Origin of the sequence: Sulfurihydrogenibium subterraneum DSM 15120 (assembly GCF_000619805.1) — a bacterium.
Taxonomy (GTDB): Bacteria; Aquificota; Aquificia; order Aquificales; family Hydrogenothermaceae; genus Sulfurihydrogenibium; species Sulfurihydrogenibium subterraneum.
Window position 1 is genome coordinate 1 of record NZ_JHUV01000012.1, and the last position, 115,343, is coordinate 115,343.

117 protein-coding genes and 2 pseudogenes (1 of these 119 running past the window's edge) are annotated in these 115,343 nt (G+C 31.4%); 62 read left to right on the plus strand and 57 right to left on the minus strand.

Features of this window, described 5'->3' with window-relative positions; genetic code table 11:
* On the plus strand, positions 1-311 hold a 311-nt coding region (locus Q385_RS0106810), incomplete at its 5' end, for an integrase core domain-containing protein (protein ID WP_028950944.1).
* 23 nt (positions 312-334) lie between these two features.
* Here Q385_RS0106810 and Q385_RS0106815 read toward each other — a convergent pair.
* The 5 genes and pseudogenes from Q385_RS0106815 to Q385_RS09605 all read right to left on the minus strand — a co-directional run bounded on the left by Q385_RS0106815 (position 335) and on the right by Q385_RS09605 (position 4,804).
* Positions 335-640 (minus strand): hypothetical protein, encoded by a 306-nt coding sequence (locus Q385_RS0106815; RefSeq protein WP_028950945.1) that lies wholly within the window; start codon positions 638-640, stop codon positions 335-337.
* Positions 627-1,184 (minus strand): potassium-transporting ATPase subunit KdpC, encoded by a 558-nt coding sequence (kdpC, locus tag Q385_RS0106820; RefSeq protein ID WP_028950946.1) that lies wholly within the window; start codon positions 1,182-1,184, stop codon positions 627-629. The genes Q385_RS0106815 and kdpC overlap by 14 nt, the downstream gene beginning before the upstream one ends.
* A gap of 3 nt (positions 1,185-1,187) precedes the next feature.
* Positions 1,188-3,248 (minus strand): potassium-transporting ATPase subunit KdpB, encoded by a 2,061-nt coding sequence (gene kdpB, locus Q385_RS0106825; protein WP_028950947.1) that lies wholly within the window; start codon positions 3,246-3,248, stop codon positions 1,188-1,190.
* A complete protein-coding gene (locus Q385_RS09600; protein WP_245596376.1) occupies positions 3,220-3,984 on the minus strand; it encodes a potassium-transporting ATPase subunit KdpA in 765 nt (254 codons plus the stop codon). The genes kdpB and Q385_RS09600 overlap by 29 nt, the downstream gene beginning before the upstream one ends.
* Positions 3,897-4,804: pseudogene (locus Q385_RS09605) on the minus strand (potassium-transporting ATPase subunit KdpA). The gene Q385_RS09600 and the pseudogene Q385_RS09605 overlap by 88 nt, the downstream one beginning before the upstream one ends.
* A gap of 377 nt (positions 4,805-5,181) precedes the next feature.
* Between Q385_RS09605 and galE the strand changes: the two are divergent.
* The 17 genes from galE (at position 5,182) to Q385_RS0106915 (ending at position 24,550) form a co-directional block, all read left to right on the plus strand.
* Complete coding sequence (gene galE, locus Q385_RS0106835; RefSeq protein WP_028950948.1) at positions 5,182-6,207, plus strand: UDP-glucose 4-epimerase GalE; 1,026 nt, start codon at positions 5,182-5,184, stop codon at positions 6,205-6,207.
* A gap of 1 nt (position 6,208) precedes the next feature.
* Positions 6,209-6,697, plus strand: a complete 489-nt coding sequence (locus Q385_RS0106840; RefSeq protein ID WP_028950949.1) for a hypothetical protein — start codon at positions 6,209-6,211, stop codon at positions 6,695-6,697.
* Positions 6,698-7,999, plus strand: a complete 1,302-nt coding sequence (locus Q385_RS0106845; RefSeq protein WP_028950950.1) for a PelD GGDEF domain-containing protein — start codon at positions 6,698-6,700, stop codon at positions 7,997-7,999.
* Entirely contained in the window at positions 7,996-8,991 is a 996-nt protein-coding gene (locus Q385_RS0106850; RefSeq protein ID WP_028950951.1) for a tetratricopeptide repeat protein, read from the plus strand. The genes Q385_RS0106845 and Q385_RS0106850 overlap by 4 nt, the downstream gene beginning before the upstream one ends.
* Positions 8,975-10,501: a GT4 family glycosyltransferase PelF gene (pelF, locus tag Q385_RS0106855; RefSeq protein ID WP_028950952.1), complete on the plus strand. Its 1,527-nt coding sequence runs from the start codon at positions 8,975-8,977 to the stop codon at positions 10,499-10,501. The genes Q385_RS0106850 and pelF overlap by 17 nt, the downstream gene beginning before the upstream one ends.
* A complete protein-coding gene (gene pelG / locus Q385_RS0106860) occupies positions 10,489-11,859 on the plus strand; it encodes an exopolysaccharide Pel transporter PelG (RefSeq protein ID WP_028950953.1) in 1,371 nt (456 codons plus the stop codon). The genes pelF and pelG overlap by 13 nt, the downstream gene beginning before the upstream one ends.
* Positions 11,825-14,554, plus strand: coding sequence for a bifunctional glycoside hydrolase/polysaccharide deacetylase family protein (locus tag Q385_RS0106865; RefSeq protein WP_028950954.1), 2,730 nt, complete (start codon positions 11,825-11,827; stop codon positions 14,552-14,554). The genes pelG and Q385_RS0106865 overlap by 35 nt, the downstream gene beginning before the upstream one ends.
* Positions 14,499-15,692 carry a tetratricopeptide repeat protein gene (locus tag Q385_RS0106870; RefSeq protein ID WP_028950955.1) on the plus strand — a complete coding sequence of 398 codons (1,194 nt, stop codon included), beginning with the start codon at positions 14,499-14,501 and terminating at the stop codon, positions 15,690-15,692. Before Q385_RS0106865 ends, Q385_RS0106870 begins: the two co-directional genes overlap by 56 nt.
* Positions 15,693-17,978 carry a tetratricopeptide repeat protein gene (locus Q385_RS09000; RefSeq protein WP_245596373.1) on the plus strand — a complete coding sequence of 762 codons (2,286 nt, stop codon included), beginning with the start codon at positions 15,693-15,695 and terminating at the stop codon, positions 17,976-17,978.
* A 92-nt stretch (positions 17,979-18,070) separates the two neighbouring features.
* Complete coding sequence (locus Q385_RS0106880; protein WP_028950274.1) at positions 18,071-18,907, plus strand: hypothetical protein; 837 nt, start codon at positions 18,071-18,073, stop codon at positions 18,905-18,907.
* A gap of 27 nt (positions 18,908-18,934) precedes the next feature.
* Complete coding sequence (locus Q385_RS0106885; RefSeq protein ID WP_425427208.1) at positions 18,935-19,549, plus strand: hypothetical protein; 615 nt, start codon at positions 18,935-18,937, stop codon at positions 19,547-19,549.
* 47 nt (positions 19,550-19,596) lie between these two features.
* Positions 19,597-19,881, plus strand: a complete 285-nt coding sequence (locus Q385_RS0106890) for a hypothetical protein (RefSeq protein ID WP_028950957.1) — start codon at positions 19,597-19,599, stop codon at positions 19,879-19,881.
* Positions 19,878-20,672, plus strand: coding sequence for an exodeoxyribonuclease III (gene xth, locus Q385_RS0106895; protein WP_028950958.1), 795 nt, complete (start codon positions 19,878-19,880; stop codon positions 20,670-20,672). Before Q385_RS0106890 ends, xth begins: the two co-directional genes overlap by 4 nt.
* The gene (locus Q385_RS0106900) at positions 20,669-21,556 is read left to right on the plus strand and encodes an FAD:protein FMN transferase (protein WP_028950959.1); all 888 of its coding nucleotides are present in this window, start codon (positions 20,669-20,671) and stop codon (positions 21,554-21,556) included. The genes xth and Q385_RS0106900 overlap by 4 nt, the downstream gene beginning before the upstream one ends.
* Before the next feature lie 110 nt (positions 21,557-21,666).
* Positions 21,667-23,037 carry a hypothetical protein gene (locus Q385_RS0106905; RefSeq protein ID WP_028950960.1) on the plus strand — a complete coding sequence of 457 codons (1,371 nt, stop codon included), beginning with the start codon at positions 21,667-21,669 and terminating at the stop codon, positions 23,035-23,037.
* Between the two features lie 59 nt (positions 23,038-23,096).
* Positions 23,097-23,624, plus strand: a complete 528-nt coding sequence (locus Q385_RS0106910) for an FMN-binding protein (protein WP_028950961.1) — start codon at positions 23,097-23,099, stop codon at positions 23,622-23,624.
* On the plus strand, positions 23,621-24,550 hold the full coding sequence (locus Q385_RS0106915) for a hypothetical protein (protein ID WP_028950962.1): 930 nt from the start codon (positions 23,621-23,623) through the stop codon (positions 24,548-24,550). Before Q385_RS0106910 ends, Q385_RS0106915 begins: the two co-directional genes overlap by 4 nt.
* 15 nt (positions 24,551-24,565) lie before the next feature.
* Here the strand turns inward: Q385_RS0106915 and Q385_RS0106920 are convergent, their stop codons facing one another.
* Positions 24,566-27,541: an AAA family ATPase gene (locus tag Q385_RS0106920; protein ID WP_028950963.1), complete on the minus strand. Its 2,976-nt coding sequence runs from the start codon at positions 27,539-27,541 to the stop codon at positions 24,566-24,568.
* A gap of 137 nt (positions 27,542-27,678) precedes the next feature.
* On the opposite strand from Q385_RS0106920, the gene Q385_RS0106925 reads away from it, so the two are divergent.
* The gene (locus Q385_RS0106925; RefSeq protein WP_028950964.1) at positions 27,679-27,951 is read left to right on the plus strand and encodes a hypothetical protein; all 273 of its coding nucleotides are present in this window, start codon (positions 27,679-27,681) and stop codon (positions 27,949-27,951) included.
* Here the strand turns inward: Q385_RS0106925 and Q385_RS0106930 are convergent.
* The 7 genes from Q385_RS0106930 to Q385_RS0106960 are packed head-to-tail and all read right to left on the minus strand — an operon-like array spanning position 27,948 to position 33,417.
* A complete protein-coding gene (locus tag Q385_RS0106930; protein WP_028950965.1) occupies positions 27,948-28,712 on the minus strand; it encodes a glycosyltransferase family 2 protein in 765 nt (254 codons plus the stop codon). The genes Q385_RS0106925 and Q385_RS0106930 overlap by 4 nt on opposite strands.
* Positions 28,713-28,724: 12 nt before the next feature.
* Positions 28,725-29,459: a metal ABC transporter permease gene (locus Q385_RS0106935; protein ID WP_028950966.1), complete on the minus strand. Its 735-nt coding sequence runs from the start codon at positions 29,457-29,459 to the stop codon at positions 28,725-28,727.
* Positions 29,452-30,345, minus strand: a complete 894-nt coding sequence (locus Q385_RS0106940) for a metal ABC transporter substrate-binding protein (protein WP_028950967.1) — start codon at positions 30,343-30,345, stop codon at positions 29,452-29,454. The genes Q385_RS0106935 and Q385_RS0106940 overlap by 8 nt, the downstream gene beginning before the upstream one ends.
* A gap of 24 nt (positions 30,346-30,369) precedes the next feature.
* Positions 30,370-31,788, minus strand: a complete 1,419-nt coding sequence (locus tag Q385_RS0106945; RefSeq protein ID WP_028950968.1) for a hypothetical protein — start codon at positions 31,786-31,788, stop codon at positions 30,370-30,372.
* Between the two features lie 60 nt (positions 31,789-31,848).
* Positions 31,849-32,127, minus strand: a complete 279-nt coding sequence (locus tag Q385_RS09410; protein WP_169733173.1) for a hypothetical protein — start codon at positions 32,125-32,127, stop codon at positions 31,849-31,851.
* 4 nt (positions 32,128-32,131) lie between these two features.
* Complete coding sequence (fabZ, locus tag Q385_RS0106955; RefSeq protein WP_028950970.1) at positions 32,132-32,557, minus strand: 3-hydroxyacyl-ACP dehydratase FabZ; 426 nt, start codon at positions 32,555-32,557, stop codon at positions 32,132-32,134.
* Entirely contained in the window at positions 32,545-33,417 is an 873-nt protein-coding gene (locus tag Q385_RS0106960) for a UbiA-like polyprenyltransferase (RefSeq protein ID WP_028950971.1), read from the minus strand. The genes fabZ and Q385_RS0106960 overlap by 13 nt, the downstream gene beginning before the upstream one ends.
* A 92-nt stretch (positions 33,418-33,509) precedes the next feature.
* On the opposite strand from Q385_RS0106960, the gene Q385_RS0106965 reads away from it, so the two are divergent.
* Together Q385_RS0106965 and nadD are read left to right on the plus strand one after the other, a co-directional pair.
* Positions 33,510-34,976 carry a Do family serine endopeptidase gene (locus Q385_RS0106965; protein WP_028950972.1) on the plus strand — a complete coding sequence of 489 codons (1,467 nt, stop codon included), beginning with the start codon at positions 33,510-33,512 and terminating at the stop codon, positions 34,974-34,976.
* On the plus strand, positions 34,973-35,599 hold the full coding sequence (gene nadD / locus Q385_RS0106970) for a nicotinate (nicotinamide) nucleotide adenylyltransferase (RefSeq protein ID WP_028950973.1): 627 nt from the start codon (positions 34,973-34,975) through the stop codon (positions 35,597-35,599). Before Q385_RS0106965 ends, nadD begins: the two co-directional genes overlap by 4 nt.
* 18 nt (positions 35,600-35,617) lie before the next feature.
* Here nadD and Q385_RS09415 read toward each other — a convergent pair whose 3' ends face one another.
* Positions 35,618-35,761 (minus strand): hypothetical protein, encoded by a 144-nt coding sequence (locus tag Q385_RS09415; RefSeq protein WP_169733174.1) that lies wholly within the window; start codon positions 35,759-35,761, stop codon positions 35,618-35,620.
* Between the two features lie 16 nt (positions 35,762-35,777).
* Entirely contained in the window at positions 35,778-37,199 is a 1,422-nt protein-coding gene (locus Q385_RS0106980) for an NAD(P)/FAD-dependent oxidoreductase (RefSeq protein WP_028950974.1), read from the minus strand.
* A gap of 168 nt (positions 37,200-37,367) precedes the next feature.
* Here Q385_RS0106980 and ygfZ point away from each other — a divergent pair, with 168 nt between their 5' ends.
* From ygfZ to Q385_RS0107010, 6 genes are read left to right on the plus strand one after another with little or no spacing between them, the layout of a single operon-like run.
* Positions 37,368-38,261 carry a CAF17-like 4Fe-4S cluster assembly/insertion protein YgfZ gene (ygfZ, locus tag Q385_RS0106985; RefSeq protein WP_028950975.1) on the plus strand — a complete coding sequence of 298 codons (894 nt, stop codon included), beginning with the start codon at positions 37,368-37,370 and terminating at the stop codon, positions 38,259-38,261.
* On the plus strand, positions 38,254-39,240 hold the full coding sequence (locus Q385_RS0106990; protein WP_028950976.1) for a two-component system sensor histidine kinase NtrB: 987 nt from the start codon (positions 38,254-38,256) through the stop codon (positions 39,238-39,240). Before ygfZ ends, Q385_RS0106990 begins: the two co-directional genes overlap by 8 nt.
* On the plus strand, positions 39,221-40,594 hold the full coding sequence (locus Q385_RS0106995; RefSeq protein ID WP_028950977.1) for a sigma-54-dependent transcriptional regulator: 1,374 nt from the start codon (positions 39,221-39,223) through the stop codon (positions 40,592-40,594). The genes Q385_RS0106990 and Q385_RS0106995 overlap by 20 nt, the downstream gene beginning before the upstream one ends.
* A gap of 20 nt (positions 40,595-40,614) precedes the next feature.
* On the plus strand, positions 40,615-41,490 hold the full coding sequence (locus tag Q385_RS0107000; RefSeq protein WP_028950978.1) for a tetratricopeptide repeat protein: 876 nt from the start codon (positions 40,615-40,617) through the stop codon (positions 41,488-41,490).
* Positions 41,491-41,499: 9 nt separating this feature from the next.
* On the plus strand, positions 41,500-42,489 hold the full coding sequence (locus tag Q385_RS0107005; RefSeq protein WP_028950979.1) for a glycosyltransferase family 2 protein: 990 nt from the start codon (positions 41,500-41,502) through the stop codon (positions 42,487-42,489).
* The gene (locus Q385_RS0107010) at positions 42,476-43,342 is read left to right on the plus strand and encodes a lysylphosphatidylglycerol synthase transmembrane domain-containing protein (protein WP_028950980.1); all 867 of its coding nucleotides are present in this window, start codon (positions 42,476-42,478) and stop codon (positions 43,340-43,342) included. The genes Q385_RS0107005 and Q385_RS0107010 overlap by 14 nt, the downstream gene beginning before the upstream one ends.
* Here the strand turns inward: Q385_RS0107010 and Q385_RS0107015 are convergent.
* The gene (locus Q385_RS0107015; RefSeq protein WP_028950981.1) at positions 43,332-44,585 is read right to left on the minus strand and encodes a hypothetical protein; all 1,254 of its coding nucleotides are present in this window, start codon (positions 44,583-44,585) and stop codon (positions 43,332-43,334) included. The two genes, Q385_RS0107010 and Q385_RS0107015, sit on opposite strands and share 11 nt — an antisense overlap.
* A 96-nt stretch (positions 44,586-44,681) precedes the next feature.
* Between Q385_RS0107015 and Q385_RS0107020 the strand changes: the two genes are divergently transcribed.
* From Q385_RS0107020 to coaBC, 14 genes are all read left to right on the plus strand, one after another.
* Positions 44,682-45,179: a cation:proton antiporter regulatory subunit gene (locus Q385_RS0107020; RefSeq protein ID WP_028950982.1), complete on the plus strand. Its 498-nt coding sequence runs from the start codon at positions 44,682-44,684 to the stop codon at positions 45,177-45,179.
* On the plus strand, positions 45,179-46,327 hold the full coding sequence (locus tag Q385_RS0107025; protein ID WP_028950983.1) for a cation:proton antiporter: 1,149 nt from the start codon (positions 45,179-45,181) through the stop codon (positions 46,325-46,327). Before Q385_RS0107020 ends, Q385_RS0107025 begins: the two co-directional genes overlap by 1 nt.
* Positions 46,328-46,340: 13 nt before the next feature.
* Entirely contained in the window at positions 46,341-47,624 is a 1,284-nt protein-coding gene (gene hemL / locus Q385_RS0107030; protein WP_028950984.1) for a glutamate-1-semialdehyde 2,1-aminomutase, read from the plus strand.
* A gap of 15 nt (positions 47,625-47,639) precedes the next feature.
* Positions 47,640-48,113 (plus strand): transcriptional regulator NrdR, encoded by a 474-nt coding sequence (gene nrdR, locus Q385_RS0107035; RefSeq protein WP_028950985.1) that lies wholly within the window; start codon positions 47,640-47,642, stop codon positions 48,111-48,113.
* Complete coding sequence (locus tag Q385_RS0107040) at positions 48,106-48,870, plus strand: undecaprenyl-diphosphate phosphatase (protein WP_028950986.1); 765 nt, start codon at positions 48,106-48,108, stop codon at positions 48,868-48,870. Before nrdR ends, Q385_RS0107040 begins: the two co-directional genes overlap by 8 nt.
* Positions 48,871-48,874: 4 nt before the next feature.
* On the plus strand, positions 48,875-49,651 hold the full coding sequence (trpC, locus tag Q385_RS0107045; RefSeq protein WP_028950987.1) for an indole-3-glycerol phosphate synthase TrpC: 777 nt from the start codon (positions 48,875-48,877) through the stop codon (positions 49,649-49,651).
* A 1-nt stretch (position 49,652) separates the two neighbouring features.
* Positions 49,653-51,401 (plus strand): DNA polymerase/3'-5' exonuclease PolX, encoded by a 1,749-nt coding sequence (gene polX / locus Q385_RS0107050; protein ID WP_028950988.1) that lies wholly within the window; start codon positions 49,653-49,655, stop codon positions 51,399-51,401.
* Entirely contained in the window at positions 51,398-51,796 is a 399-nt protein-coding gene (locus Q385_RS0107055) for a hypothetical protein (protein ID WP_028950989.1), read from the plus strand. Before polX ends, Q385_RS0107055 begins: the two co-directional genes overlap by 4 nt.
* A complete protein-coding gene (gene gltX / locus Q385_RS0107060) occupies positions 51,796-53,232 on the plus strand; it encodes a glutamate--tRNA ligase (RefSeq protein ID WP_028950990.1) in 1,437 nt (478 codons plus the stop codon). The genes Q385_RS0107055 and gltX overlap by 1 nt, the downstream gene beginning before the upstream one ends.
* Positions 53,232-53,615, plus strand: a complete 384-nt coding sequence (locus Q385_RS0107065; RefSeq protein WP_028950991.1) for a hypothetical protein — start codon at positions 53,232-53,234, stop codon at positions 53,613-53,615. The genes gltX and Q385_RS0107065 overlap by 1 nt, the downstream gene beginning before the upstream one ends.
* A complete protein-coding gene (gene thiE, locus Q385_RS0107070; RefSeq protein WP_028950992.1) occupies positions 53,612-54,226 on the plus strand; it encodes a thiamine phosphate synthase in 615 nt (204 codons plus the stop codon). The genes Q385_RS0107065 and thiE overlap by 4 nt, the downstream gene beginning before the upstream one ends.
* Positions 54,227-54,322: 96 nt before the next feature.
* The gene (locus tag Q385_RS0107075; RefSeq protein WP_028950993.1) at positions 54,323-56,140 is read left to right on the plus strand and encodes a KUP/HAK/KT family potassium transporter; all 1,818 of its coding nucleotides are present in this window, start codon (positions 54,323-54,325) and stop codon (positions 56,138-56,140) included.
* A gap of 14 nt (positions 56,141-56,154) precedes the next feature.
* The gene (locus tag Q385_RS0107080; RefSeq protein WP_028950994.1) at positions 56,155-56,457 is read left to right on the plus strand and encodes an alkylmercury lyase; all 303 of its coding nucleotides are present in this window, start codon (positions 56,155-56,157) and stop codon (positions 56,455-56,457) included.
* Positions 56,458-56,461: 4 nt separating this feature from the next.
* Positions 56,462-57,628, plus strand: coding sequence for a bifunctional phosphopantothenoylcysteine decarboxylase/phosphopantothenate--cysteine ligase CoaBC (gene coaBC / locus Q385_RS0107085; RefSeq protein WP_028950995.1), 1,167 nt, complete (start codon positions 56,462-56,464; stop codon positions 57,626-57,628).
* Here coaBC and Q385_RS09005 read toward each other — a convergent pair.
* Together Q385_RS09005 and Q385_RS0107095 are read right to left on the minus strand one after the other, a co-directional pair.
* The gene (locus Q385_RS09005) at positions 57,625-59,508 is read right to left on the minus strand and encodes an acyltransferase family protein (RefSeq protein ID WP_051524417.1); all 1,884 of its coding nucleotides are present in this window, start codon (positions 59,506-59,508) and stop codon (positions 57,625-57,627) included. The genes coaBC and Q385_RS09005 overlap by 4 nt on opposite strands.
* A complete protein-coding gene (locus tag Q385_RS0107095; protein WP_028950996.1) occupies positions 59,508-60,050 on the minus strand; it encodes an SGNH/GDSL hydrolase family protein in 543 nt (180 codons plus the stop codon). The genes Q385_RS09005 and Q385_RS0107095 overlap by 1 nt, the downstream gene beginning before the upstream one ends.
* Before the next feature lie 70 nt (positions 60,051-60,120).
* Between Q385_RS0107095 and Q385_RS0107100 the strand changes: the two genes are divergently transcribed.
* From Q385_RS0107100 to Q385_RS0107110, 3 genes are read left to right on the plus strand one after another with little or no spacing between them, the layout of a single operon-like run.
* Positions 60,121-60,840 (plus strand): ATP-binding protein, encoded by a 720-nt coding sequence (locus Q385_RS0107100; protein ID WP_028950997.1) that lies wholly within the window; start codon positions 60,121-60,123, stop codon positions 60,838-60,840.
* 1 nt (position 60,841) lies between these two features.
* The gene (gene hisB, locus Q385_RS0107105) at positions 60,842-61,429 is read left to right on the plus strand and encodes an imidazoleglycerol-phosphate dehydratase HisB (protein ID WP_028950998.1); all 588 of its coding nucleotides are present in this window, start codon (positions 60,842-60,844) and stop codon (positions 61,427-61,429) included.
* A 9-nt stretch (positions 61,430-61,438) separates the two neighbouring features.
* On the plus strand, positions 61,439-62,068 hold the full coding sequence (locus Q385_RS0107110) for a DeoR family transcriptional regulator (protein ID WP_028950999.1): 630 nt from the start codon (positions 61,439-61,441) through the stop codon (positions 62,066-62,068).
* Here Q385_RS0107110 and Q385_RS0107115 read toward each other — a convergent pair.
* Genes Q385_RS0107115 through miaA form a run of 5 tightly spaced genes read right to left on the minus strand, consistent with a single transcriptional unit; the run spans position 62,065 to position 65,167 of the window.
* Complete coding sequence (locus Q385_RS0107115; RefSeq protein WP_028951000.1) at positions 62,065-62,661, minus strand: sulfurtransferase TusA family protein; 597 nt, start codon at positions 62,659-62,661, stop codon at positions 62,065-62,067. The genes Q385_RS0107110 and Q385_RS0107115 overlap by 4 nt on opposite strands.
* Entirely contained in the window at positions 62,639-62,986 is a 348-nt protein-coding gene (locus tag Q385_RS0107120) for a histidine triad nucleotide-binding protein (protein ID WP_028951001.1), read from the minus strand. The genes Q385_RS0107115 and Q385_RS0107120 overlap by 23 nt, the downstream gene beginning before the upstream one ends.
* Positions 62,964-64,073, minus strand: coding sequence for a GTPase HflX (hflX, locus tag Q385_RS0107125; RefSeq protein WP_028951002.1), 1,110 nt, complete (start codon positions 64,071-64,073; stop codon positions 62,964-62,966). Before hflX ends, Q385_RS0107120 begins: the two co-directional genes overlap by 23 nt.
* A gap of 1 nt (position 64,074) precedes the next feature.
* On the minus strand, positions 64,075-64,266 hold the full coding sequence (gene hfq / locus Q385_RS0107130) for an RNA chaperone Hfq (RefSeq protein WP_028951003.1): 192 nt from the start codon (positions 64,264-64,266) through the stop codon (positions 64,075-64,077).
* Positions 64,247-65,167 (minus strand): tRNA (adenosine(37)-N6)-dimethylallyltransferase MiaA, encoded by a 921-nt coding sequence (gene miaA, locus Q385_RS0107135; RefSeq protein ID WP_028951004.1) that lies wholly within the window; start codon positions 65,165-65,167, stop codon positions 64,247-64,249. Before miaA ends, hfq begins: the two co-directional genes overlap by 20 nt.
* 128 nt (positions 65,168-65,295) lie before the next feature.
* On the opposite strand from miaA, the gene Q385_RS0107140 reads away from it, so the two are divergent.
* The 11 genes from Q385_RS0107140 (at position 65,296) to Q385_RS0107190 (ending at position 77,647) form a co-directional block, all read left to right on the plus strand.
* Complete coding sequence (locus Q385_RS0107140) at positions 65,296-65,574, plus strand: hypothetical protein (RefSeq protein ID WP_028951005.1); 279 nt, start codon at positions 65,296-65,298, stop codon at positions 65,572-65,574.
* A gap of 12 nt (positions 65,575-65,586) precedes the next feature.
* Positions 65,587-66,453 (plus strand): diaminopimelate epimerase, encoded by an 867-nt coding sequence (dapF, locus tag Q385_RS0107145; RefSeq protein ID WP_028951006.1) that lies wholly within the window; start codon positions 65,587-65,589, stop codon positions 66,451-66,453.
* Positions 66,453-67,007: an RNA 2',3'-cyclic phosphodiesterase gene (gene thpR / locus Q385_RS0107150; protein ID WP_028951007.1), complete on the plus strand. Its 555-nt coding sequence runs from the start codon at positions 66,453-66,455 to the stop codon at positions 67,005-67,007. Before dapF ends, thpR begins: the two co-directional genes overlap by 1 nt.
* 723 nt (positions 67,008-67,730) lie before the next feature.
* Positions 67,731-71,246 carry a chromosome segregation protein SMC gene (gene smc / locus Q385_RS0107155; protein ID WP_028951008.1) on the plus strand — a complete coding sequence of 1,172 codons (3,516 nt, stop codon included), beginning with the start codon at positions 67,731-67,733 and terminating at the stop codon, positions 71,244-71,246.
* Positions 71,230-72,750 (plus strand): YifB family Mg chelatase-like AAA ATPase, encoded by a 1,521-nt coding sequence (locus Q385_RS0107160; RefSeq protein WP_028951009.1) that lies wholly within the window; start codon positions 71,230-71,232, stop codon positions 72,748-72,750. Before smc ends, Q385_RS0107160 begins: the two co-directional genes overlap by 17 nt.
* A 10-nt stretch (positions 72,751-72,760) precedes the next feature.
* Positions 72,761-73,336 carry a hypothetical protein gene (locus tag Q385_RS0107165; protein ID WP_028951010.1) on the plus strand — a complete coding sequence of 192 codons (576 nt, stop codon included), beginning with the start codon at positions 72,761-72,763 and terminating at the stop codon, positions 73,334-73,336.
* Positions 73,337-73,410: 74 nt separating this feature from the next.
* Positions 73,411-74,259: a sigma-70 family RNA polymerase sigma factor gene (locus Q385_RS0107170; RefSeq protein ID WP_028951011.1), complete on the plus strand. Its 849-nt coding sequence runs from the start codon at positions 73,411-73,413 to the stop codon at positions 74,257-74,259.
* Positions 74,260-74,931 carry a polysaccharide deacetylase family protein gene (locus tag Q385_RS0107175; RefSeq protein ID WP_028951012.1) on the plus strand — a complete coding sequence of 224 codons (672 nt, stop codon included), beginning with the start codon at positions 74,260-74,262 and terminating at the stop codon, positions 74,929-74,931.
* Positions 74,928-76,013 carry a glycosyltransferase family 4 protein gene (locus Q385_RS0107180; RefSeq protein ID WP_245596374.1) on the plus strand — a complete coding sequence of 362 codons (1,086 nt, stop codon included), beginning with the start codon at positions 74,928-74,930 and terminating at the stop codon, positions 76,011-76,013. Before Q385_RS0107175 ends, Q385_RS0107180 begins: the two co-directional genes overlap by 4 nt.
* 39 nt (positions 76,014-76,052) lie before the next feature.
* Entirely contained in the window at positions 76,053-76,727 is a 675-nt protein-coding gene (locus Q385_RS0107185) for a ComF family protein (protein ID WP_281169362.1), read from the plus strand.
* Between the two features lie 2 nt (positions 76,728-76,729).
* Positions 76,730-77,647, plus strand: coding sequence for a cation diffusion facilitator family transporter (locus tag Q385_RS0107190; RefSeq protein WP_028951015.1), 918 nt, complete (start codon positions 76,730-76,732; stop codon positions 77,645-77,647).
* Here Q385_RS0107190 and Q385_RS0107195 read toward each other — a convergent pair.
* The 7 genes from Q385_RS0107195 to hemA are packed head-to-tail and all read right to left on the minus strand — an operon-like array spanning position 77,639 to position 83,492.
* The gene (locus Q385_RS0107195; RefSeq protein ID WP_028951016.1) at positions 77,639-77,878 is read right to left on the minus strand and encodes a hypothetical protein; all 240 of its coding nucleotides are present in this window, start codon (positions 77,876-77,878) and stop codon (positions 77,639-77,641) included. The genes Q385_RS0107190 and Q385_RS0107195 overlap by 9 nt on opposite strands.
* A complete protein-coding gene (gene mqnE, locus Q385_RS0107200; RefSeq protein WP_028951017.1) occupies positions 77,871-78,989 on the minus strand; it encodes an aminofutalosine synthase MqnE in 1,119 nt (372 codons plus the stop codon). The genes Q385_RS0107195 and mqnE overlap by 8 nt, the downstream gene beginning before the upstream one ends.
* Positions 78,990-78,999: 10 nt before the next feature.
* On the minus strand, positions 79,000-80,295 hold the full coding sequence (gene aroA / locus Q385_RS0107205; RefSeq protein WP_028951018.1) for a 3-phosphoshikimate 1-carboxyvinyltransferase: 1,296 nt from the start codon (positions 80,293-80,295) through the stop codon (positions 79,000-79,002).
* Between the two features lies 1 nt (position 80,296).
* The gene (locus Q385_RS0107210) at positions 80,297-81,217 is read right to left on the minus strand and encodes an ExeA family protein (RefSeq protein WP_028951019.1); all 921 of its coding nucleotides are present in this window, start codon (positions 81,215-81,217) and stop codon (positions 80,297-80,299) included.
* Positions 81,214-81,678: a lipopolysaccharide transport periplasmic protein LptA gene (gene lptA / locus Q385_RS0107215; RefSeq protein ID WP_028951020.1), complete on the minus strand. Its 465-nt coding sequence runs from the start codon at positions 81,676-81,678 to the stop codon at positions 81,214-81,216. Before lptA ends, Q385_RS0107210 begins: the two co-directional genes overlap by 4 nt.
* A complete protein-coding gene (gene lptC, locus Q385_RS0107220) occupies positions 81,671-82,201 on the minus strand; it encodes an LPS export ABC transporter periplasmic protein LptC (protein WP_028951021.1) in 531 nt (176 codons plus the stop codon). Before lptC ends, lptA begins: the two co-directional genes overlap by 8 nt.
* A complete protein-coding gene (hemA, locus tag Q385_RS0107225; RefSeq protein WP_028951022.1) occupies positions 82,185-83,492 on the minus strand; it encodes a glutamyl-tRNA reductase in 1,308 nt (435 codons plus the stop codon). The genes lptC and hemA overlap by 17 nt, the downstream gene beginning before the upstream one ends.
* A gap of 56 nt (positions 83,493-83,548) precedes the next feature.
* On the opposite strand from hemA, the gene Q385_RS0107230 reads away from it, so the two are divergent.
* From Q385_RS0107230 to Q385_RS0107240, 3 genes are all read left to right on the plus strand, one after another.
* The gene (locus Q385_RS0107230; RefSeq protein WP_028951023.1) at positions 83,549-84,073 is read left to right on the plus strand and encodes a LabA-like NYN domain-containing protein; all 525 of its coding nucleotides are present in this window, start codon (positions 83,549-83,551) and stop codon (positions 84,071-84,073) included.
* 70 nt (positions 84,074-84,143) lie between these two features.
* Complete coding sequence (locus Q385_RS0107235) at positions 84,144-84,710, plus strand: nucleotide exchange factor GrpE (protein ID WP_028951024.1); 567 nt, start codon at positions 84,144-84,146, stop codon at positions 84,708-84,710.
* A complete protein-coding gene (locus tag Q385_RS0107240) occupies positions 84,710-85,600 on the plus strand; it encodes a DnaJ C-terminal domain-containing protein (RefSeq protein ID WP_028951025.1) in 891 nt (296 codons plus the stop codon). The genes Q385_RS0107235 and Q385_RS0107240 overlap by 1 nt, the downstream gene beginning before the upstream one ends.
* On the opposite strand, the gene Q385_RS09345 is transcribed toward Q385_RS0107240, so the two are convergent.
* On the minus strand, positions 85,593-85,748 hold the full coding sequence (locus tag Q385_RS09345; RefSeq protein WP_156925210.1) for a hypothetical protein: 156 nt from the start codon (positions 85,746-85,748) through the stop codon (positions 85,593-85,595). The genes Q385_RS0107240 and Q385_RS09345 overlap by 8 nt on opposite strands.
* A gap of 430 nt (positions 85,749-86,178) precedes the next feature.
* Between Q385_RS09345 and Q385_RS0107250 the strand changes: the two genes are divergently transcribed.
* Both Q385_RS0107250 and Q385_RS0107255 read left to right on the plus strand, forming a co-directional pair.
* The gene (locus Q385_RS0107250; RefSeq protein ID WP_028951026.1) at positions 86,179-86,475 is read left to right on the plus strand and encodes a hypothetical protein; all 297 of its coding nucleotides are present in this window, start codon (positions 86,179-86,181) and stop codon (positions 86,473-86,475) included.
* Positions 86,468-86,992, plus strand: coding sequence for a nucleotidyltransferase (locus Q385_RS0107255; protein WP_028951027.1), 525 nt, complete (start codon positions 86,468-86,470; stop codon positions 86,990-86,992). Before Q385_RS0107250 ends, Q385_RS0107255 begins: the two co-directional genes overlap by 8 nt.
* 22 nt (positions 86,993-87,014) lie before the next feature.
* Here the strand turns inward: Q385_RS0107255 and Q385_RS0107260 are convergent, their stop codons facing one another.
* Entirely contained in the window at positions 87,015-88,562 is a 1,548-nt protein-coding gene (locus Q385_RS0107260) for an ATP-binding protein (protein ID WP_028951028.1), read from the minus strand.
* Between the two features lie 190 nt (positions 88,563-88,752).
* Here Q385_RS0107260 and Q385_RS0107265 point away from each other — a divergent pair, with 190 nt between their 5' ends.
* Complete coding sequence (locus tag Q385_RS0107265; protein WP_028951029.1) at positions 88,753-89,421, plus strand: hypothetical protein; 669 nt, start codon at positions 88,753-88,755, stop codon at positions 89,419-89,421.
* Here the strand turns inward: Q385_RS0107265 and Q385_RS0107270 are convergent.
* The 25 genes and pseudogenes from Q385_RS0107270 to Q385_RS0107385 all read right to left on the minus strand — a co-directional run bounded on the left by Q385_RS0107270 (position 89,360) and on the right by Q385_RS0107385 (position 115,195).
* Complete coding sequence (locus Q385_RS0107270) at positions 89,360-90,553, minus strand: lipopolysaccharide biosynthesis protein (RefSeq protein WP_028951030.1); 1,194 nt, start codon at positions 90,551-90,553, stop codon at positions 89,360-89,362. The genes Q385_RS0107265 and Q385_RS0107270 overlap by 62 nt on opposite strands.
* Positions 90,550-91,620: a glycosyltransferase family 4 protein gene (locus tag Q385_RS0107275; protein ID WP_028951031.1), complete on the minus strand. Its 1,071-nt coding sequence runs from the start codon at positions 91,618-91,620 to the stop codon at positions 90,550-90,552. Before Q385_RS0107275 ends, Q385_RS0107270 begins: the two co-directional genes overlap by 4 nt.
* A 174-nt stretch (positions 91,621-91,794) precedes the next feature.
* On the minus strand, positions 91,795-92,463 hold the full coding sequence (locus Q385_RS0107280; protein WP_028951032.1) for a CDP-alcohol phosphatidyltransferase family protein: 669 nt from the start codon (positions 92,461-92,463) through the stop codon (positions 91,795-91,797).
* A gap of 2 nt (positions 92,464-92,465) precedes the next feature.
* Complete coding sequence (locus Q385_RS0107285) at positions 92,466-93,182, minus strand: class I SAM-dependent methyltransferase (RefSeq protein WP_028951033.1); 717 nt, start codon at positions 93,180-93,182, stop codon at positions 92,466-92,468.
* A gap of 99 nt (positions 93,183-93,281) precedes the next feature.
* Complete coding sequence (locus Q385_RS09460) at positions 93,282-93,437, minus strand: hypothetical protein (protein WP_211245390.1); 156 nt, start codon at positions 93,435-93,437, stop codon at positions 93,282-93,284.
* Between the two features lie 58 nt (positions 93,438-93,495).
* Positions 93,496-93,642 (minus strand): hypothetical protein, encoded by a 147-nt coding sequence (locus Q385_RS09465; RefSeq protein WP_211245391.1) that lies wholly within the window; start codon positions 93,640-93,642, stop codon positions 93,496-93,498.
* 63 nt (positions 93,643-93,705) lie between these two features.
* The gene (locus Q385_RS0107300) at positions 93,706-95,523 is read right to left on the minus strand and encodes an aminotransferase class I/II-fold pyridoxal phosphate-dependent enzyme (RefSeq protein WP_028951034.1); all 1,818 of its coding nucleotides are present in this window, start codon (positions 95,521-95,523) and stop codon (positions 93,706-93,708) included.
* 3 nt (positions 95,524-95,526) lie between these two features.
* Complete coding sequence (locus tag Q385_RS0107305; protein WP_028951035.1) at positions 95,527-96,231, minus strand: polyprenol monophosphomannose synthase; 705 nt, start codon at positions 96,229-96,231, stop codon at positions 95,527-95,529.
* On the minus strand, positions 96,228-97,268 hold the full coding sequence (locus Q385_RS0107310; protein ID WP_028951036.1) for a glycosyltransferase family 9 protein: 1,041 nt from the start codon (positions 97,266-97,268) through the stop codon (positions 96,228-96,230). The genes Q385_RS0107305 and Q385_RS0107310 overlap by 4 nt, the downstream gene beginning before the upstream one ends.
* The gene (locus Q385_RS0107315) at positions 97,265-97,882 is read right to left on the minus strand and encodes a hypothetical protein (protein ID WP_028951037.1); all 618 of its coding nucleotides are present in this window, start codon (positions 97,880-97,882) and stop codon (positions 97,265-97,267) included. Before Q385_RS0107315 ends, Q385_RS0107310 begins: the two co-directional genes overlap by 4 nt.
* A complete protein-coding gene (locus Q385_RS0107320; protein WP_028951038.1) occupies positions 97,883-99,748 on the minus strand; it encodes a glycosyltransferase family 117 protein in 1,866 nt (621 codons plus the stop codon).
* Positions 99,733-100,137, minus strand: a complete 405-nt coding sequence (locus Q385_RS0107325; RefSeq protein WP_028951039.1) for a type IV pilin protein — start codon at positions 100,135-100,137, stop codon at positions 99,733-99,735. Before Q385_RS0107325 ends, Q385_RS0107320 begins: the two co-directional genes overlap by 16 nt.
* A 51-nt stretch (positions 100,138-100,188) precedes the next feature.
* Entirely contained in the window at positions 100,189-100,500 is a 312-nt protein-coding gene (locus tag Q385_RS0107330) for a prepilin-type N-terminal cleavage/methylation domain-containing protein (protein ID WP_425427209.1), read from the minus strand.
* Between the two features lie 15 nt (positions 100,501-100,515).
* A pseudogene (locus Q385_RS09590) lies at positions 100,516-100,605 on the minus strand (prepilin-type N-terminal cleavage/methylation domain-containing protein); the annotation flags it as partial.
* 89 nt (positions 100,606-100,694) lie between these two features.
* The gene (locus Q385_RS0107335) at positions 100,695-101,189 is read right to left on the minus strand and encodes a hypothetical protein (RefSeq protein ID WP_028951041.1); all 495 of its coding nucleotides are present in this window, start codon (positions 101,187-101,189) and stop codon (positions 100,695-100,697) included.
* Positions 101,144-102,076: a PilW family protein gene (locus tag Q385_RS0107340; RefSeq protein WP_028951042.1), complete on the minus strand. Its 933-nt coding sequence runs from the start codon at positions 102,074-102,076 to the stop codon at positions 101,144-101,146. The genes Q385_RS0107335 and Q385_RS0107340 overlap by 46 nt, the downstream gene beginning before the upstream one ends.
* Positions 102,073-102,729, minus strand: coding sequence for a prepilin-type N-terminal cleavage/methylation domain-containing protein (locus Q385_RS0107345; protein ID WP_028951043.1), 657 nt, complete (start codon positions 102,727-102,729; stop codon positions 102,073-102,075). The genes Q385_RS0107340 and Q385_RS0107345 overlap by 4 nt, the downstream gene beginning before the upstream one ends.
* Positions 102,720-103,211, minus strand: a complete 492-nt coding sequence (locus Q385_RS0107350; protein WP_028951044.1) for a prepilin-type N-terminal cleavage/methylation domain-containing protein — start codon at positions 103,209-103,211, stop codon at positions 102,720-102,722. Before Q385_RS0107350 ends, Q385_RS0107345 begins: the two co-directional genes overlap by 10 nt.
* Positions 103,196-107,035: a pilus assembly protein gene (locus Q385_RS0107355; RefSeq protein WP_037919803.1), complete on the minus strand. Its 3,840-nt coding sequence runs from the start codon at positions 107,033-107,035 to the stop codon at positions 103,196-103,198. Before Q385_RS0107355 ends, Q385_RS0107350 begins: the two co-directional genes overlap by 16 nt.
* Before the next feature lie 2 nt (positions 107,036-107,037).
* Positions 107,038-107,316, minus strand: coding sequence for a hypothetical protein (locus Q385_RS0107360; RefSeq protein ID WP_028951046.1), 279 nt, complete (start codon positions 107,314-107,316; stop codon positions 107,038-107,040).
* Positions 107,317-107,391: 75 nt separating this feature from the next.
* The gene (gene kdsB, locus Q385_RS0107365) at positions 107,392-108,114 is read right to left on the minus strand and encodes a 3-deoxy-manno-octulosonate cytidylyltransferase (RefSeq protein WP_028951047.1); all 723 of its coding nucleotides are present in this window, start codon (positions 108,112-108,114) and stop codon (positions 107,392-107,394) included.
* Complete coding sequence (locus Q385_RS0107370; protein ID WP_028951048.1) at positions 108,111-110,132, minus strand: alpha-amylase/4-alpha-glucanotransferase domain-containing protein; 2,022 nt, start codon at positions 110,130-110,132, stop codon at positions 108,111-108,113. Before Q385_RS0107370 ends, kdsB begins: the two co-directional genes overlap by 4 nt.
* 12 nt (positions 110,133-110,144) lie before the next feature.
* On the minus strand, positions 110,145-112,199 hold the full coding sequence (locus Q385_RS0107375) for a glycoside hydrolase family 57 protein (RefSeq protein ID WP_211245392.1): 2,055 nt from the start codon (positions 112,197-112,199) through the stop codon (positions 110,145-110,147).
* Positions 112,181-112,660 (minus strand): DUF29 domain-containing protein, encoded by a 480-nt coding sequence (locus Q385_RS0107380; protein WP_028951050.1) that lies wholly within the window; start codon positions 112,658-112,660, stop codon positions 112,181-112,183. The genes Q385_RS0107375 and Q385_RS0107380 overlap by 19 nt, the downstream gene beginning before the upstream one ends.
* Before the next feature lie 42 nt (positions 112,661-112,702).
* Positions 112,703-115,195 carry a sugar phosphate nucleotidyltransferase gene (locus Q385_RS0107385; RefSeq protein ID WP_028951051.1) on the minus strand — a complete coding sequence of 831 codons (2,493 nt, stop codon included), beginning with the start codon at positions 115,193-115,195 and terminating at the stop codon, positions 112,703-112,705.
* Positions 115,196-115,312: 117 nt separating this feature from the next.
* On the opposite strand from Q385_RS0107385, the gene Q385_RS0107390 reads away from it, so the two are divergent.
* Positions 115,313-115,343 carry the 5' end (the start) of a rhodanese-like domain-containing protein gene (locus tag Q385_RS0107390; protein ID WP_028951052.1) on the plus strand. It continues 320 nt past the right edge of the window, so 31 of the gene's 351 nt are visible here — the first part of the coding sequence; its start codon is at positions 115,313-115,315; the stop codon falls past the right edge of the window.

The window sequence follows — 115,343 nt, forward strand, 5'->3', positions numbered from 1 at the left end:
ATTATTTTAACTTTGATATAAAGAGAGTACAGACAGACAATGGGAGCGAGTTTTTAGGGGAGTTTGACAAATATTTAAATGAGATAGGGATAGAGCATTACTTTAGCTATCCAAGAAGTCCAAAGACAAATGGAGCTGTAGAAAGATTAATAAGGACAATAGAAGAGGAATTATGGTTTATAGAGAAAATGGAATATACGATAGATGAGATAAATAGAAGATTAAGTAGTTATGTGGAAAAATACAATTTTATAAGACCGCACTACTCTTTAGGATATAAAACTCCTGCAGACATAGTTAATAAAAAGTGATAAAATTTTTTAGGTGTGGGTGTTCATGATGTATAGAACTTATACAGTCCCTTGTAATCGTAAATGACAGGCTCTATAATCTCTAAATCTTTCAGAAGAGCCTCGGTTTCCGCTCTGCCGTGAGTTTCCACATAACCCACCACTATGTCAATGCCTTTCTCAAGCAGAAGGTGTGCATCGTAGAGCATTGAATAGGTTTTGCCCACTCCCGGTGCGTATCTAAAGTAAACGGTAAGGTATCCCTTACCCACATCAAATTCCACATTTTCAACGGACTCTACCAGCTCAAGGAGCTCTTCGGGACTTGGTCTTTCTTCAAGGTCTTCCATGAGTGCTAATCTCCATGAGTTTTAAAAGTTCCATGTTTAGCTTCAGTATGTTTACCCTTTCCTGTCCCATTAAGCCAAGGGTCCTACCCTCGGTGTGCTTCTCTATAAGCTTTTTCAGCTCTTCTTCTGGCAGTCCCGTCTCTTTTGAAACCCTCTTTATCTGAAAGTATACAGCGGAAGGTGGGAGGTGTGGGTTAAAACCGCTTCCTGAGGCAAAAACCAGGTAAGAAGACACGGGCTTTCCTTTGAAAAGCTTTACTCTTTGGCTTACCTGTTTGTAAAGTTTAGGGCTGGTAGGTGCCAAGTTGGAACCCCCACTGCTGAGGGGGTTATAGTCCACTGCGGATGGTCTACTCCAGAAGAGTCCTCTGCTGACAAAGGGCTGGGCTATAAGCTCAGAACCTGCGGGTTTGCCATCTTTATAAATTATGCTTCCCTTTGCCTTTTCCTTAAAAAGGAGATGGGCAAGACCAGTAATCACGAGAGGGTATATCAACCCAGTTATGACGAATAAGAAGATATAAATTCTAAAGGTTTTCCACATGGCTTACCTCACAAAGAGTTCTATAAGATGATATATGAGCTTTATAAACACGAAGGGAGCTATTATCCCACCAAGACCGTAGACCAGAAGGTTGTAGAGAAACAACCTGCTGGGAGGTATGGACTTGTAAAAGGCTCCTTTCAGTGCCAGAGGGGTTAAAGCTGGAATCACCAGAGCGTTGAAAATGACCGCAGACAGGATGGCTATGTATGGATTTTCAAGGTGCAGAATGTTTAATTTATTAAGGTCTGGATAGATGGGTGCAACTGATTCAGGAACTATTACAAAGTACTTGGCTATATCGTTATCTATGGAAAAGGTGGTGAGGGTACCTCTGGTGATAAGCATGTTTTTGCCTACTTCCACGATGTCAAGTAGTTTGGATGGGTCTGAGTCTAAGTCTATTATGTTGGCAGCTTCTCTTGCATCCTGAGTTCCTGCGTTCATGGCAACTGACACATCTGCCTGTGCAAGGGCTGGCGCATCGTTGGTCCCGTCCCCCGTCATGGCAACTACATAACCCTGAGCCTGGAGCTCTTTCACGAGTTTTAGCTTGTCCTCCGGCTTTGCCTCAGCCACAAAATCATCCACTCCTGCTTCCTTGGCTATGGCAGCGGCAGTAAGGGGATTGTCTCCCGTAATCATTATTGACTTTATGCCCATGCTTCTGAGTCTGGCAAGCCTTGCCTTTATGCCTTGTTTGAGAACATCTTTTAGAGCCACCACTCCAATTACTTCTTTGTCCTTTACCACCACCAGTGGGGTTCCTCCCGACATGGCTATCTTTGCCACCACAACTTCCACCTCGTGAGGCACCTCTCCTCCAATTTTTTGGATGTAGTCTTTTACCGCGCTAAAGGCTCCCTTACGGTAGCTGTGTCCGTCTACCTCCACACCGCTCATCTTGGTTTCTGATGAGAAGGGGATGACCTTAACATTTCTGGGAAGAGCGTCCGAGCGCACTCCGAGGGTTTTTTTGGCAAGTTCCATTATACTCTTACCTTCTGGAGTCTCGTCCGCTATGGAAGCTATCATAGCTGTCCAGATACAATCCTCAAAGCTGTGATTACCAACGGGTATAAACTCTGAAGCCATACGGTTGCCTAGTGTTATAGTTCCCGTCTTATCCAGAAGCAGAACGTTGGCATCTCCTGCTGCCTCTATGGCTCTTCCGGAGAGAGCTATCACATTTCTTCTAAACAGCCTATCCATACCCGCAATACCTATGGCTGGCAGGAGTGCCGCTATGGTGGTGGGTGCAAGACTCACAAAAATGGAAGCCAGCACAGCAAGAGACATAGGCTCTCCCCTATTGCTGACAGCAACAAGATACTCTGAAATAGCCCGAGCGTTGAAGGCCACCAGGAGAAATACAACGGTCAGAGATACCAAAAGTACCTCAAGAGCAATCTCATTAAGGGTTTTTCTGCGTTTCGCCCCCTCTATCATGCTTATCATCTTGTCCAGGAAGGTCTCTCCAGGGTTTGCGGTGATACGCACCACTATGTTTCCGGCCACCACCTTGGTGCCTCCCAAAACTGCGCTCCTGTCAGAGCTTGCCTCTCTTAAAACCGGTGTAGACTCTCCTGTAACTGCAGCCTCGTTTACAAGGGCAGCACCCACCACTATCTCACCTTTGCCAGGGATTAGCTCTCCCTCCTGCACCAGCACAAAATCTCCCTTTTTCAGCTCTGTAGAGGGTACTTCTACAAAGGGAGCGTTTGGGTCTGGACTCTCCAGCTTTTTTGCCATGATGGTAGTTTTATAGCTTTTTAGAGATTCAGCCCTTGCCTTTCCTCTGATTTCCGAAAGACTTTCCGCAAAGTTAGAAAATATCACCGTAAGCCACAGCCAGAAAACGGTCCATCCGCTAAACCACGCAAGACCTCTTTTAACTTTGGAAAGCTCCAGGAAGAACTCAATAGTTATTATCAGGCTTGCCACCTCAACGAGAAAGATTACAGGGTTGCGCCAGAGCTCTAAGGGATTTAGTTTCCTAAAGGAATCTATCAATGCTTCAAATAGAATATCCCTGCTAAATACAGATACATCCCGTTTTTTCATGGCTACCTACCCCCCCGTAAAGCAGAAAGTGCTCCAGCACAGGACCCATAGAGAGGGCTGGGAAGAATCCCAGCACATTGAGTAAGAGCACGGTAAAGACTAGCCACACCGCAAAGGTAAGGCTGTCTTCTCTTAGGCTTCCGGGAGCCACTCGAACCAACCTCTTCTGGGCAAAACTCCATGCCAGCATAAGCACCGCAAATATCACCACAAACCTGCCTGCAAACATGGCAAGAGCAATAGTTAGATTGTAAAATACGGTGTTGGCATTTAATCCTGCAAAGGCACTACCGTTGTTGTTGGCGGTGGAGGTATAAGCATACAGCACCTCGGAAACGCCGTGAGGACCGGGGTTAAGGATAGAACTTGTTCCAATTTTAGTTAAAAGAGCTATGGAGGTCAAAACCAGAACTAGGAGAGTAGGGGTAAGAGCAGTCACTACACTTGCCCACATGTCCTTCGGGTAAAGCTTTTTCTGGAGAAATTCAGGCACCCTTCCCACCATAAGCCCTGCTATAAAGGAGGCTATTATCATGTAGGCAAGCATGCCATAAAGACCAGCTCCAACTCCTCCAAAGACCACACCCGCACCCATAAGCATGAGGAGAACCATATCCGCTAAAGGAAGGTAAGAGTCAAACATACCGTTTACCGCACCCGTCTCTGCAGAGTCTGTGACCGCTCCAAAGAGAGCAGAGCCTCCGAGTCCGAACCTCGTTTCCTGACCTTCACATATGGACCGCTTATGCCAAGCTTTTCATAGCTGGGTGGAAGCTGGCTCATAGCCCAATACTCTGTAAGGTACGCACTTGTAAAGAAAAAGAGCATGACGCCAAATATCACCCAGCCGAGCCTTTGCCTACCTGTTAGCTTTCCGAAGGTGTAGGTAAGTGCGGTGGAAATCAAAGGCATAAGAAGACACTCAAAGAAGTTGGAAAGGGATGTAGGATTTTCAAAGGGATGAGCAGAGTTAGCCTTGAAAAATCCACCCCCGTTGGTTCCAAGGAGCTTTATAACTTCCTGAGAAGCTATCGGTCCCATAGGTATGTCCTGCTGCTTACCTTTAAGAGCAGGGTCTAAAAGCTCCACCTTCAAATAAGAATTAAGGTTCTGAATAACCCCTGATTTACCAGAAAGAGCGCGCCGGCTATAGATATGGGTAAAAGCACATAAAGGGTAGCTCTGACCATGTCCACCCAGAAGTTGCCTATGTATGGCGTCTCTGTCCTCTTTAACCCTCTTATGAGAGCCACAGCTACCACTATGCCAGTAGAGGCAGAAAGGAAGTTCTGGACTGTAAGACCCAGCATCTGAGATGCATAGCTGGCTGCACTCTCTCCCGAGTAAGCCTGCCAGTTGGTATTAGTAGTAAAGCTAACCGCTGTGTTCAGTGCTAAATCCAAAGGAAAGCCATTAAACTCCTGTGGGTTGAGAGGTAGTAGGTTTTGAAAGAAAAGCACCAAAAACATATCTACTAAACCTAATACATTAAAACTAAAAAGATGTAGAAAGTACCCCTTCCAGTCCATCTCTTCCAATGGAACTAAACGGAGCATCCTGTAAATAAATCTTTCTCACGGAAGAGGTTCTGCACTAAATACCTCTGCCATGTATCTTCCTATCAATGGTGTGGTAATCAGGAGAATTATGACAAACATAAGAAACTGCAGAAGATCTTTTATGCAGAATGCGTCACACACAACTTTGCCTCCTTCGTAGTATCTAAAATTAATTTATGTTATATAAATGACTATATTTTATCAAATATTTAATAAATTGATTAATAGTTAAATCTGATTTTATATATAAAAATTCAGAATGTGTTATGATTAAACGAAGGTCAGTTAATAGCTCATAAAAAAATAAATTTTCCCCTAATCTCTCACTCAACGTATAGTATAATAATTTAAATAACATTTAAAATGGAGTTTTTATGAATATTTTAATAACTGGAGGAGCTGGATACATAGGAAGTCATGTTGTTAAACAGTTATTAGAAGAAACAGATTATAAAATCACTATTATAGATAACTTATCCACTGGTTCAATAAAAACAATCAAAACTTTAAGAGATATAGCAAAATTAAGCAATAAAGATAATAATTTAGATTTTATAGAAGCTGATTTAAGTAATTTTTCTCTGATAGAAGGAATAATCAAAGCAAAAAAGTTTGATGCTGTTATACATTTTGCAGCAAGTATAATTGTTCCAGAAAGTGTAAAAAATCCCATAAAGTATTATATGAATAACACAGTAAACACAACAAATTTAATTAAGCTATGTATAGAAAATAATGTTAACAAATTTATTTTTTCTTCTACAGCTGCTGTTTATGGTCAGCCAGATGAAATACCAGTCAAAGAAACAACCCCAACAAAACCTATAAATCCTTATGGTATGAGTAAGCTTATGAGTGAAACTGTATTAAAAGACTGTGGTTTAGCCTATCCAGAATTTAAATATGTGATTCTTAGATACTTTAACGTAGCTGGTGCTGACATAAAAATTAGAATAGGTCAAAGATTTCCAAATGCAACTCATCTAATAAAAGTTGCAGCTGAAACAGCTGTTGGAAAAAGAGAAAAAATGTACATTTTTGGAACAGATTATCCAACCAAAGATGGAACTTGTATAAGAGATTACATACATGTAGATGACTTAGCAGAAGCTCACATTAAAGCTTTAGAGTATTTAAACGATAATAATAGTGATGTATTTAACTGTGGTTATGGCTATGGATACTCTGTTTTAGAGGTTATAAATACTATGAAAGAAGTTTCAGGTGTAGACTTTAAAGTGGAAATTACAGGTAGAAGAGAAGGAGACCCAGCTATTTTAATAGCTGATAATTCTAAAATAAAAGAAAAAATGAAATGGCAACCTAAATATAATGATTTGAAACTTATTTGTAAAACAGCTTTAGAGTGGGAAAAAAAGTTGTTAAAGGAGGAGGTTTAAGATGAAAAAGTTTTTTGCTCTTTTGCTATTTAGTATACTTTTGATAGGATGCTCCAGTGTAGTTAATACAGAGAAAGCTAACTTAGATTTAAAGAACAAAACTATAGTTATACTTCCGTTTGAAAACTATACAGAAACACCTTTAGCTGGATTAAGAATAACTTCTATTGCTTATGGTGTTTTAAACTCTAAGGGATACAATGCGAAAAATTTTGTTATTAATAATGAAAAAGATTATAAAGAAGAAGAAATAAAAGAAATTATCAGTAAACTTAAAGAAGAAAACTATGACTATGCGATAACTGGAACTGTTAACGAGTTTAGATATAAAACAGGGATAGATGGTGAGCCTGCTGTGAGTATAACTTTAAAAATATACGATATTAAAAATGATAGAGTTATTTATACGGCTGTTGGCTCAAAAACAGGATGGGCTCATGAATCTCTTACTACTGTGGCACAAAAAATATTGAATGGAATTGTTCCATAAATGTTTTTAACTAAAATTTTCAGCGGCTTAAGTATAAAGATACTTTTAGCTGAAATAATACTATTTTTTATGGTTTTAGTTGGAATTGGAATATATACAAATCCAAGTGATCCCTTATTCATAAATGCTCAGTATGGTTATTTATTTTACTTATTGCCTCTACTTGTCTTGACACTTTACTACGGTTTAACTGCTGGAGTAATTGTACTAATATTAATTTTTTTAGTTATGATGTTTTATTATAAGGAACTTTATTTATCTTATTTTCTATGGATGTTTTTATTTACGTTAGTTTCGTCAGAATTTAACTATTATTGGTCTCAAAATCTAAAAAAATCTGAAGAAAAATTTAAATATACAGATGATAAACTCAGAGACTTAGCTAGGGAATTGATGCTTTTAAAAATATCTCATGATCAGCTTGAAAAACAGTACATTGTTAAACCTGTAAGTATAAGAAGTGTAATATTAAATATTAGAGAAAAGATGTTAGTCTCAAAAGACGAAAAAGAACCTTTAGAATTTTTATTAAAATTTGTATCTACTACGCAAAATGTATATGATGCTGCTATTGTTACTTATTCTATTGAAAAAAATAGTTTTGAAAGTATTACTTCAATAAATGAAAATTTTAAAATAAATTTTGATGATGTTTTAATAAAAAAATCAATAGAAGATGATGCTATAACATATATTTCACAGGTAGAAGAATATTCAGAATATTTAGCCGTTATTCCTGTAAAAAAAGAAGATCTATACTATCTATTTGTTATAAAGGATATGAACTTTTTATTCTTAAACCTAGATACTCTTTTGATGATAAATCTATTTATGTTCTATATATTAAAAGAAAATGAGGTACTTAAAAATATAAAAGAAATTATCCTGTCCTACAAAGAATTTGATATAGATTTTATAAAAGAAGTCTATAGAATGTATCAAATTTATAAAAGCTTTAATATAGAGTCTACATTAGTGATTTTTTATGTTAAAACTGATGATCAAAATTTTCCATTATTTTTAAAAACAAAACTTAGAGGTCTTGATATTATGGATAGTTTGAAGGTAGATAAAGGATTCTTTATTTTACCTATTTTATTACCATTTACACCATTTAGTGGTGCTCAAAGTTTTGTAAGAAGAATAACTCAACTAATAAGGGATTTTTATTCTGAAAAATTTTTAGAAGAAAATGTTAAGTATACAATAGAACTTATAGATAAAGATATTAAAGCTATAATAGATAAAATCTACACAAATTATTTTGATATAGCAAAAGATGATAAAGGTTTAAAAAAATGAAGAATATTCTCTATTCTGTTATAAGTGAAATATTTGGTATTCTTTTTCTTTTTAGTGAAAATATTTACATTAGTGTAGGAATCTATATCATATTTCATAGTATTGCTATTTTTCTTCTTTCTAGTACTTTATTATTTTTAATACCGAAAAAATATAGAAATAAAAAGAAGGAAAGTTTTACTTTTTTATTTTTCTTTGGATTTTTTACATTTATAGCAGGATTTATTTTTCTTTTTGTTTTGTCTTTATATCTTTTAAGAACGCAAAAGAATATTGAATATAAACCTGTTGAAGCTTTTTCTTTAGATGAAATCTATAATGAAGATATAGATTTTTATGGAAGGAGGTTTGGAGAAGGTGGGTTAGTTAGCTTAATAAAAGACAAAAATGTTCCTAAATATTTAAAGGAAAAAGCTTTTTTGGCTTTGGCCGATTTAAAATCTCCTTTTGTTTTTAATTTAATAAAGGAAAATTTAAGTAATCCTATTGATGAAATTAGATTACTTGCCTTTAGTTTGATTTCAAAAATGGAAAAAGAAATGACCGAAAAAGTGCATGATTTGGAAAATAAATTAAAAAAAGATGATATTACTGATGATGAAAAAGCAGAAATATATAAAGCTCTAGCTCAACTTTACTGGGATTTTGTTTTGTATAACATTGTTGATGAAGAGTTTAAAAGCTTTATGATAGAAGAATCAAAAAGTTATGCATTAAAATCTTTAGAGATAAAAAAAGACCCTTATGTTTATTTTCTTTTGGGAAGGATTTATTTAAAATTAAAAGATGTAGAAAAAGCAATTAAATTTTTAGAAGAAGCAGTTAAAGATAAAAATATAAAATCAAAAGTAATTCCTTATCTTGCTGAATGTTATTTTTACATGAGAGATTACAAATCTGTAAAAAGTATTTTAAAAGAATTAGACTTAATCTTAGATGTTAGAGTTAAATTTGTAAAGGATTTTTGGGTGGGAGATGTCGGTTATAATTGATAAGGAGAAAAAAATAGATATATTATTGATAGCTGAAGGTACTTATCCTTATATTCGTGGTGGAGTATCTACGTGGATACACGATTTAATAAATGGCCTTTCAGATTTTAATTTTGGTGTAATATTTTTAGGTAGTAGACCAGAAGATTATGGAGATATAAAATACAAACTTCCAGATAATCTTGTATATTTGTCTGTAGATTATCTTTTTGAATTTAAAGAATCTGTTATTTCCGAAGGGATAAAAGCTAAAAAAGAAATTTTTTCATACATTGAATTTCTTCATAAATGGTTTAAAGAATTTCATAACACAGAATTGGAATTTCCAGATAAATTAAAATCTTTGTCCTTTTATACAGAAGAGATAACGAAGGAAATATTTTTATATAGTAAGGAATCTTGGGATTTTATTATAAATATGTATGCTAATTATGCAGTAGAAACCCCATTTGTAGATTATTTTTGGACTATAAGAAATATTCATGCACCTATTTTTGTTGTGTCTGGTCTAGCAAAAAAAATCCCTAATTTTGAGATAGTACATAGTCCATCAACCGGATATGCAGGATTTTTAGCATCTTTACTCTCTTACGATAGAAAAAAACCATTTATATTAACAGAGCATGGAATCTATACAAGAGAAAGAAAAATAGATTTGTTAAATACTGATTGGCTTGTAGACAAAAGATTATTTTTCCAGAAGGATATAGGAGAACTTGATCACATAAGGAATCTTTGGATAAGATTTTTTGAAAGTATTGGAAAATTTATCTACAAAGCAAGTAGTGTAATAATTTCTCTTTTTTCCACAGCAAGAGAAATTCAAATATTATACGGAGCTGACCCTGATAAATGTATAGTTATCCCAAATGGAGTTGATGTAGAAGGATATTCAAAACCTTTACGACAAAGACCTGAATATATTCCAAAAGTAATTACTCTTTTAGGTAGGGTTGTTCCGATAAAGGATATTAAGACATTTATTAAAGCTATGAGAATTGTAAGTAATAAGATTCCTGATGTAGAGGGGTGGATAGTAGGTCCTACTGATGAAGACCCTGACTATTACAATGAGTGTTTAAATCTTGTGGAAACTTTTAAGTTAAAAAATAACGTAAAATTTCTTGGATTTCAAAATCCAAAAGATATATTTCCTAAAACAGGAATACTTACGCTTACATCTATAAGTGAAGGTATGCCTCTGGTTGTGTTAGAAGGTTTTGCAGCTGGAGTCCCGTGTGTCGCAACAGACGTTGGATCTTGCCGTCAACTTATATATGGTGGCTTAAATGAAGAAGATATAAAAATAGGAAAAGCTGGAAAGGTTGTTCCTATAGCTAATCCTGAAAAATTAGCAGAAGCTTACATAAAACTATTGGAAGATGAAAATCTATGGAAATCTTGTCAAGAAGCTGCAATAAAGCGTGTAAATACTTTTTATACTAAAAGCCAGTTTCTTAATAATTATAGAAAGATTTATACGGATATGAGGAGCAAATGGCAGGGATAAGCTTTGAATTAAGAAAGGTTTTAAGAGAAAGGACTTTAGGTTCTATAGCAAAGGCTTTTGGATATTCTACATTTTTAAGTGCTGGTCCATATTTAATATCTATCACAACTTTAATTTTATCTTACTATTTACTTAGTCCTTTTGTTAGCGATAAGAGAGTAATTATACAGTTTCAAGTTATTATTACTTATCTTGTAGCTTTTAGTTTAATATTAACTGGCTTTTCCCAACTAATGATTACAAGATTTATAGCAGACAGAATTTTTGAAAAAAAATATAATTTAGTTCTTCCGAACCTATTAGGTAATATGATTTTAAATATGGCAATAGGGTTTATTATCTCTCTTTTATTTGGGTTAATATTTTTTAAGGAACAGGGCTCTCTTTTTATAATTTTGTATTCGTTTAATTATACAATATTTTGTGGTTTGTGGATTGTAAATGTTGTATTAAGTAGTTTAAAAAGTTATAAATTCATAGTTTTATCTTTTGCATTGGGATATTTAACTTTTTTAGTACTTTCTCTACTTTTTGTAAAGTTTGGTTTAAATGGATTATTGCTTTCTTTCTTTTTAGGACAATCTTTACTTTTCTATATGTTGATAGGTTATATGATAAAAAATCATGATTCAGACAGTATACTTAGATTTGATTTTTTTGATAAAGATAAAATTTATATATCATTAATATTCTCAGGATTTTTCTATAACATTGGTGTATGGGTTGATAAGTTTGTGTTCTGGTTTACACCTTTTACAAGTGTTGAAATTTTAGGGCCTATAAGATCTTCTTTAGTTTATGATATTCCTATGTTTTTAGCTTATATATCCATAGCTCCCGGTATGGCAATATTTTTCTTAAAATTAGAAATGGAATTCGCCGAGTATTACGATAGATATTATAAAGCTGTTAGAGAAGGAGCTACATTACCTAAAATATACGAATACGGAGATGAGATGATTCTCTCCGCCAGAAACGTCGTATTAGATACAATGAGGATTCAGGGAATAGCCTTTGTAATATTTTTACTGTTTGATGAATTTTTGCTCAAATTATTTAACATTTCCCTGCTTTATATTCCCTTATTACACATACTTATGCTTGGTACATATCTTCAACTTATATTTATGTCTATTTTAGCAATTTTAAACTATTTTGATAGGAGAATAGAAGCAATGGTTTCTTCACTTATATTTGCAATTACAAACTTTATTTTTTCATTAATTACGATATATTTAGGACCTTATTACTACGGATACGGTTTTATTTTTTCCTTATTGGTTAGTAATGTTGTTGCTATTATTTTGCTCAGGAGGTTCTTAGATGAGGTTCATTATAGGACTTTTATGTTTGTTTAATATATTTATGGGGATTTTTTCAAAATCTTTTGCTAAAGATATTGCAATTGGTTTTATTTACAGACAACCACCAGAGGAAGCCTTTTACCTTTATGATTGGCTTGTTGTAGACCCAGATAATTTTTCTTGGGAGAAGTTTGATGAAAAATTCTACATTAAAAATAAAAAAGCTAAACTAATAGCTTATATATCCCTTGGAGAGATAGAGCCTTATAGAAGTTATTACAAAGATATTAAAAAAGAGTGGATTTTAGGAGAAAATAAAGCTTGGAAAACTTACATTGCAGATATAAGGAATAAAGAATATCAAAGATTTTTATTGAGAAAAGTGATAAAAAATCTTGATAGGTTTGATGGAATATTTTTTGATACACTTGATAGCTATCAGCACGTTTTAAATCCACAGGAGTTTAAATCTTACGAAGATGCCATGGCAGATTTTCTAAAAGAAGTAAGAAAAAGATACCCAGACAAAATTATTTTAGTAAATAGAGGTTTTGAAATAGCTGATAAAGTTGTAGGAGTTGTAGATGGATATGTTACAGAGAGCCTTTTCTATGGAATTGATGTAAAAAGTATGAAGTATAAAAAAATGAGTCAGGAAGATACTCAGTGGCTTTTAAACAAGTTGAATCAAATTAAAAATTTAGGTTTTAAAGTTATAGTCATCGATTATGTAGACCCTAAAAATAAAAAATTGGCAAAAGAAGTAGCAAAAGAAATATATCAGCTTGGATTTATACCTTATGTAGCAGACAAAAATTTACAAACATTAGGCACAAGTATTTATCAATTAATACCAAGAAAAGTTCTTATGTTCTATGATTCCAAAGAAAATGATGTAGCATATTCAGCGATTCATAGATTATATCAGGTATATGTTGAGTATTTAGGATACGTTCCCGTGTTATACGACATTCAAAAAGGATTACCTGACAGATTTTTAGTTGACGAGTATGCAGGGGTTTTAATAAGATTATCAAAAGTAGAAAACGAAAAACAGTTTATCGATTGGGTAAAAAAACAAATTGATGACGGATTAAAAGTTTTTTTTCTTGATTTTTTCCCTGTATCTGAAGACTTATTAAGCTCTTTAGGAATAAATTATTATGGAATGAAATCACCATTTAATAAAGCAGAAGTTTTAGAAAGAAAATACAATTACTTTGAAATTGAGCCTGAATTAGAAAGTATTCCCTTAGTCAGTATAGAAAACGCAAACCCAGTACTGACTATAAAATACAATAATAAAACTTTTATCCCTTTTGCAATTACAACTTGGGGAGGTTATGCTTTAGAAGGAAGTTTCTTAAGGCTTATTGGTGATGATGCTTTATTTATTTTTGACCCTGTAAAAGTTTTTAGAGACATTTTTAATCCAGATTTTCCAGCTTTGGACATTACGACGGAAAATGGAAGAAGAATACTTACAGCCCACATTGATGGAGACGCTTTTTTTGGAGTGGCAGATTTTGACCCTTCCAAAACAACAGGAGAAATCATAAGAGATAAAATTATAAAAAAGTATAATATTCCACACACTGTATCAATTATAGAAGGAGAAGTATCTCGAGAAGGCCTTTATCCTGAAAAGAGTAAGCATTTAGAAGAAGTAGCAAGGTCTATATTCCAGCTAGATAATGTAGAAGTAGCAAGTCATTCTTTTTCCCACCCTTTTAAATGGATAAAAATAGAAAAGTTATCGCAAAACCATGAATATGTAGAAGTTTATAATTTACAAATAAAAGGTTATACATTCTCATTAGAAAGAGAAATTATTGGTTCTGTTAAATATATTAACGAAAATTTAGCTCCGAAAGATAAAAAAGTAAAAGTTTTTTTATGGACAGGTGATTGCGTTCCAAGTGAAGAAGCTCTTAAAACAACATATAAACTAAAAATATACAACACTAACGGTGGTGATACTACTATAGATGCCAAAAATCCATTTTTTAGTTTTATAGGACCAATGGGATTAAACAGAGATGAATTTTTTCAAATCTATGCACCAATTCAAAATGAAAATATTTATACAAACTTATGGAGAGACTACTTTGGTTATGTAAACGTTGTAAGCACATACAAACTTATAGATAAACCTTACAGATTTAAACCTATCGCCATATACTATCACTTTTACTCTGGGCAAAAACTTTTATCTTTGAAGGCTTTAGATGAAGTATACCAATATGCTTTATCTCAAGAAGTTAATCCTATGTTTTTATCCGAGTATGACCAAAGAGTTTTAGAATTTAGAAATACTGCTGTCTGTAAAGATGTTAGAGATGATTCTATTGTTATAAGGGGAGAAGGCAATCTTAAAACAGTTAGAATAGATAAAGATGTTAAAGTAGATGTATTTAATAGTAAAGGTGTAGTTGGTTTTAAAAATATCAACGCTAGTACTTACATTCATTTAGATAATTCAGCTGATTACAAATTAAGTTTTAGCAATACACTACCAAATTTTTACTTGATAGATTCTAACGGTCAGATAGCAGAGTTTAAAGTAGAAGAAAATAAAATTAAAATTCATCTAAAAAGTTATATTCCTTTAGAATTTAAGATTTTTAACCGAAATTGTAAAGTAAGTATACAGCCAAAAGGTTATTCTCAAAAATTCGGAGATAAGCACATATATGAATATAGATTTACAAAAGAAAAAGAAGCCTATGTGGAAGCCTACTGCAACTAAAGAGATTTTTTCCTATAAGGAAATTTTTGGATTTGTTTTAATAGTTGTAGTGCTTTCTGTGGCAATATTTCCAAAGGGAAAAATTGAAAAGTTAATCTTTCAAGAAGATACAAATATAGATTTATCTAACATTTATCTGGAAAATTTGATAAGAATAACTGATGACGATAATTTGAGATTATTGCTTGCCGAAAGATACATAAACCTTGGTTATAAGGAAAAGGCTCTTACTATACTGAAGAATTTAGAATCAGACAGTGATCCTGAAATAAGGTCTAAAGCAAAAATTTTAAGTTATAGGATATTAAAAGTAGAATACTTTTCTAAAAATACTTCGAATGAAAGACAACAAGAGTTAATAAAACAAATGCGTAAGATTTTGTTAGACAGCTTAAATTCTACTACTAATTTAAATACTTTAAAAGATATATACAACGAATCACTTTCAATGGCATTTGTAGATATTGCTTATAAAACGGCAATGAAGGCTGTAAGTATAAAAAATGATGATTTATTCTGGTTAAAACAGGCATACGCTCAAGCGTTAGCTACACAGCATTATCAAGATGCACAAAAGTTATCATATAGATTATCAAAAATAGATAAAAACAATAGTCTAAAGTGGCTTAACGAGTATTACAACATATCTGTAGCAATAAAAGATTATACTTCTGCATCAAAAGCTTTAAAAGAAATGGCTACTATAGATAGCCAACACTCATTTACTTACTATAAAAAGTTAGTAAACCTTTATATGTATGTAAAAGATTATAACTCAGCTTTAAATCTTGTTCAGAATCTGTATAAAACAGATACTGTAAATAAAAGTAAATGGTTAGATTTGATGGCAAATATTTATCTAAGTCAAAAAGATTATTCCAATGCTTTTAATGCTTATAAAGAAGCTTTTTTAGGTGAGAAAAACCTAAGTAAAAGAAAAGAATATTTCAAAAAATCACTTGAAATTTTACTTTGGAGTAAAAAATACGATGATTTGAAAACCTTCCTTGATAGTTATTATAAAGAATTTTTAACAGACCCAGAGATGGCGAAATTTATTTTAAAGACATCTCTGGCTACTGGAGACCCTAAATTTGCCTATAAAATTGCTTTAGAAATGAAGCAAAGAGGTTTTTAGATGAAGAGGCTATTAATAAGCGTATTACTTACGACTCCTGTATTTGCTAACGAAGTTGAGGATATAGTCATAGAAGGTCAAGAAATAGAAAAAAAAGAAATAAAAGAAATAAAAGAAGAAAAAACTATTAAAGAAAATACCAATTATGAAAAAAATGTAAAATCTGAAGAAATTAAAAAGACAACTGGGAAAAACATAGTTGTAAAAGATAATGAACTTTTAAAACTTTTAGTTCAAACATTTTTAGGAAATCAAGATTTAGAGAATGCTTATGAGGTAGCTAAAAGGGCAAGTGAACTTTTTCCTAATGACCCTTACTGGTTAAAAATGCTTGGACAGATAGCTATATGGAATAAAAAACCAGAAGAAGGTCTGCAGGCGTATTTAAAACTGTTTGAATTAACAAAAGATGAAAACCTAAAAAAAGACCTTATAAACTTGGCTGTTGCTGTAAACAGGTTTGACATAGCGAAACAAATTATTGAAGAAGATGTAAAATCGGGTAAATATAGAGACTTAAAAAATATATATTACATATACTACAACGCAGGAGATGTAAAAGAACTCATTTCAATCTTAGAAAACCTTTACAATAAAGAAAAGGATAAGGAAATACTTTATAACTTAGTATTTTTACTTTACAATTACGGAGATGTAAAAGAGGCTTTACGATACGGAAAAATACTTATAGAAAATCACAATCCAAATTTACGAGATGTTTTACTGTATTCAAACGTTCTTTATTCAAATAGAAGATTTTATGAATCTTACAAAGTCTTGAAGAATTTTATAAGAAATATTAATGATGAAAAGGACGAAAATCTTAAAGTAGAATATCTTAAAACCTTGTCAGGATTAGCTTGGTCGTTAAAGGATTTTGATACTTCTGTTTATGCTTCAACTAAGCTTTATCAAATGAATAAAGCTGATTTACAAGATTTTATAAGGCTTTATACTTATTACTTTTATAAGCAAAATTATCAACAGTCCAGAAAATTCGCCTACGAAGGATATGAAAGATACAAAGCTCAAATTTTGTTAGAAGGTTATGTAGAAAGTTTATTTAGACTAAAAAACTATAAAGATATAGTTGATTTTGTAGAAAAGGAAAAAATTCAAATATCTCAATCTATATTAGTTTTTTCCAGATATATAAATAGCTTATTAAAAATTGGTGAGAAGGAAAAAGCATTATACTTAGTTTCAAATGCTTTAGATAAAAACTTTAGTCCTACTATATTAGCTGAACTTATCTATACTGCCATAGATACATCAGACCAAAACTTAGCAAAGTATATTGTTAAAAAATATTCTAAGTATGAAAATAATTTAAGAAAAGAATTTGGTTTCTTATATCTATTTTTACAAAACGGAAAGAAAGCTTTACATTTACTGTCTAATTTAAAAAGTAGTAAAAATCTCAGTGATATTGTTTTATATGCTGACGTATTAAATCTGTATGGAAAATTTGAAGAAAGCTTGTATTTGAAATACAAAATATACAAATACTTACACAAAAAAATAGATAGTGGGAACTATACAGATGAAGATTTAGAAAACTATTTAAAAGTAGCAATGGAATTTGCAAGCTCAAGGAAGTTTAATGAGAGGTTAGAAATTGCAAAATCGAAACTCCATCCTGATGTATATCAAGATATATACTTGTCTTATCAATTTATGTTAGAAAATCAAAATAAAGTAGAGTTTTTAATGAAAAAACATAGATACTCTTTAAGACCTTGGATGAAGCTTAATTTAGCATTGTGGATGGATGACAGATACTGGCAACAAAAACTTTTAGAAGAATATATTGATGTTTTACCAATAAGAGATAGAGTAGAAGCGTTGACAAGAACGGGAGAACTCAAAAAAGCCATGGAGTATGGCTATAAAGGATTAGAAGAAAATCCGGATGATTATCTTTTATACAAACAACAACGAGATTTAATCGTTGAGAATATGTCTCAATTTGAGGGTAAATTTTCATATACGGAGAGAGGAGGCGTTAGTGAATTAGAAGAAAATGTATACCTAGATAAATACATAAAAGAAAATGTAAAAGTATTTTTGAAGTATAGTAAATCTGATATACAAAAATTGGGTTCAGGACTAATAAATATAAATGGAAGGAAGAATTTTAGTGTGGGTTTGCAAAAAATATTCGATAATGGAAAGTTAAATGTTGGTTTTGGTGTTTTAGAGACAATTAACTCAAACTCATACATAGACATCGATTATACACGATACATATATAATAGAATAAGTTTTAATACAAAAATACCTTGAGTGAGAAATTCATTTTTTCAATTTTATTTCTAATAAAAAGCCAAAAGTAGCTCGGGTTATAATATACCCAAACTACTTTTGGGAGGTCAAAAATGCAACTGGAAAAGTTTTATAACATACTTCTCAAAAATTTTCAATCATTTAAAGTTTCTTTTTATAAAAATACAGCTAAATCTAATGCTGGTAGAAAACCAAAAATTACCGATGAAGAAATAGCAGCAGCTTTCATCTTATCATACATGACTGGAATGCCTGTTTTGAAAATAGCAAGACAATTTATTGATGACTCTATAAAGTCTTATCACATATTTAGAAAGTCAAGAATTAAAAGAATATACGAACTGCTTAGAATATATCTACAAATGAGAATACTGTCTGTAATTATAGAAGTTTTGGTATCTAATAAAAAACCAAGACTTATAGTAGATGGTACAATACTTCCAGTAGCTAATTTAAACAGAGCAAGAACCCAGAGAATAAAGAGATTTAATGGAAAGATGTTTTGGGTAAGAAGAAAAAGAAATCTATACAGTCAACACTACAAAAAAAGAGTAAAATTTGAAGAGATATACTATGGAGTGCTTGTTATGGTAATTTGTGATACAAAGGGAAGAGTTTATGATATTTGGTTTCATCCAGCAAGTTATCATGAAGTTAAATCTTTTAGATTAAGAGCAAAAACCAGTATTTGGTTTAAAAGACTTATAAGCTTTTTTGAAGTAATAGGGGACAAAGGGTATAGAGGATGTGAGAATGTTATCGTATGTGAGACAAAAGAGGATAAAGCTCAGAGGCAGATTATTGAAAGCATATTTTCAAGGTTAAAACAATTTAACGCTCTTAGTAGATGGAGAAAAGGTATAACGCTTCTTTCCTATTTGTATGCTTATGCAATAGGTTATAGCTTTTTCAGGTACTGTGAGGTTTAATTATGGCATTAATTTCTCACTCAACGTATATATAATAGAATAAGTTTTAATACAAAAATTGATTTAAACATTCCTGCTGATGACACACTTTACTTACTTTACGGTGGAATGAAAAACAGATTCGGACTAAGTTTAACTTATAACTTTAATAATAGAATGAGTTATTTTATAAATCCTTCATATAACCAGTATTACTCTTCAGATAAAGTTAAATTAGGAACGTCTTTTAATCTTTATGAAGAGTTATCTTATAAACTAAGAGTAGGTTATCCCGATTATACGTTTAGATTATACACTTCCCACGGTATTTATAATGAAAAAGATGGATACAAAGGAAGTATAGAAAAGATATCTCAATATCCAAACCCTAAAGTTTTACCAAATAGCTATAATCAAATTGGTGTAGGGTTTTTATTTGGTTATGAAAATGATAATTCTTATGTAAGAGTTTTTAGGCCATTTTTAAGTGTGGATTTAAGCTATAACGATGTTACTGGTGTTGGATACGGATTTGGTGGAGGATTTGGTGGAGCTATTTTCAGACAGGATAATCTAAGTATAGGTTTTAACTATTTTAAAGGTTTTAGAGGAACTGCTGATAGGTATTTTAACATTTATCTAAAATATCGCTTATACTACTGAAAGTATTATAATAAGTAATGCCAAATTAAAAAAGGTAGGTGAGAAATATGGAGTTTATAATTCAAAACATTCTTGCATTAGGATTAATATTTTTCTTAATAGTAGGGATTGCTCTTGCTTGGAATATGAAAGTGATGAGATACTCTTTAATGGTAGCTTTAGCAGTAGTAGTATCTATAACTTTAATGGTTAAATACGGTGGATTAACAGTAGAAAAGCTTATTGCTAAATCTGGTTATATAGCTTTATTCTTAGTTTGGTTATCTGTATTGGTAATATTTATTGTTGGAATGTATAGAATGTGGAATAACATCTCTAAAGGGCAAGAATGAAAATTTGCACTTTTAACATAAACTCGATTAAAGCCAGAAAGGATTTGATTTTACAGTGGTTAGAACATAGAAATTATGATATAGATATTCTCTGTTTTCAAGAGATAAAAGTAGAAGAAAAAAACTTTCCGATTGATGAGTTTAAAAGCATTGGCTTTCTTTATCAGGAAGTTTTAGGGCAAAAAGCGTATAACGGAGTTGCCACTTTATCAAAATTCCCTATGGATAAGGTCTTAGATGGACTAAACCATAACTATTTTGATAATCAAAAAAGAGTACTGATAACCAAGATAAACGATGTATACATAATAAACACTTATGCGCCTCATGGAGATTTAAGAGGTGGAGAGAAGTATTACTACAAGTTAGACTGGTATAAACATTTTATTTCTTTCCTTAAAGAAAACTTTGACATTAATAATCAAAAAATAATTCTACTTGGAGACCTAAATATAGCTTTAGAAGATAAAGATGTCTACGACCCAATTTTATTAGAAGATTCAATAGGTACAATGCCAGAAGAAAGGGAGCTGCTGAGAAATCTTTTAGATTTAGGATTTATAGACTCATTTAGGTACCTTTATCCTGATAAAATTCAGTTTACTTGGTGGGATTATATAGGTGGAGCTATATGGAAAAATGAAGGAATGAGAATTGACTACATATTACTATCTAAATCACTAATAAAGTATTTAAAAGATGTTGAAGTTGACTTCTGGCCAAGAAGAAGAAGACAGCCAAAACCGTCAGACCACGCTCCAGTTATAGCAACTTTTGAAAGTTTAATATGAAGAAGCTACTGATTTTTATCTTTTTACTTTTTAATACTACTTTCTCTAAATCTGAAGAAAAAGTTTTTAATTTGATGGGAACTTATGCCATAATAGATTTAGAAGATGAGCAAAAAATCTATGAAACTTATAGATATCTAAAACATATAGAAGAGTTGCTGTCAGATTACAAAGAAGATTCTGAAATAACCTTAATTAACAAAATGGCGGGTATAAAGCCAGTAAAAGTAAGTCCTATAACTTTTGAGATTATAAAAAAATCTCTTGAAATTTGTAAATTAACAAAAGGTGCTTTTGATATAACTGTTGGTTCTATAACTATAAACCATCGTAGGCTAAAATTAATAGATGAAAATAAAGCTAAAAAGTTAGTAAACTGTAATGATGTAGTTTTAGACAATAAAGAAGAAACAGTTTTTTTAAAGAAAAAATACATGGTTATTGATTTAGGTGGTATAGGAAAAGGTTTTGCAATTCAAAAAGCGTATGAAAAAATAGGAGCTGATAAAGGATTTATAGCTATTGCGGGAGATTTGAAAGTATGGGGACAGAGAAGAAAAATAGGCATATACAACCCTGTCAATAAATCAATTATAGCCGTAGGAACAAATAATAAGGATTTGTGTCTTTCTACTTCAGGAAATTACTTTCAAAATCACATAATAGGGGAAAAAACTGATATACTTCAAGTTTCTGTTGTATATGATGAATGTAGTTTTACAGATGCTATAGATACAGGAATATTTGCAATGGGTGAAAAAGATAGAAAAGTTTTTCTAAAAAATGCAGAATTTGGATACCTTATAATCTATCAAGACGGTAGAGTAGAGTTTAATAAAAAACTTCTTGAATATTTTGAAGACCTAACTTTTCAACCTTTCTAAATTATTATCTAAATCATACTTATTTTATGACCATTTTTCTTAATCAATCATATGAGATTTAGTCTCAATATAATATAATTTTTCTACAAATAAATTTAGGAGGTTTAGACATGTATAAAAAACTTGCAGTTATGGGTTTAATAGCTGGTATATCTGTATCTTCTTATGCAAATAACGATGAAAAAATAAAGATGTTAGAAGAACAGATAAAACTACTTCAGCAACAGATACAAGAGTTAAAGGAAGCACAGAAAACAGCTTCTGAAGCAAAAGCAGATACAGAGGTTTTAAAGGAAGAGTTTAGAAAGTTAAAATTAGAGTTAAGTATGCCAGAATTTGAAAATAAATCTTTCTACGGTCTTGGTCCTGCAGCTTCAAAAGCGATGTTTAATCCAAAAGGGGTTTCTATAGGTGGTTATGGAGAGCTTACATTTGTCCATAATGATGTTGATGCTAGAGGAGGAGCAAAGAGTATTGCTGATATGCAAAGACTTATAATATACCTGGGATATGCTTTTAATGAAAAATTAAAGTTTAACTCTGAAATGGAATTAGAACATTCATCCACAAGTGGTAGTCATGGAACAGGGGGAGGATACTTTAAAACTGAGTTTGCTTTCTTAGACTATAACTTTAGACCAGAATTTGGTATAAGAGGTGGTTTACTTCTCATGCCAGTTGGAATAATAAATGAATATCACGAACCTCCAACTTTCCCAACCGCTCAAAGACCGTTTCTAGAAACAAGAATTCTACTTTCTACTTGGGAAGAGATGGGAGCTGGTGTTTACGGTAAGATTAATAAGTTGGAATATAAATTTTACTTAACTAACGGATTAATGTTGAAAGGTAATGGAAATTATGATGTTAAACAACCACTTAAAAATTTAATACAAAGAGGTGCAAGAGCTGTATCTGAAAAGCCAGGCTTCACAGGAAGATTAGATTACAATTTATTTAATAATCTTAAAATAGGCATGTCTTTCTGGGTTGGAGATGTACAGAGTAAAGGAGGAAGTGACAGTGCATTAGGTCTTAGAAGAGGAACAGACCTCGGAAATGTAAGTATAATATCTCCTCATATATGGTATCAGAATAAAGGATGGGATGTAAGGTTTGTAGGTGCATTAGTTAAGATAGACGATGCTAAAAAAATAGGAGATGATTTAGGTATAAAAACTTTTCCTTCTAAACAGGAAGGTTTTTACTTTCAAGTTGCCTACGATATTTTAAGATTGTTTAAGATAGATACAATGCAAGAATTTTATTTATTTGGAAACTATGAGTATTTAAACACTCACAAAAGTGTTCCAAATGGCTTTACAAAACCAGATGGACATAGGTTAAATGTTTATAACTTTGGGTTTTCTTACAAACCTCATCCTCTGGTTGCTTTAAAAGGTGATTATGTTAGATTAAACTACAGTCCAAACAAGAAAGATGAAAATGAATACAGATTTACTCTTGGATTTATGTTTTAAATTATGTAAACTTTGGGAAGGAGGGGATATAATTTTTTAAAAAAATTTTAGAGGTTAGAATGATAAGAAGATTTTTAATCTTGATTTTGATTGTAGTGTCATTTAGTTATGCAAGTAGTAAAAAGCCTGAAGAGGTGTTAAAAAGAATATATCCAGATTCTACTGTTGAAGTTAAAAACTTTACTTTATCAGTTCAGCAGGTAGAGAATATTAGACAGTTATCTAAGGTAAAATTTGACTCCAAAATAGTTTCTCTTTATATAGTTAAGAAAGATGGAAAAATAGTAGCCTATGGTTACGTGGATATACACACGGTTAGGACAAAACCGGAAGTTGTGCTTTATACCATAACTCCAGATGGAAAATTAGACGTTATAGAAGTTCTTCATTTTGGTGAACCTCTTGAATATCTTCCAGATGAAAATTGGTTAAAAAATTTTAAAGGAAAGTCAATATATAAAGACAGTGTAAGAGTTAAAGTTGATATTCCTAACGTATCTGGTGCTACATTGACTTCAAAAGCTATAACTGATTATGCAAGGCTTGCTTTAGCAATCTGGAAAGTTTTAGTGGAGGATGCTAAATGAAGTTTATAGCAACAGGAAATGTTAGAAAAAATAAAGGTGTTTACTTTGGTCTATGGGGATTTTTGGTATTTGCTCTTTTCTTTTGGCTAAGTGGATTTTTATACTACCATATAAACTTTGGTTTTAGTTATGAATCACTTTTTAAATATTACTTTTCTGACGTAGAGTTTCCAGAAAAAATTTCCATAAAACAAGTAATTGAAAATGTTCATATAAACTTGTTTATCAATAGTTTTCTTGTATTTATAACCTTGTCGATATTTAACATCTTTAACTACAAACCATTTCTAAAACTATTTATTATTGTTGCTACTTCTGTTAGTGGGCTTCTATACAGTTTGAGTGATTTGATTGTGTATTACTTGGAAAATCTTTTAATTTTGAAACCTGTTTTATTTTTGGCATTTCAGTTTTTTATAGGTCTGTCTTTATTTATGTCTGTTTATGGTCTTATAAAGATAAGCTCTAACCCAAATTTAAAACTACTAAAATTAAACATAGCTCTTTTTAGTTTTGCTATCATCATATTTTTTTTGTTAAATGGGGTTCTTTTTTTTGGTAAAATAGGGTTTTGTGTAGGATGTGTTAAAACTTACTATTTGGGTAGTCAAGAACTTTATACAAAACCTAAAACTTTAGAAGGCTTATTTAAAGTTTTTTATCCTCATTTAATTCCATTGGCTATAATTTCATTTACTTTAATTCATCTCCTATTTTTTACTTCATTTAACAAAACTTTAAGTCTTATTTTAGGTGTTTCTGGATTTATAAGTAGTTTTATAGATAATTTGTCAGGTATCCTTATAAGATATATAAGTGATATTTTTTCTATTGTAAAACTTTTATCGTTTTTTCTACTAGAAATATCTTTTATAGCTGGATTTTTAATTGTGATGATATTTTCTTTTAAAAAAGAGCCCGTTTAAGGACTCTTGTTATCTTTACTGTTTAACTGAAAATGTTAAATTGTCTCCTTCTGCGTCAATTATAACAGTATCTCCTTCTTTTATCTCCCTTCTTAGTATCTTTTCAGAAAGTGGAGTTTCTACATACTTTTGAATAGCTCTTCTCATAGGTCTTGCACCGTAGACTGGATCGTATCCAAGTTTTATTAAAACTTCTTTAGCTTTGTCTGTAAGCTCTACTCTTATGTTTCTGTCGTGTAATCTTTTGTTTAAAGCATTTATCATAAGGTCTATTATTTGTACAATGTCTTTCTTAAATAGAGGTTTAAATACGATTATCTCATCTATTCTGTTTAAAAACTCTGGTCTAAAGTAGAGCTTAACTTCTTCTAAAACTTTTTGTTTTGCTATTTCAAATTCTTTTTCTATAACATCTTCTGGAGCGTCAAATGGAATTAGTGTTAGATACTGGCTTCCTATGTTTGAGGTCATAATTATAACAGTGTTTCTAAAGTTTACAGTTCTACCTTGTGAGTCTGTAAGTCTTCCGTCATCTAACACTTGTAAGAATAGGTCAAATACTCTTGGATGTGCCTTTTCTATCTCATCTAATAGTATTACAGAGTAAGGTCTTCTTCTTACAGCTTCTGTTAGTTTTCCGCCTTCCTCATAACCTACGTATCCCGGAGGTGCTCCAATTAGTTTTGCAACAGAGTGTTCTTCTTTAAACTCTGACATATCTAATCTTATCATTGCATCTTCATCGTCAAATAAAAGCTCTGCTAATGTTTTAGCAAGCTCTGTTTTACCTACTCCTGTAGGTCCAAGGAACATAAATGATGCAAGTGGTTTTCTTGGGTCTGACAATCCTGCTCTTGCCCTTCTTATTGCTTCAGCTACTAATTTAACTGCGTGCTCTTGGTCTATTAATCTTTTATGCATTTCTTCTTCAAGGTGTAAGAGTCTTTCCATTTCTTCTTCTTTCATCTTAGATATTGGTATTCCAGTCCATTCTGCTACAACTTCCGCAACGTCATCTTCTGTTACTACTACTAACTCTGCTAATTTTTGTTGTAATGCTTTTATCTCTTTTTCAATTTGAGCTTTCTTGATTTTATACTCAGCTTCTTTTTCGTAGTCTCCTTTTTGGCTGTAAAGCTCAATTTGTTTCTCTACTTCTTGAAGCTGTCTTTCAAGCTCTTCTACCTTAGCTTTTTCGTTTGAAGATTTTGCTTTTAGGTCTTTAAGTTGTTTTTCAAGGTTTGCTTTTTCTATCTTAAGTTTTGCTTCTTTTTCATAATTACCGTCTAAAGATGCCTGAACTATCTGCTCATCTAACATTTTTATCTTCCTTTCAAGTTCTATAACCTCTGGTGATGCGTAGACAAGTTTTAACTTTTTCCTTGCACAAGCTTGGTCTAATGCATCTATTGCTTTATCTGGAAATTTTCTTGCGGGTATATATCTTCCTGTAAGTTTTGCAGCAGCTTCTATTGCTTTGTCGCTTATTTTTACGTTGTGGTGTTTTTCAAGTCTTGGTCTTAATGCTTTTAGTATCTCTATGGTCGTGTCTATGTCTGGTTCTTCTACATAAACAGGTTGGAATCTTCTTTCTAATGCAGGATCTTTTTCTATGTACTTTCTATACTCATCTAATGTAGTTGCACCTATTACTCTTATCTCTCCTCTTGCTAAAGCTGGTTTTAGGAGCTGTCCTGCATCTGATGCACCTTCTCCTTTACCAGCTCCTACTATTGTGTGAAGCTCGTCTATAAATAGTATTATGTTAGGGTCTTTCTTTAACTCATCTATAAGAGATTTCATTCTTTCTTCAAACTCACCTCTGTACTTCGTTCCTGCTACCAAAGCACCTAAGTCTAAAGATAAGATTTTTTTGTTTTGTAAATCTTCTGGGACTTCTTTGTTTACTATTTTTTGGGCTAATCCTTCTACTATTGCAGTTTTACCTACTCCAGCTTCTCCAATTAGTACTGGGTTGTTTTTTGTTCTTCTAAGGAGTATCTCTATAACCTGTTGTATTTCTCTTTCTCTTCCTATAACAGGGTCAAGTTTTCCTTCTCTTGCTGATTTTGTTAGATCAACTGTAAATTTTTCTAAAACAGACTTTTCTTCTTCTGCCATTTCTTGTTGAATATTTTTTCCTTCCATCTTTTCTTTTCCTCCTTCTTTTTTATCAAAATTTAGTATTTCATTTAAAACTTTTCCAGCTATTGTATCTTTTGCTTCTACTAAAGCTGTTGCAATATGTGATGGACTTACGACGGTTGAACCGCTGTTAAACGCTATTTTTTCGGCATTTTCTAAAACTTTTATAAGTTTAGATGCATACTGTTTTTGTGTTTTTGAACCTACTACTCTCTCTACTATTTTTTCTACAAATCTGTCTTTTGAAAATCCAAGGTCTTCTATCTGTTTTATAAGGGAGCTGTTTTCTATAACTTTGTAGATAAAAGATAGTAAGTTTAAATCTCCTGATAAAAATCTGTCAGCTGTGTTTGGGTCTGTAAGTTGAGTAAGCTGAGACTTTAAAGAGTTTAGGTTAGATTCCAGCTGTTTTTCGTATATAGATAGCCTTTCTAACTCTAACCTTGATCCTCTACTAAAGAAAAATCCTGTTTCATAAGATAGCTCTCTTTTTAATCTTTCTTTTTGAGCTTTTAACTCTTTTAATTCTTTGTAAATTTCCAAAGCTTGGGTTCTTACTTGAGATAGTTGAGAGTAAAGGTTTTTAATGTAATCTGTATACTCAGAAACTGCTTTGTTTATTTGTGAGTATAGGTCTTGAAGATAAGTTGTTATGTTTTCCTTTAAAGATTTTGTGTCTATCCCTCTTTTTTCTATTATTTTTATAAGAGGGTTGTCTTCTTTTGAAATAAATGCCATTAATAGATGGTCTGTGTCAACCATTGAATCTTGATTTTTAGCAGCAATACTCTTAGCTGTCTCTAAAAGATCCCTTGATTTTCTGTCAAGTAGGTTTTCACTAAACATTTTTTCCTCCAAAATTTTAGTCTATCATTATAAGATAATATAACATTACTTTTATAAATATGCAAGCCTGAATTTAATCATATGAAAATCTATATAAATAAATATAAAATCTTTAAAACTTTTTCACAGGATAAAAAATGAGTGAAGTAAAAGAGTTGAAAGTCGTTTTAGATGGTATAGACATCTCTGACAATAGTCAAGAGATGATTGCAAGTGAAAAGTTTGTTGAAGAAATGAAAAAAAATGATTACTTACCTACAGATAATTATGTAGCTTTAAGAGATAAAAAAATGAGTAATATAAGAGGTAAAAAGATATCAACTCAAGAAGATGTTGAAATTTACGCATACTCTCAAGTGATAAAAGATGATAAGGGAGTTAAAACAGTTGTAATAATGAAAATAGTTTAAAGCCAGAGTTTATCTTTATACTTTTCTTTAAGCTCAAGTTCGTATAGGAAAGTATATTTTAAAAAGACATACAAAAATCCAGAAAATGCTATTATAAGTCCTCTCGTTCCTTCTAAAAATCCAAGTTTAAAAAAGTAAAGTTTAAAGAATATAACAAATGGATTTAGTATAAGTTTGTAAAGTTTAAACTTTTTACCTTGAGAGTGCATAATCTCTGCCATCTTTTTTGCGTAATCTACTGTCTTGATAAACTGATGGTAAAGGTTTTTATAAGAGTAGTGATATAAATCTCCTTCTAATTTTCCTACTTTTCCTTGACATACAACTTCTTCGTGTAATTTTCCTTCGTATCTGACTTTATCTTTCTTAAAAAGTCTCTTTCTGTATTCGGGATACCATACGTAGTTTAAAAACCTACCAAGGTAGTAAGTTCTCCTTGGGACTTCATAACAGTCATACTTTGGATTTTTTAGCTCTTTTTTTATATTTTCCTGTAATTTTTTAGATAGCTCTTCATCTGCATCTAAAACAAAGACCCATTCTCCATTACATAGGGATAAGCCATAATTAACTTGAGATGGATAATCGTCAAACTCTCTAAAAAAAACTTCAGCTCCTAAGTTTTTTGCTATCTCAACGGTTTTATCTGTAGAGCCACTGTCTAACACAATAATTTCATCTGCAATATCTACTACGCTTTTTATTGTCCTTGCTATATTTTTTTCTTCGTTTTTTGTTAAAATCAAAACAGATAGTTTCATACGATAATTTTATCATTTTTTAATTAAAATTGTCGTTAGAGCTGAAAGACTGTTGATAAACACTATGGTGTATCCTGTAGGCAGGTCAAAGTTGTAAGAAAGTGTTAATGATATTAGTATCAGTATAAACCCTGTTATAGTAGCATAAATTAGATGGTTTTTACTAAAGAGTTTTAAAGATATTAAAGATGGTGCTATAAGTATTGAAAAGACAACCAACACTCCTGCCAGTTTTACAGAGCTTGTTAAAGTTATTGCAAAAGTAGTAAAAAAGAGTATATCTTTTAAAAATCCTTGGGTATTTCTTACAACAAAGTATAAAAACAGCCCTATAATCAGATAAAGAATAGAGACTTTGAATATCTCATTGTATGAAGTAAACAGAATGTCGTATGCAAGTAGGTTGTTTAACTCTTCTAATCCGTGGGGAGATTTTGACATTACTATAAAAACGCCTGACATTCCAAGAGCGTAAATCAAGCCTATAAAAGCTTCTTGAAGAGATTTTTCTTTATGGCTTATGTAAGCTATCAAAATAGCTGTTAAAACTGCCAGTAATAAAGATATAGGATATAAAAACTTTCCTTCAAAAAGGTAAAGAGAGACGGCAACTCCCAGAGCTGCCATCTGCCCAACTGCAAGGTCTGTAAATATTATGTTCCTTTTTATTATCTGTAGTCCGTAGTAAGAGTGTATAAGCAGTAAAACTATACTCAGTAAGAGAGGAGGTAGAATAAGGTCAATCATTTGTTATTCTCCTTACTATCTCATCAAACAAGCTGAATATATCATTAACCTGCTGAGTTGCGCCAACATCGTGGGGTATTATTACATACTTTACTCCTGATTTTTCACTCAAAAATTGGGCTGGTTTTAAAGGATGATATACGTCTTGTAGTATAAGACTTACTTTTTCTGTTTTTATTGTTTGAAGGAGATTTCCAAGGTGTTTAGCTGTAGGAGGGATACCTGGAAGAGGCTCTATAGTGCCAACCGCAACTATCTGGTATCTGTTTAAAAAGTAGTCAAAAAGTTTGTGATACTCAATTACTTTCATACCTTTAACTTTTGCAAGTTTTCCATTCCACTGCTGTAGCTTTTCGTTAAATCTTTGTTTAAAGATTTTGTTGTTGTTTTCGTAAGTTTGGCAGTTTTGTGCATCTAACTTACAGAGCTTGGCGGTTATAACATCGGATATTACTGGAATGTTATAAGGGTCTAAGTGGAAGTGAGGGTTTCCTTCTGGATGAATATCGCCAAAAGCTCTTGAAATATTTTCAGGTTTTTCTATCAGCTTTATAAACTGAGATAAGTCTAAAAATCCAGAAGATGAAGGCTGTATTTTACTATTGTTAGCTTGATTTAAAAGGGGAGGAAGCCAGCCAACCTCTAAGGAAGCTCCGTTTATTATAAGTAAGTCTGCATCTCTAAGTTTTACACTTAAAGAAGGTTTTGGAACTACAAAGTGAGGGTCTAAATTACCAGAAGCAAGATAATCAACTTGAGCCTTATCTTGAACTATCTCTTTTGTGATACTTGCTATGTAAGGATAAGTAGCAACTATCTTCATTTTTGCACTTGCTATGTTTAGAGTTAGTAAAAGAGTTATAAAAAAGTATATAAATCTCTTCATTGTCTTTGCCTCCTGTAAAGTGTTTTAAAATCCGTGAGCTCCATGAGATCCTATAGCAATGTTAAACTGGAGTATGACTTCTTGGTTAGTTTTTCTTTGGAAGTCCTGAGTAAATAGACTTTTATCGTAATTATACTGTAGTCTAATTCTTGAAAACTCAGAAGGTAAAAAGTCTATCATAAATGAGTATCTGTAAAGGTTATCTGGAAGGTTTTTATTTACTCCGTTTACAATAACGTCATTTTTGTTTATAAGGTCATATCTTATACCTGCTCTCCATCTTTGGTCAAACTTGTAAACAACCTGAGAGTATAATCCCCCTTGTTTAGCCTCTCTTGACGGAGTAATTAAATTTCCTGCATCGTATTCATAAACCTTTCCGTCAAACTTTCTGTAAAGGTACTCTGACTGCCAAGTGATGTATCTGTAAGAGTCTATGTTGTATCTAACTGTAAGGTCAGCTCCGTAAATCTTGGTTGTACCAGATAGAGCGTGTGGGTCTTCATCTTCTAAGTGGTCTATCCTCGTGCCACCTTGTGCATAGGATAGCCCTGCTAATATAGAAGCATTACCTACATCAAAAGATGGTTTTATAAAGAGCGTATAAAGATTAGGTTTTTTAGTGTCTGATATTTTAATGTTGTCTCCAGTTCCATCTTTCTTTGTGTTTATAGTAAAGCCGTTTCTGTTAAAGTTGTTTTCGTTGTCTCCTTGAAGGACTTCAAAGCCAATCTGTAGGTAAAAAGGTGTAGGTGCAAGCCAAGTAATCTGAGCTCCTTTTTCAAGAAGGTTGTGAGGACCAAAAATTGCGTAGTACACAAGAGGTGCATCTACAAAGTCCCAGTAGTGATGGTGTTGTTCGTTTAATCTTCCAAACTTACTGTAAAACTTACCAGCTTTTAATCCTAAGTTGTAAGGAAGCTGTCTTGTTTTTATGTAAGCTTCTTCTATCTCAAAAGCATTTTCTCTTAAGTGAAATATACCAACTAAATCAAAGTACGGGTCTACTGCTTGAGCAATGTAAAGATGAGCGTAATTTAAGTTAAAACCTCTTTCTGCATTGTAAGGACCTTCTCCTTCGTGTCCGTCGTGGGAGTGGAAAAGTCCGTGGTTAAATCCAGGCATCATTACAGATTTATAAATGTCATCTGTAAGATTTCTGCTTACGTAAGAAAAGTCAAATAGTAAAGATATGTCTGGAACAAACTTTGCTTGTGAAAATGGGTTAGAGAGTATCTTTTCAATAGGGTCTCTACCATCTACATTTTTTAGTTTTTCTCTTGTCTGATCTAAAACTTCTTGATTTTCTTGAAGTTGCTTGACCTTTTCTTGAAGCTGCTGAATTATCTGTTGTTGTTCTTGTAGCTGTTTTTTTAGTTCATCTAACTCTGAAGCTGTAGCTATAGTAAAAGGTATTAATGCGGTTAATAAATACTTTTTCATAGATTACACCTCCTCTTTAAAATTTTTTAAAGTTTAAAAAAGACTGATGGATAAAGATTTTTAAAGGTAGAGAGGAGGCGACCTTGGAAGAGTATTTATCGGAATTATTTTTTGAATATAAATTTGATAAAATAAAACTTTATAACTTTCTTTATACTTTACTATCTCAAAATTTAAACCTAAACTACTTGGGTCTTGAGATTGTTGGTTTATTTGTAATACACAGATTTGACAGTCAGGATGAGGCTGGTTATCTTCGTGGTGGTGGGTTAGCGTAATACTGTTTACAAATAACAGATAAAAACTTATAAAAAGACTGAGTAATTTTTTAAATCTCATTAACCTACTTTACAGCTGCCATTAAGATTGCTTCACAAACAACCTGTCCGTCTACTTTCGCAACCGCTTTTATTTTTCCCATAGACCTTTTTATGTTTATTCCTTCTACTTCAAATACAATCTGGTCTCCGGGGACTACTGGTTTTCTAAACTTTGCCTCTTCTATACTTGCAAACAAAACAGTTCCGTTTGTTATGTTTGCCTTTTTTAACATTAAGTAAGCTCCAACCTGAGCCATAGCTTCTATGATTAAAACTCCCGGCATTACAGGATTATCAGGAAAGTGTCCTACAAAGAAAGGCTCATTATAAGTCACATTTTTTAATGCTTTTATTTTCATATTTTCAACATCTAACTCTAATATTCTATCAACTAATAAAAAAGGGTATCTGTGAGGTAAAACTTTCATAATATCCATTACATTTTCCATAATAGTCCTCCAAGATGGGTGTCTAAAATTACAAATATCATATATATTATACTTACAAAACCGTTAACTGTAAAAAAAGCCTTATTTATTTTAGATAAATCATTTTCTTTTATCAACATATGCTCATACACTAAAAATCCTGTTAAAACAAACACTCCTATAAAGTATATTAAACCCATACCTGCAAGAAATCCTGTAAGTAAGATAAATAAAAACGTTAAAAAGTGGAAAAATCTTGCTATGTAAATAGATTTTTTTATACCATACTTAGCAGGAATTGAATAAATACCAAAAGTCTTATCAAACTCGTAATCTTGAAGAGCATATAGAATATCAAACCCTGCAACCCAGAAAGCCATTGCAATGCCTAATGTAATTGCCGATAACTCTACACTACCTTTAAGTGCTATACTTACAGCTACAGGAATTAAAAAGTAAACAGCTCCTAAAATAAGATGAACGTATTGAGTAAACCTTTTTCCAGCAGGATATATCAAAAGTAAAAGAATAACTACTGGTGAGAGCCAAAAAGCAACCATGTTTAGTTTATAGGCACTATACATAAACAAAATAGAAGCGGTTAAACCAAGAGCCATCATCTCCCAAGGTCTAACTTCTCCTTTAGCAGAAGGCCAGTTTTTTGTTCTTGGATTTAATCTATCTATAGGCGTATCTATATACCTGTTAAAAGCCATTCCTGCAGTTCTTGCAAAAACCATTGCAAGTATAATCCAAAAAATTTTATTAACATCTGGTAAACCTTTTTCAATTATGAAAATAGATGATATACCAAAAGGTATTGCAAAAATCGTGTGAGAAAACTTTATAAGTTCAAGATACGTTTTAAGTTTATTTATCACTTGTTAACACATCCTATAAAATTTAAAATTATAATAATTATATCAAGCTTTGGAGTTATAAGTTGATTAACAAAAAGGAGGTCGTAAAGATTATGAAGAAGGTTGTATTACCTGTTGTAATAATACTGGCTTTGGCGTTTTTTGTAAAGGCACAGCTTGGAAAATATCAGGAAGGATACAAACAAAATGTTGAAGGTAGGTCTTATAGCTTTTCTACTTTGGAAGCTATAGATAATGAAAGAACAAAACTTATTGAAAGCGTTTCTCCGGGGGTTGCTACCGTTTTTACAACACAGGAAATCACAGTTAACAACCCGTTCTTTGATATGCCTTTTGGAGATTTTTTTGGCGTTCCAAACACTCCTCAATTTAAACAAAAAAGACAAGGACTTGGTTCTGCATTTATAGTCGATGTAGATTACAACAAAAAAGTTGTCTATCTTCTTACAAATAACCACGTAGTAGAAAATGCAAAAGATATTCAAGTTCAGTTTAAAAACAAAATGATTTTAAAAGCTAAAGTGGTAGGTGGAGATAAACTTAGTGATGTTGCAGTTTTAGAAGTGCCATTTAAAAAAGGTATAGAGGACTTTGCTTCTAAAAATGTTTTAAAACTTGGCGATTCAGACCAGCTTAAAGCAGGTTCAACTGTCATTGCAATAGGTGCTCCACTGGGATTATCAGACACTGTAACCATAGGTATAGTATCAGCTAAAAACAGACAGATAGAAGACAGACCCGGTGAAGGATTTATACAAACAGATGCAGCCATCAACCCAGGAAACTCAGGTGGACCACTTATAAACGTGAGAGGTGAGGTTGTAGGTATAAATTCTGCAATAATAGCAGGAGCTCAAGGTCTTGGGTTTGCCGTTCCTATTAATCAAGCTAAATGGGTAATGGATCAGATACTAAAATACGGTAAAGTAAAGAGAAGTAAAATAGGCGTTATCATTCAACCACTAACGGCAGATTTATCAGAACATTTTGGAGTTAACGAAGGTGCATTAGTATCAAGTGTTCAACCTGGTGGACCTGCAGATAGAGCTGGCATAAAAGCTGGAGATATCATAGTGGAAGTCAATGGAAAGAAGATTTCTGACATATCAGACCTTCAAAATCAAGTTATGAAAAATCCTCCGGGTTCAAAATTAAAAATTAAAGTTATTAGAGATGGCAAAGAGCTTACTTTTGACGTTATTACAGTTCCTCTAGAATCAGATGAAACAGCTTCTACAGAAGAATCAGGTCAGGCAACAAACATAGAGAATACAATAGGTCTTATAGTAAAAGATATCACTCCTGAGTTGATAAAAAGGTATGGTCTTCAAAAAGTAGATTATGGTGTTTTAGTGTATGCTGTCAAAGAAGGGTCTGTGGCTGAGGAAGCAGGATTGCTGGCAGGTGATATAATTTTATCAGTTAACAAAAAACCTGTAAAATCTTCAGCAGAGTTCTGGCAGATTATAAACAAAGCAAAAAGTGAAAAACAGGATAGCGTTTTACTCTACGTCCAGAGAGGAGATAACAGAATATACACAACACTATCTTTAAGATGATAGCGTTATTTGGTGGAAGTTTTGACCCAGTTCATCTGGGTCATTTAAGAATTGCTGAAGATGTTAGAGAGTTTTTTAATTTAGAAAAAATTATATTTATACCGGCTTATCTATCTCCTTTAAAAGAATCTTCTAACGCCTCTGCTGAAGATAGGTTTAATATGCTAACTTTATCTAAAAAAAATAATCCGTACTTTGAAGTATCCGATTACGAGATAAAAAAATGTGGAAAGTCTTATACGATAGAAACAGTTGAGTACTACGAAAGACTATTGACTCATAAGCCAATTTTAATACTTGGTTCTGACTCTTTCTTAACTTTACATAAATGGAAAAGACCAGAAGATTTGCTAAAAAAAGCTAATTTTATAGTTGTAGGAAGAGGTAAAGACAGTTATAAGATGGTTAAAAACTACTTAAAAATGTTTTTTAGATTCCGTAATGTTTTTTACAATGAAAGTAGTATAAAGGAAGGGATATATTTTTTTGACAGTCGTAGAATTGATATATCTTCAACAGAAATAAGGGAAAAAGTAAAGTTGGGAAAGTCTATAAAGTATTTAGTGTTAGAAGAGGTTGAGAATTACATAAAAGAAAAAAATCTTTATAAAAACAGCCCATAAAGGGCTGTCTGTTGCGTATTAATGAGTTTTATAACCTTTTTCAGCTACTTTAACTAATCTTAAAAAGTGAAAAGCAAGACTTATAGCTCTGAAAAATTGAGATATTAAAGAATGCATTTTTCTTCTATCAGCATCTGAAAATCTAAACTTTGCCTGTGCCATTTTTAAATCCTCCTATTTAAGGTATTAATTTCCAGAAAGGTTTACCTTGTAACTTCCATAAGAACGCATAATGTAATCCTAATTTAAACCATGCTCCGGCTTTACCTGGTTCTGCAACGCAAATATCTAAGTCTCTTCCGTACTCTCCATATTTGGCTCTATTTCTTGCAACTGGGAATATAGCAATAGTTCCAGCCATACCGTCAAATATGCCGTTTTTCATAGAAGCAACACAAAGCCCTGGTGTTTCTGCCATAGATGCTGTATTTTGAGGCTCTCTTCCTTCTATCATATCTACTATGTTTAAGGCTGCAGCCTTACCAGAAAGCTCTGCTGTGTATCCAGTTCTTGGAGGTGCAGGAGATATTATCGTTCCGTTTGGAGATTTACCTGGTTTAGATAAAGGTCCCGGTGGTGCAAATGCAATTCCTGCCGCAAATATGTTTTTATATATAGGGTTTTGGTATGTTTTAGGCCAGTCTGGACCGTCTAACTCTTCATAAGGTTTTCCGTAAACAGCGTCAACTTTTACAAATCCTGCAGGATTGCACATTTTATCTTTAATATCGTTTCCATCTTTATCTATCCATTTAATAGGTTGTCCTGCAAAAGGTGGTAATAACATTGCAAAGTCATATTCTATCTCTTTAAACTCACCATCTAAGTTTTCGGTATATATCTTTTTGTCGTCAACTTTGTGAACATGGCTCCTTATTTCGTACTTTATATCGTAGTCATAGAATATTGCCTCTGCCATCATCTCTGATGTAAATATTAAGGAACCTCGTTTAGCTTCAAGTCCATCTATTCCAAAATCTCCCAATCTTGGCTCATTAGAAAGCCATATAAGTTCAACTCTATCTCTTAGACCTCTATCTACTAAATCGTTATGGACGTTTGTTATAAACTCAAAACCTGCACCTTGACATGTACATCCACCATGCCCTGTACCTATGACTATTCTTGCTTTATCTCCTTTTTCTAACCTTTTTACAAGTTCAAGGTATGCTTTAGCTGTCTCCACTGCATGGGGTGGTGTACATACTGAATATGTATAACCGTTGTCAGGTCCAAGTCCAGGTGTTGCCGCAAAGTTAAGTCTTGGACCAGTTGCAACCAAAAGATAATCATAATTGAGCCTTTTTGAGTCTTGAGTTCCGTGAGGCTGGATTATAACGTAATTTTCATCTGGGTGAACTTCTGTTAGAAATCCTCTTTCGTACTTAATACCAAACTTATCGTAAACAGGTTTAAGTGGAAACTGGGTTTTTTCCACCGGCATCTGACCAACACCAACCCAAATAAGAGAAGGGATGTAATTAAACGTTTCGTTGGGAGTAACAACTGTGATTTCGTGCTGACCCTTTAACCTATCCGCTAAAATAAGGGCTGCATAGTGCCCTGCAAATCCACTTCCGGCAATAACAATTTTTGCCATGACTTCCTCCTGCAAAAAATTTGAAAAATTTATTAATAACCATATCATAATACTAACAGTGTTAGTTAGCAACAACTAACTAATAAAAATCATACAAAAAATTTCAATTAAAATTAGATAATGAATTGATAGGTTATTCATTGATTTATATCAAAAAAGGAGCATTTGATGAACTGGATTTTAATAAACAGACACAAAATTTTTGTTAAAGGCAAAAAATCAAAGTTAAACTTAAAAGGTATAAATGAAGAACATAAAGCATTTTTACATAACATTTTAAGTAATGACATTGTAAATTTAGAAAGTGGTAAGTTTAATTACAATTTAATGTTAGATAGTAAAGGGTCTGTTTTATCGGATTTTTTCGTTTATAACGATGAGAATATTTATATTTTAGATACGGAAGAAGACCCTTTTCAAACTATTGAAAAGTTAAATAAGTTAAAACTATCTCTTCAGATAACATTTGAAGTTTTAACTTGGAAGCATATATATATTTTTGGAGATGATACAGAAGAGTTTATAAAAAGTTTAGGATTAAATGTTGAAAAGTTTAGCTTTACAAAAAAAAATGGTTATTACATTGCAAAAAATCCTTTAAGATTAGGAATGACTGGATACGATATATTTGGAGATGTTGAAAGTGTATTAAATCTGTTAAATCCAAAAGATGAAATATCACCACAAGATTTTGAAGATTTAAGAATAAAAAACTGTATGCCAAAGGTAAAAAAAGAACTAAAAGAAAACATACTTCCTTTAGAAACTAACATATGGAAGTACGCCATTAGTTTAAATAAGGGCTGCTATGTAGGACAAGAGGCTATTGCAAGAGTTTACTACAGAGGCAAACCACCAAGAGTTATGGCTAAATTTTTAATAAACAAAAATATCAAAGAAGAAGATAAAATAGTTTTTGAAGGAAAAAACATAGGAATAATAACGTCAATTATAAGTGATGGAAAGAGTGGACTTGGGTTTATATTGAGAGCTAAAGCTCAGGAAGGTAAAGATTATGATGGTATAATACTTGAAAAAGTTTGTGAAGATTTGAATGTATGAAAAGGAGATTTTAGATAACTTTCAAGAGCCAATTATTCTGATAAATAAAGAGGGAAACATACTTTACTCTAATCCAGCTTTCGACTCTTACATTTCTTCCTTCTCAAAAAACGATATAATAAATCTTTTAAAAGAAGTTTTATCTATAAGATATTTAGAAGAAGGTCTTTCTGTTAAAAATTATCTAATAAATATTGGAGATTCTTATCTTTCTGTAGATATTTATCCATTTAAAGATATGTATATAGTTTTACTAAAAGATTTCACAAGACTTATAAAGTTAGAAGAGGAATTAAAGAAAGAAGGGACTTTATCCGCTGTATCAAAATTTTTAATACAGCTTTTCCACGACATAAAAGGACCAATAACAGGTATAAAAGCAGCTGCTGGGTTTTTAAAGGAAAATCCTGAAGATTTAGATTTATTAGATGACATTATCTATGAAGTAAACAGAATACAAGATTACATAAATCAGTTATCGTCTTTATCAAGGCCTTTAAAGTTAAATTTATCTTATCAAAACATTCATAAATTAATAGATGAAGTAGTAAAAAAATACGAAAGTTTGTATATAAATGTAAAATTTGTTAAACTCTACGACCCAAGTCTTCCAGAGATTCTCATTGATAAAGAAAAAATCATATCTGTTATTGAAAATTTAATAAAAAATGCAATTGATGCTGTAAATCAAAAAGGAGAAATAACACTACAAACAGGTATATCTTTTGACCCTGTTTTTTCTCCAAGAATGAATAAAGTATCAATAAAGATAAAAGACAGTGGAAAAGGTGTCCCACAAGACATTGTTGATAAAATATTTCTACCTCACTTTACAACAAAAGAAAGTGGGTCTGGTATTGGACTTGCAAATGCTTATAATGTTGTAAAAAGTCATAAAGGTGTATTAAGATATATAGGAGATGCTACATTTGAAATACTATTACCTATTAGGATAGAGATTGAAAGCAATAATATTTGAAGATGAAAAAACAACCCGTAGTGTATTAAAAAGAGTTTTAAATAAAGAAAATATAGAAGTTTACGATTTTGAATCTGGAGAAGATGCTTTAGAAAAAGTCAAAAGTATTAATCCAGATTTTGTATTTTTAGACATAGGTCTTAAAAACTTCAATGGTTTAGAAATCTTAAAATCTATAACATCTTTAGAAAATTATCCTTATGTAGTGATAATCTCTGGACATTCAGAGTATAACTATCTAATCCAAGCTATGAAGTACGGAGCTTTTGATTACATAGTAAAACCTTTTGATATAGAGAGAATTAAGCAGGTAATAAATGAAATAAAAGAAAGTCTAAAAGCTAAGTTAATTTCACAAGTACCTACTGAGGAAGTTATTGGGAAAAGCTCAGCGATGAAGGAAGTGTTTAAACTTGTAGGTAGAGCTGCCAACTCAAAAGACCCAGTGCTTATAACTGGTGAAAGTGGAACAGGTAAAGAGGTAATAGCAAATTTAATACATAAGTACTCAGACCGCTGTGAAAAACCCTTTATAGCCATAAATATGGCATCTATTCCCATAGGACTTATAGAAAGCGAACTTTTTGGTTATGAAAAAGGTGCATTTACAGGAGCTTACAAATCAAAAGAAGGAAAGTTTATTCAAGCCGATGGAGGAACCCTATTTTTAGACGAGATAGGAGAGATACCTTTAGAGTCTCAGGCTAAAATGTTACGAGCAGTTCAAGAAATGGAAATTCAACCTTTAGGCTCAAACAAAACTAAAAAGGTAGACGTAAGAATAATAACAGCTACTAATAAAGATTTAATAAAATTAGTTGCAGAAGGAAAATTTAGAGAAGACCTATTTTATAGATTATCAGTAATAGAGATAAGAATTCCGCCTTTAAGAGAAAGACGAGAGGATATTCCAGATTTAGTTGAACTTTTTACAAAACAAGCCTTAGAAAGATACAGGCTATCTTCAGGAGGATTTACACAAGAATCTATTAAATTTTTAGTTAATTACAGCTGGCCTGGAAATGTTAGAGAGTTAAAAAACTTGGTTTTCAAATTAATAGCATTATACAGAGAAAGACCAATAACACCTGACTTACTTCCAGCAAACATTAAAGGAGAAGAAGAAAAAACTGCAGATTGGAAAAGTGGACTTTTAATAGAAGCAAGAAAAATGCTTACAAGAAAAAGAAAAAATATCTATATAAAACTTATAGAAGAAGCTGAGTACATACTTATAAAAGAAGCTCTAAAATTTACAAACGGAAACATATCACAGGCAGCCGAATATTTAGGATTACACAGAAACACTATTGCTAAAAAAATTAAAGATTTAGACATATCTCTTGAAGATTAGTTAATGGTATAATAATTCTTATGAGAAAATTTTTAATATTAAAGCTTTTTTTAGTGAGTTTTATACTAAGTTCCTGTAGTCAACAAGGAATAAACAGTAGTGCGGATTATACAAACTTAGATGATGGAAAATATCTTTACGACATGGGAGTTTCTTACCTAAGTAGTGGTAATAACGCTATGGCTATTTCTTACTTAGAAAAAGCATTAGAAACAAATAAACAACCAGAAGTTTATAATTCCTTAGCCCTTGCTTATCAATTTGCAGGAGAATACCAAAAAGCAGAAAAAACCTTCAAAGAAGGATTAGAAAGATATCCAAATTCTCCAGAACTTTTAACTAACTACGGAATTCTCCTTGCAGTTTTGAAAAAATACAACGAAGCTATTACCCATCTTGAAAAAGCTCTAAATCATCCAACTTACCAAAAGAAAGAGATAGCTTTCTACAACTTAGGTCTAATTTATAGAGACCTTGGAAAAGAAGATAAATTTATTGAATACTTAAACAAAGCAATTATGTATAACTCAAATTACCTCAATGCCTACATTACACTTGGTGATTATTACTATGAAAGGTACAAAAGATATAAAAATGTATCAGACTTAAGATTTTCAAGAGATTATTACGCTAAAGCTCTTCAGCTAAGTATTAACGACCCTATTATATTTTATAAGTTAGGTTTAGTTTATAAAGATTTAAATCAGATAGACTTAGCTAAATTTTACTTAGAAAAAGCTTTAAAAGCTTCTCAAGATAATAAAACTTTACAAGAAGAAATAAAAAAAGTTTTAATAAATTTAGTTGAAAATCCAAAAAGTGAAGAAAATTTAAAGCTTAATAATGAACTAAATATTGACAGTGATGATAAACAATTAGATATCATAATTAAATAAAGGAGAAATATGGATAAGAAAGTTTACTTATCTATCGTCGTTCCTATTTATAACGAAGAAGAAAATTTACCAATTCTTTACAAAAAAATAAATGAGGCGGTGGAAAATCTTTTTAATCAAGAGAAATATAAAGACAAGACATACGAAATGATTTTTGTAAATGATGGTAGTAAAGATAAATCTTGGCAGATAATAAAAGAATTAGCGGAAAAAGACCCTTACGTTATTGGAATAAACTTTAGAAGGAATTTCGGTCAGACAGCTGCAATGGCTGCAGGTTTTGATAAAGCTCAAGGAGAAATTATTATAACAATGGACGGAGACCTTCAAAACGACCCAGAAGACATTCCAAAACTCCTTGAGAAGATTGATGAAGGTTATGATGTTGTAAGTGGATGGAGAAAGGACAGAAAAGATGCTTTTTTAAGCAGAACTTTACCATCAAGGATAGCAAACTGGCTGATATCAAAAACAACAGGAGTTAATTTACACGATTATGGATGCTCCTTAAAAGCTTACAGGTCAGAAGTGGCAAAAAGTTTAGACTCTTACGGAGAAATGCACAGATTCTTACCTGCTTTATCAAAGATAGTAGGAGCTAACATCACAGAAATTCCGGTAAAACACCATCCAAGAATATATGGAAAGTCTAAGTATGGTATATCAAGAACTTTTAAAGTTATAGTAGATTTACTTTGGGTAAAGTTTTTAATAGATTACAGAAATAAGCCTCTTAGAGTGTTTGGAGGTTTTGGATTTTTATTCTTGGTAATTGGCTTTCTAACTTTATTTTATCTTGCCTGTCAGAAGCTGTGTTTTGGACAACCTATAGGAAATAGACCACTGTTAATGTTTGGAATGTTATCGTTTTTAACAGGAATAAATCTAATATCTACAGGAATAATAGCTGAAATTATAATAAGGACTTATTATGAGTCTCAAGGTAAAAAGCCTTACGTTATAAAAGAAATTGTACAAAAAAGTAATGGACAAAATTAAAACATTAAAACTCTTAGTCTCTATCTTTATTACTTTTGCTTTTTTTTACTTTTTTCAAAAAATTGTAGGATTTGATAAACTTTTAGATTTTTTTAGATTTCTTACATTTAAGCAAATTTTTTTAGCATTTATTTTGTATATATTTAGCTACGTAGTAAGGACTGTTAGATGGAGTTATACACTTAGTATAAAAGATTTTTTTAAACTTTTTAAATTAACAGTTTATAACACTTTTTTTAATATAGTGCTACCTTTTAGAACTGGAGAAATATCTTTTTTTTATATGTTGAAAAAAGAAAACATACATATAGCAGAATCTACTATGAGTTTTATAATTACAAGGTTTTTTGATGGTATATCTTTACTATCTTTATTTTTTTTAGCCTATTTTACTTATACAAACCGTTTTATTTTAGGAGTTATTTCTTTTATTCTTTTACCGTTTTCTTTTTTGATTTTATTATTTCTCTTTAAGTTTATTAAGCATGAGAAAATCAAAAACTACAATCAAAGTATGATAAATTTTAAAAATGTTTTTATGGTTTACTTTTTATCGGTTTTGACACTTATCTTTAAATTTTCTGCATTTTACATTGTATTGCCAAAAGAAGCCAATTTAGATTTTTTACAGTCTATACTGGCTTCCTCTTTAGCTGACTTAACTACTGTCCTTCCTGTTCACGGGATAGCAGGAATAGGTACATATGAAACAGGATATGTAGGTATTCTTATCTATCTATCTGTACCGAAAGATACTGCTTTACTTTCAGCTTTTTTAGTCCATACTTTTATACTTATAAGCAGTAGTATCTTAGCTATCTTTGTTTATTTATCTAAAATGTTTAAACTTTAAATGCTTGTTCTAACTTTTCTTTTACAATTTTTGCGGTTATTTCTGCTACAAAATCTTTCAACTCTTTCTTAATAATTTCTTCTATTTCTGCAGTTAAAACTTTTTCTGCCTCTTCCCTCACTTTGTTTTTAAGTTGATTTTTTACATCTTCCAATTCTCTTCTTGTTTCTTCTTGAAAATCTATCTGAAGGTGGTCTATTATTGTAGCCATTGCAGGGTCGTTTTTTAGGTATTCTTTTGCAATGTCCAGAGCTATATTTTTTATATCCTCGGAAGAGATTTGGATATTAAAGTCAGCTATCATATTTTTCCCTCCTTCTGTTAATTTTTCAACATTGTGTTTATTTAAATCAATCAATTCATCTAAACTTACTGTTTTTGCTTTTTGTTCATCTTTAACTTTATCGGTAATTGGGCTTGTCTCTAACATCTTTTCTGTTTGTTGTAATTCTGATTCATATAAAGAAATTTTATTGATTTGTTTGTTTTCATCATTAAGTTCTAACTGTTTAGTTTCTAAAATCTCTTCTATTTGTGGTATTTCTATTGTTTCCAAAGAAAATTCGCTACTTTCTTTATTTTGGTCATTAAGATTAAACCCTGTAGTCTCAAAAGTGTTATACTCTATCTCAAAAGTTTTATCTTTTTCATTGACCTCTAATAAATCTTCAAAGTCCAATCTTTCTGATAATGTAGATTCTTCAAAACCTATTGGTTGAACTACTTTCGACTGAATATCCTGATTTGCTAAATTTATTTCGTTATATTCAACTTCTACTGAAGATGTTTCTACTACTTCAGTGTTTTTTAAATTGCTTTCTTGGAATAATTCCTCGAAAGCTTGATCTTGATATTCTGATGATTCTATTATGTTTTCTTGATATTCTTTAATAGATTCTATGGGTTCAGTTTTTTTTGATACATTTTGGATTATTTCGTGAATATTATTATTTTTGTTTAGAATCTCAAAATTTCCTTCAAATATACTTTTATCAATTGGATTTTCTGGAACAGTAAGAACTATATACTTTAAGTTTTTATCTTTCATTTTATTAGTTAAATATCTTAAATCGTCTTCTGCAAAAACTCCGGATGATGCATCGTATATAACTGTATCAAAATCATCTCTAAAGTTTTTTATAAAGGAAAGACTATCTCCGAATATTTCATATTTCGTATTACCCATATTTTTAGTTAGTTCTTCTATGTACTTAACGTCATAAGATATAATAGCTACTGCCATAACAACCTCCTTGTTTAACTTTGTTTCTATCTTTTCGGTAAAATTTTTGTATAATTTAATTGTAAATAATTATCTCATAAAAATGAGGTGTTTGCTATGCTTTTTAAAGAGACAGACTTGCCTGGCATAGGTAAAAAATTTTCGGTAATTACAGCCAATAAAGAAAAAGTTGCTGTAATAATACACATTTCTGGGAAAAGAGAGATTTATTTCTTTAATAAAGATGATTATGATGAGCCAATGTGCTCTTTTAGTCTTAATGAGGAAGAAGCTACTCAGCTTGGTTCTATTCTTATGGGAACATACTTTAAACCAGAAGCCAGAGAAGAAAAAGAGATGTTTATGAAAAATTTGGTTATAGAATGGGTTAACGTAGAACCTTCTTCAGTTTTAGCTAATAAAAGTATAAAAGAGTTAGAAATAAGGAAAAAAACAGGAGCTTCTGTTATTGCTATTATAAGAAACAACGAGACAATTACAAACCCTTCTCCTGATGAAATAATAAAGCCTGGAGATACTCTTATTGTTGTTGGGAATAAAGACCAGATTAAGAAATTTTTTGAAGTTTTTTATCCTGTTTGTGAAATCAAGTAATGGAAAAGTTTTTAGTAGTCTTAGGTTTATCTACTTTAATTTTATTTATCTTTGGTATAGTCAGTAGATTTGTTAAAATACCACCTATACTGTCTTTCATACTTGCAGGGCTGGTTTTAGGTAGTTTTGTCCATGAAGATATAACTTTAGAAAGACTTAGTGAAATAGGTATTATACTTCTTTTCTTCTATCTTGGACTTGAGTTTAACATTGCAAGAGCTGTAGAAGTATCTAAGAGAATATGGATAGTAGGGGTTATAGATTTTATTTTAAACTTTGGTGGAGTGTTTTTATTACTGTTAATTTTAGGTTTTGATTTTGTTATAGCTGTTTTTGGGGGTGCTATAGCATACGCTTCTTCTTCTGCTATTACGTCAAAAATTATCGTAGATGAAAAAAGAATTGCAAATACTGAAACGGAAATGATTTTAGGTCTAATGGTTTTTGAAGATATCGTAGCTCCTATTTTACTTGCAGTTTTGGCAGGTATGATGGGGGGACAGGATTTAGAAGTTTTAACTTTTGGTATTATTATGCTTAAAGTTTTAGCTGTATTTTCTTTTATAATTTTAGTTGCTATGACGATAAAAGAAAAAATCTCTTCTTTTATTGAAAAGTTTTTAGAGGAAGATATTTTTATTTTATTTGCCTTTGGTGTTTTAATATCTTTTGCAGGCTTTACTTATTACATAGGATTGTCTGAAGCTTTAGGTGCTTTTTTAATTGGTATGCTTATATCAGAATCAGGCAAAGCTGAAGCGGTAGAAAGACATCTTGTGTCTATAAGAGAGTTAGCGGTTGCCATATTTTTCTTTGTTTTTGGGTCAAACGTTGTTTTTAATCCTGACTTTTTTACCATTAAAAATCTTTTAGTGCTTACTTTAATGGTTGTTGTTTCAATACTGGGAAAGATTTTAACAGGTTTTATCGGTGGGCAGATTTACGGTCTTTCTAAGAGAGCTTCTTTAGTTGCAGGGTTGTCTATAGTAAGTAGAGGTGAGTTTTCAATTGTTATATCAAGACTATCTCCTTCTTCTTACTTATCTTTGTTTGGAATTTACACACTTTTGATGGCATTTATAGGGACTTTTACGATACAGTATGCTCCTAAGTTGGCAAAACTTGTGTTTAAACCAAAAAAACAGTAGGAGGTTTTAGATAATGAACATTTCAAAATCTAAAGAGCTTTTTAAAGAAGCTCAAAATTACTTGGTAGGTGGTGTAAACTCTCCTGTTAGGGCGTTTAAGTCGGTAGGAGCTGACCCTATTTTTATCCAAAAAGGAAAAGGCAGTCGTATATGGGACGTTGATGGAAATGAGTATATAGATTATGTTTTATCTTGGGGACCACTGATTCTGGGACACGCTCACGACCAAGTTATAAATGCTATAAAACAGATTGCAAACTACGGGACAAGTTTTGGAGCTCCTACTGAGCTTGAAATAGAGATGGCTAAAACAGTTGTTGATGCTGTTAAATCTGTTGAGATGGTAAGGTTTGTTAACTCTGGAACAGAAGCTACTATGAGTGCTATAAGACTTGCAAGAGGATACACAAAAAGGAAAAAAATAGTAAAATTTGACGGTTGTTATCACGGACACGGAGACAGTCTTTTAGTATCAGCTGGGTCTGGTGTTGCAACCTTAGGAATACCAGGAACTCCGGGAATTCCAGAAGAGCTTGCAAACCTAACTATAGTCCTACCTTACAACGATATAGAAGCTGTAGAGGAAGCTTTTAGAAAGTACGGCTATGATATTGCATGTGTAATCATAGAGCCTGTTGCGGGAAATATGGGAGTTGTAGCTCCTTCAAAAGAGTATCACCAAAAATTAAGGGAAATAACAAGAAAGTATGGGTCTTTACTTATCTTTGATGAAGTTATGACAGGTTTTAGACTTGCATATGGAGGAGCTCAAGAACTCTACGATATAGAGCCTGATTTAACTACATTTGGAAAGGTGATAGGTGGAGGACTTCCAGTAGGAGCTTACGGAGGAAAAAGAGAAATTATGGAGTACGTTGCACCTGTAGGACCTGTTTATCAAGCTGGAACCCTATCAGGAAACCCATTGGCAATGGCTGCAGGATTAAGACAGCTACAGCTTCTTAAAGAGTTAAACCCATACAAAGAGTTAGATGAAAAAGGTAGATTTTTAGAAGAAGGCTTTAAACAGATTGCACAAGAGTTTTCAGTACCAGTCCAAGTAAACAGAGTAGGCTCAATGATAACGGTGTTCTTTACACAAACGCCAATAAAAGACTTTACAACTGCAAAAACTTCAGATACTCAAAGATTTGCAAAATTTTTCAGATGTATGTTAGAAAAAGGTGTTTATCTACCAGCTTCCCAGTTTGAAGCGTTTTTCTTAAGCACAGCTCACAGTCAAAAAGATTTAGAAGAAACTTTAGAAAAAGCAAGAGATTGCTTTAAAAATCTGTAAAGTAAGGAAAAAACTATGAGATGTCCTAAGTGTGGTTCATTAGAAGATAGAGTTTTAGAAACAAGACAGTCAAAGGAAGGAACTGTTATAAAAAGAAGAAGAGAATGTTTAAAATGTGGCTACAGGTTTACTACTTACGAAAGAATAGAAGAAGAGCTTATAACTGTAATTAAAAAAGATAACTCTACTCAACCTTTTGATAAAGAAAAAATAGTAAGGGGTATAAAGCTTGCTTCTAAAGGAAGACCTATAACAGAGCCTCAGATAAGACAGATAGCAGATGAGATAGAAAGATATTTAGTAGATGAAGGAAAGTTAAAAGTTACATCTGCGGAAATAGGAGATATGGTTAAAAGTAAATTAAGAGCAATAGACCCTGTAGCATTTTTAAGGTTTGCTTCTGTTTGTGATGAGTTTCAAGACATTAAAGATTTTGAAAGTATTATCAAAGAAATAGAAAAAGAAAAACAGGAGAAAAGTAATGAGTAATCTACAGGCGTTTATACTGGGAGTGGTAGAGGGTTTGACAGAATTTTTACCTGTATCTTCTACTGGTCATCTAATACTTGTATCTACCTTAATGGGAGTTAGTCAAACTGATACTCAAAAAGCCTTTGAAGTCTCCATACAACTTGGTTCTATCCTTGCGGTTGTGTTTTTATACTTTGAAAAGTTTAGAGATATAAATTTACTTAAAAAGTTAATCGTTGCATTCATTCCAACTGGTATTTTAGGGTTTTTACTTTACAAAATTATTAAATCTTTTTTTAACCCTTTCATAGTTGTGTTTATGCTTGTTTTAGGTGGTGTTATTCTTATCCTGATTGAGTATTATCATAAAAATAAAGATTATCCTGTTAAAAGTTTTGAAGAGATTAGTTATAAAAAGGCATTTTTTATAGGTTTGTTTCAATCTTTAGCTATGGTTCCTGGGACTTCAAGAAGCGGGGCTACTATAATAGGTGGTTTACTACTTGGGTTAAATAGAAAAACAGCTGCTGAGTTTTCTTTCCTTTTAGCTGTTCCAACGATGTTTATGGCAACATTTTACGACATATATAAAAACCATAATCAGTTTAACATTTCTGACTGGAGTAATCTTACAGTTGGATTTATCACTGCCTTTATCTTTGCTATTTTGGCTATAAAACTAATACTTAAGTTAATATCAAACCATAACTTTATACCTTTTGGTGTATATAGAATTATCTTAGGTGTTGTTTACTACTTAGTAGTGTTGAGGTAAAAGAATGAACATTTTAGAAAAAATTATTCAAACAAAAAAACAGGAACTTGAAAATTACAACGATAAGTATGTAAAACACTTAGAAAATCTGTCTTTAGAAAGGGGGAAAAAAGTCCTTGACTTTAAAAAATCATTAAAAGGTAAAGGTATTAACATAATTGCTGAAGTAAAAAAAGCATCACCTTCTAAAGGAGTGATAAGATACGATTTTGACCCTATAACCATAGCAAAGATATATGAGGAAAACGGCGCAAAAGCCATATCCGTTTTAACAGACAAAAAGTACTTTCAAGGAAGTATAGAGTACTTGTACAACATCTCAAAAGAAGTAAAACTTCCATTATTGAGAAAAGATTTTATAATAGACAAAAGACAGATATTGGAAGCTTACGCTTACGGAGCTGACAGTTACCTTTTAATAGCAAAAGTTTTAACTCTTCAAGAAATGATAGAACTTATAAATTTTGGAAAAGAGCTGGGAATGGATCCACTTGTTGAGATACATTCCTACGATGAAGGTGTAAAGTCTCTTTACGCAGGATCTACAATAATAGGAATCAACAACAGAAATTTAGAAACATTTGAAGTAGATATAAACCTTTCAAAACAACTCGCCCCTAAAATGAAAGAGCTTGGAGCTGAAGTCGTAGTTGCAGAAAGTGGTCTTAATACAAAACAAGAGCTTTTAGAGTTGAAAAATTATCAAGTAGATGCATTTTTAATAGGAGAGTCCCTTATGAGGGAAAAAGATATAGGGAAAAAATTAAGGGAGCTTCTTTAAGATGTATCAGAACATAAACAAAGAGATAGCAAAAATCTTTAAAGATATGGCACACATATACGAATTTTTAGATGATAAGTTTAGATCTCTGGCTTACCAGAGAGCTGCACAGGTTTTAGAGGACTTACCGGATGACATAAGAAACTACATTGCTCTTGGAAAATTAAGTGAGATAAGAGGAATAGGTACACATACGCAAGAAAAGATTATTGAGTATGTAAAAACTGGAAAAATTCAAAAGTACGAAGAGTTAAAAAAGTTAGTTCCGCCTGATTTTCTAAAACTTATGGACGTTTCAGGGTTTGGTCCTAAAACATTAAAAAGAATTTATCAAGAGCTTGGGATATCAACAAAAGAAGAGCTTATAAAAGCTTTAAAAGATGGAAGAATAGCAAAACTTAAAGGCTTTGGACTAAAAAAAGTTGAAAATATGTTAAAAGGTTTAGAGCTTTACGAAAAATCTCAAGAGAGAATACTACTTTGGGAGGCTCTAAACATTGCAAATCCTCTAGTAGAAAAACTGAAAACCTTAAAAGAGATAAAAAATATAGAGTTAGCAGGAAGTTTAAGAAGAAAAAAAGAAACGATAGGAGATATAGATATCTTAGTATCCTGTGATGATAAAGATAGGGATAAAGTAATTAACTTTTTTGTAAATCTAGAAGAGGTAAAAGAAGTTTTAGCAAAAGGTGATACAAAAGCAAGTGTAATTATAAGAGAGAAAGATAGACAGGTAGATTTGAGGGTTTTAAAACCTGAGGAATGGGGTAGTGGTCTTCAGTACTTTACAGGTTCAAAAGAGCATAACGTGCATCTTAGAGACTATGCAAAATCAATCGGTTTAAAGATAAGTGAGTACGGTGTTTTTGATGTAAAAACGGGGGAAAAGATTGCTGGCGAGACGGAAGAAAGTGTCTATAAAGCTGTAGGAATGGACTGGATACCACCAGAGTTAAGAGAAGATAGAGGGGAAATAGAGGCAGCCTTAAAGAAAAGCTTACCAAAATTAGTAGAACTTTCAGATATAAAAGGAGACTTTCACTGCCACTCAACTTGGACTGATGGGTATAACACTATTTTAGAGATTGCCAATTATGTAAAAGAGAATTTTAATTATGAATATCTTGTAATAACAGACCACTCAAAAGCTGTAAGAGTAGCCCACGGATTAACTGAAGAGGACGTTTTAAAACAGATAGAAGAAATAGATAAAGTAAATAAAATTATAGGCTATCCCTTCTTAAAAAAAGGAATTGAAGTTGATATTTTACTTGATGGGTCTTTAGACCTACCTGATGAGATTCTGTCAAAACTTGACTGGGTAGTAGCATCAATCCACACCCATTTTAACAGAGACAATACAGACCGAATAATAAAAGCAATGGAAAACCCTTATGTAAACGCTATAGGTCATCCAACAGGAAGAATATTTGGGACAAGAGAAGGATATCAGATGTCAGATGATATTTTCAAAGTAGCAAAAGAAACAGGAACAGCACTTGAGATAAACTCTCAACCACTGAGAATGGATTTACCTGACATAATGGTAAAAAAAGCTGTAGATATGGGCGTAAAACTTGTAATAAGTAGTGATAGCCACTCACTGTCAAACTTTCATTATATTGAACTTGGAGTTTACATAGCCCGTAGAGGTTGGGCAAAAAAAGAAGACATTATAAACACACTTTCTTGGAAAGATGTTGAAAATTTTGTAAAAAACAAAAGGAAAAGGTTTGGTGTTAAAGCGTGAAGTTTGCCTTTTTTGACGAGAATTTAGACGACCTTCCTTACAAAATTTTAGAAGAATTATTAAAAGATACTTACAAAAACGAATTTTCACATTATGCAGAGTTTTACAATCTAACAGGAGAAATCGAAAAAAATATTTTCAAACTTTATTTACATCCCTTAAACTCAAAAGACAAGATACATATAGCCACTTACGATTTAGAGAAAAAATTAATCATAGAGAGTATAGATAAAGACAGTTTAAGAAACCTACTTTTAAAAGAAAATGAAAAATTGAAAGATTATCAAAAGAAAGAGATAGAAAGAAGTAGTAAAATAATTATATCCATAATAGGTTTAATACTTGGTTTAATTGTTGCATTCATAGTGATAAAAGTAATTAATGGAGGTTTTTAATGAAAAGAGTTAGATTTGCACCAAGCCCAACAGGATACTTACACTTAGGAAATGCAAGAACCGCACTATTTAACTATCTATTTGCAAAGCATGAAAACGGTAGCCTTATTTTAAGAATAGAAGATACAGACTTAGAAAGGTCAAAAAAAGAGTATGAAGAAATGCTTATTGAAGATTTAAAATGGCTTGGTATCCAGTGGGATGAAGGACCTGATGTAGGTGGAAATCACGGACCCTATAGACAATCTGAAAGATTAGAAATCTACTATAAATACGTAGATAAACTTTTAAAATCAGGAGATGCTTACTACTGCTACTGCAGTGAAGAAGAGTTAGAAAAGGAAAGGGAAAAAGCGATAGCAGAAGGAAGACCTTATCGCTACAGCGGAAAATGTAGAAATTTAACACCAGAAGAAAGATCAGATTACGAAGCACAAGGAATAAAACCAGTTGTAAGATTTAAAGTCCCAGATAAAACAGTCGTTTTTGAAGATATTATAAGAGGACACGTAGAAATAGACACAAAAGAGTTTGGAGACTTTGTAATAGTAAGGCAAGATGGAATGCCTGTTTACAACTTTGTTGTTGTTATAGATGATGCACTTATGGGTATAACCCACGTTATAAGAGGAGAAGACCACCTTTCAAACACTCCAAAGCAGATAGTAATATACGAAGCACTTGGCTTTAACATTCCACAGTTTGCCCACCTTCCTATAATCTTAGGAGAAGACAGGACAAAACTATCAAAAAGACACGGAGCTGTATCAGTAAGAGCTTTAAAAGACGATGGATTTTTATCAGAAGCTGTATTTAACTACCTTTCTCTACTTGGATGGCACCCAAAAGATGAAAGAGAAATCTTATCCAAAGAAGAGATAATAAAACAGTTTAGAATAGAAGACGTAAACAAATCTCCAGCTATATTTGACAGAACAAAACTAAGATGGATGAATGGAGTTTACATAAGAGAAATATTAGATTTAGAAGAACTTACAAAAAGATCAGTAGAGTTTTTTGAAGGTTTTGGCTACAAAGCGGACTTTGAGTATTACAAAAAAGTTATGGAAGCTATAAGAGATAGTATAGAAACACTTATGGATATAAAAGAAAGGGCTAAAGTTTTCTTTGTAGACGAGTTTCCTTTTACAGAAGAAGTAGTAGCAGAAGTTAAATCTGACCCTAACTTTTACAAAGTGGTAGAGACTTTTTACGAAAAAGTAAAGGATTTAGATAAAATTACAAAAGAAGACTTTAAGAACATAACAAAAGAGATTCAAAAAGAACACGGTTTTAAAGGAAAAGCTCTCTTTCACCCTATAAGAATAGCCTTAACAGGAGAGTCTTCAGGAGTAAGTTTAGACCTACTTGTAGAAGTAATTGGAGTAGAAAGAGTAAAGTTTAGATTAATAAGATTTTTAGAATACTTTGGATAATGAAGATAAAAGACTTTAAGAAGCTAAAGATAGGTTTTTTAAAAGAAGATGGCAGTCTATTAAAAGAAGATGAAGTAAACCAGTACTTAGAGACTACTCACGACATAAAAGAAAAGTGGTTTTTGAGAGGTATTATACACATTCTTGAAAACCATTTTTCTGAAGCTATAAAAAGGTTTCAGCTTGTAGAGTGTGATGAATCTGTTTTACTTATTTTAGCTTGTAGTTATAAAACAAGAGATGAGTTTGTTTTTCAAGAGTATAAACACAAACAGTTTAAAGAGTGTGGTTTTCTTAAAAAATACTCAATCAAACCAGTTTTCATTTATGAAAAAATATTAAAACCCATAGAAAGTATAGACTTTCATACGGAGGAGTTATGAAGTTAAGAGGATTATACGTCATAACAGATGAAAAGTTAACACCTTACGATAAAATGTTAGATATGGTAGAAAAGGCTCTAAAGGGAGGAGCTTCTATCGTTCAGCTCAGGGATAAAAATAACTCTGATGAGTTTTTAATTCCTTACAGTAAGGAGCTTAAAGACCTGTGTCATAAGTATAACGCCATTTTTATAGTAAACGATAGAGTTGACCTTGCTCTAAAGGTAGATGCGGATGGAGTACACATAGGAGAAGAAGACTCTGACGTTGCAGAAGTTAGAGAAAAGACTAAAGGAAAGATAATGGGTGTTTCTTGCTACGGAAGTGTTGAAAGAGCTCTACAGATGCAGGATTTAGGTGCAGATTACGTAGCTTTTGGGAGCTTCTACCCTTCTCCAACAAAACCAAAATCAAGGATTGTACCTAAATCTGTTATAAGTGATGCAAAAAAAGTTTTAAAAATACCAATCTGTGTAATAGGTGGTTTGACAGTAGAAAATTCAAAAGAGCTTATAGACCTTGGTGCTGACCTTGTGGCAGTTATAAGCGACGTATGGACAGCTCCTGATATAGAAGAAAGATGTAAACAGTATATTAAGCTGTTTAATTAAACATATTTTAACGTTTAATACAAAATTTGCAAAATACAAAATTTGTGATTTAAATTTAAAATATGAATAACTATCATTTATGGAAAGGTACAATTAATGCATAGCAATAAGACAAGTTTTTCTGACGTTATAAGAGCTATAGGAACTGTATTTGGAGATATAGGAACGAGCCCTCTTTACACTTTTGCTGTAATTATCTTAATAACAAAACCAAATATTGAAGAGATCTATGGTATAGCTTCACTTATGATATGGACATTAATCTTAATTCCAACTCTACAGTATGCGTGGTTAGCAATGAACCTAAGTTTAAGAGGAGAAGGAAGTATAATTGTCTTAGGAGAAATTGCCCAATCTATAACTAAATCTGAAAAGATAAAGAAAATACATAGAGCTTTAACAATATTAGGAATAGGCTTCCTTTTAGGAGATGGTATTATAACACCTGCAATTACGATTCTTAGTTCAACTGAAGGATTAAGATTAATTCATGGGTTTGAAAATTTAAGTCAGGAAACAATCTTAGCTGTGGCTATTTTTATAACTTTAATGTTATTTTTAGTTCAAAAATTTGGAACAGGAAAAATCGGAATAGCTTTTGGACCTTTTATGACTGTTTATTTCCTCTCAATAGCTTTAATAGGTATTTATTTTATATCTAAAAATCCATCTGTATTAAAAGCCTTCAATCCTTTAGAAGCTATTAATTTTATTATTCACCATCCATTTGTAGCATTTCTTGCTCTCTCTGAAGTTATTCTTGTTGCAACAGGTGGTGAAGCAATGTATGCAGATATGGGACATATAGGAAAAAACGCAATAAGAATTGCATGGGTATTTGTTTTTTTTGCAGTAGTATCAAGTTATTTAGGTCAAGCGTCTTTTATTCTATCAAATTTGAAAGAACAAAATCCGTTTTTTGATAGTGCAAGTATTTTACTTGGTAATAATCTTTATATACTATTTTTAATGATAGTAACAGGTGCAGGTATAATCGCATCTCAAGCTTTAATAAGTGGAGTTTTTTCTATCATATTCCAAGGAATAAACGCAAGATTGATTCCTTTGCTTCAAGTAAGACACACTTCTACACAGTTAAGTACCCAGATTTATATACCTGTAGTAAACTTTTTCTTACTGCTTGGAGTGTTAATAATGTTTTTACTGTTTAGACAATCTGAAAAAATGGCCTCAGCTTACGGATTTGCAGTAAACATAGATATGGTTATTACAAGTATATTCTTAATGTATATATATTTTAATCTCAGAAAATACTTTTTCTTTGTAGTAGCAATTTTCCTTTTTATGATTGATGCTACTTTCCTTGCTTCAAACAACCTTAAAATACCTCACGGAGCATTTTGGCCAATACTGTTTGCAACACCACCTATAACATTTATGGCTCTTTACGTTTTAGGTCAAGCAAGGATTTACAAAAAAGCAAAGTTTATGGATTTACAGACTTTTGTAAACAACTTCCAAAAAATCTATCCTACCAAATGTAAGATAAAAGGATGTGCCGTATTTTTAATTAGAGAAAAAGAAAGAATAGCTCCATACTTAGTAGAAACGATGATAAAACATGGAATAATCTATGAAGAAAATATATTTTTATCTCTGAAAAAGTTAGACCAACCTTTTGGTATAAAAAGTTATATAGCAGGGGAAATATGTCCAGGAATAAAACATGCCATCGTTGAGTATGGTTATCAAGAAATAGTAAACGTTGAGCAAGAACTAAGAAATTTAGATATTAACGAGAGAGTTGTTTTTTACGGAGTTGATAACGTATACTCTGAAAACCTTATATGGAAGCTCTTTGGTCTTATTAAAAGGATATTCTCAAACTTCGCAGATTTTTACAAACTACCACCTCAAAAGGTCCACGGTGTTGTAGTTAGAATAGAAATTTAATTAGGAGGAATTTATTGGTAGAGTTTCAATATTTTGAAGGATGTCCAAATGCTAAAGAAACCTTAAATAACCTTTTATCTCTTGTAGAAGAAGGTTTTTTAAAAAAAGATGAGATTAAAATTACAAAAATAGAATCTCCCGACGATGCTCAAAAATTGAACTTTCAAGGCTCTCCGTCTATTCTCTACAACGGTATTGATATATACACATTAGAAAAACCATCTTCATACGCTTATAACTGTAGGACTTACTTTATAGATGGAAAACTAACTGGTGTACTTTCCAAAGAGTTTATAAAAGAAAGAATAGAAAGGTAAAAAAATGCTTGAGAATAAAAACGTTCTTGTCGGTGTTAGCGGTTCTATAGCATCTTACAAAGCATGTGAGATAGTTAGACTCCTTCAAAAAAAAGGAGCAAATGTTAGGGTTTGTATGACTCCATCTGCTTTAGAGTTTGTAGGTAGGCTTACTTTCCAAGCTCTTACAGGAGAGGATGTATATATCTCTTGGAAAGATGGAAAAACAGGCTTAGAACATATAACATTAGCAAGATGGGCAGATGTATTTTTAATAGCTCCAGCTTCTGCAAACACTATTGCAAAACTTAGGTTTGGAATTGCTGATAACTTTTTAACATCTTTAGCCCTTGCTTACGATAAACCAATCGTAATAGCTCCTGCTATGAATACTAAAATGTACGAAAATCCTGCAACACAAGAAAACCTAAAAGTATTAAAAGATAGAGGACATATAATAGTAAGTCCGTCAGAAGGAATTTTAGCCTGCGGAGAGGAGGGAGCTGGTAAGTTAGCAGATTTAGAAGATATAATGTTAGCTGTAAAGTATGCTATTACCCCTAAACTTTTAAAAGGAAAAAAAGTGTTAATAACAGCAGGAGGAACAAGAGAGTACTTTGACCCTATAAGGTACATATCAAACGCATCGTCAGGGCAGATGGGATACCTACTTGCTGAAAGTGCTTACTGTATGGGAGCAGATGTAGTAGTTATCTCAGCTCCTACCTGTTTAAAACTTCCATCTCAGATTAAAAAAATAGATGTAATATCAGCCCAAGATATGTTTGAAAAAGTAAAAGAACTTTACCAAGAGTTTGATATCATCATAATGAACGCAGCAGTTGCAGACTTTAGACCAAAGCAGTATAGCTCCCAGAAACTAAAAAAAGATAAAGAAAATTTAATTATACAGCTTGAGCCTAACCCTGACATACTAAAGTTTTTAGGTGAAAATAAAAAAGAAAATCAGATACTTATAGGTTTTGCAGCTGAAAGTGATAATCTATATCAAAACGCAGTAGATAAGCTTAATAGGAAAAACCTTGACTACATTATTGCCAATCCAGTTAAAGTTTTTAGTAAGGATTTTTACGAGGGAATACTGATTGATAAATCATTAAATACTTTAAATATATCAGCTAAAACTAAAGAAGATGCTTCCTTTGAAATACTGAAAAAGATATTTTCTTAAAAACTTTTTAACTCTTCTTTTTCTTCAGTTTTTTCTACTGGTTTTATATCTATGTTTTCTACTTCAGATTCAATTTTTATATCTTTTTTGCTTTCAGTTGGAATGTCAAAAGGTTTACCAATAAGGTAGCTTTTTAAAATAGATGCGTAAACTTTAGAACCTTTTGGATTTAGATGAACTTTATCTTTTACAAAAAGGTCTTCTTTTTCTTTGCTAACAGAGTACCAATCTACCAGATGTACGTTAGTTCTCTCTAAAGCAACTTCTCTAAATAATTTGTTTACTTCATTTTGCCAAGGTCTTGGGACTTTTACAGTAACTAAATAAACCTCTTTTCCTTTTAATTTATCCAAAATATACTCTAAATCAGACTTTCTAATGTGTCCATTGTTTCCTAAAGCTATTATAATTTTGTTGTATTTATTTACTCTATCTTCTGACAAAATCTCCTTTAGCTCACTAAACTGTCTACCTACTTTTGCATCTATTTCAGAATTTGGAATGTATTTTTTTACGTACTCAGCTGCACCAAGTAAAACAGAATCTCCAACTATAAACGTAGTTGCGTTAGGGTTTGAAGTAAATTGAGTGTTATCTTTTGAATCTTCACTTTTGACTTCAGTTTGAGAGTTATCTATATTTTGATTTTCTTTACTGTAAGCTTCTTCCCTTATCGTTAGTTCGTAAGATACAGCGTTATCTTTATTTAATTCTACAGATAGAGCTTTTTCTTCGTTTATAGGTTGAAATATTGATAGATACATAACTGAAACACCTATAAAAAGTAAAGATACGAGAAAATTAAAAGCATTTTTATAATTTAGTAAGCCACTAAAATTAATCTTTCTAAAAGGTTCTTCTATAAAGATATAACTAATGTTAGAGATAAACAATGTTATAAGAACTCCTGCTATTATAGTATCCACATAACTGTTTGAGTATAACTGATATATTATCACAAATACAGGATAATGCCACAGATAGATAGAATAACTTCTTTCACCTAACCATCTTAAAGGAAAAATAGACATTATGGTATTTATATAATTAGATTTTAGTATTGATAATATCAAAACAGTTGTTGTTAAAGAAGTAAATAAAAATCCAAGTGAGTACATATAGTCATTATAGTTAGACATGAAAAGGTAAAATGAAATTAATACAGCTAAACTTAAGAATCCTGTTATTGTAAACAATACTTTTTTACTTTCAAATCTGTCTATATGTAAAGCTAATAGAGAACCTATTATAAAAGAGAAGAATCTTGTATCTGTTCCAAAGTAAACTCTATCTACATTTCCGTATAAGTGATAGATAGCAGTCATTTCTAATACAGATAAAAATGCTGTTGTGATTATTAGCAATGTTAAGGCTTTTTTACCAAATCTTGAAGTCATTAAAAAAACAATTCCCCAAATGATGTAAAATTGCCATTCAATAGATAAAGACCATAGATGTAATGTAAATAATACGTCATCAAATTTTTCAAAGTAAGGAACATTTCTAAAAATAAGCCACCAGTTATAAACATTTAAACTGCTTGCTATAAATTCTTGTATAAACTTTACAAATAGATTAGGAAATAGAAAGTTGATTACTAAAAGAAGACTTAACTGTAAAAATACAAACCCAGGAAAAAGTCTTAAGTACCTTCCTTTTAAAAAGTCTATTAATGCTGAAAAGTAATCTTTATCACTGGATTTTTTTATTAAAGATTGTGTTATTAAAAATCCAGATAAAACAAAGAAGGACTCTACAGCTAAAAATCCACCACTAAAGTAATCTACTTTATCAGGGTAGAATACCAAAAACACATGGAAAATTAAAACTGAACTTACTAAAATTCCTCTAAGTCCATCAAGACCTTTTATTTTTTCCATTAGTTTGTATTACTTATATATTTGTATATTATGTAGCTGTAAATATAACTTCCAATTTGAGTAAGATGATAACCATCCTGTCTAAAACAAGCCCCTATATCTGGACGAGAACACAAAACAGTGCTTAAATAATTCCAGTCTATCACTTCTATGTTAGGTCTAAGCTGTTTTAATATTTGATAGTTTTGATTAACTTGACTTTCCCAATATCTTGGAACTTTTACGTTTACAAAGATAACTTTTCTTTGTCTGGTATTTAAATAATCTATAACTTCCAAAGCCTCTTCAACTGTAAATATTCCGTTTGTTCCAAGAGCTATTACAACTATTTTCCCAAGAAGACATTTTGATTCTAACTCTTTTATTACAGGCATGGCTTCTTGAAACTTTCTTCCTACTTTTGCATCTATCACAACATCTGGAATCTGTTGTCTAAGGTATTTTTCTGACCCTACCGTTAAACTATCTCCTATAATCGTTATCTCTTGGGCAAAAGAAAACTTAAAAATAATAAAAAATGTTAAAAATAAAAATCTTTTCATTTTTACCTTGATTTACTTTTTTTAAAGTATATTTTATAATAGATTTTGAAATAAAAACAAGGATTAATCTATGGAAAAAGAAGTTATAAAGTGTAATCTATGTAATGATACAGGATGGATATTTAAAGATGGAGGAGTCGCAAAGTGTGAATGTCAGTATAGTCTTCGCAATTATCAAGTAAGTAGCTCATTAAATATTCCAAGAAAGTATTATCATGCAACTTTAGAAAACTTTATAGATGGTGGTATTTTTGAAAGAAAATTAGTTATAAAAAAAGTAAAGGAATATATATACTCTGATGAAATAAATGAAGGTAAAGGTTTTTTCTTCTACGGTAAAAATGGTGTAGGAAAAACTCATTTAGCAGTAGGAATACTTAAAGAGTTGTACAACTTAAAAGGAATTACAGGTATGTTCTACGATACAAGAATACTTTTATACGACCTAAAGGCAACCTTTGAAGGCAACTCTTCTACGAGGGAACTTTTAGATGCAGTTATAAAAGCTCCTATTTTAGTGTTAGATGACCTTGGTTCAGAAAGGTTGTCAGATTGGGCAAAAGACATTCTTCACTATATAATTATCAGTAGATATAACGATAAACTTCCTGTTATAATAACTTCTAACATTTCGCTGGAAAAAGAAGAGAATAAGGATATAGACCAAGATGTAGAAAGTAAATTTGGAAAAGGAATAGCATCAAGACTTATGGAGATGTGCTATCCTATTTACGTAGTAGGAGAAGATTTTAGGAAAACATCTATACAAAAAGATTTGAGAAGGTTATAAAATGGGAAGAAAAGCGTTTGTTAAAAGAGAGACAAAAGAAACACAGATAGAGCTTTCTATAAACTTAGATGGTACTGGAAAATATAAGGTAGATACACAGATAGGTTTTTTATCTCACATACTTGAGAGTTTTTCTTTTCACTCTATGATAGACCTTGAAATAATGGCTACGGGAGATGTACACGTTAGCCATCACCACTTGGTGGAAGACGTAGGAATAGTTTTAGGAATGGCTGTTAGAGAAGCTCTGGGAGATAAAAAAGGTATAAAAAGGTTTGGCTACAGCATAATCCCGATGGATGAAGCTTTGGCTCTATGTTCTATAGACCTATCTGGTAGACCACTACTTTTTTACGATGATTTAGGATACAGAGGTAAAATAACTAACTTTGATTACGAGCTTATGGGAGAGTTTTTTAAAGGTTTTACTCTGTCTGCAGGGATAACTATGCATTTAAAGGCTCTGTCAGGACATAATCTACACCACATTGCAGAGTGTTTAACAAAAGCTTTTGCAATAGCTTTAAAAGAAGCAGTATCAATAGACCCAAGAAGAAATCAAGTCCCATCCACCAAAGGTGCAATTTAGGAGGCAATCATGGAAAATAATATAAATAGGAAAAAAGAAATCTTAAAAATACTCCAAGAAAGAGGAGAAGTAACAGTAAAAGAGCTTAGCCACATATTTGGCGTTTCAGAGATGACTATATACAGAGATGTAAGAGAGTTAGAAAAAGAAGGAGAAATAAAAAGAAAACACGGCTCTATATTACTTAACACAGTTGAAAACAAAGAGCCAGTATCTTTAAAGTCCTGTCCTGTTTGTTCTAAACCTATAACAAGGTCTCATCCTTATAAAATTATAGTAGAGAATGCAAAAGTGGTGGAAGCGTGCTGTGAACACTGTGGTTTAATGCTTCATCAAAGATATGCAGATAAAAGTGTATCTGCTTTAACGTTTGACTTCATCTCTGAAAAACCTATTAATGCCTTAGATGCATGGTATGTTGTGGGGAGCTCTGCTATTCCGTGCTGTAGTCCAAGTGTAATACCTTTCACTAACAAAGAAGATGCTGAGAAGTTTGCAAAAGGATTTGGAGGAAAAGTATTAAACTTTATAGACGCCTACAACGAAATAATAAATAGAATGAACATTAATATAAAAAGTTGTTGTTCTACAGAAAGTCAACCTCTAACTTTTAAAATCTCAGACCTTAAAAAAAGTTAAGTAATTTTTGGATACTTTTTTTCTTTATCTATAATGTGGACGTCTTCTACTGCAAACTTGTTTTCTTTTAGAAGGTTGTATACTTTCAAAGCATCTTCTTTATTTCTAAAACCAAATACTAAACCACAGTGTGGATATATCTCTTTTGGAACAGGAAGCATGATGTAATTATCAATATTCTTTTCCTTCAAAAAGTTATTTGCCCTTATACCTTCTGCAACAGATACAAATGTTAAAAGGTAATTAGGTTTATTAAAAGGAACTATATCTAAAAAGTGCTTAATAAAATGAAGTTTAATACCTAAGGATATAAATTTTATTTTATCAATTATACTTTCACCTTTAAAACCTTTTCCTCTTTCTATAACAGCTATATAGTAGCCATTTTCTTCTTTAAACTCTATAAGTTTGTTTCCAGTTTCATAAGCCCAGACTTCTATATCTTTTTTAAAAGCTTTGTCATCTGCTAAAACTTTGAGTCTTTCTCCTACTGGTATTTCTTTTAACTTTTTTGATACTAACGTAAGAGGTAGAGGACAAAAAAGTCCTCGTGTATCAACAACTGGTATGTTATTTACAGATAAGTTTTCCAAGAGGCTCTCCTCCTAATAAATGCCAATGTACGTGAAATACTTCCTGACCTGAGTCTTTACCTGTGTTTACTATAAGCCTAAATCCTGTTTCCGCAATACCAAGCATCTTTGCTATCTCGTTTGCTTTTAGTATTAAATGTCCTATCAATGCTTTATGTTTACCTTCAAAGTAAAGGTTGTTAGGAATGTGCTCTTTTGGTATTATTAATACGTGAACCTTTGCTTGTGGCCTAATATCGTGAAAAGCCATTATTAATTCATCTTCATAAACTATCTTAGCAGGAATCTCTTTGTTCACAATCTTACAAAATACGCAGTTTTCCATACTCCTCTCCTTTTTTTATAGCATATTTTTTTAGTATATCAAATAATTTGTCAATATTCCACCCTTTTAATGCTGAAACAGTTATAGTATTTTCCGATTCATCTGGTTCTAAATACTCTGGAGATGGTATTACTTTATCTACTTTGTTCATTACATTTATAACTGGTTTTTCTTCAAGTTTAAGCTTTTTTAAAACTTCTTCTACAGTCTGTTTTTTTAGCATCCAATTTTCGTCAGAAATATCTATTACATGCAGGATTAAATCAGCTTCTTCAGTTTCTTTTAGCGTTGTCATAAAAGCATCCATTATCTCTTGTGGCATGTCTTCTACAAATCCTACTGTATCTGTTATTACAACTCTTTTGTTTACATTGGGAAAGTGTATGAAAGATGCTTTTGTGTCTAAAGTTGCAAATAGTTGGTCTGATATGTAGGTATCCCTTTTTGTTAGACGGTTTAAAAGTGAGGATTTACCTGCATTTGTATAACCTACAAGTGCTACGTTAAGAATGTTAGGGTTATCTTCCCTTGTTTTTTTCTGCTGTTTCTTTTGTTTTTCTATTTCTTTTAATTGTTTTTTTATTTTATTTATCCTGTCTTTTATAGCTCTTGTTTTAATTTCTCCAAGCTTTTCTCCAGCTCCTTTTGTCTTCATTCCACCGCCAATTCTTGACAGTTCCTTACCTCTCTGATTGTATATCCTTGGAAGTTGATGTTGTAGATAAGCAAGTTCTACTTGGAGTTTTGCTTGCTTTGTTTTTGCCCTTTTAAAGAAAATCTGTAGTATTAAATCTGTTCTGTCTAAAATTTGAGCGTTTATCTCTTGGGATAAATTAGATATCTGGACTGGAGATAGATTTACATTGAAAACAACAGTATCAGCTCCTATTCCCTCAACTAACTGTTTTATCTCGTTTACTTTCCCTTTCCCTATGTAATAAGCAGGGTCTGGGGATTCTCTTTTTTGGTACACTCTACCTAAAACAACTCCTTCTGCAGCTTCTACAAGCCCTTCCAGTTCTTCTATCTGGTACTTAAACCTTGCAGGATTTTGATTGGTGTTAACACCTACTATAATAGCTCTCAAATTACTCTACAACTATCGTACTTATTGCGTGTTTGTATATAAGTTGTTGCTGACCATTAACGTCTAACAGTATTGTAAACTGGTCTGCGTCTAATATTTTACCTACTATTCTTGTTCCTCTGACTAAGTATACTGTTATTTCCTTTCCTTCCCTTCTGTATTCGTTCAAGATTTCATCTTGTACTGACGCCATAAGTTTCCTCCTTTAATTTAGTTTCTATAATTTTTAGAGCATCATTCATATTTATATGACTTAAATTTAAATTTTCAAATTTTGTTTTACTTTTAAAGGTTCGTAGCTGTCTTTTTGCAAAATCTTTAGTATTTTCTATTATACTACTTTTAGCATCTTCAAGTGAGATTTTTTTATCTAAGTAAGGTAAAATTTCTTTGTATCCTATGGCTTGCATAGCTGTTATTGATTCTTTAAATCCCATATCTATTAGTTTTTCTACTTCTTTTACAAGTCCTTTTTTAAACATTTTTTCTACTCTTAATTTTATCCTTTCTATAAGCTCATCTCTATCTCTGACTAAATTAAAACCTATAAAGTTATACTTTGGATTTTCAAATCCTTGAAAAAAAGATGAAAATGGTTTTCCTGTAAGCTCGTAAACTTCTAATGCTCTTACTATTCTTCTTTTATCGTTTACGTGTATTTTGCTTGCATAATATGGGTCAACTTCTCTTAACTTTTCATAAAGAACTCTATTATCTAAACTGTAAAGTTTTTCTCTTAATTCCCAATTACTTTCAGGAGCTTCAGACAGACCGTATAGAGCTGTTTGAATGTAAAGCCAAGTCCCACCTACCACTATCGGAATTTTTCCCTTTTCTTCAATCTCTTTAACAGCTTTATCAAAATGCTGTACGTAATCTTTTACAGAGAAGTTTTCAGATGGTAAAACAACGTCTATTATGTAGTGAGGAATGCCGTCCATCTCTTCAGGAGTGGGTTTTGCAGTTCCTATGTCCATATATTTGTATATCATCATAGAATCTGCACTTATAACTTCACCGTTTAAAATTTTGGCAAGTTTTATTCCTAACTCTGTTTTTCCTGTTGCAGTTGCACCTGCTATAACTATAATCATTATCTTTCTTTGTGTTAAAATAATCTTGGAAATAAGATATTAAATGGAGTTTGTTTTGTCAATAGAAAAGCAACCTCACGACTGGTTTTTTAAGATGATGGTGAAAAGAGATAGGAGGTGAAGAGAAAATGATGACACTAACAGAAAAGTGGAAAATGGAAGGATTAAAGAAAGGACTAGAAGAAGGACTACAACAAGGACTACAACAAGGACTACAGCAAGGATTAAAAAGATTGATGCAAGAATCTCAGGAAGCTGTAATAGAGATACTGGAAATAAGGTTTGGGTCTATTTCTGACGAATTAAAATCTAAAATTCAGGCTATAGAGGATTTAGAGAAGTTGAAAAGTTTAAGAAGAGAAGCTGTCAAAACTCAATCTATAGAAGAGTTTTTTAAAATGGTTTAGGTGAAGGGAATTATGGATAAAAATTTTTTTGTTAAATCTCACGGACTTGGTAATGATTACATAGTAATAGATTCAGAAAATATAACTTTTGAGATTTCACAGGATTTTATAAAAAAAATCTGTGATGTTCACTACGGAATAGGTTCTGATGGAATTTTGGTAAAGTATCCGTCAGATATAGCAGATTTTAAGCTAAGAATATTTAACCCTGACGGGTCAGAAGCTGAAAAAAGTGGAAATGGTCTTAGAATATTCTGTAAATTTTTATACGATTATGGCTATACAGACAAAGATGAGTTTACAGTAGAAACAAAAGGGGGAGTAGTAAAAGCAAAAATAGAAGAGAAAAATAAACTTGGAAAAGCAAAAGTTATAACCGTTGATATGGGTAAAGCTATTTTCGAAGCAAGTAAAATTCCTGTTAATACAGATAAAAAAGAGTTTATAGGGGAGAAAATTAAAGTCGGTGATAGAGAGTACGAAGTAAACTGTGTTTCTGTAGGAAACCCTCACTGCGTAATAATAAAACAAGAGTTAGACGAAGAAGAGATAAAAAAGTACGGCTCTTTAATAGAAAATCATCCACTTTTTCCAAACCGTATAAATGTTCAGTTTGTAAAACCTATATCTGAAAATCAAGCTGAGATTTTAATCTGGGAAAGGGGAGCTGGCTTTACTTATGCGTCAGGGAGTTCTTCCTGTGCTGTGGCATCTGTTTTAGTAAAGAAAGGTCTTGCAAAAAACGATATTACCATTAAAATGATAGGTGGAGAGCTGAAAATAAATGTAGACAAAGACTGGAATATAAAAATGACTGGAGAAGTCCAAGAAATCTGTAGCGGAATAATAAGCCAAGAATTTTTAGAGAGTTTAAAGTAGTGGAAAAAAGAGTATTTATAGGAAGCTTTATAGACTGGGAAAAACTTAAAAAAAGTTATACAACCATAAAAAAAGATTTAAGCGGAGTAGTATCAGGAAGCTGGGTAAAGCCTGAAAATTTTCACATAACGTATAAATTTTTAGGCAATACAAAGTTAGATAAGATAAATGAGATTTTAGAAATACTTAATAAATACTTTGATAAAGAACTTGAAGCAAACATTAGTTTAAAAGGGCTGGGAGTTTTTCCAAATCTTGATAATCCAAGGGTGCTTTTTTATAAAGTCGTGGAAAATCAGGTTTTAAAGGAGATATTTTTAGATTTAGAAGAGAAGCTTTATAACATAGGCTATAAAAAAGAGATAAAACCATTTGTTCCACACATTACAATCCTTAGAATAAAGGAATTAAAACAGGCTCAGTTTATAGAAAAGTTAAAAAATTACGAAGAAGAGTTATTTTTAGAGCAGAAAACTATAACAGTGAATTTAATAGAAAGTATATTAAACCCCAAGGGAGCTGTTTATAAAAAGTTGGATAATGGGAGTTTTTAAAATTTTTGTTGCATTTTTTGCAAAAGTTTTATATAATGTTTTTAGTAGTTAATAGGTAGAATTTAAATACCTTGACAACTGAATAGGTTTAATCCCACTTAAGTTTTTGATAATTAGCTAAAATTAGCTTATTAATAACGATTATCATTAAGTTTTGCATCGTGATAACAGAAAATATATTATTGTAATAATCAAATAGTGATAAGGGTGAAAGTGGGAATATAATAGAAAATATATTTGCATTATGTGAGGTTCGATGCAATTAACCTCAATTTGCGAGCGGTTAACGAAAATAAAAACTACCCGCAAACCAGCGTCAGTGCTTGATTATTTAAATTTTTTTATTTTTAAAAATTAACGGGTTTTGTCTGAACTATGTGGGATATAAAGCAACTTGATTATACCAATCGTCAGCTGACATTCCAGGGTTTTGTCTGAACTATGTGGGATATAAAGTTTAGTTTAGGTAGAGGTTGAGAGAGTAATCTCTGCGTTTTGTCTGAACTATGTGGGAGTTAAATATCTTTTAAAATTTTTGTGGGAATTTTAATTTTAATTGTCGTAGATTTCTTTTTGTGGTGGTTGGTGATACCAATTGTGATTATTCTAATGATTTTTTAACTCATTTTGATTATTCCTTCTTTTATCCTATCATTGTTAAGCTCTATTAAATCTAACTTTCACGAAATTGATAAAAAAAATAACTAATGCTATAATCTTTTTATGTTAAAAGCATACATAGATAGAATCAACGTTTTTGGGTTTAAGTCTTACGGAGATAAACATCTTTCTATCCCGTTAGGAGAAGGGTTTACTGCCATAGTTGGTCCAAATGGGTCTGGTAAAAGTAATCTTGGAGATGCTATCGTTTTCTGTCTTGGAATAGCCTCTGCAAAAGCAATGAGAGCCATAAAACTAACAGACCTAATTTTTTCATCAAAAGGAAAAACAGCTCCTTATGCAGAGGTTGAGATAGTATTTAAAAACAACGGTGCATTCCCTCTAAATACAGAAGAAGTAGTAATATCCAGAAAAGTAGATTTAAGCGGAAAATCAACCTATAAAATCAACTCAAGACCTGCAAAACAACAAGAAGTAGAAGAGCTCCTCACCTTAGCAGGAATACCAACCCAAGGTTATAACATCGTAACCCAAGGAGACATCTACAAATTTGTAAAAATGACCCCATCAGAAAGAAGAGACTTAATCAGTGATATAGCAGGCATTACCCAGTATGAAGAGAAAAAACAAAAAGCTCTCCAAGACTTAAACGAGTCAAACGAAAAAATAGAAAAAGTCAAAGCGGTATTAAACGAAATCAGCCACACATTAAAAAAATTAGAAAAAGAAAAAGAAGATGCACTTTTAGCCATTGACTTAGAAAACCAGATTCAACAACTACAAAATGCCATAAAGTCAGCAAAACTATACCTACTTTTAAAACAAAAAGAAGAAGTATTAAACCAAATTAGCCAAATAGAAGACCAGATAAATAGCCTATACCTACAAAAAGAAAAAAATATAGAAAACCAAAAACAGCTTATAGAAACCATAAAACAACTTGAAGAAAAGTTAAACCAAATCCAAGAGTCCTTTCTACCAGTTAAAGAAAGAGAAGGAAGTATAACAGCACAGGTAAAATCCTTAAGCGAAAAAAAAGACCAATTTGAAAAAACTCTCCATCAGCTCCAAGAAAAACATAAAAATTTAGAAAAAGAAAAAGAAGAAAAAATAAAAGAGATACTTTCAATAGAAGAAACGATAAAAAATCTCTCATTACAGCTCCCAAAACTGTTAGAAGAGTTAAAAGAAGCAGAAAAAACATTAGAAGAAAAAAATAAACAATTACAAGAGATAGAATTTTTAGGAAGTTCAGCAAAAAATGACCTTGGAGAGATAGAAAAACAAGAAAAACAACTACTTGAAACTATAAAACAGTTAGAAAACGAAAAAACCCAGTATCAACTAAAGCTAAACACAACTCAAGAAAAGATAAACAACCTAAACCAAGACCTATCTAAAACAAAAGAAGAAATTATTCAGATAGAAAAAACAATAGAAAACATAAAAGCAAACACGAAAGACACCCAAACCCAAATCCAAGGATTACAAAGTGAGATAACAAGACTAAAAGTAAGAAAAGAAACATTAGAAAAAAGATTAAAAGAGACAAGAGAAAAGTTAGAAAAAAACTTCCAAAAGTTAGCCCACATATTAGCACAGTTATCCCAATTTAGAGAAGATAAAATATCTTCAATATTAAAATCAATTCCAGGTGTTTACGGACAAGTCTCAGAGCTTATATCTTTAAAAGACTCAAAATACCAAACTGCGATAGAAGTAGCAGGAGGAGGTAGATTAAAAAACATAGTTGTAGAAGATGATTATGTAGCACAAAAATGTATAGATATTCTCAAAAAAGAAAAGGCAGGAAGAATTACATTCATACCTTTAAACAAAATAAAAGTGTTTGATAATCCTAAATTACCATTTAAAAAAGGTCTGCTTGGATATGCGATAGACTTTGTAGATTACGACAAAAAAATAGAAAAAGCAATAAAGTACGTCTTCCAAGATACAGTTGTGGTAGAAGACTTTGAATCCGCAAGGTCAATAGGAATAGGAACCTATAGAATGGCAACATTAGAAGGAGAGCTTTTTGAAAAATCTGGGGTAATATCTGGAGGTTTTGAAAGACAAAACATCACAATAGGAAGGTCAAACTTAGAAGCTGAAAAACAACAACTTGAAGCAGAAGATGACAAACTTAAAAAAGAAGAAGAAGCAATCCAAAACGAGCTAAAACTTATAAATAACAAAATAGCAGAAAACGAAAAAACTCTAATAAAAATACAGACAGAAACCTCAAGTATAAACCAGAGAATACAAGAACTTACAAATCAACTAATCTCAAAGAATAATAAAGTAAGTTATTTAGAAAATGAAATATTCAATCTAAAAAAACAGTCTTTAGACTACGAAGGAAAAATTGAAAAACTACAGCAAGAGATAGAAAAACAGTCTAAAATGCTACAGTCTATATCAAATCAAAAACAAGAAATACTAAAAAAATTAGAAAGAGCTGGATTATCAACCTTAAGAAAACAGTGGGAAGAATCAGCAAACAGAGTTTACTCACTCAAAGAAAAGATAAAAGACATTGAAAGTCAAATAAACTTACTTACAGATAAAAAAGATAACCAACTTAAAATAAGAATTTTCCAGATAGAAACAGAAAAAGAAGAGATAAGAGACCAGATAAACCAGATAAATCAAGAGATAGAAAACATAAAATTAAAGATAGAAACTCTAACCAAAGAACTTTCTCAGCTGTGGAGAGACCTAAAAATTTCAGAAAAAGAAAGAGATAACCTTATAAACCAAATTCAAGAATACAGAGATAAAATAAAAAATCTAAGATATGAAGAAGAAAATATAAACAAAGAAATAACAATTCTTCTACAAGAAAAAGCAAAACTACAACAAAAACTTACAGACACAGAAGAAGAGATACTAATGCTTAAGCAAGATTATGACGGAGAGCCAGTAGAAGCTGACGTTAGAGCCTTAGAAAAACAGCTAAAAACATTAGAAGAAAAAAGAAAAAATTTAGGGTCTGTTAACCAAAAAGCCTTAGAAGATTACGAAGAAGAACTAAAAAGGTATAATGAAATAAACGAAAAGCTAACTATTTTAATACAAGAAAAAAAGTCTATAGAAGAGCTTATAGAAAGTCTTGAAGAGAAAAAATTACAAGCTTTTATGGAAGTGTATGAAAACATAAATAAAAATCTTGATAAAAACTTTAAAATACTGTCTCCTGGTGGAAAGGCTTACTTAGAGCTTGAAAACCCTTCAAACCCGTTAAATGGAGGAGTTTTATTAAAAGCAAGACCAAGAGGTAAAGACTTAAAAAGACTTGAAATGATGTCAGGAGGAGAAAAAACTCTTACTGCGTTAGCATTATTATTTGCAGTCCAGCAGTATAGACCAGCTCCTTTCTACTATTTTGACGAAGTTGACGCAGCATTAGACGATGCAAACGCAAAAAAAGTGGGACAGCTGATAAAACAGCTCTCAAGTCAAGCTCAGTTTATAGTCGTTACCCACAGAGACGCTATGGCAAGTTTTGCAGACAGACTTATAGGAGTTTCAGCAAAAGACGGAATATCTCACATATTTACCCTTGACGTTAACTCTTTGATAGAAAGTGAGGAATTAGATGCTATCAGTAGTTAAAAGCGGTGGAACTTTTGGAATAGATGGTTATATAGTTGACGTAGAAGTAAACATCACTCAAGGACTTCCACAGTTTATAACAGTAGGACTTCCTGATACAGCTGTAAAAGAAAGTAGAGAAAGGGTAAAGTCAGCTATAGAAAACATAGGTTTTAAATTTCCTGTAAAAAAGATAACCGTAAACCTTGCTCCTGCAGATATTTTAAAGGTAGGAACTCTTTACGACCTGCCTATTGCAATTGGAATACTAACTTCTTCTGGATTGATAGACCAATCAAAATTAGAAAAAACGGCATTTATAGGAGAACTTGCCTTAAACGGAGACTTAAGAGCTGTAAAAGGTATACTTCCAATAGCCATAAAACTAAAACAAGAAGGATTTGAAAACTTTATCTTACCACAAGAAAACTCAAAAGAAGCTGCATTAGTAGAAGGAATAAACGTTTATGGATTTAAAAATCTCAAAGAGATAGTAGATTTTTTAAATGACTCTTTAAAAAAAGAATCTGAAAAGGTCGATTATGAAAAGTTGTTAGAAGAAAAGTTAGACCATTATGGTGATTTTTCAGAAGTAAAAGGTCAGTACGCAGTAAAAAAAGCACTTGAGATAGCAGCTGCAGGATTTCATAACCTGCTTATGATAGGCTCTCCCGGGTCTGGAAAAACTATGCTTGCAAGAAGGTTTGTTTCTATCTTACCACCACTAAGCTTTGAAGAAGCTATAGAGATAACAAAAATACACAGTGTAGCAGGTGTCCTTAAAGAAAGTATAGTAAGAACAAGACCTTTTAGGAGCCCTCACCACACAGTAAGTGATATAGCACTTATAGGAGGCGGAAGCTACCCTAAACCCGGCGAAGTTTCATTAGCTCACAACGGCGTTTTATTTTTAGATGAGCTTCCAGAGTTTAAAAAATCAACCCTTGAAGTGTTAAGACAGCCATTGGAAGACAAAGTTGTAAGTATATCAAGAGCAACTGGGAAGATAACTTTTCCAGCAAACTTTTTACTTATAGCAGCTGCAAACCCTTGCCCTTGTGGATACAGATTTGACCCTGTAAAAGAGTGTAAATGTAGCCCAGCTGAGATTAAAAGATACTTAGGGAAAATATCAGGACCTCTTTTAGACAGAATAGACCTATCCGTTACTGTAATGCCTGTAAAAACTACAGATTTATCATCAAACAAACCACATGAGACTTCAAAAGAGATAAGAGAAAGAGTAATAAGAGCTGTAGAGATACAGAATAACAGATTTAAAAACGAAAAGATAAAGTTTAACAGTCAGATGACCCCTTCCCACATAGAAGTTTACGCAAACTTATCAGAAAGTGCAAGAAACACCTTAAACACAGCTGCAGAAAAGTTAAATCTAACTGCAAGGTCTTATCATCGTGTAATAAAGGTTGCAAGGACTATAGCAGATTTAGAACAAAGTCAAGAGATACTTGATAAACACATCATTACAGCAGTAAACTACAAAGTAAACGAAAATCTTATATAGGAGGATTCATATGAAAAAAGTCTTATCTACTGTAGCAGTTTTATCAGTATTTACTTTTTCATTTTCTCAATCGTTAGAAGAGAGAGTTGACCAGCTTGAAAAGAAAGTAAAACAGCTTGAAGAAAGAATACTTCAACTTGAAGGAAAACCTTTAATACAACGAAAAGAAAAAGAGTCTATCTTACTAAAAGAAAATCTCAAGCCTGTTGAGTACACACTTTTAGAGAAAAAATTCCATAAAGGAGAAAATAAACTCTACGACAGAGATGATAAAATACTTTTCGTCTTCAATTTTACTTCAAACTTTAAAAAAGATGTTGACGTTATATACGGTAATTTAAAAATATACGACAAATCTGGAAATGAGCTTCTAACTCAGCCCGTAAAAATATACAAACCACTTGACATAATAAGAACAAATAAAATTAGACCAGGAGAAACATTTAGAAGGACATTAGAAGTGATATACGAACCTGAAAAACCTAACCTAAGGTATATAAAAGATGCTCCATTATCAGACTTAAAAGTAGATCTTGAGTTTAACAAGGTTGAATTTTCTGACGGAAGTGTAGAATTTTTGAATTGAGATATCTCATAGATTTATGGTAAACTTTATTAAATAATTTAATAATAGTATTTTAACTTTTAAAGGTGTCTAATATGGCAAATCAAGACCAAGAACTCACGACCTTGCAACTTTACATGCAACAGATGGGCAAGTATCCTATGCTCACTCCAGAAGAGGAGCGGGAACTTGCCATTAGAGCGAAAAAGGGAGATAAAGAAGCCCTTAAAAAATTAGTAGAAGGGAACTTAAGGTTTGTTGTAAATATCGCTAAAAACTTTATGGGGTGGGGTGTACCTTTAACAGACCTTATAGCAGCAGGAAACTTAGGCTTAATAGAAGCTGCAAAGCGTTTTGACCCAGATAAAAATGTAAAATTTATATCTTACGCTGTTTGGTGGATTCGTCAGGCAATAATGCAGACTATATTCCAGCAAACAGGAGCTGTAAGAATACCGATAAAAGAGTCTTTATTTATATCTAAGGTAAAAAATGCCTACGAAAAGCTAAAAGAAAGTTTAGGTAGAGAACCAACGGAAGAAGAGATAGCAAAAGAGCTTAAAACTTCTGTTAAAAAGGTAAAAAATGCTTTAGCAATAGTAAGACAGCCAGTCTCTTTGGATATGCCTTTAGGAGAAGGAGGAGAAGAAGACTTTACTCTACTTGATATTTTATCAAAGAAAGGCACTGAAGACGTAGAAAAAGATTTAGTAGAAAACACTTTAAAACAAGAGTTTGAAAAACTTCTTAATGTAATAGATGAAAGAGAAAGAGAAATAATAAAATTAAGGTATGGACTTGAAGGTCAAGATCCAAAAACTCTGGAAGAAGTTGGAGAGATGCTTGGTATTTCAAGAGAAAGAGTAAGACAACTTGAACAAAGAGCATTGAAAAAACTAAAAGCGGCAGCATTGAAAAAACATCTACAAGACTTTTTATCTTAGATGAAGGTTTTAACCTATCATAACATAGACTATCTACCAGAAAACGCTAAATTAAAAAGTCTTTACGTAAATCCTGATAAGTTTGAAAGCCAGATAAAACTTTTAAAAAAGTTAGGCTTTCAAACTGTTTTATCCGATGAGATTGGTAAAAATAAAAAAAGTGTAGTTTTAACTTTTGACGATGCTTATGAAGATTTTGTAAAAAATGCATATCCAATTTTAAAAAAATACAACGCAAAAGGAATAATCTTTGTAGTAGCAGGATTAGTAGGTAAGTATAACATCTGGGACTGGGAAAAACTTAACGTTAAAAAACCACTTATGGACTGGGAAGAGATAAAATTTTTAGTAAGTGAAGGTTTTGAGATAGGCTCTCACACCATGACCCACCCATACTTGACAAAGATTCCAGAAAAAACTGCAAAAGCAGAAGTAGAAGACTCTAAAAAAATGCTGGAAGACAGGTTAGGTATTGAAGTAAAAACTTTTTGTTATCCTTACGGAGACTACAACAAGAGGATAAGAGATTTAGTAGCAGAAGCAGGATACAAAATGGCTTTCACAACTCAAGAAGGCTCATACGAAGAAAGTAAAGACATCTTTCAGATAAAAAGAAAAACAGTCTTTGGACACTACCTTTTACCACAGTTTTTATGGAAAGTTTTAGTATGAAAATTCTGTGGATTAACGCAAACCCAAACCCAAATCCTGGAGGGACTGAGGCACACTCTATAGACTTTATAAACAGTCTTGAAAAAAATCCAGAAATTACTCTATACAAAGCGGTAGCAAAAGGAAGCTTCGTAGACAAAAATACAACCGATAAAAATAAATTTTACATATCTTTAAAGTCAGAATTTTCACCTGTAAATACTATAAAGCTGATAAATCTTGCCAGAAAATTAAAACCAGATTTTGTAATAGGAAACAACGGAAATGAGTACATAAACACCTTTTTAGCAGGAAAACTGTCAGGCTCAAAAATAATACTTTTTCGCCACATGCTAAACTATCAACCATTTTTTAACAGAAAGTTTATCCTTCCTAAAGTTGACAAAATTTTTGCAGTAAGTCAAGCAAGTAAAAACAGGCTATTAAAAGATGGTATTCCAGAAGAAAAAATAGACATACTTCCAAACTTTATAGATGAAGAAAAATTTTATTATGACCAAGAAGAAAAACAGTTAGTTAGAAAACAGTTAAACATCAATCCTGATGAAACTGTAATAACGTTTATCGGTAAAGTTGATAGAGGAAAGGGAATATATGACTATGTAGAAGTTTGTAAAGAGCTCAACAAAACTTTTAAAAATCTAAAATTCTTAATTATAGGAGATGGGAGAGATTTAAAGCCAACTTTAGAGATATTTAAAAGCTACGGATTAGAAAACAGAGTTATAACTACAGGAAATGTGATAAATCCTAACTGGTACTTAAAGGCATCTGACGTGGTAATGGTTTTATCAAAAGGAGAGGAGAGTTTTGGAAGGACTGTTATAGAAGGTTTTGCGGTAAAGAGTTTAGTGGTTGTTTATGACGTAGAAAATCTTAAATATCTCGTAGAAAATTATAAAACGGGGTTAGTTGTAGAAAAAGACAACATAAATAAAGTTGTAAACAACCTAAAACAAGTCCTGACTAACCAAGACCTTTATAACACTATCACAGAAAATGCATACCAAGAGTTTTTACAAAAGTATACAAAAAAGAGAGTATTACAGGATTTTTTAAACAAACTAAAAGCTTTGTTATAATAGAATAAAACCTTTAAGGAGTGGAAAGCTATTAAAACGATTTTTAACGCAGTTTTAAATGCTTTATTTCCAAGAGAGTGTTTGGTTTGTAATCAGCCTTTTACATTTGAAAATCAAAATATTATCTGTAAGGATTGCATAAATCAATCAAAAAATGAAGTATTATACTACTGTAGGAGCTGTGGAAAATCTGATGAGTATCCTATCTGTGAAAGCTGTAAAGTGGAGAGAAAGTATGAAGATATACAAGTATTTACTTACTACTACCATATCCAAGAAACTGTAAAACAGTTAAAACTTTCTAAAATCAAAACTTTAGCAAAAGAGTTAGGCATTCTTATAAAAGAAGACATACAAGACTACATAAGAAAAAATAAAATTCAAAATGTCATTTACGTACCTATATCTAAAAACGTTCAAAAAGAAAGAGGATTTAACCACTTAAAAGAGATATTAAAATATGCAGTTCCATCTTTTTTAGTGAAAGATTATCTTATAAAACATAGAGAGACAGCTTTTCAAATGCAGCTGAATAAAGAAGACAGATTTAAAAATCTAAAAAACGCTTTTTCCCTAACAATAGACAAGATAAAAGGTAATACATTGGTTTTTGACGATGTTTTAACTACAGGTGCAACACTATTGGAGATTTACAACACAATAAAAGACAAAACAGATGGAAAAATCTACGCTTACGTGATAGCAAAAGGTTAAAGATGATATACAAAGAAAACCTTTTAAAAGAAAGGGAGAGTAAAGAGAAAAAGTCTAAAATTATTATTGCAATACTATTAAACCTTTTAATTGTAGTTCTACAGATAGTATTTGGACTTTATTCTAATTCTGTTTCTTTAATAACCGACGCAGTTCATAACTTTCAAGATGTTTTAAGTTTAATAGTTGCGCTGCTTGCCGTGTATGCAATTTCAAAAAAACCTTCATTTGAAATGACTTACGGATTCTTAAAAGCTGAGGCAATGGCAGGCTTTGTCAACAACTTAGTTCTTTTATTTACATTAATTTTTATATCTTATGAAGCAGTTGTTAGGCTTTTAAATCCAGAAGAAGTAAAAGGTCTTTATGTTATTGTATTTGGATTTTTAGCTTTTGTTATCAACCTTTTTTCAGCGATAATATTAAAAACTCACCATCACCATGACCATGACTACCACCACGAAGATATAAACATAAAGGCAGCTTACTTACACCTTTTAAGTGATGCTTTACTATCTTTAGCTGTAGTTGTAGGCGGAGTGTTTATATACCTATTTTCAGTGTACTGGATAGACCCATTATTATCGCTAATATTTGTAGTGTACATCTTAAAAGAAGTTTTTAAAAGTTTAAAAGAGAGCTACTTTATCCTTATGGAAGCTGTGCCAAAAAGTATTGATTTAGAGTCTCTTATTCAGGATATAGAAAAAAAATTTCCTCACATATTAGAGATTCACGATATTCATGTGTGGAGGTTAAGCTCCTCTGATGTATATTTTACAGCTCACATAGTTTTAGATGACTTAAACTCTTTTGAAAAATTGTTAGAAGACTTAGAAGTTTTTTTAAAAAATAAAGGAATAAATCACATTACAGTCCAACCAGAAACACCAAGCAAAAAATGTGAAGTTTTACATTAAGTTAGTTAGCTTTAAAATCCATAAAAGTATAACGATAACAATCCAGAAAACAACTACAAACAAAATGGTAAACTCTATACCTAAAAATAATATCTTTAATAACAAAAAGAAAAGATAAGGAAGAGCTATTAGTATAACTAATACAGCTATGGCAAACAGTATAAAAACAATAAGAGCTAAAATATAGTTTTTTAACGTTAACTCTTTTATTTCAAAATCTGTTTTATTCATAGATTTTTATTGGATTATATAATGTATCTCTCTCTACTGGAATTTTTCCTGCTTCTTTTATAAGCCTTATAAGTTTTTCCTTTTGTTGCTGGGTTGGAGATTTTGCACCTGCAAAGTGGGCAATCTTTTCTTCCATTACAGTTCCATCCATATCGTCAGCTCCAAAGTTTAAAGTTACCTGAGCTGTTTTTTCTCCTATCATAACCCAGTATGCCTTTATATGGTCTATATTATCTAACATAAGTCTTGATACTGCAATAGTCTTTAAGTCATCTATACCAGTTGTAAAGTCATATACAGGTAAATCGTTGTTTTCAGGTTGGTAGGCAAGAGGTATAAAACAGGTAAATCCGCCTGTCTCATCTTGAGCTTCTCTTATTTTTAACATATGGTCTACTCTGTCTTCATAGGTCTCTACATGTCCGTATAACATAGTAGTGGTAGAATGGAGTCCTAATTTATGGGCTGTTTTGTGTATCTCTAAGTATTTTTTATAACCTATCTTTTTAGGAGCTATTATTCTTCTAACATTTGGAGAAAAGATTTCAGCTCCTCCACCTGGAAGACTTCCAAGTCCTGCTTCTTTTAACTTTATTAACACTTCTTCGTAAGAAAGTCCTGAGATTTGAGAGAAGTAGTCTATCTCAACAGCTGTAAAAGCTTTGATGTGTAGGTTTGGAAAGTTTTTCTTTATTATAGACACAATGTTTAAATACGTTTGAAAATCCCAATCAGGATGAAGTCCGCCAACTATGTGGACTTCCGTTGCACCGTTTTCTACTGCGTATTTTGCTTTTTCTAATATCTGGTCATAACTCATTTCGTAGGCTTTTGGGTCATTTTTATCCATTTGGGCAAAAGCACAGAATTTACAGTCTAAAACACACACGTTAGTAGGGTTTATCTGTCTGTTTATAACAAAGTAGGCGTACTTTCCGTTTTTCTTTTCTGTAATGTAGTTAGCAAGATAACCAAGTGTAAGAATATCGTTAGTTTTAAATAATTTGACTCCATCTTCAAAGGTAAGCCTCTCTCCTTGAAGCACTTTGTCTATAATTGGGAAAATCTGTTTATCTGTTGCTAAAGATAAAACTCTGTCTATATCTAACATACTTTTTCTCCTATTTGGAAACTTTTTCTAAGTGTTTAAAAAACTCTGGATATGATATATATACACAGTCAGCATCTTTTATAGTGATACCATCTTCCGATATTAAACCTAAAATCGCAAAACCCATTGCTATTCTGTGGTCTTTGTAAGAATCAACCACTCCACCTTTTACTTTCTGTTTTCCTTTTATAATCATTCCATCTTCTAACTCTTCTATCTCTAAGTTTAATCTTTTAAAGTTTTCTACGATGGCTTTTATTCTATCACTCTCTTTAACTCTAAGCTCGTCAGCTCCTGTTATAATGGTCTCTCCTTCTGCTTGTGTTGAGACTATGGCAAGTAAAGGTAGCTCATCTATCATAGATGGAACTTCTTCTTTCACAACCTTAACACCTTTTAAATCGTTGTACTTTACTACAACGTCAGCCACAATTTCTCCTGCTTCGTCTCTTTTGTTTTTATATTCTATGTCAGCTCCCATCTCTTTCAACTTCCTAAAAAAGCCATCTCTTGTAGGATTAACCATTACGTCTTTAAGAATAATCTCTGATTTTGGCACTATTGCAGCAGCTGCGGCAAAAAACGCGGCGGAAGATGGGTCTGCTGGGACGTTTATATGGATTGGTTTTAGTCTATCTGTTTGAGATATCTTTACTTTATAACCTTCGGTTATAAAATCAATCTCAATGTTTGCTCCCATCCAGTTTAACATCTTTTCTGTATGGTCTCTTGAGACGATAGGCTCTATTACCTCTGTAGGTGTCTTAGCATACAAACCAGCAAGTAGTATTGCAGACTTTACTTGAGCGGACATTTTACTGTTGAAATAAGATATTCCTTTTAACTTTCCTCCTCTTATAGATATAGGAAGGTTGTTTGCATCTTTTCTACCGTCTATTTTCGCACCCATTTGGGATAAAGGTTCAACAACCCTTTTCATAGGTCTTTTTCTTAAGCTGTCATCTCCTGTTAGAGCTGCAAAAAAGTTTTGCCCTGCCAAAACTCCAAGTGTAAGTCTTGTAGTCGTTCCAGAGTTCCCCATATCTAAAACATCATCAGGCTCTTTTAATCCTTCTAACCCTTTTCCTTTTACATATATAACGTTATCCTTTTCTTCTATCTCTACTCCTAACTTTCTATATACATTTAAAGTGGTAAGAGTATCTCCTGCTTTTAAAAAGTTTTTAACAATAGACTCTCCCTCTGCTAAAGAAGGCAGTATAATAGCTCTATGAGATATAGATTTGTCAGATGGAACTCTTAAAGACCCTTCTATTCTTTTTACAGGTTTTACAGTCTTTTCCATGTTAAACCTCTATATTTTTAAATATATACCATAGTACCATAAAAATAGCGGTCAAAATTAAAAAAATTAATATAAAAACCTTTATATTACTGATTTTGTCTTCATCTTCAAAAACATCCTGATTTAAAGCTGTCAAACTCTTTAAAACGTCTTCTCTTTCTATTACTGTTTTCCTCTGTAAAAATGCAACCATTAACGACCTTGACGCTATTAGATTTATTAATCTTGGAATACCTTTAGACTTTTTGTGTATCTCTTCAACAGCTGATTTATCAAACTTTAATTTTTGAAAATTAGCAACCTTTAATCTATGATACAAATACTTTTCTACTTCTTCTTCTGATAAAGGTTCTAAAAAATATTTGTTGGATATTCTATTGTTGAGCTGTCTAAGTCTTGGGCTTAACAGTTTTTCTTCAAACTCTGGCTGTCCTACTAATATGAACTGAACTAACTTCTCTTTATCTGTTTCTAAATTTGATAGCAATCTTATCTCTTCTAAGGTTTCTTCTGGGATAAGTTGTGCTTCATCAATAACTATTAAAACTCGCTTACCGTTAGACAACTGGTCTTCTAAAAAAGTGTATAATTTTTTTAATATCTCATTTTTTGAGCTTTTTTCGTCGTATTCAATCTTAAACTCATTTAAAATGGACTTTAAAAACTCATCTGGAGATAAAAAAGGGTTTAGTATTACCCCAGCTGTGTACTTTGCAGGTAAACTTTTTAAAAACTTTTTTATTACAGTTGTTTTTCCTGTCCCTGACTCTCCTATAATAACGCCAAAGCTTTCATTTGATTCTAAAGTGTACCAAAGGATATTTAAAGCTTTTCTGTGAGTTAGAGTCTCAAAAAAATAATCAGGGTCTGGGTTTATCTTAAAAGGGTCTTCCTTTAATCCAAAAAACTGTAAATAATTCATTTTTCTTCTTTTTCTTTAGGGAATAATATTGACCTTACTCTATTACTTTTTGATAGTGCAATGGCTTTCTCTTCATCTATATAATACTGAATCTCATCACCTTCAACAACATTTTTATCTTGATGGACTTCTGCATTGATTTTAAGAATTATTAGATTTTTATCTTTGTAATACTCAGCTTCTTTAGATTTTCCCCATTTATTTTCTTGTTGGAAGTACACATTTCCAATAGCATATATTTTTGATACATCTCCTTTATCATTTAGGTATATTTTTACAATATCTGCCTTTAAGTTAAAATTTCCTTTTTTAACGTCCACATTTCCCGAATAAACGGCTAACTTTTCTTTATTGTTGTATTCTAACTTATCTGCATTAATTACAATAGGCTCTTTTTTGTTTTCTGTTTGAGCGAAAACAAACCCAAAAATCAAAACCAAAATACCAAAAATTTTAACCATTTTTACCTCTGTATTCACTAAAAACTTTATCTAATTTTAAAAATTCTTTTTCTATATCTAAAAGTAGGTTCTTTCCTTTTGTAGTCATTTCTTTTGAGTAAATTAATGTGTCAGTATCATTATAAACTATATTTCTTTGTGTATCTATAAATATATATTCGGTTTTCATGTTAATATCTTTACTATTAAAAATCACATCTTTATAAAATTTTGCTACTTTTTCTTTTGTATGATAAACGCTCTCTTTAGATGTTAAATCAAAGCTACCCTTTTCTCCTTCGTAATGCCCTTGTGGATTTTCTATAAAAATTTCATCTCCTTTAAGCACCATCTTTGACCCTATTAAAGTGTAAGTCTGATTTGCTTTTGATACTAAGTAAAAATTTTCTAAAGTATTATCTGAGTACTTTATCTTTTCTAATATTTTCTGTTTGTCTAAGTAATCTGAGATTTCTTTAAAAAGAAATGATACAGAAAGAATTATTAGAAAAATAAAGAAAAACCTTTTAATCTTCCCTAACACTGTCCTTCTCTTGTTTTTTGTTTCTTAAATCCCATTTTGAGCTAAACATTTCTTCTATGATTTTTATATACAGGTCGTTTCCTTCTTTAGATGCCCTGTCCTTTATATAAATAGTAGGTCTGTGTAGTAGTTTATTTATTAGAGACTTAAAAGCAAGGTCTATGTTTTCTTTTTCTTTTTCTGTAAGATATGGCATCTGTTTAAAAAGCTTTTCTAACTGCTTTTCTCTCAGCTGGTCCGCGTAATCTCTTATTTGAGTGATTAACGGATTTACTTTTTGGGTATTTAGCCATTTTACAAATTTTTCTACTTCATCTTCTATTATAAGCTCCGCTCTTTGGGCTTCTATTTTTCTTTCTTCAAGATTTGAGTTTACGATAGATTTTAAGTCATCTATGTTGTACAGGTAAACTCCTTCAATTTCGTTAACATCATCCTCTACGTTTCTTGGAACTGATATATCTATTATAAATAAAGGCTCTCTTTTATTTTTTATCGCTTTTTTAATGTCTTCTTTCTTTAGTATTGGTTGAGTTGCACCTGTTGAGACTATTACGATGTCAACCTCTGGTAGAAATTCAAGTATTTTGTCAAATCTTATAGCACTTCCATTAAACTTTTCTGCAAGTTCTACAGATCTTTCAAATGTTCTGTTTGATACGAAAATATGTTTTACTCCCAGTGATGACAGATGCTTTGCAGCAAGCTCTGCCATCTCTCCTGCACCTATCACCAGTACAGATTTATCTTTTAAATCTCCAAATATTTTCTTTGCAAGTAAAGCAGCTGCATAGCTGATAGATACAGCTTTTCTTGATATTCCTGTAGAAGTTCTGATTTTTTTAGATACGTTTAAAGCTTTATCAAAAAGTCTTGTAAGTATGTGTCTTACTGTTTTATACTCTTTAGCAAGGGAGAATGATTCTTTAAACTGACAGACTATCTGGGGCTCTCCAATAACCATTGAGTCTAAACTTGATGAAACTCTAAAAATGTGTCTTATCGCATCTTTACCTGTATAGAAAAACACATATTTTTCTAAAATATTTACAGACATAGAAGAAAATTGAGAGAGTATTTTTAAAATTTCATACTTTAAAGATTCACTTCCATCAAACACACCGTAGAATTCAACTCTATTACAAGTGGATATAACACATATCTCGTAAATGTTATTAAGGGAGTTTAACTTTTCTAAGATAGACTGGTAGTTAGACTCTGTTATCGCTAACTTTTCCCTTATCTCTACAGGAGCTGTCTTATAGTTAAACCCAGTTGAAAAAATTTCCATAGAGATAATTTTACCACATTTGTGTTATAATTCAATAAAAACTATATAGGAGCAATATGAATAAAAAGATTTACAACAATCAAAGAGTTGCTGTGTTTGTGGACATACAAAACCTTTATTACTCTGCAAGGGACACTTTTAACAGAAAAGTAAATTTTGAAAGTATTCTTCAAAAAACAGTTGGAGATAGAATATTAGTTAGAGCTTTTGCTTACATCGTAAAACTTCACGGAGTTGACCAAAAAGGCTTTATAAACACTTTAAAACATATTGGGTATCAAGTTAGAGAAAAAGAGCCTAAAATATTCAAAAGGTTAGACGAAGAAGGAAACCTTTGGACAACTATTAAAGCAGACTGGGATATGGGAATTGCTATAGATGCAATCTCACTGGCGGATAAAATTGATGTAGCCATTCTTACAACTGGAGACGGAGATTTTAAAGACCTTGTAAAATACCTTCAAACAAAAGGTGTAAAAGTAGAGATAGCAGCGTTTAAACAAACAACAGCAAAGGAGCTGATAGAAGTTGCAGACGAATTTATAGATTTAAATGTCTTTGGTGAAGACATATTCCTGTGAGCTACTCTTGAATAACTTCCTTAAAAGATATATCTTATATTTAAAAAATAAAAAATCTGGAGGTAAAACTTTGGAAGAAAACAAAGAACAAACAAATCAAGAAAATCAACAAGAAGAAGTTATTGATAAAGATGCATTAATTGAACAACTTAAAAAAGAAAACGAAGAGTTAAAAGCAAAACTTCAAAAAACAGACGAAGCTGCAAAAAGATTAAGTGCCTTATATCAACTTATACAGAAAGATTTTGAAGACTACAAAGTAAGAACTATAAAAGAAAAAGAGCAGATAAAAGAAGAGGCTATAGAAAAATTTGCAAAAGCGTTTTTAGAAGTTGTAGATAACTTTGAAAAAGCATTAGAGAGTTTTAAGCATACAAACGATATAAACTCTATACTTCAAGGAATACAGATGACCCATTATCAAGTTATAAACCTTCTTAAAAACTTTGGAATTGAAAAGATAGAAGATAACCAAGAATTTAACCCTATGATTCACGAAGCAATAGAAACAGTAAAATCTAAAGAGTATAAACCAAACCAGATAGTAAAAGTTTTACAACATGGTTATACATTTAAAGGAAAAGTTATAAGACCTGCAAAAGTAATAGTATCAGTAGAGGAAGAAGAAATTACCTGATGAACTTTTACAAACTTTTAGGAGTAGCTTTTAACGCTACTCCTGAAGAGATAAAAAAAGCCTACAGAAAGAAAGTTAAGTTATTTCATCCAGATATAAACCCAAATGGTAAAGAGATTTTAAAAGTATTAAACACAGCTTATGAGACCTTAATAAATCCTGAGAAAAGACAAGAGTATGACAAATACATAAACAGAAAATCTTTAACCAGAATCTTAGAAGAAAAATTATTAGACTTTTTAGGTTTCACTGATAAACCTTTGAGAGGTTTAGATATAAAAACTACAGTAATAATCTCTCTCCAAGATGGAATATTAGGTGGAGAAAAAACAATATCTTACGAAAGAAAAGTTGTTTGCCAAGAGTGTGAAGGAAGCTCTATAACCTCTTACAGCCAAATAGTAAAGTGTGATAAATGTGATGGAGAGGGTAGAATCCAAACAAAAATAGGTAAGATAATCTGTTTTAAGTGTTTAGGAAAAGGTTTTGTAGTAAAAAACCCATGTAAAACGTGTAAAGGATTTGGGTACATAAAGACAATAGACCAAGTAAGCTTTAAAGTACCTATAGGTGTTGAAACGGGAAATAAAATCAAGATAGAGGGAAAAGGACACTGTGGTTTAAATGGTGGTAAAAACGGAGACTTGATAATTAGATTTAAATTGGACACAGGCTTTTTTGAAAAGTCAGGTAAAGATTTAATTTTAAACTTAAAGTTAGATGAAGATATATCCAATTATGATTACATCCGTATAAAAAACCCTTTAAACGAGATACTTCAGATAAAAGTCCCCCCTAACTCTACAAAACACTCCGTTATAAAAGTAAAAGATGAAGGGTATATAAGTAAAACTGGAGAGAGAGGAGATATTTATATACGGCTTATTTAATCCCAACTGCTTGAACTACTAAAACTATCAGTCCAACTACTAAAGCTATCCCAGCTATTCCAACTACTTGAACTATCCCAATTATTCCAACTACTAAAGCTATCCCAGCTACTAAAGCTATCCCAACTGCTACTTGTATAACTATCATTGTGGAAAATATTACAGCCTAAAAAGCTATAAGCTGGGTCAGTGCAGATATCACTGCTACTGCTTAAAGAATCATCATCGTGAAAAATATTACAACTTAGGAAGTTGTATCTTGGGTCTGTGCAATAGTTGGTATCATCATTAGTGAAAATATTTTTAGAAAAATTAAAATTATCATTGTTGTTAATCAATCTGTTATATATCTCTTCTGATTGAGTTGAATCAGAGAGATTTCCCTTTAAAGATGAATAAGCAAAAATTATTATAGCTACAAAAGTGAACAAAATAAATACTAAAAATACAAATACAATTCCCATTGCTATATTCTCCTTTTATAGAGTTTTACTAATATAAAACTACTCCTAATTTAACTTTCTGACAAGATTTTTTGTGTGTTGAAAACCCGTTAAACATTCATTATATTATTGCTTATGGAAAAAGAAATAACATTAAGGTTAAAAACTTTATACGGAAAAGAAAAAGCAACGTTGGAAGAGTTGTTATCAAGCAGGTCTGGGATTAACTTGCTACCTTACGAAATAGCTGTTAATGGGTCTGTAGATTGGGAAGAGTTTAACATTCCAGAAGAAATATATAAAAAAGCTTGTATAATCTATAACAACTATTCTTACCTTATAAAGAGAGAAAAGCCTCTACCAAAAGTTAACGAAAAGCTACCAGATATAGAGGTAAGAAAAATTTTCGAGGTATTAAGAAGCATTGAATGACAAAGAAAAAATTTTAGAACTACTAAAGCAATTTGTAGTAGAAAAAAAAGAACCATTAGAACTCTTACTTGTTGGAGCTTTAGCATTACCTTTTTATGATGTTGAATTTCGGTTTACATACGACTTGGATGCAGAACTACAACAAGGTAATATAGAAGATCTTTACTTTTATTTAAAATCTAAAGGTTTTGAAAGTGATTTAAGTGAAAATGTGTCAGGTTGGAGTGTTATCTCTATGCCATCTGGTTATAGAGAAAGATGTCAAATAGTTTATCAAAATGGTTTACTTACAATCAAAATTTTAAGTCCAGAAGATTACATTATTATGAAGCTAAGAAGAGGAACAACACAAGATATAGAAGATGCTTTGGCAGTAGGTATTAGAAAAAAGGTAAAGAAACGAGATTTAGATGTACTTTATGAAAAGGTTTTAAAAGAATCTATCAAAGATACAGCTTTATTTAATTTTAAAAAGATCTACGCCTTATTCATAAACGAGCTTTTAAAAAGGCAGTAATTTGTATTTAAAGCGGGGTTTACTATAAACTTTCTACTTTCTCGTACTCAAAATAAACTATATTTCTCTTTTCCTTGCTAAACTCTATTCCAATTAAGTAAATCTCTCTACAGCTTCCTAAATACTTTTCATAATACCTTTTCTCTTTCATCTGACTTAAAGCCTTGTTTTCAGCTTCTTTCTCTACTACTTTAAACTCTATTATATACGCTCTATCTTGATAAAATACAGTTAAATCTATCTTTCCAATATTAGTCGTATCTTCTGCCTTTGTGTTTAATCCACTTCCTGTAAACATTGCATACACCACTGATGCGTAAAATCCTTCGTACCTGTCTAAATCGTTTTTTCTATACCAGTCATTTGGTATGCTTGCGAAGAAGCTGTATAATGTCTCCTTTAATTTGTCTAAATTGTTTTCTGCTATACTTCTGTAAATTTGAGACTCTGGTCTATAGCTTAGTCCAACTCTATCAATGTAGTTTAAAAATGCTTTGTTAAAACTCGTTCTTACCTCAAAATTAGGATAACTCAAAAGATAATACATCTCATCTCCAAGAGTGTAAGTATCTTTTATAGTCAAATATCCACTTTGGAATAAGATATTTTCAACCTTTACATTATCCACGTCAAGATTAGAAATAATTCCTTCATCAGCTTCCAAGTTTTCTAAGTTGGGTAGATAATACTTATTTTTGTAAAACAATTTAACTAAAAAGGTTGGAGTTCCAGTTTCAAACCAGAAAGGTCTAAATTCTTTCTTATCAAAAAATAGTAATATATCAAAAGGATTATAAACTTTATTTCCAAGCCAGTTATATCCGTTATACCAGTATTTTAGTTTTTCTAAGTCTATTCCTTCCAATCTGTCAGCAAAGACAGTTTCAAGGTCTGACTGAGTATATCCGCAAATAGTAGAAAATCTTGAATCTATAGTAATATCATTTAACTGATTTAAACCGCTAAATATAGACACTTTTGAAAATCTTGATACACCTGTTAAAAATACAAACTTTAAATAAGGCTCAGCTGTCTTCAAAACGCTGTAGAAGTCTTTTAAGACTTCTCTTATTTCAATTACTTTCTGCGTGTCCTCTATTCTGTCTAATATTGGTTTATCGTATTCATCTACTAATACTACAACTTGAGTTTTATACTCTTGGTAAAGTTTTAAAATCAACTTTCTAAATAAAAAGCCATAATCGTCTTCCTCTTCTATTTTAACGCTATAGATTGTAATGTGTTCTTTAAGTTGCTCTATAATCCATCTTTTTAATAAATTAACGTCGCTTACATTTCTACTGCCAAAATCAATGTGTATAATGGGATATTTTTTACTCCAATCCCAATTATTCTCCAAATACAGTCCTTCAAATAGCTGTTTATTACTTAAAAAAGCTTGTTTTAGAGTATCTACAAACAGAGATTTTCCAAATCTCCTTGGTCTGCTTAGGAAGAAGTACTTTCCGTTATCTACTAACTTTTTGACAAAAGGCGTTTTGTCTACGTAGTAGTAGTTATCTTCTCTAATACTTTTAAAGCTTTGTATTCCTATCGGTAGTTTTCTCATAAGATTTATTTTAACACATTTATTTGGTTTATTATGTCCATTTTTGTATTTTTTGCAATATAATGTTTATTATATTAAAAATTACATATTGAAATTTAATATGTATATATTATTTAGATGGAATTTAAAACAAAGACTAAATTTCTGATATTATAATAGTAAAATAATCATGATTTTGGAGGAGGTTATTATGAGTGTTGTTATAGTAAGACTTTACATAAAATCAAAAGAAAAAACAGGGGAGATACTAAACACTTTAAAAAAGTATAATGTTGATACAAAAAATCTATTTACTTCCTTAAGGGAAAAAGGTTTTTTTGAATTTAAATTAGATGAAAATTATTTTAAAGATATTGAAGAAACATTAAAAGATTATGTGGATATAGAGATTGTAGAGCACCTTCAAGAAAGTCCATACACTTTAGACAACGATTCAGTAAAGGAACCTACGGGATTATTAGCTCTACTGTTATTTGATGGATTTCTGGTTCTATCTATGATAAACATTATTACAAGGAAAATTGAACTTTATGATTTAATAACTTCAATACCTGTACTTAATAAAGTTACCATATTTATTGTCGTACTTATCAAAATCTTTATCAGCTTTATTCTTATCTCAGGAGTTGTAAAACTTTCTAAGTCAAGCATATTAGGCAGACTATTAAACGTTAAAATTGAAAATGGTCAGAAAAATTTTATTTTTTTAATGTTGCTTTTAATAATAGCTTACTTTTTATTAGAATCTTACATTTTTGCTTTTAAAATTTTTGGCTTGTTTTTGGTAATATTTATAATTATTGCGGTATACTCTGCTTATGAATATCTTGGAATTTCTTTAAAAAGAAAAGAAGGTTAAACATTAAGAAAACTGCATTTATAATAAAAATATAAGCAAGGTATTCGTATACAGAATTAAATTTTATAAACGCAAAACCTAGATAATAAAATACTAAATGTACATACACGCTAAAAAAAGCTTTTTCCAATGAGATGTTTACATAGTAAATAACTAAATTCAATAAAAGAGGCAGTACAGAAAAGATATAAAACGGTAGTATCTCATAAGCTTGTAAATATTTTTCGCCAAAAAGTAATAAAAATACCTTTTCTCCGATAAAATATAGGATAATTTCTGTGATTCCAAAGCTAAAAATCATAAATATAAAAAAGTATAGAATATATTTAACTGCTTTTTCCTTTTTTTCTGAAATTTTTACAAATATAACAGAAAATAAAGTTAGAATAAACCATATATACGCTTTTCCTAAAATAGATGCTGAAGCGAAATATCCTGCTATTAAAGGCTCAAAAATTCTTTTTATAAAAATATCATCAGCATAAACAAAAAATCCCGATGGACTTACCAATAAAAAAGATTTTATCATCTTTTTAAAAGAGAGTTTCTTTATACTACCAAAAATATTTTTATTTAAGTATACAAGGATAATTAAACTAAAAAGCATAGAAAAAACACTAGAAGATAAGGCTCCCTCTATTCCAAACCCTAAATTAACAAAAATTATTGCGAATAAAAGTCTTAAAGTAAGTTCTAATCCGTTTAAAAAAGAATATATATCAAATCTATTTTCAGCTTGTAAATAACCCTTTTCTACATTTTCTAAAAAAATCAAAAGAGAAACCAAGGCAATAATAATAATTGAAAATGTATTGCTAATATGTAAAAAATCTTTTAAATATGGAGATAATATAGAAAGTATGCTGAAAAATAAAAGTCCTGTTATAAAAGCTACTATCCTTAAAAATCTAAGAACTTCTAGTTTTTCTTCTTTATTTTCGAGAATATTTTTTATTGCAATTGTTGGATAAACACTAGAAATAAAACCCACAGTTAACATAAAGGAATATAAGACCATAAATTCTCCATAGCCTTCTGGACCAAGCCTCCTGCTTATTATAAAGTGAAATATATATCCAATACCATTAATATAAAAAAACATTAATGACAAATAAAGAAAATGTTTAATCATTTATTTACAATCTCTAGTAAAAATTTTTCATATTCAATAGCAAGTTTATCCCACGTAAATTTTTTTGCATATTCTATTGCTTTTTTTCCCATCTGTAAAATCATATCTTCATTTTTCCACAAAGTTATTATCTTATCTTTTAAATCTTCGGGATTTTCGCTTTTAAAACTTAATCCAAAACCATTTTCCACAACATAAGACAATTCTGGAATATCACTAACAATAAGAGGTTTTCCCATATTAGCAGCCTCCAAAGCAACAATACCCTGACCTTCGTATCTTGAAGGCATTACTATGAATTTTGAGTTTTTTATAAAATTAACCTTTTCTTGATCATTTAAAAATCCCAGGATTTCAATCTTGTTATTTAATTCTTGTACATTTATTAAATTTTTAAGTTTTGACTCATCTTTTCCTTTACCTGCTATTTTGAGAGGAAATTCTATATTTTGAAAAGCTTTTAGCAATACATCTAAACCTTTGTTAAATATATCTATTCTTCCAATGAAACCTATATAGCTTCCCAGCCTTACATATTCTTCCAATAACTTTTCATTGATCCCATTAGGAATAACCTTCCCTTCTACGTTAAACTTGCGAATTGAAGTTTCGGAAACGCACATAATACTTTTATAGATACGAGGGTAAAAATTTTCTATTAAATAAAAAGGTAATCCAAACAAGCCATATCTTTTTAGAATTTGCTTACCTTCTTTGTGATGTAATTGTAATACCGTTTTCTTGATAAATAAAAAAGAGAAAATTGGATTCCATGGTGCAAAATCTTCAATTACTATATCGTATTCTTTAGCGTGATTCTTTAAATATTTTATAGATTCAAATGCATAAGAAAAAACACTTAATTTATAACTTTTATCAGTTCCTAAAAATTTAAACTTTAAATCCCCTTCCGAATAATCTTTAGCACTTGGATATTTACCTGATATTACGGTTATATCATGACCTTTTTCTGCTAATCTTTTGTTAAGTTCATAACATCTTACAGCTCCACCACCACCAACCCAGGGATTGTTTATATGGTCGTATATAAGATGAAGGATTTTCATCTTTATTTCTTCATATTTGTCTAATAAACCTTAAAGACTCTGTCTGATACCAGTATACCACTTTGTCTTTAGTCCTAGCACTCACCTATCATACCTCTTTTATAAGCCCCTGATTATACTTCTCCACTTCCAGCTCATTAGAATATTATATACTTATAGGGCATATTAGACAAATTATTTTTTTCTAAACATTACTACTTTTAGAATTATAGAAGTAATAATTTCTGCGAAATAAAAAAGGGAAACAACAAAATAAAAATAAGGGTTCTTTATGTTTAAAATGCCAAACAAAGTAAATAAAATCAATCCAAAATCTGATTGTAGAGGAACCAGTATATATCTATTGGAGGAAAACGAATGAGACAAGGCTTTTTTATTCATTTCCCTTGTCAAATAACCTAAAAAAGCATCTAAAATTGAAGTGTACGGAAAGAGAACAGCAAGTGTAAAGGAAATTATACTTTTTGTTTCTTCATACAAACTCCAGGAAATAGATATAGAAATAAAAAACACTCCTAATACATCAAATGCCACATCCAAGAATTCTCCATATTTTGATGATATTTTTTTAAGTCTAGCAACTGTTCCATCAACTCCATCTAATATATAAAATAATAGGTATAAAATACCTCCTATGATAAAATTGTTCATATAAAACATCAAAGCAGAAGATATAACTATAAAAAAGTTTATAAAAGTAATTGTATTAGGTGTTAATGAAGTATAGTTTGCAAGCCACAAAGCAATATTTGTATAGACTTTTTCGAAAAAAGTTATTGCTATCCAGGATTCTTTGTCTTTTAACGCTTTTTTTAAATCTTCTTTTGTGTATTTGGTCCTCATCTTTATTTCCTCTTCAAATAAACAGAAAATCTAAACAGGCTATTTGGGTAGTTTATGTCATGTAAGTCAAATATTTCAATATGGTACTTGCTTTTGAAAAAATTCAGGAAAAACCTCCTGTCATAATATAAATGATGTAAGTTCTTATATAGTTCATTATATTTTTCTTCCCCAATTAAGCTTTTACGAAATGTTTCGTGTGCTACCTTTTTATTTATATCAGGAATATCGGATATTATTATCTCCCCGTTATATTTTAAAATTCTGTCAAATTCATTTAAAACTTTAATTGCATATTGAATATTTTCAAAATATAAAAATACACTATAGCAAAAAATTTTATCTACAGAATAATTTTGTAAAGGTATATAAGCAAGCTCCGAATTTAAAAGAGTTAAACTGTTGCTGTAATAAGGATTGTGTTTGAAAGCTTCTAAAAGAGATAAAGAGTAATCTATACCAATATAATTTTTAAATTTAATTTTTTGATGTTTTAAAAACCATAAAAAAGCACCGGCTCCACAACCCGCATCTAAAATTATATCTTCAGGTTTAAAATGGAAATATTTTGTAACATCTTTGATCCTTTTTATAAAGATTTTAGCAAAATCTCCAGCAAATCTAGTGTCATAGCCGTTAAGTTTTAATATATCTTCTAGTTCTAATATATCTTTTTCAGTTTTTTTACTATTCCATATTCTCTTCCATTCATTTTTCAAAGCTTTTTCCTCCCAGAAGCGTGAACACCCACACCTAAAAAAATTTTATCACATTTTATTAACTATTTCTGCAGGAGTTTTATATCCTAAAGTGCAGTCTTATAGGTATGCTGATATTTTCTCTTTACTCCATGTAGGATTTTCTTTCCTAATTTTTATTGCTTCTTCCTTGTATTTGTTTCTTACGGTTGGTTTTTTTGTGTTTATTTGGGTTTTAAGGTTTGTCGTAAAGACCTTCAAGTCCAACTTTTTCATATCTTTTTGGCTACTAATAGAATGTGTTTCTTGATATTCCGAAGTATCTATAGGTTTTTCAGATGTTTTTGGTTTTTGGGTAATGGTCTTTCCATTTAAACCTTGTTTTAGCTTCTCTTGTTAGTGGGACATCTTTTATTTTGTTTGATAGTTTTTTGTGGAAGAGTTTTGTTATATACATAAGAGCTCCTATAATACCTTTCATTTTACCTACCTCCTGTTTAGTAAATTTATTTTACAGGGGTAGGTGTTCACTGTCTATATGAACTTATATATGCAGTATTCTCCTTAGTTCTTCGTAAAAATAGTAATTTTCTTCTTTTTTTCGAACAGCTACTCGAAAATAACTGGAATTTTCTTTTTTATTTTTACTTGTTATTTTTGACGTAACATCCTTTATAAAAATATTTTTTTCTAGCATTTTTACTGCTATATCTGTAGCGTTTAAATTAGGGTGTTCTATTTTTAGAAGAAAAAAATTTGCAAAACTTGGAAATATTTTAATATTTTTTAAGTTTTTCAAATTTTCTATGAATTTTTCTCTTTCGCTTTGAATCTTTCTTAGAGAATATACATATAATTTTTTATATTTTGGAAATTCTTCGAGAAATTTTTCTGCAAAACTATTTATATTCCAAATGGGTAAATGATTTCTTATTTCTTCTAAAATTTTTTTATTTTTAGTTATTATTACACCTAATCTTAAACCTGGAATTCCCAGAGATTTTCCAAGACTTTTCAAAATTATTAAATTATTAAAATTTTTAAATCTCTTTATCATAGAATATTCCTGTGGAGCAAAGTCAATAAACGATTCGTCTACTATTACAAATTTTAAATAATTCATAGATAAAAGTTCTTCTATATATTCAGGGTGAATTATCTGACCTGTTGGATTGTTTGGATTTGATAAAATGAGAACATCTATACCTTTATCTTTTATAGCTCTTTTTAAATCATTAATATCTATGGTAAAGTTATCTTCTGGAAAGGTATATATTAGTTCTTTATTATTGAATATTAAATATTCATCAAAGTTAGGGTAAAGTATACCAACCTTTTCTTTATTTAATAAAAAAGAAAGTATTTTAATTATTTGCGAACTTCCATTTGTTGTTAATAAATAATCCTGCTCTACATTCAAAACAGAAGACATTTTTGCATCTACTATATTTTGAGTAGATGAATATCCTTGTATCAGATTAGGACTATACTCTTCAAGCTTATTTCTTAGTTTTATTGGTGGAAAATAGGGATTTGTTACAAAATTAAAATCCAAAATATCAAAATCCCATAATCCGCCGAACATTTCACTTAATTTTTTGTATTTTTCTCTAGGAGATGAAAATAATACTTCAGCTTTATAAATATCTGCTATAGTATCTATCTCAAACCATTTAATATCTTTAATAATATATGCTTTTAATTTAGAATAGTCCATTTGTGATAAAATTTTTAATATAACTTCATAATATTTTGATAAAGGTTGTGTTTTAATATAAAGATCTAACATAGGTAAAAATTTTTTTCTCCAAAAATCAATAGAAAATTTATATACATTTACCGTTTTATATAATTCTGCGTACTCATTATTATCCTTAAAATCGTATAATATAAAATCAATAACTTTACGATTAGTATCTATCTTTACTACTGTACCATCCATCCACTTTTCTTTCTTATCAACAACAACCAGATTTTTATCTCTACATGTGAGAATCTTGTTTATTAGTTGTGGTTCAAAAATTAAATCTGATTCGATTAAAATAAAATCTTTATATATTTCATTTCTTGCTAACCACAAGGAATAGATATTGTTTGTTTTATTGTATTTTTTATTTTCTACAAAAGTAATATTTTTGAATTTATTGAAATAATACTTTTCTACGAAAGAAATTATATTATTCTTCTTATATCCTACAACAATTATTACATCTTGAATATTATTTTGCACTAAACTATCCAAAATATAGCTTAATATGGGTTTTCCGTTAATATCTATCATGGCTTTAGGTCTATTCTTTGTATAAGGTAATAATCTGTAACCTATTCCAGCAGCTAAAATAACAGCTTGAAAATTACTCAATTATTACCCTCCAAATTTTAGTCTCCATACTATTATAGCTGCTTCTAAGGCTATTTTTCTACTCATTTTTGATGAGCCTCCATTTCTTTCATAAAAAATAATAGGAATTTCTGTTATCTTACAGCCTTTTTTATATAGTTTGTAAACCATCTCTATTTGAAATGCATAACCATTTGATTTAATTTTATTTAAATCTATTTTTTCTAAACATTCTTTTTTGTAGACTCTATATCCACTGGTAATATCCGAAAACTGTTTTAAACCTAAAATAGTTGTAGCATACCAGTTGCCAAATTTAGAAATAAGTAATCTTTTAAAATCCCATCCTACAACGCTAATAGTGTTATTTATATAACGAGACCCTATAACTACATCATAACCTTCTTTTAACTTTTCTATAAATCGTGGTATATCTTTTGGGTCGTGAGATAAATCTGCATCCATTTCAAAAAAAATATCATAACCTTTTTCAATACCCCATTTAAAGCCTGCAGTATATGCCGTTCCTAATCCCATTTTATAAGGGCGTTGTATTAAAAAAACTTTATTATCAAATTCAGGATATGTTTTAACGATTTCTGAAGTTCCATCTTGAGAGTTATCATCTACAACTAAAACGTGAATATTTTCAAAGTTCATTAAACTATCTAAAACTTTCTTTATATTTTCTACTTCATTGTATGTTGGTAAGATTACTAATCCTTTCACGACAAAAGTTCCTCTACAGCTTTTATAACTTTATTAGGTTTAATATCATTTAAGCATTTATATTTTTCATCTATTTTACATTCAAGTGGTTTAGGGGAATAATAAAAGCAAGGAGAACATGGTAAATCCATTTTTATAATTTTATGTTTAACATTCCAAGGCTTTACCCAAACAGGATTTGTTGGTCCAAATATTCCAATTACAGATATGTTTATCGCACCTGCCAGATGCATTAACCCAGAATCGTTAGATATAAATAAGTCTAAATGTTTCATAATACTTGCAACTTCTCTGATAGATTTATCAGCAACTAAGACTACGTTATTGAATTTCGCATTTTCTTTGATAAAAAGATTCTCTTCCATTTCTTCTTCTGTTCCAAAAAGAAAAAAAGTAAAGTCTTTAAAATAATTGATAACTTCTAAAAAGTATTCTTTTCTCCATCTTTTACTTTGGTGGTTCTTAAAACTACTACTTCCAGTATGGATACCAACTTTTATAGAGTTATCGTATGAAGTTAAGAATTCTCTTCCTATATTTATTTCTTCTTCAGTTAGATAAATTTTTAAATTGGGAATGTTTTCTTTATAGTTTATTCCTAAAAGGGTTAGTATTCTTATATTTTCTTCTACACAGTGCAGATTATAATCTTCTTCAATTTTCTTGGTTAATAAAAAATCAAAGATTAAAAACTTACTATTTTTGTACTTAAAACCAAGTCTGTTTTTGGAAAATGTAAGAAAAGAGAAAATGTTGTAATCTCTTCTGTTTGATGGAAAGAAATTTATGGTAATATCATATTTAAAAGAAACATTTTTCAGAATATAGAGTATAGACTGGATTTTACTTTTATTTAGTAGTGGATAATAGATTACTTTATCTATGTTTGGGTTGTTTTGATAAATCTCCATTATAGGTTTTTTAATTGTAAAGACATCTATTATCCAATCTGGTTTATTAGCCTTCAAAACTTCTAAGGCAGGAGTAGTCATTAAAGCATCTCCTATCCCAAACTGAGGAGCTATTAATACCTTCATGCCATATACAACCCTAAAATCCACAAACTAAAAAAAGATACAAAAGCTAACAATCCCCAAAATATATTAAAGACATTTATGTTTTCACCTAATCCTTTCCAGATTAAAAATATTACAGATGAAATCCAACCTATTAATGAAAAGCCGACGATAAAACTCCAAAAATATGATGGTGTGTTATCATACATTAATAATTTGATTTGATTCTTATAAAGTGTATTAAAGTCAGATTCTTTGTAATCATTAAATTCCCAACTTATCATTTCTTTGGCTCTAAGGGAAGCTATAATTGGAATAATTTCATCTAAAATTTCTTTATATGGTTGATATATGCTTTTTATTTGTATAAGACTAGTTCGTAAAGTTTCGTAGCAGTATAGTTTTTCATCGTTGATAGAAAAATTTTGGCATTCCTTTTTTAATTCATCAACAGCAATCTTATTAAATGGACTAAAGGGTACACAGAACAGAATTACTTTTTCCAATGATTTAACTTTTTCTAAACCTTTTTGGTCTTTTGCTATTGTAATGAATTTATATTGTGTATATAAACTCCTTAATAGTAATGAGATTAAAACCATTATAACTATAAATAGTACAACTTTTTTATTCATTTATTCCTCCGGTAAAAGATAAGACTGTTTTGGGTCGTTATAGGCTCTTAAGGCTTTATAGATTTCTATAAATGATTGATTTTGCGGAGATTCGTATATCTTTAACTTAAAAGGTGCTAAAAATCTACCATAAGAAATAGATGCATCAACATTAAGCTCATTAAGTTTGAGCGTTGGAACTACACTACTTGCTAAGACTAAATATGCATTTGAAAAGAAATTACACATTTCGAAAGTAAATGGATCATCAACATTATGGCTTAGACATACATCTGTTGATAAGAATTTTGCCTTTTCTAAATTTATTTTATTATACCATTCAGAAGGCGTGTTATCATTTTTGTTTACATAGAAAAATGTGTATAAAAAGGGTTTTACTTCAACAAAGTTATACAATGGATGTTGAGGAGCCAGTGCCACTGTAGATATGAATCTTTTTTCATCCATAACTTTGATTGAATCTCCTGCAAAAAATTCAGGTATTAAAGGTTTATAAATTTCTTTTGGTTTACAACCTTCTACTCTCCATTGGATACTATTGTAATAATGAGATGTTATATGACAAACATCATCTCTATACCTTCCAACTATTTTTAAATACCATAGCTCAAAAGTGTGATTATCTCCGTAGGTACTAACTAATGATGATACAGGACTGTAAGATAATAAATCTTTTGCGTGGTAGTAAGGAACCCAGTTATTAAAGTGGTTTGTTTCTACAAATCTTGAAAATAAAAAAGTAAAAGGAAAAAAAACAAGAATTAATAAAATCACATTATAAACAAAATAAAAACCTTTTTCTTTTAAAAGCTCAAAAAATACATACATAGCGTAGCAGTATATAATTGTAAAAAAAGCCAAGGCTGGTAGAAAATATTGATTCCCTGATACATAAACTGTGGCTAAATCTAAAACTTTACTGCTTAATGTGATTTTACCCAATATAATGGAGTAGAAGAAAAACGATGTAAATAAGAATAAAAACAACTTCTTATTACTTCTGTAAATAAGATAAAAACCTATAAATACTAGTAGCACAAATACATAAGAAAAATTAACACTAAAAAGATAAAAAAGATTTTTTAAAGTATAAATATAGGAATCAATATTACTAACTGCATTTTTTGTAGCATCTACTGAAGAACTGTCTCCGTAAAACTTTCTAAGAATCATGGCTGTAAATCTTTCAATAGTATCAGCTTTGTGAGCAGCAGAAAAACTATCTTTTATGCTTCTTATATACAAATGTAAGTTAACAGAAAAACCAATAATAAAAAATAAAAAAGATAATGGAATTAATCTAATAAACTGTCTCCAGTAAAACAATCCTAAGACAAATAAAGGTAAGGACATTATTAAAAGTGTGTGATGAATAGAAGAACCTAAACCTAATAAAAAAGCTGACAGATAAACTATTCTTCTGTCTAAGTTATTACTTTTTATAACTTTTATTCCTAGATAAGTAAGGAGAAGTATAACGAATAAATTTAAAGTGTAAAACTTTATAACGACCGAATTGTAGTAAAAAGAATATGAAACAGCCAAAAATGAAACACCAATCAAGCCGTAAATAGATTTATTTGTTAACTCTGTAATAATCAGATATGTTAGATAGAGAGATAAAGCTGAAAATACAACTGTAAGTAAGCCAATTCTTATTCCAATGTTTGCTACAGGTAATAGGGAAAAAAGTTTTGACAACTCAATATAAAAAGGATATCCAGGGGGATGGGCAATTCCAAGTAAATGACTTGCTACAACCAACCCTCCACCATCACCTGTAGAAAACACAGGAAATAATGAAAAAACGTATAAAATTATAATAAAAGCAAGCAATGTATTTATATATATTACTCTACTGTGCATAAAACTCCTTTGTTATTTAAATAACACTTTGCAGTATAGTCTATAATATTGTTTAGTTTTCCAGTTATTGTTCCGTCTGAAACATAACCGTTAGGATCACAATTTATAGACCCCGATATATTTATTTGGAGATTTCCGTTAGGAACAGTAGTATTTTGACAATTTTTTAGTGTAGTTATATCTATTGGCGTAGTTGCATTTAAATTTAATTCCTGGCATGCACCGGCTGCATCGTAAGCACAAGCTTTAACTACAGGAAGAGCGTAAGAAGTAACTTTAGTTTTGTTCTGATACTTTATATATGTAGGTATAGAGAGACTTGCAAGAATAGAAATTATAGCTATAACAACTATTAACTCTATTAAACTAAACCCCGCCTCCATTTTCATTTTAATTACCTCAAAAGGCAGGCAGAGAGCCTGCCTATAGTAGTTAGATTATTATTGAACAGTACATTTAAATCCACCATTTTGAACACTACACTTAGCTGTATAATCTGTTACGTTTGCTAAAGTCGCTGTAACCTCTCCAGCAGTTAAAGAACCAGTTGCATCACACGTTGGATTTGTTCCACCTATGGTAACATCTCCTCCGGGTGTTGTTGTTGTTGTCTGACAGTTTTTGCCATAAGTTGCGCTGATTGTTAGACTAGTACTAGGGTTTTCTACGCAGTAAGCAGCCAAATCCATTAAACAAGCTCTTGCTATAGGCTCTGCGTAGGATGATACCTTTGCTTTTTTCTGGTACTTCATGTACTGTGGAATGGCAATGGATGCGAGAATTGCGATAATCGCGATTACGATAAGGAGCTCAATGAGGGTGAAACCCTTGTTGTTACTTCTGACTGTGTTTAACATGTCTATTACCTCCTAAGAAATTAATTTATACTATAACTATACATTGAATTTTTTTATTTGTCAATATGTATTCACAATTTTTTCACGAGCTACCTTTTGTAGGAAGCTTCAATAATTGACTTTGTATTGTTTGGTCCTGTAGATATAGCTGTAATTGAGTAAACTTCCCCTTTACCTCCTGGAATAGATTTCGTATAAGCCACACCTGTAACTTCGTATCCAGGTGGTATTTCATATCCTATAAAACATACTGATACAACTGTTTCGTACAAATTTGGATCGTTAGAGAGTTTAAATTTTATTTTTATAGGATTTTGAGCACAACTTCCCAATTGAAGATTAAATTTATTTTGATTTATAAGTGTAGCTGCATAGTTTACTCCAGAAACAGAGGCTTCTCTTGCACTTGTATATGTTTTTATATCTTCAGACACTTTAAATACTTTTGTCATCATGTAATAAATACCACCTAAAACGATTAAAACAATTATAGCAGCAGCAAGTGCGAATATTAACGTAGCACCTTTTTCTCTGTTTTTTAATGTATGTTTTTTAATGGAATTGTCTGCTCTATAATAACCCATCTGTAATACCTCCAATCCGGATTAGTTGAAAAATCAAAAGATGCACATCCTTGATTAGATGTGTAATTTCGTGGATTTTCAGGAGTAGATTGTCTTCCACCAACTTGAACAATCATACATAATTTTAATCCTTGTAATTTTTTCAGATTTTGATATGGATCTGTATCTAAAGTAAAAGTGTCATAAAAGTTATTATCTATACCAATGTATTTAATCTGGAAGTTTAACACACAAGAAATAATAGGTGAAGTTGTTGTAGTACTTTTTTGCAAGTTATAGGTTCCAGGTGCACACTCCTTTGGTAAATTTGTGTTATCCATATAATATTTAACTTTAAAGTAGTTCGGATAATTACTGTTTCCTATATAAAATGCATAACTGTTTTTATAATTAGTGTTAGGACTGCTTGGGTTATAGCTGTAAGATGAATCAATCAATTTTTTTGACGTATTTAATATTAAATATTTTTCAGCTATGTCTGAACAGAGCCTTCCCAAGGTATCATAAGAATTATACATCTTAATTTTTCCATTTATATCTATAAATCCCCAACATCCTGAATTAACCTGATCTGTTGATGCTAAAGATAAAAAAGATACTGTATTGTTAGTACTACATTTAGTCAAAACAGGATTGTCAGCTGATAAATCACAGCCTACACCATCTTTTATCTTTAATTTGTCATAATCCACTCCAAAACCTATGGATTGAAAATCTTTTATAATTTGTTCTACAAAAATGGAAACATCTTGCTCTTTTTTTGCTAATGAACTTTTACTTATGTTTTCCCTAACAACAGTTGTATAAAATGTATAAAAACCTGCCCCAATAATCAGAGATAAAGCGATAACCACCAAAAGCTCGATTATTGTATAACCTTTTTTCATTGGTTATTCTCCTTAAAAAGTACAGTTTGTATGGATTTATATTTTTTCGTAATAGGGTCAAAGTACCACGTTATTACTCCTATTGCTTTTCCAGATTCTAATGATGTTGTCGCAACTCTTGCAACAGTAACAGCGGTATATATTCTAAAATTAGTTATTGATATATTGCTTTTGAATGAGACTATACAATTAGGAATTTTCTGTAAAGCTTGGTTAAGACTTGACATATTACAACTTCCATCAGAATTTGGATATATAGTTAACCAACTGCCTAAATTTGACAAAGGATTTGAAAAATTTTCATTGGTTTCGTAATAAGGATCATAAAAATTAGGAATTGAATCTCCATCAGAATCTTCGTTTGTGAAAGTACAGTTTTCTGTAATACTTCCAGAAGGATTATATACATCGCAAGATGAAAAATCCCAGTTATCATAATAACTTGTTGGTTGTATCTGATTGTAAGGTAAAGAGTCAAAGTATTTAATAAAATTACTATTCATTTGCGAAGCCATATCTTTCATCTTTTGAGATGTTGAATACTGAATGTAAAACAGTATGCCTCTTAAAAAACCAATAGAAACTAATAAAATAATAATAGATGCTATTAAAAGTTCTATTATAGTAAAACCTTTAACATTTCTTAATTGCATGTTATACTCCCATTTTCAACTCTAACTCTACCAAATCTATCTATACAAATTGTTTTATATACGTCAAAGTTATTTTTTAAAACTATAGAACCTAATCCAAGGCCACAGCTTGCATTCCTAGGATAACCTTTTCTATCGAAGAGGAAGTAAAAGTCTGCATTAATAGTTACACCTGATGGTAAAGTTACAGTCCTTACAACTTGATCTGTCCCTTGGTTAAAACTGCAATTGGAATTATTATCAATAAAGATTGTGTAAGTATTTTCGTTTTCATTCCCAAAAATACCTTGAAGATTAGATTTTGATAAAGAGTAAATTTTTACAGTATTTATATCAGCAACAATCATATTAATAGCCTGATTTAATCTTTGATTTGCAACAAATACTAATATAGGTCTTATAACTACAGCCATTAGAATACCTATTATTACCAATACAACTAAAATTTCAAAAATATTATATCCTCTTACTTTTCTATCCATAGTATAAACCCTGGTTTACCGGTGATAGGTTGTTGTGATTGTCTAACAACCACCCCGGATGATATTTGGATAAACTTTTCGTAAGTGTTTGGAGAATTTTGACTTACTGATACTTGGAAAGGATTTCCTCTTGGTGGAATACCAACTCCTAAATTTACAGAAGGATTTATAGTAACTGTTTGACCTACAGATATTGTTCCTGTTACAGCATTTGGTGATAATATTGCCGGATTAGGATAAGCGGTTCCAGATTTATAGTATAGTGCGTAAAGTTTAGAATTTCCTTCATAGGCACAAATATCGTTTGGTGGTATAAATGTCATGAAGTCTATTATACTTCCAAAGACTAAACTTTGGGATATAACCCCTTCATTACTTAATTCCTTATACCATCCTTTATCAACTTCCGCTGGAGTATTTCCTTTAGCTGTGTAAACTACATCTTTATTACTACATCCCGTTGAATCGCATATACAAACTTTTTTAACTTCTACTACGGTAGCTTGGATATTTTCGTTTGTAGTATCTGTGAAATCTGATTTAGTAAATGTTGTACTGCAACTTCCATTCCAACATGGATCTTTAAAGCCTATAAAGTAATTTTTATAACTTAATGTTTTATCATCCTCTGTTAGATATCTTCCTGTACCAAAGAATACCCAGAGATTTCCTTTTTCATCTTTTGTAAAGTTAGGTGCAGCTGTGACAGGTGGTGTATGGTTATTATTAGTAAATGTTTCCATATCAACAGCGTTAGAAAGTGATGCTGATGAAAGACCGTTTTTTATAACTAATCTGTAAAATTGTCCCCAGTTATTCCATACATTTCCTTGTTTCTTTAATCCATAGAGTCCAAAGTATATAGTGTCATCTGAATAGTCATTATCAACGTCAACTGGAAAAGTGTCACCCACTGCTGTTACAGTGTTATTTGGTAAAGGTATGGTAATTTCATTGACTTTATTTCCAGTTTTTAAATCAAAAAAGTAAATTTTAGGATTATTGACAAATTTTGAATTTGAGTCTGGTTTAGGGTCATTTGGTCCTGTTCCGACTACAACATACCAATTTCCGTTTTTGGTGGCATCACCTAATCTTATTACGGATGGATAAGATAAGACCAAAGTATTATCTGGCAGGGTTATTTCCCATAAAACTGTTGGTGTTGAAGCTGAAGGATTTTTTAGCCAGTCTGTAATATCGAGAGCAAATAAAGAAGAACTATACGTTGTATTGCCTGCAGTTAAGGCTTTTCCTCCAAATCCCATTGTACCAATTACAATAGTTCTCCAAGAATTAGAAGTTTTGTCGTCATTAGGATTTCCATTTATTGAAGCATCAAAAACTATTACCCTACTATCTAACGTAGGAACATGGCAGTAGTCTTTTCTTCCATACCACAATAAATAAGGTATAGCATTTTTAGGTATAAAAGCAAATTCTTCCTTGCCAATCAAGTTATTTCCGGAATCCGTTGGAGAGTTTTGAAGTTTAACAGGATTATCTGGGTCTGTTGTAGATTGGTCTGTAATAGTCCCCATTCTAAAAAAGTGGAGCATTCCATCATTTGCGCCTTGAATAAGAATACTTGGTCTATTTTTATAATCTTCTGAGTTTACATAACTGTAATAAGTTGAGTCTTGATATCTATAGTCGTAATTATTTAATTTTTCGTTTGATACGACAGCAGGGGTTGAAGTGATGGTATCGCCTAATTTCCAAATTTTGTCTCCTGTCAATCCCGGGCATACATCAGAAATTTTTATTTTCATATTTCTTTTTACATAATCATTAGATAAACAGGTAGAATCAGAAGATAAATCCTCACCTCTTAAAAATCTTATAATACATTGTGTAGTAGAATCGTTTATTGAATTATCGGAAGAATTATTATCAACTAAATCCCAAATATTTTTAAAATCGGAAGAGTTTGAAGTAGTGAGTTCTTTTAATGAGTTTCCTGCATTGTAATAAATTCTTCTGTCAGATGGATTACAGTTTCCAAGCCAACAGCTGCTATCAAATACGGGAATTAAATTCACTAAATCTTTTGTTCCTGTTGAAGTACATGTAGAGGTATCTGTAAGAATAGCAGCTTTGGTTTGATTGTAATTGTAATCAAAATATATTTGGAAAATTTTGTCAACGTCGAGGTTTAAAACTTTATTTGAGTTTGTATCCTCCCTATTATCGTTTTTGGGGTCTACCCAATAGGATCTTGAAAAACCAATCCAGTTTATATCTCTTCCTGTAGAGTCTGTATAAGAAGAAAAGAAGAAAGGTTGAATCATTAAGGAAGAAATGGAAGTTTTTGTTGATAATGTAGCAACGGTTGAACCGGAGGAAGCACGCTTTAAAATATCCAGTATAGCATTCAAAATAGCATTCTTTATTTCAGTGGCATCTGAAGCAGAATAAAAAGTATCAGGTTGTCCATTTCCATCTTTATCCCAGTCAGGAGAAGAAGATGGAAGAGGTGTACAGCCGCTACCTTTGCCACTACCACAGTCATCCATGTTGCAAGTATTTTGTGGATATCCAGTCAAGCTATCTGGCCAATTGCGACCATTTATATCAAAAGAACCATACATAGAGACATTTTTTAATGATGTTTCACCTGTACCACCCAAAAACAGACCTATTCCATAGAGAGCTTCAACCCTTGAAGATATACCAGTTTTTTGATTGGTAAAACCTCTTTTGTGGAGCCAGTAAGCTGGCACGACGGGGTCTGCGGAACTTGATTCAAAGCCATAGTCTATTGTGCATTTCCATGCTACACTACCAGGAGGACCTCCATAGTTCCACTGTCCATCCGTTAAAAGTATGACAAAGTTTTTAGCACAGGGGACTAACTTTAGCTCACTACCTTCACACTGATCATTGTTGTTTTCGTTAAAGCACTGGTACATGGGATTTTTCCATTTGTCTCCACTTCCAGATTGTGGATTTAGTCCCCCGTATCCAGGGTTTTCCTGTGCAAAGTAGTTATATGTATCCCAAAGTGCTGGGGCGGTAGGGGTTGCACCAGATGGGTCTTCCACATTTATGTGAGTGATGGCATTCTTGTAAGGGTTCAGGGCATCGTAGTTGTTGGATGAGGTAAAGTCCCCTATGTAAACGCTTGCATTGTTTCTTATCCTATTGCCACTAAAAAACATCACTCCTATGCGTGGCTCTAGACTCAGGTTTTTGAGCTGGAACAGTAGTGCCTGATTTATTCTATCCCAAGGAACTTTTACTTTAGTATCAGTATAAGTTTTAAGAATACATCCATAAGAATCGCAAGAAGTTTGATCACCAGATGTGCCGTAAGATTCAGGATTACATCTTTTTATCTGATAATTCCCTGTGTTTATACCCGTGTTGCAACTGCTGAGCGTTCCACCGGTTAGTGCCCACCTTACCAGGTCTATCCTGCTCATATACAGAAAGTTAAGGCAGGAACCTTTATATAATTTTCCTGTACTAATACCACTCTGCCTTTTTGGACATGTTGACGGGGTTCCACTCGACTCTTCCCAGTAGCCATTAGAGTTGTTATACTTGTAAACTTTATTGGGGTCAAAGTAGCCCTCCTCGGTGCCTTTGTATGTCCATCCGCATCCATTTGAATTATTACAACATCCATATTTACCACTTGTAGGATTGTAAGCACACCAAGACATAGAACCGCTTACGTCAATAACCAGCATAACGTTAGGTGAGATAGCTTGCCCCATAAAAGGTGGCACATAACAATAGCTTTGCATATCAGCAGCTTTAGAAGTAAATGTATATAAAAACATTAAAGCAAAAATTAAGTTAAAGATTCTCCTGTCCATTTCTATTCTCCTATAGAAAACTCAACAATTTTATATTTAGTATTTTTTTCACAAGAACTGCCATCAATAGAAAAGTATATTTTCTTTCCTATAATGTTTCTATTTAGTTTTTTATCGATGGTAAAATATCTTGTACCTTTACAAGAACTGCTTTCAACGTTAATTTTTAATTCATTAGTCAGAGGAAAATAATCTTCTACTTTTCCTACTAAGAATAAATTATCAATAGCTAAAATTTTATAACTTATTAATAAAACTAAAATCAAGAAATACTTTTTCATTATAAATAACTCCTTCCTTTGCTTTTTTAATGTATCTAAAGTATAAACCTTTTTCGTATAAAAATCGTGAAAAGTTTAAATCAGTTGACAGAATTTTTCGTAATCTTCTTTTGTGTCTATGCCGAGGGTGTCTTTTGATGCTTGAAGCACTTTGATTTTGTAGCCGTTGTAAAGTAGTCTAAGCTGTTCTAACTTTTCTACCTCTTCTAACGGAGATGGTTTTAGATTAAAAGAAAAGTCTAATAAAACTTCTTTTCTGTATCCATAGATGCCTATGTGTTTTTGGGGTTTTAGTATGGTTAACATTTTTGAAAAGTCTACATCTCTGTAAAATGGAATAGGACTTCTTGAAAAGTAAAGTGCATAACTGTCTTTGTCTGTTATTACTTTGACTATGTTTGGATTTATGTAGTCTTCTTCCTTTTCTATTGGGTAAGATAAGGTTGCGACTTGGTCTTTTTCAAGGATTTGAAATAATTTTTTTACGTCTTGAGGGTCTACCGTAGGCTCATCTCCTTGAAGGTTTACAACAGTGTTATAGTCTAAATCTTTTAATGCAAAGGCTATTCTGTCTGAGCCACTTTTTAAGTCTGAAGGTGTTAGTATCACTTCTACTGGATAGTCTTTTAAAACATTTTTAAACTCTAAATCATCACACACAACCACAACAGGATAGCCAACCTTTAAAGCATTTTCCACAGTCCAAGCTATAACTGGTTTACCTTTAACTGGTAAAAGTAGCTTGTCTTTTAGTCTTGTAGAGCCTCTACGAGCTGGAATAAATATAGCTTTCTTCATTTCTCTGTAATCTCTAAAGTTATTTTAAAGTTTAACTCTTCTTTAAACGCTGTTAAAAATCCTATACTTAAGCCTTGATTGGTTATGTCTATCGACTTTTCTGACTGGCTAACGGTGTTTATTGGATAGGTAAATATGTCTAACTCTTTGTTAAAGTTAAAAATTATTGTTTTTTGAGTGTAATCATCTTTTAGTTTAAAGGTTGTAGATTTACCGTGATACACAGGCTGAGTTAGATGGTGTGGAAGGTTTGCAAAGTGAAAGTTAAACTCACAAACATAATTTAAAGTGTCTTTGTAGTTAGTCTGGAGCTGTAGGAAAGCTGTTATTTTGTTTTCTTCTACTTTGTAGGTTTTTATTAGGGTTGTGTTGTACTTTTTGTCTTTGTATATTCCTCCTTTTCTTTTAAAGACTATCTCATCTTTCGCATACTCAAGGTTAAATGGCTGATTTGCAAAGTCAGAGTACTCTCTAAAACTACATCTGTAAAAGCTTTCTAAGGTGAAGCTGTCATCTGTGATGTGGTCTATAAATGAGTTTTTTGTGTACCAGTCGTAGATAAGAAGGTCTTTAATGTGCTGTGGGTCTATCTCTAACTGAGCGTTGTGTATGGTTGTTATTCCTTCTTCGGAAGAAGCACACTGTTTTGGGTTTAATAGGTTTTTGTGATAGCCTTCTTTTCTTCTTGTTAGTGTGTTTTGAAAGTTAAACTCTTTATCTTTTAAAGATAGTTCTGTTAGCTGTCCAGACTCTTTTGAGTCAAAGATTAGTATAAGGTTTTGGGTTGTTATCTTTACTTCTTCGTAGCCGTCAAAGTCAAAGTCTTTTACTTGGATTTTTTTAGGTTTTGAAAGTTTTTCAAGCTCTTTATCTGCTTTTATTATGTATTTGTAAGCATTATTTCTAAGGTTTGGTAAGTAAAGACCGCCAAATATTCCGTGCCACAAAACGTCATTACACTGAGATTTTAACAAATTTTCTAAAAAAGCCTTATCTTTTTTGTAGGATCTTCCAGTTGTAGAAAGGTCTAATATTCTTTTGTGAATACGGTTGCTTTCAGGGTACTTGACTAAAAAGTTGTGCCAGATGTTGCCTTTTACAAACTTTTCAAAATGGTTCTGTAATCCGTTTTTTTCTAAAAACTCTTTTAGGTCTTCAAACTCCTCAAAATCTTCTGCAAATAAGCTCCACTCTCCCATCTCTTGGTAAGAGGTTATAGGAAGGTATGCCATTCCTATAGGTTTTTCTTCTTTTATGTAGTCTTGATAGTAGCAGGTTTTTATCTCTTTTTGAGATGATATTACTTCTAAAAATTGGTTTAACCATCTTTCTTGATAAACCCACCAGTGTGTTTTAGGCCACACTCCAAACTTTTCTCCATCGTCAAATATTATTCCAGCTGGATTTGTGCCGTATTTTGAGATTGAGTTTAGATAATCTAAAATCTTCTCTACAGGTTTAAAAGGTATTAAGTATCTTAGATTTTTATCTATTGGAAATAGATTTATTTTGTAGCCATTACTTTCGGTTGTGTAGTAGCCGTAGAGAGCTTCTTTTTTAAATCCTGCTAACAAAAAGTGATAGTCGTCAACTATAACATACTCTATTCCACACTCTACTAAGTCTGGAACTATGCTACTATCCCATACTCTCTCAGTAAGCCATAGTCCCTTTGGGGTCTGTCCAAAGTTTTCTTTTATAAAGTTGTTTAGTTTTTCTATCTGGTATTTTCTGTCATCTGATGGTATCACTGCAAGGATAGGCTCGTAAAATCCACCGCTGAAAAACTCTATCTGTCCGTTGTCTGACAGGTCTTGCATAAGTTTAAACAAGTTTTTATCGTTGTTTTTTATGTACTCAAGAAGCCATCCTGAGTAATGGACTGAAAGTTTAAAGTTTGGATAATCCTTTACCACTTCTAAAAAAGGTTTGTATGCCTTATTAATAGCATCGTCAACTACTTCGTAAAAGTTATCTATCGGTTGGTGGCAGTGAATACCAAACAAAAGTTTAACCATAGCTCTCTCCTTCTACACTATCCAGTCGTAAGTAAAATCTTTCGATATGTCAATGTTTAAAACGCTGTAAACTGGCAGCTTTTCTATTATTTTATCATCTTCTAAAACTGTAAAAGACAAGTCAAAGTTTCTACAGTTAAAGAGGTTTATAGGAATTGCTATCTCAATAACTTTTTTAGTACAAGCCTTTAACCCATTATTTTCATACAACAACGATTGAATTGGAACTATAAACTCTACTTCACAGGTTGACAGTATAGACATTTTTAACTTATAACCTTTGTCTGTTATACTTTCAACTTTACCATCTAACCTTAGGTATAGATACTCTTCATCATAGCCATAGTAAAGTTTTTCTAAGATTGTTTCAAAACTCATTGAAGACAGGTCAAATCTTAAGTCTATCTCTCCACTTTGTAGCCATTCGTAATAGTTAGACACATAACCGTCAATAATAGGTTTTAAATAACCTGTAGGTTGTTTTAAAGTTGGTTGTTTGTATAGCTTTTTTATAGGTTTTAAAAGATTTGTGGGTATTGGTTTTTCTAACTCTTCGTAAACTTTTTGCAGGTTTAATCTAAATAGTAGGTCAAACCTATCTGCGTAATGGCTAAAGTGGTCATCTCCATACCACCAAAACCAATCACTTCCCTGTGCAATAAGTAGATAGGTTTTCGCTTTTTGATAATTTTTACTTTCTTTTTCAGATTCTAAAATTTGTTTTGCTTGAGATAGATACTCCCAAGCAGTGTTTTTCTCAGGATGTCCTATCCAAGTAGAGAAGTTTCCGTATATCCAGCTTCCAGCTTTTATACTACTAAGGTTTTCAATTACTATGGTTTTTTCTAAAACTTCTGAAAATGTTATAACCTCAAGCCAGTCTTGATTTGATAACTCTGTATAAAGTGCATCAAAAAAGTCTTTTCCGTTGTTTTTGTAAAACTCCCAAGCATTCTCTCCATCAAGAATAACACTAACAACTGGATTAAATTCTACTTTTTCGTATATATGTTTTAACCTTGTTATAAAATCTTTCACTGCTTGTTTTTCATCTACATTCTGATATCTAAAACCTATTGCATCTGATAGGTATTTGTCCCTAAAAAATAGATAAACACCTTCGTATTTATAGACTTTATATATGTTTTCTAAATTTTTACTTGCTAAACTGTTATAAAGAACGTCTTCATCGGAAGCTGTCCACTTTACATTATATTGACTAAAAAGCTTTATCGTATCGTTGCTTATACTTCCTTCTGATGGCCAAAAGCCAGAAGGCTGTATTTTAAAAACTTCTTGGTAAAAAGATACTGCATTTTTCACGTGGAGCTGAGCATCGTCTTTAAAACTTACTTTCGTTTTAGGCAGTGTAATGTTTGGTAAAGATTCTTTTGCAGAAGTTAAGTCTATTAAAAGAGGAATAATAGGATGGTAGTATGGGGTTGTTGATATTTCTATTTTTCTATTACTTTGTAGTTTTTGATAAAAAGGTATGATTTCTTTTAAAAACTTGACAAGCTGGTTTATTAAATCTAACTTCTCTTGGTGAGTAAAGCCTGATTTTTTTTCTATAAGGCTTTTTATCAGTTGATTGTTCTCTCTTAAGTAGTTGCCAGCCCAAGAAAGTAAAAATAGGACTTGTAAGTCTATCAGCTCCTGATTTGTAAATTTTGCATTAGATGAGTGTTTTTTTAGGTAAAGTTGATAGTACTTTTCAAATGGTTTTATCATAGTGTTAAGGTTTGCGTTAAAAGATATATCTAAAATGTAGTTTTTCTCTTCTTTTGATAAAGTTTCTACTGGTTTTTTAAAGGTTTTTATTAAATTGCAGGAGTCTGGGTTTTTTATGTATTCATACAGCTGTTTTATTAAAGATGGAACAAGATTAAATGTTGCTTTTATCTTTGGGTATCTGCTTACGTGCCAAGGCATTTCGTAGTAATCTTTTATAGCGTGAAGAAAAACCCAAGGCATTTCAAAGACTTGAGTATAAGGGTTTTTGTAGTAAGGCTGGTGCATGTGCCACAAAAAGCAAAGATACAGCTTCTTCATTGGTTGTAAGGCCATTTTGCTATTTCTTCTTTTTTAGGGTTAAAATTCATTATCTCATCAAAAGTATAAGGACTTTTTAAAGGTAAGTCTTCTAAATCTTTGTCTGTTTCTTGGGCTATCCAGCCAGTAGCATCTTTCCAAGCATCTTCTAAACATTTTTCTATTTTTGATTTTAAAGAAGGGTTTTCTTCAAGTAATCTTTTTATTTTATCTTGTGAAGTTATAATACTTATCCTCCAGCTTTTTGACCTTAAATTTGGAAAATTTTCCCATTTGTAAACGTGAACTAAAAGCCTTGTTATATAACTTGTAAGCTCCTTCTCTATAGACCTTACCATACCCTTTAACTCCTGTAGCAGGTTTTCAAGGTCTAAACTTTCAAAATCCTTTTCTTCTAAAGCCTTTATAGTTTCTATCAACCAGAGATAGTAATCTTCTTCGTAAAGTTTTTTTAAGTCTAATTTTGTTTTTAACATCTTACCTGCCTCTAAAAAGGTTTATAGGTTTAAATCTATGCTTTAACTTTCTTCTATCCACTTTCCTATCTTTTCTACGTACTGATTTATCAGCTCATTGGCTTTTTCTTCTGCACTTGAGTTTACGTAAAGGTGTAGGTTGTCAGAGTATTGGTCTGGAATCATCAGTATCCAAGTCCTTTTATCAATGAATATTTTTACTCCGTCTATAAAGGAAGCTTCTTTGCCTATGGCCTCTTCTGTAAACTTTCTCATCATCTTACCTTTTAGATTTGAAGGACAGGCAACTACTTTGTGAATGAATGTGTGTGGTGGTATGAGTTTTTGAATTTGTGAAAGTTTTAGCTTAGTTTTTCCCATCATCTCAAGGAGTTTGACAGAAGCAAACATTCCATCGTAGCTAAAAGACATATCGGTAAATGCGTAGTTTCCTTCAAGGTTTGCAAAAAAGTAGTAATCTTTTAAGAAGTTTGATTTTAGACCTATAAACTTTCCTCTTTCTATAATAATGTTTTCAAACATCTCATCCATAACTTCTGGAACGTAGACAGGTAGATAAACTTTAACCTGTCTGTTTACTGTCCTATCTATAAGATAAAGGATAGAAAGGAGAGCTGTCTCGTGGGATAAAATCTCTCCCTCATCAGACACAATAACAACCCTTTGACCGTTTGGGTACATTATAAATCCACAATCAATGGATAAAACTCTTACTATCTTTGATATCTCTTGAGCTGATTTTTCGTGAAAGGTTGATATTTGAGATATTTTTTTCTCGTCAAAGTAAGCATTTAGTATAACATTTTCAATAGAGAAGGTATTTATAATATCTGGATACACTATAGAAGTTGAGCCGTTTAAAAGGTCAACTATTATTTTAAACCTGCTACTTTGAATTATTTCTTTATCTATTAATGATAAAAACTTTTCTTTGTAGGATTTTATAGCCATAGGGTCGTCTTTTATCTCTCCAATCTGGTTGTAGTTTACTCTTCTAAAGTTTTCTCTGAAGAATATTCTTTCTATAGATTTTTCTGTGTTTGTATCTATTGGTAATCCTTCACTGTCAAAAAATAGTATCTCTGTTATAGACGGATTGTCTGGAGACTGTCTAAAGTGGACTCCTGCAACCGCATCACTTTTTGAAAGTAAGTATCTCATAACAGGAAGTGGCATAAGTTTTAGGTCAACTACGTCTAATCCAGCTCCAAGTAGTCCACCTAAGAAAGACCTTTTAAGCATTCTGGAAGCTCTGTGGTAATCCCTTGACATAAGTATGGTTTTTCCTGCAGGTAAGATAGACCCAAAACTTGCAGCAAGCTTTGCTGCCATTTCGTTAGAAAGCTCTATATTTGTTCTTCCTGATACTTTCCCTCCTTCAAATATAGAAGCCTTCCATTTATCTCCCCATATTAGATTACTACTTATAATTGCACCTTCCTCTATAAGTTTGTTTGGCCATACTATCACATCTTTTTCAAAGTGGACGTTGTCTTTTACTTCTGTTCCTTCTGCTATAATTACGCCGTGTTCAGCTTTAACATTTTTACCAATTTCTACATTATTACAGATAACTGCGTTGTTTAACTTTGTGTTATCCCCTACTTTACAGTCCCACCATATAACGCAGTCTTTTAAATAAACGTTATCTCCTATCTGTGTATTTTTACCTATAACCACATTTTCAAGATAGCAGTTATTACCTATCTTTACTTCTTCATCTAATACTACTTTTCCGTTTATCGTTAAATCTTTTGGTAGTTCTTTAGTTTTTGTGTATAAAACTCCACCGTTTAGTTTTATCCTCTCTCCTTCTACATCTAACTTAACTTTGTCTGTAAGAATGTCTTTATTAACCTCTCTGTAGCTTTCAGGGTTTCCTACATCTCTCCAATAACCCTTTGCATTGTATCCATAAAGTGTTATACCTTCTTTCATAAGTTTAGGGAAAAGGTCTTTACTAAAGTCAAACGGTATGTTGTCAGGAATGTAATTTAAAATTTCTGGCTCTATTACGTATATTCCTGTGTTTATAGTGTCGCTAAAAACTTCTCCCCAACCTGGTTTTTCCAAAAACCTAAGTATTTTTCCATCTTTATCTGTTATAACAACCCCAAACTGAAGTGGGTCTTCTACTGAGGTTAAGGTAATGGTTAGTTTTGAGCCAACCGCTTGATGAAATCCTATGATTTCTTTTAAGTCAAAGTCTGTTACTAAATCTCCACTTATAACTATAAACCTTTCATCAAGATATTTAGATGCTTTTTTTACAGCTCCTGCTGTGCCGTAATCATCATCTGGAAGGACATAGTTTATCTTTATTCCAAACTCTGAGCCATCTTTAAAGTAGTTTTGAATAACCTCAGGTTTAAAGTACAAAAGTATCACAATCTCTGTAATTCCTACAGATTTAACCTTTTTTATTATGTGCTCCATCATAGGTTTATTTAAGATAGGAAGCATTGGTTTTGGTATGCTGTTAGTTAGAGGCTGGATTCTTGTGCCGAATCCTCCTGCCATTATGACTGCTTTCATCTTATTCCCCCTGTATGTATTCACAATAATTATAACCAAATAGATGAGATTTTTCATATTTAATTTTTCATAAAAGTATTAGAATATTTTAATAATTTTAAAAAGTGTGGAGGAAATATGTTTTTAGATAAAGAAACTTACAAAAAGA

Coding starts and splice junctions, on each gene's coding strand:
- pelG (WP_028950953.1), top strand. CDS start 10,489: ATGGCAGGGATAAGCTTTGAATTAAGAAAGGTTTTAAGAGAAAGGACT.
- Q385_RS0107340 (WP_028951042.1), bottom strand. CDS start 102,076: ATGAAAAAAGGTTATACAATAATCGAGCTTTTGGTGGTTATCGCTTTA.
- Q385_RS0106935 (WP_028950966.1), bottom strand. CDS start 29,459: ATGATTGACCTTATTCTACCTCCTCTCTTACTGAGTATAGTTTTACTG.
- Q385_RS0106845 (WP_028950950.1), top strand. CDS start 6,698: ATGTTTTTAACTAAAATTTTCAGCGGCTTAAGTATAAAGATACTTTTA.
- Q385_RS0107010 (WP_028950980.1), top strand. CDS start 42,476: ATGGACAAAATTAAAACATTAAAACTCTTAGTCTCTATCTTTATTACT.
- Q385_RS0106990 (WP_028950976.1), top strand. CDS start 38,254: ATGTATGAAAAGGAGATTTTAGATAACTTTCAAGAGCCAATTATTCTG.
- lptA (WP_028951020.1), bottom strand. CDS start 81,678: ATGGTTAAAATTTTTGGTATTTTGGTTTTGATTTTTGGGTTTGTTTTC.
- Q385_RS0107370 (WP_028951048.1), bottom strand. CDS start 110,132: ATGGTTAAACTTTTGTTTGGTATTCACTGCCACCAACCGATAGATAAC.
- Q385_RS0107180 (WP_245596374.1), top strand. CDS start 74,928: ATGAAAATTCTGTGGATTAACGCAAACCCAAACCCAAATCCTGGAGGG.
- Q385_RS0106880 (WP_028950274.1), top strand. CDS start 18,071: ATGCAACTGGAAAAGTTTTATAACATACTTCTCAAAAATTTTCAATCA.
- Q385_RS0107345 (WP_028951043.1), bottom strand. CDS start 102,729: ATGCAATTAAGAAATGTTAAAGGTTTTACTATAATAGAACTTTTAATA.
- Q385_RS09345 (WP_156925210.1), bottom strand. CDS start 85,748: ATGATAGTTATACAAGTAGCAGTTGGGATAGCTTTAGTAGCTGGGATA.
- kdpB (WP_028950947.1), bottom strand. CDS start 3,248: ATGAAAAAACGGGATGTATCTGTATTTAGCAGGGATATTCTATTTGAA.
- smc (WP_028951008.1), top strand. CDS start 67,731: ATGTTAAAAGCATACATAGATAGAATCAACGTTTTTGGGTTTAAGTCT.
- Q385_RS0107065 (WP_028950991.1), top strand. CDS start 53,232: ATGAAGATAAAAGACTTTAAGAAGCTAAAGATAGGTTTTTTAAAAGAA.
- Q385_RS09005 (WP_051524417.1), bottom strand. CDS start 59,508: ATGGAAAAAATAAAAGGTCTTGATGGACTTAGAGGAATTTTAGTAAGT.
- Q385_RS0107275 (WP_028951031.1), bottom strand. CDS start 91,620: ATGAAAATCCTTCATCTTATATACGACCATATAAACAATCCCTGGGTT.
- Q385_RS0107160 (WP_028951009.1), top strand. CDS start 71,230: ATGCTATCAGTAGTTAAAAGCGGTGGAACTTTTGGAATAGATGGTTAT.
- hfq (WP_028951003.1), bottom strand. CDS start 64,266: ATGGCGTCAGTACAAGATGAAATCTTGAACGAATACAGAAGGGAAGGA.
- kdpC (WP_028950946.1), bottom strand. CDS start 1,184: ATGTGGAAAACCTTTAGAATTTATATCTTCTTATTCGTCATAACTGGG.
- Q385_RS0106945 (WP_028950968.1), bottom strand. CDS start 31,788: ATGAAAAAGTATTTATTAACCGCATTAATACCTTTTACTATAGCTACA.
- thiE (WP_028950992.1), top strand. CDS start 53,612: ATGAAGTTAAGAGGATTATACGTCATAACAGATGAAAAGTTAACACCT.
- Q385_RS0107325 (WP_028951039.1), bottom strand. CDS start 100,137: ATGAAAATGGAGGCGGGGTTTAGTTTAATAGAGTTAATAGTTGTTATA.
- Q385_RS0107195 (WP_028951016.1), bottom strand. CDS start 77,878: ATGAATAAAACAGATTTTGAAATAAAAGAGTTAACGTTAAAAAACTAT.
- Q385_RS09000 (WP_245596373.1), top strand. CDS start 15,693: ATGAAGAGGCTATTAATAAGCGTATTACTTACGACTCCTGTATTTGCT.
- Q385_RS0107240 (WP_028951025.1), top strand. CDS start 84,710: ATGAACTTTTACAAACTTTTAGGAGTAGCTTTTAACGCTACTCCTGAA.
- Q385_RS0107380 (WP_028951050.1), bottom strand. CDS start 112,660: ATGTTAAAAACAAAATTAGACTTAAAAAAACTTTACGAAGAAGATTAC.
- mqnE (WP_028951017.1), bottom strand. CDS start 78,989: ATGTTAGATATAGACAGAGTTTTATCTTTAGCAACAGATAAACAGATT.
- pelF (WP_028950952.1), top strand. CDS start 8,975: ATGTCGGTTATAATTGATAAGGAGAAAAAAATAGATATATTATTGATA.
- Q385_RS0107175 (WP_028951012.1), top strand. CDS start 74,260: ATGAAGGTTTTAACCTATCATAACATAGACTATCTACCAGAAAACGCT.
- galE (WP_028950948.1), top strand. CDS start 5,182: ATGAATATTTTAATAACTGGAGGAGCTGGATACATAGGAAGTCATGTT.
- xth (WP_028950958.1), top strand. CDS start 19,878: ATGAAAATTTGCACTTTTAACATAAACTCGATTAAAGCCAGAAAGGAT.
- Q385_RS09465 (WP_211245391.1), bottom strand. CDS start 93,642: ATGAAAGGTATTATAGGAGCTCTTATGTATATAACAAAACTCTTCCAC.
- miaA (WP_028951004.1), bottom strand. CDS start 65,167: ATGATTATAGTTATAGCAGGTGCAACTGCAACAGGAAAAACAGAGTTA.
- Q385_RS0107040 (WP_028950986.1), top strand. CDS start 48,106: ATGAGTAATCTACAGGCGTTTATACTGGGAGTGGTAGAGGGTTTGACA.
- Q385_RS0106940 (WP_028950967.1), bottom strand. CDS start 30,345: ATGAAGAGATTTATATACTTTTTTATAACTCTTTTACTAACTCTAAAC.
- Q385_RS0107280 (WP_028951032.1), bottom strand. CDS start 92,463: ATGAGGACCAAATACACAAAAGAAGATTTAAAAAAAGCGTTAAAAGAC.
- Q385_RS09460 (WP_211245390.1), bottom strand. CDS start 93,437: ATGAAAAAGTTGGACTTGAAGGTCTTTACGACAAACCTTAAAACCCAA.
- Q385_RS0107015 (WP_028950981.1), bottom strand. CDS start 44,585: ATGGCAGTAGCTATTATATCTTATGACGTTAAGTACATAGAAGAACTA.
- Q385_RS0107360 (WP_028951046.1), bottom strand. CDS start 107,316: ATGAAAAAGTATTTCTTGATTTTAGTTTTATTAATAAGTTATAAAATT.
- Q385_RS0106930 (WP_028950965.1), bottom strand. CDS start 28,712: ATGAAACTATCTGTTTTGATTTTAACAAAAAACGAAGAAAAAAATATA.
- hemL (WP_028950984.1), top strand. CDS start 46,341: ATGAACATTTCAAAATCTAAAGAGCTTTTTAAAGAAGCTCAAAATTAC.
- Q385_RS0107355 (WP_037919803.1), bottom strand. CDS start 107,035: ATGGACAGGAGAATCTTTAACTTAATTTTTGCTTTAATGTTTTTATAT.
- Q385_RS0106920 (WP_028950963.1), bottom strand. CDS start 27,541: ATGTTTAGTGAAAACCTACTTGACAGAAAATCAAGGGATCTTTTAGAG.
- Q385_RS0107005 (WP_028950979.1), top strand. CDS start 41,500: ATGGATAAGAAAGTTTACTTATCTATCGTCGTTCCTATTTATAACGAA.
- Q385_RS0106900 (WP_028950959.1), top strand. CDS start 20,669: ATGAAGAAGCTACTGATTTTTATCTTTTTACTTTTTAATACTACTTTC.
- Q385_RS0107310 (WP_028951036.1), bottom strand. CDS start 97,268: ATGAAGGTATTAATAGCTCCTCAGTTTGGGATAGGAGATGCTTTAATG.
- Q385_RS0107250 (WP_028951026.1), top strand. CDS start 86,179: ATGGAAAAAGAAATAACATTAAGGTTAAAAACTTTATACGGAAAAGAA.
- Q385_RS0107330 (WP_425427209.1), bottom strand. CDS start 100,500: ATGAAGTACCAGAAAAAAGCAAAGGTATCATCCTACGCAGAGCCTATA.
- Q385_RS09410 (WP_169733173.1), bottom strand. CDS start 32,127: ATGAGATTTAAAAAATTACTCAGTCTTTTTATAAGTTTTTATCTGTTA.
- Q385_RS0106870 (WP_028950955.1), top strand. CDS start 14,499: ATGAATATAGATTTACAAAAGAAAAAGAAGCCTATGTGGAAGCCTACT.
- fabZ (WP_028950970.1), bottom strand. CDS start 32,557: ATGGAAAATGTAATGGATATTATGAAAGTTTTACCTCACAGATACCCT.
- nrdR (WP_028950985.1), top strand. CDS start 47,640: ATGAGATGTCCTAAGTGTGGTTCATTAGAAGATAGAGTTTTAGAAACA.
- Q385_RS0107100 (WP_028950997.1), top strand. CDS start 60,121: ATGGAAAAAGAAGTTATAAAGTGTAATCTATGTAATGATACAGGATGG.
- aroA (WP_028951018.1), bottom strand. CDS start 80,295: ATGGAAAAGACTGTAAAACCTGTAAAAAGAATAGAAGGGTCTTTAAGA.
- hisB (WP_028950998.1), top strand. CDS start 60,842: ATGGGAAGAAAAGCGTTTGTTAAAAGAGAGACAAAAGAAACACAGATA.
- Q385_RS0107320 (WP_028951038.1), bottom strand. CDS start 99,748: ATGCACAGTAGAGTAATATATATAAATACATTGCTTGCTTTTATTATA.
- Q385_RS0107230 (WP_028951023.1), top strand. CDS start 83,549: ATGAATAAAAAGATTTACAACAATCAAAGAGTTGCTGTGTTTGTGGAC.
- nadD (WP_028950973.1), top strand. CDS start 34,973: ATGATAGCGTTATTTGGTGGAAGTTTTGACCCAGTTCATCTGGGTCAT.
- Q385_RS0106840 (WP_028950949.1), top strand. CDS start 6,209: ATGAAAAAGTTTTTTGCTCTTTTGCTATTTAGTATACTTTTGATAGGA.
- Q385_RS0107025 (WP_028950983.1), top strand. CDS start 45,179: ATGGAAAAGTTTTTAGTAGTCTTAGGTTTATCTACTTTAATTTTATTT.
- Q385_RS0107210 (WP_028951019.1), bottom strand. CDS start 81,217: ATGAATTATTTACAGTTTTTTGGATTAAAGGAAGACCCTTTTAAGATA.
- Q385_RS0107265 (WP_028951029.1), top strand. CDS start 88,753: ATGAGTGTTGTTATAGTAAGACTTTACATAAAATCAAAAGAAAAAACA.
- Q385_RS0106915 (WP_028950962.1), top strand. CDS start 23,621: ATGAAGTTTATAGCAACAGGAAATGTTAGAAAAAATAAAGGTGTTTAC.
- dapF (WP_028951006.1), top strand. CDS start 65,587: ATGGATAAAAATTTTTTTGTTAAATCTCACGGACTTGGTAATGATTAC.
- Q385_RS0106850 (WP_028950951.1), top strand. CDS start 7,996: ATGAAGAATATTCTCTATTCTGTTATAAGTGAAATATTTGGTATTCTT.
- hemA (WP_028951022.1), bottom strand. CDS start 83,492: ATGGAAATTTTTTCAACTGGGTTTAACTATAAGACAGCTCCTGTAGAG.
- Q385_RS0107350 (WP_028951044.1), bottom strand. CDS start 103,211: ATGGATAGAAAAGTAAGAGGATATAATATTTTTGAAATTTTAGTTGTA.
- Q385_RS0107335 (WP_028951041.1), bottom strand. CDS start 101,189: ATGGGTTATTATAGAGCAGACAATTCCATTAAAAAACATACATTAAAA.
- Q385_RS0107170 (WP_028951011.1), top strand. CDS start 73,411: ATGGCAAATCAAGACCAAGAACTCACGACCTTGCAACTTTACATGCAA.
- kdsB (WP_028951047.1), bottom strand. CDS start 108,114: ATGAAGAAAGCTATATTTATTCCAGCTCGTAGAGGCTCTACAAGACTA.
- Q385_RS0107095 (WP_028950996.1), bottom strand. CDS start 60,050: ATGAAAAGATTTTTATTTTTAACATTTTTTATTATTTTTAAGTTTTCT.
- Q385_RS0107075 (WP_028950993.1), top strand. CDS start 54,323: ATGCATAGCAATAAGACAAGTTTTTCTGACGTTATAAGAGCTATAGGA.
- Q385_RS0107120 (WP_028951001.1), bottom strand. CDS start 62,986: ATGGAAAACTGCGTATTTTGTAAGATTGTGAACAAAGAGATTCCTGCT.
- Q385_RS0106910 (WP_028950961.1), top strand. CDS start 23,097: ATGATAAGAAGATTTTTAATCTTGATTTTGATTGTAGTGTCATTTAGT.
- Q385_RS0106815 (WP_028950945.1), bottom strand. CDS start 640: ATGGAAGACCTTGAAGAAAGACCAAGTCCCGAAGAGCTCCTTGAGCTG.
- Q385_RS0107140 (WP_028951005.1), top strand. CDS start 65,296: ATGATGACACTAACAGAAAAGTGGAAAATGGAAGGATTAAAGAAAGGA.
- Q385_RS0107385 (WP_028951051.1), bottom strand. CDS start 115,195: ATGAAAGCAGTCATAATGGCAGGAGGATTCGGCACAAGAATCCAGCCT.
- Q385_RS0107315 (WP_028951037.1), bottom strand. CDS start 97,882: ATGAATAAAAAAGTTGTACTATTTATAGTTATAATGGTTTTAATCTCA.
- Q385_RS0106905 (WP_028950960.1), top strand. CDS start 21,667: ATGTATAAAAAACTTGCAGTTATGGGTTTAATAGCTGGTATATCTGTA.
- Q385_RS0106865 (WP_028950954.1), top strand. CDS start 11,825: ATGAGGTTCATTATAGGACTTTTATGTTTGTTTAATATATTTATGGGG.
- coaBC (WP_028950995.1), top strand. CDS start 56,462: ATGCTTGAGAATAAAAACGTTCTTGTCGGTGTTAGCGGTTCTATAGCA.
- Q385_RS0107000 (WP_028950978.1), top strand. CDS start 40,615: ATGAGAAAATTTTTAATATTAAAGCTTTTTTTAGTGAGTTTTATACTA.
- Q385_RS0107190 (WP_028951015.1), top strand. CDS start 76,730: ATGATATACAAAGAAAACCTTTTAAAAGAAAGGGAGAGTAAAGAGAAA.
- Q385_RS0106925 (WP_028950964.1), top strand. CDS start 27,679: ATGAGTGAAGTAAAAGAGTTGAAAGTCGTTTTAGATGGTATAGACATC.
- Q385_RS0107165 (WP_028951010.1), top strand. CDS start 72,761: ATGAAAAAAGTCTTATCTACTGTAGCAGTTTTATCAGTATTTACTTTT.
- Q385_RS0107110 (WP_028950999.1), top strand. CDS start 61,439: ATGGAAAATAATATAAATAGGAAAAAAGAAATCTTAAAAATACTCCAA.
- Q385_RS0107270 (WP_028951030.1), bottom strand. CDS start 90,553: ATGATTAAACATTTTCTTTATTTGTCATTAATGTTTTTTTATATTAAT.
- ygfZ (WP_028950975.1), top strand. CDS start 37,368: ATGAACTGGATTTTAATAAACAGACACAAAATTTTTGTTAAAGGCAAA.
- Q385_RS0106890 (WP_028950957.1), top strand. CDS start 19,597: ATGGAGTTTATAATTCAAAACATTCTTGCATTAGGATTAATATTTTTC.
- gltX (WP_028950990.1), top strand. CDS start 51,796: ATGAAAAGAGTTAGATTTGCACCAAGCCCAACAGGATACTTACACTTA.
- Q385_RS0106980 (WP_028950974.1), bottom strand. CDS start 37,199: ATGGCAAAAATTGTTATTGCCGGAAGTGGATTTGCAGGGCACTATGCA.
- Q385_RS0106965 (WP_028950972.1), top strand. CDS start 33,510: ATGAAGAAGGTTGTATTACCTGTTGTAATAATACTGGCTTTGGCGTTT.
- Q385_RS0107260 (WP_028951028.1), bottom strand. CDS start 88,562: ATGAGAAAACTACCGATAGGAATACAAAGCTTTAAAAGTATTAGAGAA.
- trpC (WP_028950987.1), top strand. CDS start 48,875: ATGAACATTTTAGAAAAAATTATTCAAACAAAAAAACAGGAACTTGAA.
- polX (WP_028950988.1), top strand. CDS start 49,653: ATGTATCAGAACATAAACAAAGAGATAGCAAAAATCTTTAAAGATATG.
- Q385_RS0107375 (WP_211245392.1), bottom strand. CDS start 112,199: ATGGCCTTACAACCAATGAAGAAGCTGTATCTTTGCTTTTTGTGGCAC.
- Q385_RS0107020 (WP_028950982.1), top strand. CDS start 44,682: ATGCTTTTTAAAGAGACAGACTTGCCTGGCATAGGTAAAAAATTTTCG.
- Q385_RS09415 (WP_169733174.1), bottom strand. CDS start 35,761: ATGGCACAGGCAAAGTTTAGATTTTCAGATGCTGATAGAAGAAAAATG.